The organism is Blautia sp. Marseille-P2398 (assembly GCF_964240315.1).
Lineage (GTDB): Bacteria > Bacillota > Clostridia > Lachnospirales > Lachnospiraceae > Blautia_A > Blautia_A wexlerae.
In genome coordinates, this window is the sequence record NZ_CAXSTD010000006.1 from 1 (window position 1) to 115343 (window position 115343).

The 115343-nt window shown below is 42.3% G+C and carries 96 protein-coding genes, 1 tRNA gene, 1 rRNA gene, 3 pseudogenes and 3 riboswitches (1 of these 104 running past the window's edge); of the genes and pseudogenes, 11 read left to right on the plus strand and 90 right to left on the minus strand.

The features are described 5' to 3' along the window. The 20 genes from ACESZG_RS08300 to ACESZG_RS08395 form a co-directional block, all read right to left on the minus strand. Window positions 1–183, minus strand: a 16S ribosomal RNA gene (locus ACESZG_RS08300); the annotation flags it as partial. A 992-nt stretch (window positions 184–1175) separates the two neighbouring features. Beyond that, window positions 1176–1835: an HAD family hydrolase gene (locus ACESZG_RS08305; RefSeq protein WP_373217964.1), complete on the minus strand. Its 660-nt coding sequence runs from the start codon at window positions 1833–1835 to the stop codon at window positions 1176–1178. A gap of 114 nt (window positions 1836–1949) precedes the next feature. After that, window positions 1950–3326: a DNA repair protein RadA gene (gene radA, locus ACESZG_RS08310; RefSeq protein WP_288674683.1), complete on the minus strand. Its 1377-nt coding sequence runs from the start codon at window positions 3324–3326 to the stop codon at window positions 1950–1952. Continuing rightward, window positions 3320–3733: a hypothetical protein gene (locus tag ACESZG_RS08315; protein WP_008705473.1), complete on the minus strand. Its 414-nt coding sequence runs from the start codon at window positions 3731–3733 to the stop codon at window positions 3320–3322. The genes radA and ACESZG_RS08315 overlap by 7 nt, the downstream gene beginning before the upstream one ends. Before the next feature lie 229 nt (window positions 3734–3962). Then, window positions 3963–6425, minus strand: coding sequence for an ATP-dependent Clp protease ATP-binding subunit (locus ACESZG_RS08320; RefSeq protein WP_173721539.1), 2463 nt, complete (start codon window positions 6423–6425; stop codon window positions 3963–3965). An 8-nt stretch (window positions 6426–6433) separates the two neighbouring features. Further along, the gene (locus tag ACESZG_RS08325; protein WP_020993363.1) at window positions 6434–6811 is read right to left on the minus strand and encodes a GntR family transcriptional regulator; all 378 of its coding nucleotides are present in this window, start codon (window positions 6809–6811) and stop codon (window positions 6434–6436) included. 179 nt (window positions 6812–6990) lie between these two features. Beyond that, entirely contained in the window at window positions 6991–7761 is a 771-nt protein-coding gene (locus ACESZG_RS08330) for an SseB family protein (protein WP_173702414.1), read from the minus strand. A 303-nt stretch (window positions 7762–8064) separates the two neighbouring features. Beyond that, window positions 8065–9339, minus strand: a complete 1275-nt coding sequence (gene purD, locus ACESZG_RS08335) for a phosphoribosylamine--glycine ligase (protein WP_373217968.1) — start codon at window positions 9337–9339, stop codon at window positions 8065–8067. 25 nt (window positions 9340–9364) lie between these two features. Next, window positions 9365–10006 carry a phosphoribosylglycinamide formyltransferase gene (gene purN, locus ACESZG_RS08340; RefSeq protein WP_008705482.1) on the minus strand — a complete coding sequence of 214 codons (642 nt, stop codon included), beginning with the start codon at window positions 10004–10006 and terminating at the stop codon, window positions 9365–9367. Next, window positions 10000–11025 carry a phosphoribosylformylglycinamidine cyclo-ligase gene (gene purM, locus ACESZG_RS08345; RefSeq protein ID WP_008705483.1) on the minus strand — a complete coding sequence of 342 codons (1026 nt, stop codon included), beginning with the start codon at window positions 11023–11025 and terminating at the stop codon, window positions 10000–10002. The genes purN and purM overlap by 7 nt, the downstream gene beginning before the upstream one ends. Window positions 11026–11074: 49 nt before the next feature. After that, window positions 11075–11575 (minus strand): 5-(carboxyamino)imidazole ribonucleotide mutase, encoded by a 501-nt coding sequence (gene purE, locus ACESZG_RS08350; protein ID WP_008705484.1) that lies wholly within the window; start codon window positions 11573–11575, stop codon window positions 11075–11077. A 233-nt stretch (window positions 11576–11808) separates the two neighbouring features. Then, on the minus strand, window positions 11809–13827 hold the full coding sequence (locus tag ACESZG_RS08355) for an aminopeptidase (RefSeq protein ID WP_173704684.1): 2019 nt from the start codon (window positions 13825–13827) through the stop codon (window positions 11809–11811). A 53-nt stretch (window positions 13828–13880) separates the two neighbouring features. After that, window positions 13881–14201, minus strand: a complete 321-nt coding sequence (locus ACESZG_RS08360) for a DUF6142 family protein (protein ID WP_008705486.1) — start codon at window positions 14199–14201, stop codon at window positions 13881–13883. After that, entirely contained in the window at window positions 14185–14658 is a 474-nt protein-coding gene (locus ACESZG_RS08365) for a VanZ family protein (RefSeq protein ID WP_008705487.1), read from the minus strand. The genes ACESZG_RS08360 and ACESZG_RS08365 overlap by 17 nt, the downstream gene beginning before the upstream one ends. Window positions 14659–14683: 25 nt before the next feature. Then, window positions 14684–14836 (minus strand): hypothetical protein, encoded by a 153-nt coding sequence (locus ACESZG_RS08370; RefSeq protein WP_022380872.1) that lies wholly within the window; start codon window positions 14834–14836, stop codon window positions 14684–14686. 78 nt (window positions 14837–14914) lie between these two features. Beyond that, window positions 14915–15595 (minus strand): orotate phosphoribosyltransferase, encoded by a 681-nt coding sequence (gene pyrE, locus ACESZG_RS08375; protein WP_025579488.1) that lies wholly within the window; start codon window positions 15593–15595, stop codon window positions 14915–14917. A gap of 26 nt (window positions 15596–15621) precedes the next feature. Next, window positions 15622–16524, minus strand: coding sequence for a dihydroorotate dehydrogenase (locus ACESZG_RS08380; RefSeq protein ID WP_008705490.1), 903 nt, complete (start codon window positions 16522–16524; stop codon window positions 15622–15624). Further along, window positions 16524–17312 carry a dihydroorotate dehydrogenase electron transfer subunit gene (locus ACESZG_RS08385; protein WP_008705492.1) on the minus strand — a complete coding sequence of 263 codons (789 nt, stop codon included), beginning with the start codon at window positions 17310–17312 and terminating at the stop codon, window positions 16524–16526. Before ACESZG_RS08385 ends, ACESZG_RS08380 begins: the two co-directional genes overlap by 1 nt. A 10-nt stretch (window positions 17313–17322) precedes the next feature. Continuing rightward, complete coding sequence (pyrF, locus tag ACESZG_RS08390; RefSeq protein WP_008705494.1) at window positions 17323–18249, minus strand: orotidine-5'-phosphate decarboxylase; 927 nt, start codon at window positions 18247–18249, stop codon at window positions 17323–17325. 33 nt (window positions 18250–18282) lie between these two features. Beyond that, window positions 18283–19569, minus strand: a complete 1287-nt coding sequence (locus ACESZG_RS08395) for a dihydroorotase (RefSeq protein ID WP_008705497.1) — start codon at window positions 19567–19569, stop codon at window positions 18283–18285. A 274-nt stretch (window positions 19570–19843) separates the two neighbouring features. Here ACESZG_RS08395 and ACESZG_RS08400 point away from each other — a divergent pair, with 274 nt between their 5' ends. Continuing rightward, on the plus strand, window positions 19844–20044 hold the full coding sequence (locus ACESZG_RS08400) for a cold-shock protein (RefSeq protein WP_008705499.1): 201 nt from the start codon (window positions 19844–19846) through the stop codon (window positions 20042–20044). A 132-nt stretch (window positions 20045–20176) separates the two neighbouring features. On the opposite strand, the gene ACESZG_RS08405 is transcribed toward ACESZG_RS08400, so the two are convergent. Together ACESZG_RS08405 and ACESZG_RS08410 are read right to left on the minus strand one after the other, a co-directional pair. Further along, window positions 20177–20650 (minus strand): hypothetical protein, encoded by a 474-nt coding sequence (locus ACESZG_RS08405; RefSeq protein WP_020993366.1) that lies wholly within the window; start codon window positions 20648–20650, stop codon window positions 20177–20179. Window positions 20651–20724: 74 nt separating this feature from the next. Further along, window positions 20725–21564, minus strand: coding sequence for a DegV family protein (locus tag ACESZG_RS08410; protein WP_118633815.1), 840 nt, complete (start codon window positions 21562–21564; stop codon window positions 20725–20727). A 254-nt stretch (window positions 21565–21818) separates the two neighbouring features. On the opposite strand from ACESZG_RS08410, the gene ACESZG_RS08415 reads away from it, so the two are divergent. Then, the gene (locus ACESZG_RS08415) at window positions 21819–22319 is read left to right on the plus strand and encodes a DUF5721 family protein (RefSeq protein ID WP_226852705.1); all 501 of its coding nucleotides are present in this window, start codon (window positions 21819–21821) and stop codon (window positions 22317–22319) included. A gap of 13 nt (window positions 22320–22332) precedes the next feature. Here ACESZG_RS08415 and ACESZG_RS08420 read toward each other — a convergent pair whose 3' ends face one another. From ACESZG_RS08420 to ACESZG_RS08450, 7 genes are all read right to left on the minus strand, one after another. After that, window positions 22333–22662: a sporulation initiation factor Spo0A C-terminal domain-containing protein gene (locus ACESZG_RS08420; protein WP_008705507.1), complete on the minus strand. Its 330-nt coding sequence runs from the start codon at window positions 22660–22662 to the stop codon at window positions 22333–22335. A gap of 353 nt (window positions 22663–23015) precedes the next feature. Beyond that, window positions 23016–25088: a molecular chaperone HtpG gene (htpG, locus tag ACESZG_RS08425; protein ID WP_062807214.1), complete on the minus strand. Its 2073-nt coding sequence runs from the start codon at window positions 25086–25088 to the stop codon at window positions 23016–23018. Between the two features lie 267 nt (window positions 25089–25355). After that, window positions 25356–28064 carry a hypothetical protein gene (locus ACESZG_RS08430; RefSeq protein ID WP_373217973.1) on the minus strand — a complete coding sequence of 903 codons (2709 nt, stop codon included), beginning with the start codon at window positions 28062–28064 and terminating at the stop codon, window positions 25356–25358. A 323-nt stretch (window positions 28065–28387) separates the two neighbouring features. After that, the gene (locus ACESZG_RS08435; RefSeq protein WP_008705512.1) at window positions 28388–28645 is read right to left on the minus strand and encodes a glyoxalase; all 258 of its coding nucleotides are present in this window, start codon (window positions 28643–28645) and stop codon (window positions 28388–28390) included. A gap of 1 nt (window position 28646) precedes the next feature. Beyond that, window positions 28647–29450 (minus strand): HAD family hydrolase, encoded by an 804-nt coding sequence (locus ACESZG_RS08440; protein WP_020993369.1) that lies wholly within the window; start codon window positions 29448–29450, stop codon window positions 28647–28649. Then, complete coding sequence (locus ACESZG_RS08445) at window positions 29443–30108, minus strand: HAD family hydrolase (RefSeq protein ID WP_008705515.1); 666 nt, start codon at window positions 30106–30108, stop codon at window positions 29443–29445. The genes ACESZG_RS08440 and ACESZG_RS08445 overlap by 8 nt, the downstream gene beginning before the upstream one ends. A gap of 6 nt (window positions 30109–30114) precedes the next feature. Then, window positions 30115–30708: a nucleoside triphosphate pyrophosphatase gene (locus ACESZG_RS08450; RefSeq protein WP_008705516.1), complete on the minus strand. Its 594-nt coding sequence runs from the start codon at window positions 30706–30708 to the stop codon at window positions 30115–30117. A 219-nt stretch (window positions 30709–30927) separates the two neighbouring features. Here ACESZG_RS08450 and ACESZG_RS08455 point away from each other — a divergent pair, with 219 nt between their 5' ends. Then, on the plus strand, window positions 30928–31323 hold the full coding sequence (locus tag ACESZG_RS08455; RefSeq protein ID WP_020993370.1) for a hypothetical protein: 396 nt from the start codon (window positions 30928–30930) through the stop codon (window positions 31321–31323). Window positions 31324–31432: 109 nt separating this feature from the next. Here the strand turns inward: ACESZG_RS08455 and ACESZG_RS08460 are convergent, their stop codons facing one another. Then, window positions 31433–33100, minus strand: coding sequence for a glutamine--tRNA ligase/YqeY domain fusion protein (locus ACESZG_RS08460; RefSeq protein WP_373217976.1), 1668 nt, complete (start codon window positions 33098–33100; stop codon window positions 31433–31435). Between the two features lie 402 nt (window positions 33101–33502). Between ACESZG_RS08460 and ACESZG_RS08465 the strand changes: the two genes are divergently transcribed. Further along, window positions 33503–34012, plus strand: a complete 510-nt coding sequence (locus tag ACESZG_RS08465; RefSeq protein ID WP_118330050.1) for a Uma2 family endonuclease — start codon at window positions 33503–33505, stop codon at window positions 34010–34012. 380 nt (window positions 34013–34392) lie between these two features. Here the strand turns inward: ACESZG_RS08465 and ACESZG_RS08470 are convergent. The 21 genes from ACESZG_RS08470 to ACESZG_RS08570 form a co-directional block, all read right to left on the minus strand. Then, window positions 34393–34464 (minus strand) — tRNA-Thr (locus ACESZG_RS08470). 113 nt (window positions 34465–34577) lie between these two features. Beyond that, window positions 34578–35180, minus strand: coding sequence for an RNA polymerase sporulation sigma factor SigH (gene sigH, locus ACESZG_RS08475; protein WP_274605204.1), 603 nt, complete (start codon window positions 35178–35180; stop codon window positions 34578–34580). A gap of 115 nt (window positions 35181–35295) precedes the next feature. Next, a complete protein-coding gene (gene rlmB, locus ACESZG_RS08480; protein WP_008705522.1) occupies window positions 35296–36033 on the minus strand; it encodes a 23S rRNA (guanosine(2251)-2'-O)-methyltransferase RlmB in 738 nt (245 codons plus the stop codon). After that, window positions 36030–36509 carry a Mini-ribonuclease 3 gene (locus ACESZG_RS08485; protein ID WP_025581015.1) on the minus strand — a complete coding sequence of 160 codons (480 nt, stop codon included), beginning with the start codon at window positions 36507–36509 and terminating at the stop codon, window positions 36030–36032. The genes rlmB and ACESZG_RS08485 overlap by 4 nt, the downstream gene beginning before the upstream one ends. Beyond that, window positions 36494–37903, minus strand: coding sequence for a cysteine--tRNA ligase (gene cysS / locus ACESZG_RS08490; RefSeq protein ID WP_062807221.1), 1410 nt, complete (start codon window positions 37901–37903; stop codon window positions 36494–36496). Before cysS ends, ACESZG_RS08485 begins: the two co-directional genes overlap by 16 nt. Before the next feature lie 27 nt (window positions 37904–37930). Then, a complete protein-coding gene (gene ispF / locus ACESZG_RS08495; protein ID WP_025581017.1) occupies window positions 37931–38413 on the minus strand; it encodes a 2-C-methyl-D-erythritol 2,4-cyclodiphosphate synthase in 483 nt (160 codons plus the stop codon). A gap of 2 nt (window positions 38414–38415) precedes the next feature. After that, window positions 38416–39690 carry a sn-glycerol-1-phosphate dehydrogenase gene (locus tag ACESZG_RS08500; protein ID WP_118574927.1) on the minus strand — a complete coding sequence of 425 codons (1275 nt, stop codon included), beginning with the start codon at window positions 39688–39690 and terminating at the stop codon, window positions 38416–38418. A gap of 181 nt (window positions 39691–39871) precedes the next feature. After that, window positions 39872–41365, minus strand: coding sequence for a serine hydrolase (locus ACESZG_RS08505; RefSeq protein ID WP_243097453.1), 1494 nt, complete (start codon window positions 41363–41365; stop codon window positions 39872–39874). Between the two features lie 125 nt (window positions 41366–41490). Next, window positions 41491–43848 carry an ATP-dependent DNA helicase gene (locus ACESZG_RS08510; protein WP_173720685.1) on the minus strand — a complete coding sequence of 786 codons (2358 nt, stop codon included), beginning with the start codon at window positions 43846–43848 and terminating at the stop codon, window positions 41491–41493. A 384-nt stretch (window positions 43849–44232) separates the two neighbouring features. Further along, window positions 44233–45552: an aspartate kinase gene (locus tag ACESZG_RS08515; protein WP_008705535.1), complete on the minus strand. Its 1320-nt coding sequence runs from the start codon at window positions 45550–45552 to the stop codon at window positions 44233–44235. 145 nt (window positions 45553–45697) lie between these two features. Further along, the gene (gene tsaA / locus ACESZG_RS08520; protein WP_368210957.1) at window positions 45698–46408 is read right to left on the minus strand and encodes a tRNA (N6-threonylcarbamoyladenosine(37)-N6)-methyltransferase TrmO; all 711 of its coding nucleotides are present in this window, start codon (window positions 46406–46408) and stop codon (window positions 45698–45700) included. 720 nt (window positions 46409–47128) lie between these two features. After that, window positions 47129–49264: an Ig-like domain-containing protein gene (locus tag ACESZG_RS08525; RefSeq protein ID WP_022380418.1), complete on the minus strand. Its 2136-nt coding sequence runs from the start codon at window positions 49262–49264 to the stop codon at window positions 47129–47131. Next, entirely contained in the window at window positions 49251–50141 is an 891-nt protein-coding gene (locus tag ACESZG_RS08530) for an ECF transporter S component (RefSeq protein ID WP_022380417.1), read from the minus strand. The genes ACESZG_RS08525 and ACESZG_RS08530 overlap by 14 nt, the downstream gene beginning before the upstream one ends. After that, on the minus strand, window positions 50120–51877 hold the full coding sequence (locus ACESZG_RS08535; RefSeq protein WP_055151900.1) for an ABC transporter ATP-binding protein: 1758 nt from the start codon (window positions 51875–51877) through the stop codon (window positions 50120–50122). Before ACESZG_RS08535 ends, ACESZG_RS08530 begins: the two co-directional genes overlap by 22 nt. Next, window positions 51874–52866, minus strand: coding sequence for an energy-coupling factor transporter transmembrane component T (locus ACESZG_RS08540; RefSeq protein WP_025580291.1), 993 nt, complete (start codon window positions 52864–52866; stop codon window positions 51874–51876). Before ACESZG_RS08540 ends, ACESZG_RS08535 begins: the two co-directional genes overlap by 4 nt. Then, window positions 52859–54109 (minus strand): DUF4430 domain-containing protein, encoded by a 1251-nt coding sequence (locus ACESZG_RS08545; RefSeq protein WP_243240850.1) that lies wholly within the window; start codon window positions 54107–54109, stop codon window positions 52859–52861. The genes ACESZG_RS08540 and ACESZG_RS08545 overlap by 8 nt, the downstream gene beginning before the upstream one ends. Next, on the minus strand, window positions 54106–56643 hold the full coding sequence (locus ACESZG_RS08550) for an Ig-like domain-containing protein (RefSeq protein ID WP_173702385.1): 2538 nt from the start codon (window positions 56641–56643) through the stop codon (window positions 54106–54108). Before ACESZG_RS08550 ends, ACESZG_RS08545 begins: the two co-directional genes overlap by 4 nt. A 356-nt stretch (window positions 56644–56999) precedes the next feature. Beyond that, a complete protein-coding gene (locus ACESZG_RS08555) occupies window positions 57000–57470 on the minus strand; it encodes a hypothetical protein (RefSeq protein WP_022381184.1) in 471 nt (156 codons plus the stop codon). 58 nt (window positions 57471–57528) lie between these two features. Then, complete coding sequence (locus ACESZG_RS08560) at window positions 57529–62805, minus strand: hypothetical protein (protein WP_373217982.1); 5277 nt, start codon at window positions 62803–62805, stop codon at window positions 57529–57531. Window positions 62806–62923: 118 nt separating this feature from the next. Beyond that, entirely contained in the window at window positions 62924–63661 is a 738-nt protein-coding gene (locus tag ACESZG_RS08565) for a hypothetical protein (RefSeq protein ID WP_025580300.1), read from the minus strand. Window positions 63662–63809: 148 nt separating this feature from the next. Further along, a riboswitch (cobalamin riboswitch) is annotated at window positions 63810–64020 on the minus strand. A gap of 506 nt (window positions 64021–64526) precedes the next feature. Then, window positions 64527–64673, minus strand: coding sequence for a hypothetical protein (locus tag ACESZG_RS08570; RefSeq protein WP_226852711.1), 147 nt, complete (start codon window positions 64671–64673; stop codon window positions 64527–64529). Window positions 64674–65038: 365 nt separating this feature from the next. Between ACESZG_RS08570 and ACESZG_RS08575 the strand changes: the two genes are divergently transcribed. From ACESZG_RS08575 to ACESZG_RS08585, 3 genes are all read left to right on the plus strand, one after another. Then, on the plus strand, window positions 65039–66247 hold the full coding sequence (locus tag ACESZG_RS08575; RefSeq protein WP_118585735.1) for an IS110 family transposase: 1209 nt from the start codon (window positions 65039–65041) through the stop codon (window positions 66245–66247). Window positions 66248–66579: 332 nt separating this feature from the next. Next, a riboswitch (cobalamin riboswitch) is annotated at window positions 66580–66783 on the plus strand. 202 nt (window positions 66784–66985) lie between these two features. Beyond that, window positions 66986–67804, plus strand: a complete 819-nt coding sequence (locus ACESZG_RS08580) for a leucine-rich repeat domain-containing protein (protein WP_173704674.1) — start codon at window positions 66986–66988, stop codon at window positions 67802–67804. A 44-nt stretch (window positions 67805–67848) separates the two neighbouring features. After that, window positions 67849–68964, plus strand: a complete 1116-nt coding sequence (locus ACESZG_RS08585) for an adenosylcobinamide amidohydrolase (protein ID WP_025580994.1) — start codon at window positions 67849–67851, stop codon at window positions 68962–68964. A gap of 341 nt (window positions 68965–69305) precedes the next feature. Here ACESZG_RS08585 and ACESZG_RS08590 read toward each other — a convergent pair whose 3' ends face one another. Beyond that, window positions 69306–70691: a sodium:alanine symporter family protein gene (locus tag ACESZG_RS08590; protein WP_173699955.1), complete on the minus strand. Its 1386-nt coding sequence runs from the start codon at window positions 70689–70691 to the stop codon at window positions 69306–69308. A gap of 343 nt (window positions 70692–71034) precedes the next feature. Here ACESZG_RS08590 and ACESZG_RS08595 point away from each other — a divergent pair, with 343 nt between their 5' ends. Continuing rightward, window positions 71035–72987: a TIM-barrel domain-containing protein gene (locus ACESZG_RS08595; protein ID WP_347459533.1), complete on the plus strand. Its 1953-nt coding sequence runs from the start codon at window positions 71035–71037 to the stop codon at window positions 72985–72987. A 167-nt stretch (window positions 72988–73154) separates the two neighbouring features. Here the strand turns inward: ACESZG_RS08595 and larC are convergent, their stop codons facing one another. The 12 genes and pseudogenes from larC to ACESZG_RS08655 form a co-directional block, all read right to left on the minus strand. Further along, the gene (larC, locus tag ACESZG_RS08600) at window positions 73155–74507 is read right to left on the minus strand and encodes a nickel pincer cofactor biosynthesis protein LarC (protein WP_373217986.1); all 1353 of its coding nucleotides are present in this window, start codon (window positions 74505–74507) and stop codon (window positions 73155–73157) included. A 2-nt stretch (window positions 74508–74509) separates the two neighbouring features. Beyond that, window positions 74510–75271: a nickel pincer cofactor biosynthesis protein LarB gene (gene larB, locus ACESZG_RS08605; protein ID WP_020993373.1), complete on the minus strand. Its 762-nt coding sequence runs from the start codon at window positions 75269–75271 to the stop codon at window positions 74510–74512. A 12-nt stretch (window positions 75272–75283) separates the two neighbouring features. Continuing rightward, a pseudogene (locus ACESZG_RS08610) lies at window positions 75284–75367 on the minus strand (AzlD domain-containing protein); the annotation flags it as partial. A 12-nt stretch (window positions 75368–75379) separates the two neighbouring features. After that, complete coding sequence (locus ACESZG_RS08615) at window positions 75380–76564, minus strand: ATP-binding protein (RefSeq protein ID WP_118614478.1); 1185 nt, start codon at window positions 76562–76564, stop codon at window positions 75380–75382. Window positions 76565–76739: 175 nt separating this feature from the next. Then, window positions 76740–78140, minus strand: a complete 1401-nt coding sequence (gene rhaB / locus ACESZG_RS08620) for a rhamnulokinase (RefSeq protein ID WP_118566099.1) — start codon at window positions 78138–78140, stop codon at window positions 76740–76742. A 301-nt stretch (window positions 78141–78441) separates the two neighbouring features. Continuing rightward, window positions 78442–79557, minus strand: a complete 1116-nt coding sequence (locus tag ACESZG_RS08625) for a substrate-binding domain-containing protein (protein ID WP_055150866.1) — start codon at window positions 79555–79557, stop codon at window positions 78442–78444. 203 nt (window positions 79558–79760) lie between these two features. Next, window positions 79761–80741, minus strand: a complete 981-nt coding sequence (locus ACESZG_RS08630) for an ABC transporter permease (protein ID WP_008705556.1) — start codon at window positions 80739–80741, stop codon at window positions 79761–79763. An 11-nt stretch (window positions 80742–80752) separates the two neighbouring features. Continuing rightward, complete coding sequence (locus ACESZG_RS08635; RefSeq protein WP_008705558.1) at window positions 80753–82264, minus strand: sugar ABC transporter ATP-binding protein; 1512 nt, start codon at window positions 82262–82264, stop codon at window positions 80753–80755. A gap of 20 nt (window positions 82265–82284) precedes the next feature. Continuing rightward, a complete protein-coding gene (locus ACESZG_RS08640; RefSeq protein WP_008705559.1) occupies window positions 82285–83262 on the minus strand; it encodes an ABC transporter permease in 978 nt (325 codons plus the stop codon). A gap of 184 nt (window positions 83263–83446) precedes the next feature. Continuing rightward, window positions 83447–84424: a substrate-binding domain-containing protein gene (locus tag ACESZG_RS08645; RefSeq protein ID WP_022380185.1), complete on the minus strand. Its 978-nt coding sequence runs from the start codon at window positions 84422–84424 to the stop codon at window positions 83447–83449. Further along, window positions 84411–86216, minus strand: coding sequence for a sensor histidine kinase (locus ACESZG_RS08650; RefSeq protein WP_118614480.1), 1806 nt, complete (start codon window positions 86214–86216; stop codon window positions 84411–84413). Before ACESZG_RS08650 ends, ACESZG_RS08645 begins: the two co-directional genes overlap by 14 nt. Next, on the minus strand, window positions 86213–87832 hold the full coding sequence (locus ACESZG_RS08655) for a response regulator (protein ID WP_373217989.1): 1620 nt from the start codon (window positions 87830–87832) through the stop codon (window positions 86213–86215). The genes ACESZG_RS08650 and ACESZG_RS08655 overlap by 4 nt, the downstream gene beginning before the upstream one ends. 456 nt (window positions 87833–88288) lie before the next feature. Between ACESZG_RS08655 and ACESZG_RS08660 the strand changes: the two genes are divergently transcribed. After that, complete coding sequence (locus ACESZG_RS08660; protein ID WP_008708382.1) at window positions 88289–88732, plus strand: RbsD/FucU family protein; 444 nt, start codon at window positions 88289–88291, stop codon at window positions 88730–88732. A gap of 295 nt (window positions 88733–89027) precedes the next feature. Here ACESZG_RS08660 and ACESZG_RS08665 read toward each other — a convergent pair whose 3' ends face one another. Beyond that, window positions 89028–90824 carry an L-fucose isomerase gene (locus ACESZG_RS08665; RefSeq protein ID WP_022381348.1) on the minus strand — a complete coding sequence of 599 codons (1797 nt, stop codon included), beginning with the start codon at window positions 90822–90824 and terminating at the stop codon, window positions 89028–89030. Between the two features lie 43 nt (window positions 90825–90867). Then, window positions 90868–90972, minus strand: a pseudogene (locus ACESZG_RS08670) (DUF6783 domain-containing protein); the annotation flags it as partial. On the opposite strand from ACESZG_RS08670, the pseudogene ACESZG_RS08675 reads away from it, so the two are divergent. Together ACESZG_RS08675 and ACESZG_RS08680 are read left to right on the plus strand one after the other, a co-directional pair. Continuing rightward, window positions 90931–91083, plus strand: a pseudogene (locus ACESZG_RS08675) (DUF6783 domain-containing protein). The pseudogenes ACESZG_RS08670 and ACESZG_RS08675 overlap by 42 nt on opposite strands. Before the next feature lie 229 nt (window positions 91084–91312). Continuing rightward, a complete protein-coding gene (locus ACESZG_RS08680; protein ID WP_118571278.1) occupies window positions 91313–92161 on the plus strand; it encodes an AraC family transcriptional regulator in 849 nt (282 codons plus the stop codon). Window positions 92162–92280: 119 nt separating this feature from the next. Here ACESZG_RS08680 and ACESZG_RS08685 read toward each other — a convergent pair whose 3' ends face one another. From ACESZG_RS08685 to ACESZG_RS08800, 24 genes are all read right to left on the minus strand, one after another. Then, window positions 92281–93363 (minus strand): cob(I)yrinic acid a,c-diamide adenosyltransferase, encoded by a 1083-nt coding sequence (locus tag ACESZG_RS08685; RefSeq protein WP_195280219.1) that lies wholly within the window; start codon window positions 93361–93363, stop codon window positions 92281–92283. A 68-nt stretch (window positions 93364–93431) separates the two neighbouring features. Further along, complete coding sequence (locus ACESZG_RS08690) at window positions 93432–94583, minus strand: 1-propanol dehydrogenase PduQ (RefSeq protein ID WP_118614486.1); 1152 nt, start codon at window positions 94581–94583, stop codon at window positions 93432–93434. A gap of 24 nt (window positions 94584–94607) precedes the next feature. After that, window positions 94608–95372 carry a DeoR/GlpR family DNA-binding transcription regulator gene (locus ACESZG_RS08695; protein WP_055059883.1) on the minus strand — a complete coding sequence of 255 codons (765 nt, stop codon included), beginning with the start codon at window positions 95370–95372 and terminating at the stop codon, window positions 94608–94610. Window positions 95373–95439: 67 nt separating this feature from the next. After that, window positions 95440–95988, minus strand: coding sequence for a BMC domain-containing protein (locus ACESZG_RS08700; RefSeq protein ID WP_008705571.1), 549 nt, complete (start codon window positions 95986–95988; stop codon window positions 95440–95442). A 16-nt stretch (window positions 95989–96004) separates the two neighbouring features. After that, window positions 96005–97333: a 4Fe-4S dicluster domain-containing protein gene (locus tag ACESZG_RS08705; protein WP_118614488.1), complete on the minus strand. Its 1329-nt coding sequence runs from the start codon at window positions 97331–97333 to the stop codon at window positions 96005–96007. 4 nt (window positions 97334–97337) lie between these two features. Continuing rightward, a complete protein-coding gene (locus ACESZG_RS08710) occupies window positions 97338–97604 on the minus strand; it encodes a EutN/CcmL family microcompartment protein (protein WP_008705576.1) in 267 nt (88 codons plus the stop codon). Between the two features lie 132 nt (window positions 97605–97736). Beyond that, complete coding sequence (gene pduL, locus ACESZG_RS08715; protein WP_370792859.1) at window positions 97737–98348, minus strand: phosphate propanoyltransferase; 612 nt, start codon at window positions 98346–98348, stop codon at window positions 97737–97739. Window positions 98349–98466: 118 nt separating this feature from the next. Continuing rightward, on the minus strand, window positions 98467–98745 hold the full coding sequence (locus ACESZG_RS08720; RefSeq protein ID WP_005427721.1) for a BMC domain-containing protein: 279 nt from the start codon (window positions 98743–98745) through the stop codon (window positions 98467–98469). Window positions 98746–98942: 197 nt separating this feature from the next. Next, complete coding sequence (locus ACESZG_RS08725; protein ID WP_008705580.1) at window positions 98943–99245, minus strand: BMC domain-containing protein; 303 nt, start codon at window positions 99243–99245, stop codon at window positions 98943–98945. 36 nt (window positions 99246–99281) lie between these two features. Further along, on the minus strand, window positions 99282–99557 hold the full coding sequence (locus ACESZG_RS08730; RefSeq protein ID WP_008705581.1) for a BMC domain-containing protein: 276 nt from the start codon (window positions 99555–99557) through the stop codon (window positions 99282–99284). Window positions 99558–99629: 72 nt separating this feature from the next. Continuing rightward, entirely contained in the window at window positions 99630–99944 is a 315-nt protein-coding gene (locus tag ACESZG_RS08735) for a BMC domain-containing protein (protein WP_008705582.1), read from the minus strand. A gap of 95 nt (window positions 99945–100039) precedes the next feature. Continuing rightward, a complete protein-coding gene (locus ACESZG_RS08740) occupies window positions 100040–101263 on the minus strand; it encodes a zinc-binding dehydrogenase (protein ID WP_020993375.1) in 1224 nt (407 codons plus the stop codon). Window positions 101264–101290: 27 nt separating this feature from the next. Continuing rightward, entirely contained in the window at window positions 101291–102679 is a 1389-nt protein-coding gene (locus ACESZG_RS08745) for an aldehyde dehydrogenase family protein (protein ID WP_008705584.1), read from the minus strand. Between the two features lie 29 nt (window positions 102680–102708). After that, window positions 102709–103572, minus strand: a complete 864-nt coding sequence (locus ACESZG_RS08750; RefSeq protein ID WP_008705585.1) for a class II aldolase/adducin family protein — start codon at window positions 103570–103572, stop codon at window positions 102709–102711. Window positions 103573–103761: 189 nt separating this feature from the next. Further along, a complete protein-coding gene (locus ACESZG_RS08755; RefSeq protein ID WP_008705586.1) occupies window positions 103762–104553 on the minus strand; it encodes a glycyl-radical enzyme activating protein in 792 nt (263 codons plus the stop codon). A gap of 73 nt (window positions 104554–104626) precedes the next feature. Beyond that, the gene (locus ACESZG_RS08760; protein ID WP_118614490.1) at window positions 104627–107152 is read right to left on the minus strand and encodes a glycyl radical protein; all 2526 of its coding nucleotides are present in this window, start codon (window positions 107150–107152) and stop codon (window positions 104627–104629) included. 383 nt (window positions 107153–107535) lie between these two features. Further along, window positions 107536–107919, minus strand: a complete 384-nt coding sequence (locus ACESZG_RS08765) for a hypothetical protein (RefSeq protein ID WP_118614492.1) — start codon at window positions 107917–107919, stop codon at window positions 107536–107538. Window positions 107920–108411: 492 nt separating this feature from the next. Further along, window positions 108412–109416: a hypothetical protein gene (locus ACESZG_RS08770; RefSeq protein ID WP_173705217.1), complete on the minus strand. Its 1005-nt coding sequence runs from the start codon at window positions 109414–109416 to the stop codon at window positions 108412–108414. A 19-nt stretch (window positions 109417–109435) separates the two neighbouring features. Beyond that, window positions 109436–111712 (minus strand): C1 family peptidase, encoded by a 2277-nt coding sequence (locus ACESZG_RS08775; protein ID WP_368210688.1) that lies wholly within the window; start codon window positions 111710–111712, stop codon window positions 109436–109438. Between the two features lie 410 nt (window positions 111713–112122). Continuing rightward, a complete protein-coding gene (locus ACESZG_RS08780; protein ID WP_008705592.1) occupies window positions 112123–112419 on the minus strand; it encodes a cysteine-rich small domain-containing protein in 297 nt (98 codons plus the stop codon). Window positions 112420–112825: 406 nt separating this feature from the next. Then, a riboswitch (cobalamin riboswitch) is annotated at window positions 112826–113021 on the minus strand. A gap of 91 nt (window positions 113022–113112) precedes the next feature. Further along, window positions 113113–113661 carry a EutP/PduV family microcompartment system protein gene (locus ACESZG_RS08785; RefSeq protein WP_118409553.1) on the minus strand — a complete coding sequence of 183 codons (549 nt, stop codon included), beginning with the start codon at window positions 113659–113661 and terminating at the stop codon, window positions 113113–113115. A gap of 88 nt (window positions 113662–113749) precedes the next feature. After that, window positions 113750–114178: a BMC domain-containing protein gene (locus tag ACESZG_RS08790; RefSeq protein ID WP_008705594.1), complete on the minus strand. Its 429-nt coding sequence runs from the start codon at window positions 114176–114178 to the stop codon at window positions 113750–113752. An 11-nt stretch (window positions 114179–114189) separates the two neighbouring features. Further along, complete coding sequence (locus tag ACESZG_RS08795) at window positions 114190–114555, minus strand: BMC domain-containing protein (protein WP_008705595.1); 366 nt, start codon at window positions 114553–114555, stop codon at window positions 114190–114192. Between the two features lie 402 nt (window positions 114556–114957). Next, window positions 114958–115343 carry the end of an NlpC/P60 family protein gene (locus ACESZG_RS08800; protein WP_022381074.1) on the minus strand. 1051 nt of this gene lie beyond the right edge of the window, so 386 of the gene's 1437 nt are visible here — the last part of the coding sequence; its start codon lies off the right edge, out of view — the gene reads right to left on this strand; its stop codon occupies window positions 114958–114960.

The window sequence follows — 115343 nt, forward strand, 5'->3', positions numbered from 1 at the left end:
TTAGCAGCCATTTCTGACTGTTATCCCCCTGTATAAGGCAGGTTACCCACGCGTTACTCACCCGTCCGCCACTAGAATTAAATTAAATCGACCGAAGTTTCAATAAAGTAATTCCCGTTCGACTTGCATGTGTTAAGCACGCCGCCAGCGTTCATCCTGAGCCAGGATCAAACTCTCTGATTAAATGTTTGACTCACTCAAGATAACAACTAGCTATCTCTCGTTTTACTGTTTTTGGTTTTTTAAACCGTTCTTAAAAATGTAAAGAATTTTCGAGAATCGTATGTGTTTCACTGTTTAGTTATCAAGGTTGTCTGTCTTGCGACAGCTTGTTTACTTTATCACATCTCTTTTTCTTTGTCAAGAACTTTTTTCAAGTTTTTTCAAAGTTTTTCGAACTCTTCCGGATTTCCGGACTGTTCTTCTGATCTGTGATTGTCGGCTCTGTTCAAGCGACTTGATTACTTTAACATATTCGTTTTAAGTTGTCAAGCACTTTTTTTAATTTCTTTTTTATTTCAGAAATTATCTTAAATTGTCTCTTTCTAAGAAACAATTATTTCCGACAGCTCAACTAATATAACACCGAAAGCAGTCCCTGTCAACAGTTAATTTCATAATTTGACAAACTTTTTATATTTTCACCCTAATCTCCACTAAATTCCCAACAGACATCCAGTCTATCTGACACCGGAATTCCAACCATCCTCCCCATCTATCCTTCCTATATTGCAGCACCCACATACCATATATACACAACACCCCAGCTTTTCCGTCCCATTCATACTATATGTAGGAAACTTTTCTATTCCGCCAAACTAACAAACCACCATCCCGCTTCTCTTTCAGCCATCTCTGTCACAGCCAACAGCCAGCAAGCTCAAATCATTCTCTTCGGCGACATTTGCAGGGCTTTTAGAAAAACTTAGCCCCGGGAAATCTGCGTTATTCGCAGATCACTCACTGTCTGAGCCGCTTTGCGGCGAGTTTGAGTTATCTGTGAATGCTTTTAGCAGATTTTCCGGGGCTTAGCTTTTCTTAAGGCCCGAAACCGAACCGAAGAGAATGATTTGAGCTTGCGTCCCTCTTAGCTGATCTTCCCGGGCTTAGTTTTTCTTAAGGCCCGAAACCGAGCCGAAGAGAATGATTTGAGCTTGCGTCCCTTCACATCCCTTTTACCGAATCTCCAAAAAATCCACCACCTCATAAAGCGACTCAAAAATCTCCTCCGCCAACTCCTTCATCTCCTCCGTCACCTCCATCAGATCCGGCACCATGATCGGATGCATCCCTGCTGCATAAGCCGCCCTGATTCCATTATGAGAATCCTCAATCACATAACAATTCTCCGGTCTGGTCCCCAGTCGTCTGCAAGCCTCCAGAAAAATATCCGGTTCCGGCTTACTCCGTTCCACCATATCTCCCCCGATAATCTGATCAAAATATCCCAGCAGCCCGCCATCTGAAATCTCCGAACGCACCAGTGCCTCCCGAGTAGAACTGGCAAGCCCAATCTTAAATCCCCTCATCTTCAGATATTTCAAAAGCTCCTCAACCCCCGGCTTCTTTGCCAGTTTACCTCCGGAAGCATGACTGAAAAACACCTCTGCCATCTCCGCTTTATATTCCTCATACGGAAAATCTTCACCATAATGCTTCAGAAAAACCCCTTTACTCACAACACTGTTTGTTCCCAGACACTCATGACATGCCGCCTCAACTCCTGCGATTCCATGACGTTCTGCCACTTCTTTCCACGCTTGAAGCACAAGAATCTCCGAATCAAAAATCACTCCATCCATATCAAATATCACTGTATCAATCCCACTCGCCATAACTTTTGATCCTTTCCTCTTTCTCTCTGTCAGCAGACTTTCTCAGGCAAAAATATCTTTGACGACAGTCTGATCGACTTATTCAAACCATATATAAGCCAGTAGTCTGACAATCTATTTTTTCATAATATAACCAATCGCATCACGAATCTGTGACACATAAACCAGGTTGATTCCTTCCACTTTTCCAACAGAAGACCTACACACTTCCGGAAGCACAACTGTTCCAAATCCCAGTTTTTTCGCCTCCTGCACACGCTGGCCCGCCATACTCACTGCTCGGATTTCACCACTCAGGCCAACCTCGCCAAACACCATCATATTATCAGGAATCACAATATCCTTCGCACTGGAAACAATCGCCAGACAGATCCCAAGGTCGATTGCCGGCTCTGTCATCTTCATTCCCCCTGCAATATTGACATAAGCATCCGATGCAGCCAGACGGAGTCCGACTTTCTTCTCAAGCACGGCCATAAGGAGATTCACCCTGTTAAAATCTGTTCCCACTGCTGTCCGCCTTGGAATCCCGAAATTACTCTGGCACACAAGTGCCTGGATTTCAACCAGAATCGGCCGGGTTCCTTCCATAGAACACGCCACAACAGAACCCGACGCATCCTCCGGTCTGCCATTCAGCATATATTCCGACGGATTCTTCACTTCCTCAAGACCTGTATTACACATTTCAAAAACACCAATCTCATTCGTAGATCCAAAACGATTCTTCACCGCACGCAGGATACGATAAGAAGCATGCCGGTCGCCTTCAAAATAAAGCACCGTATCCACCATATGTTCCAGAACCCTCGGGCCTGCCACATTTCCTTCTTTCGTCACATGACCTACAATAAAAATGGACACCCCCATCCCCTTTGCGATCTGCATAAGGATATTGGTAGATTCTCTCACCTGAGAGACACTTCCCGGTGCCGAACTTACATCTTCGTGAAACATAGTCTGAATGGAGTCGATCACAACCACATCCGGTTTCCTGCGCTCGATCACCTCGCGTATCACTTCCAGGTTCGTCTCACATAAAAGCTGCATCTTATCCGTAAACTGCCCGATACGATTAGCTCTCAGCTTAATCTGTCTCAGAGATTCCTCGCCTGAAATATAAAGGACCGAAACCTGCTTCTCTGCCAGATTCCTGCACACCTGTAAAAGCAGCGTTGATTTTCCGATTCCCGGATCTCCTCCCACTAAAACAAGGGAGCCGGGGACGATACCGCCGCCCAGCACCCTGTCAAGTTCACCAATCTGAGTTGTCTGCCGTTCATCTTCTGACAGGCTGATGTCTTTAAGGATCACCGGTTCCTGCCTTTTTTCTGATGATTTCATTGCTCCGGAAGAGGATGGCTTCTTTGTGGAAACTGTCTCTTCCACAAAGGTGTTCCAGGACTTGCATCCCGGGCACTGCCCCATCCATTTTGCGGATTCATATCCGCACTCCTGGCAAAAATATACCGTCTTTTTATTTTTCAGCATTTTACAATCTTTACTTCTACTCTTGCAGCATTGCCAAGTTCCACGCTAAAGGAAAGTTTACCGCCCAGGTTTGTTTTCATCTTACCTGTGCTTGCCTGCTCAATAAATACTTCATATTCTGTATCCGGCTCCATCTCCACTGTGATCTGTGCATCTTCCGGTCCCTCTACATGGAAATCCATCTGAGCTTCACTCTGTGTAAGATTAAATACTGCTGTTCCCGGAACTGATTCGTAAACGAACATTCCGTTTCTCTCGAGCTTGGTAATCTCCTTAAAAGTTTTTACTTTATACATATCGCCCTGATGCTGATAGTCTGATAATTTAGACTTCTGTGCAAGCTCATAGTCACCAAAGCTGATTGCTCCATTCTCTTCTGTACGGATTAATTCTTTTACTACTGCCATTTCCTATGTCCTCCTAAGACTCTTTTGTTTGCCGCTCCACCGGTTCATCTGCCGATGCCGTACAGTTTTTCACTATCTCTGTACTTTTCCGACATTTTATGTGCTTATTATATAATACATTCACTTTTTTGACCAGTATCTCACTGATTTTTTTATACTAATTTCACAATTTCTGTGAATCATGTGAGTCCTCTGCTTTAATTGTAAATATCTGTCTGCTCAGAGATTTCTACTGTTTTTTCACTTCAAATGCAATCTCGTTTTTATGAAGTTTCACCTGTACACTATCTCCACGTTTTACTCTGCCTTCCAGAATCTCGTTTGCAAGCGCATCTTCTATCTTACTCTGAATTGCACGACGCAGCGGTCTGGCACCATATTTATTATCAGAACCTTTTTCTGCAATAAAATCTTTCACAGCATTTGTCACTGTAAGATGAATTTCCATCTGTTCTGCACATCGTTTCTCCAGTGTTTTAAGAAGCAATGTCACAATTTTCCGGATATCTTCTTTATTCAGCACATGGAACACCATGATATCGTCAATTCGGTTCAGGAACTCCGGTTTGAAAATCCGGCGCACTTCTTCCATCACACCGCCTTTCATTCGTTCATAGTCTTTCTTCTCATCATTATCAGACATGAATCCCAGACGTTTCGGTTCCATGATCGCCTGTGCCCCTGCGTTGGAAGTCATAATAATAATCGTCTGTTTGAAGTCGACTTTTCTTCCCTGTGCATCTGTAATATGACCGTCATCCAGCACCTGTAAAAGTATATTAAACACATCCGGATGTGCCTTCTCAATCTCATCAAAAAGCAATACACTGTACGGATTTCTGCGGACCTTCTCACTGAGCTGGCCGCCTTCTTCATATCCTACATATCCCGGAGGAGAACCGATCAGCTTGGAGACACTGTGTTTCTCCATATATTCGGACATATCTACACGAATCATCGCCTGTTCACTTCCAAAGACAGCTTCTGCCAGAGCCTTGGAAAGTTCTGTCTTACCAACACCTGTAGGTCCAAGGAAAAGGAAAGAACCAATGGGACGGTTCGGATCTTTAAGTCCTACTCTTCCCCGTTTCACTGCCTGCGCAACAGCTTTCACTGCCTCATCCTGTCCGATCACACGTTTATGAAGTTCTTTCTCCAGACGAGCAAGACGTTTGGTTTCTCCCTCTGTCAGTTTCTGAAGAGGAATCTTTGTCCAGTCAGAAATCGTCTCTGCAATAGCAGCTTCATCTACAACAAGTTTCTTCCTCTTATTTCTACGTTCAGTCTTAATGCGGATTTTCTCCATTTCGGCTTCCACTTCATTTTGGCGTACCTGTGCTTTTTTTGCGCGTTCAATATCTGCAGTCTTAACTGCCTGTTCTTTCTCCTCACGAAGTTCATTCAGTTCCAGTTCATATTGTTCCATTTCAGGTGCTGACTGATAACCCGCAAGCTGAACCTTTGATGCTGCTTCATCAATAATATCAATTGCCTTATCCGGAAGGAAACGGTCATTGATATATCTTTGTGACATTTTTACTGCTGCCTCAAGTGCCTCATCTTCAATCTTTACCCCATGATGTTTCTCATAATATGGACGCAGACCTTTAAGGATCTCAACAGTCTCCTCTGAAGATGGTTCTTCCACTGTCACAGGCTGGAATCTTCGTTCCAATGCTGCGTCTTTTTCAATATATTTACGGTATTCCTCCAGAGTAGTCGCGCCGATAAGCTGAATCTCACCTCTGGAAAGAGAAGGTTTCAGGATATTAGAAGCATCCAGTGCTCCCTCCGCTCCACCTGCTCCGATGATGGTATGGATTTCATCAATGAACAGCAGAATTCCCTGATGTTCTTTTACTTCCTGGATCACATTCTTAATGCGTTCCTCAAATTCACCTCTGTATTTGCTTCCCGCAACCATGCCGGAAAGATCTAACACAACAAGACGCTTATCCTTCACTGTATCCGGAACCATTCCCATAACGATGCGCTGTGCAAGTCCCTCTACAATGGCAGTCTTACCTACTCCGGGTTCCCCTGTCAGACACGGATTATTCTTCGTACGTCTGCTCAGAATCTGAATCAGTCTGGTAATTTCTTTATCACGCCCTATCACAGGATCCAGTTTTCCCTCTGCTGCAAGCTGTGTCAGGTCACGACTGTACTGATCCAGCGTAGGGGTACTGGTCACTTTTTTGTTTCCCGCATTCCTTGCGTACTGAAATTCCTCTGCAATGGTATCATTGTCAAATCCCATAGCTGTCAGGATAGCCGCAAACAACTTCTGGATATTTACTCCCATTGTAAAAAGCAGTCTGGTTGCTACGCAGTCTGTCTCTTTCAGAAGCGAAAGCAACAGGTGCTCTGTTCCGCAAAGACATTCCATACTCTCAGCATCTTCCTTCGCCTGTTCAATGATCCTTCTTGCTCTCGGGCTGTACTGGGGATCTTTTGTTTCTGCTGCCGCAGTATTGCCCTGAACCGGTGTAACCAGGCTACTGATAAGTTCCCTGAGTTTTTCTTCTTCTACGTTAAATTCCTGCAGCACTTTTCCCGCAGTGCCTTCAGGTTCTTTCAAAAGACCTGCAAGAAGATGTTCTGTTCCGATATATCCATGTCCACAGGTTTTCGCAGTTGTCTTTGCCAATTTGAGGGCATTCTCTGCCTGTCTGGTAAATTGTCTCTCCATGTCCTCTCCTATCTGTTTTCATCATATTCGTCAAAAATCTCATCAATAAGCTGATGTACTTCCTCTCTGCTTACGCTCTTGCAACATCCTTTCGCAAGCGCCACCATGAGATTCTGTTTCAGTTCTTCCAATGCTTTCCGTTTATTTACATCAATAGAAATCACTGCACCACGTCTGCGGTCGATAGTGACAAATCCCTCCTGTCGCAACAGTGAATATGCTTTATTTACTGTATGCATATTTATCCCAACTGTATCTGCAAGCTGTCTCACTGATGGCAGTGTATCTCCCTCCTGCAGTCTTGACGTAGCAATCCCCATGATGATCTGATTGGTCAGCTGGATGTAAATGGCTTCATCACTGCTGAAATCTATTTCTATCATCATACGTTTTCTTCTCCTTTTTGTGTTACACATATCCTAGCACAAACCAACATTTTTTGCAACAGAAAGACGTATTGCTGTATTATTTTTCAAAACAAAAAGGGGTGTACTGCCATGTTCTCACACAGCATGCACACCCTTTATCTTCTTTCGGTCAACTGAATTTCATCTACATGACTTGATTATTTTAAGCCAATGATCTTATTGAGCTGTTCTCTGTTCAGAACAAGGTTAAAGCCTAATGGATTAACTGCATAAGCCATTGCCTTATCGATTAACAGCTCCGGAAGTTTTGCAAACGGTACTTTCGCAATACGCAGCTTCTGACCTTTTGTAAACTTCTCAAGTTCCATAACGTCTGTAAATACAGGCTGGAGAATTTCTTCTTTTTTATTTTTGAGATACGGAATATTGATCTTCTTAGGATCTTCAGGGTCTACATTCATAGCAACCAGATATTCGGATTTCTTCAGGTTTACGATCAGTTCTTCCTCAAGCTCACGAAGATTTCCATGCTGATCCTTCTCTACCGGACGGCGGAGTTCCTGCATAAAGTAAATGCCGGAAAGCTCCAGTGTAGGATTCAGAAGCGGTCTCTTAGCCGGCTCAATCTTGCTCATATCTGCCTGTTTTGCAATATCAGTAAGATCAATCTCAATCTTATCTTCACCATCTACCCATACAACTGTATTTACGCCAATTGCATAGAAAGTTCCATATAATCTGGGATAATCCTTCTTGGTAAATTTCATACCCATAAGAAGAACCTTTTCTTCCAGCATTTTTTTGCCGAATTCTTTGATTCCTTCTTCTGTTGAAAAAATCCATGCCTGATCATTAAATGTCTCTTCATCACATTTCACATACGGAAGCTTTGTAGCCTGTGAATATGCCACAAAAATCTCCTCTCTGGTCTGTAATTCTTTGATTGCTTCTTCTTTGCTGATTCCCATGCTCTTATCCTCTCTGTCTCATTTCTTTTATGATCTTCTGTATTTTCTTATCTACATAATTTCTGTTCATAAATTTTCCCCTGCTGTCCGGAGTTCGATTACGTTTCTGTTTTACAGCACTGTTTTATTTTATAACAGATTGCATGAAAAGTAAAGAAAATAGCCTATATTATTTATGCAAAAACATTTACAAAAAAATCAGAAAACAGTCCGGTCTGGTTTTAAACCTTTCTGTTTTCTGATCTGTTTTACAGTAATCATCCAAAATACATTTTTTCTGAAACTGCAGCACCTCAAAATTATTTATGCTTCATCAATTGCCTTACCAATATCATGGCGAATATATTTATTTGCAAATGTGATCCACTCTGTGGCTTCATAGGCATTTTTTCTTGCTTCCTTCAGGTCTTTTCCTGTAGCTGTGATTCCCAGGACACGACCTCCGTTGGTTACGATCTGACCATCTTTTAATTTGGTTCCTGCATGGAAACAATAATAACCATCCTTACCTTTGAAGTTCTCAAAGCCGTACATTGGGATACCTTTTTCATATTTTACAGGATATCCATCACTTGCAAGTACTACGCACACTGCTGCATTATCCTCGAACTGAAGGTCTACCTGGTCCAGTGTTCCATTTACGCAAGCTTCCATTACTTCAATGATATCATTCTTCATACGTGGCAGGACTACCTGTGCTTCCGGATCTCCGAAGCGTGCATTATATTCCAATACCTTCGGGCCATCTGCGGTAAGCATAAGACCAAAGAAAATGATTCCCTTAAATGGGCGTCCTTCTGCAGCCATTGCGTCCACTGTCGGCTGATATACATATTTCCTGCAGAATTCATCTACCTCTTCTGTGTAGAACGGACTCGGGGAGAAAGTTCCCATTCCGCCCGTATTCAATCCCTGATCACCGTCCTGAGCGCGTTTGTGATCCTGTGCGGATGTCATTGTACGGATAGTTTTTCCATCTACAAATGATAACACAGAGACTTCACGTCCTGTCATAAATTCTTCGATGACCATGGTATTTCCGGCATTTCCGAATTTCTTATCTTCCATGATCTCTTTTACGCCATCTTCTGCCTCTTTCAGATCCTGACAGATCAGTACTCCCTTGCCGAGTGCAAGACCATCAGCCTTCAGGACAATTGGAAATCTGGCTTCTGTGCGGAGATATTCCAGTGCTTTCTCAGGATCATCAAAATTCTCATATGCTGCTGTCGGGATATTATATTTCTTCATTAAATCTTTCGAGAAAGCTTTAGATCCCTCAAGGATCGCAGCGTTCTTTCTTGGTCCGAATACTTTCAGACCGCGGGCCTCAAATACATCTACGACACCACCGACCAGCGGATCATCCATGCCAATGATCGTAAGATCGATTTCTTTTTCCTGTGCAAAATCAGCAAGTTTCTCAAATTCCATTGCACCGATATCTACACATTCTGCAAGCTCTGCGATTCCTGCATTTCCAGGTGCACAATAAATTTTATCTACTTTCGGGCTTTTTGAAACACTCCATGCAATCGCATGTTCTCTGCCACCGCTACCTACAATTAAGACTTTCATTTTATCTTGCCGCTCCTTTTTGTATCTACTCTTCCGTATCGTATTCTTCTATTTCCACTCTTCCATCCACAACCTTCACCTTGCCATTGGCAATGAGATTGATTGCCTTAGGAAGAATTTTCCACTCTGCTTTCTCCATGACACGTCTCTGGAGAACTTCCGGAGTGTCATCAGATTTAATTTTCACTGCTTTCTGAAGAATAATCGGACCGGTATCTGTGCCAGTATCAACGAAATGTACCGTAGCGCCTGTAACACGAACCCCTCTTGCTAACGCTTTCTCATGCACATGAAGTCCGTAATAACCAACTCCGCAGAAAGACGGAATCAGTGACGGATGGATATTAATGATCTTATTTGGATATGCTTCCACGATCATCGGCGGGATTGCTACGAGGAATCCTGCCAGAACGATAAGCTCTACGCCACTCTCTTTCAGCTTTTCCAGAAGTGTTTTGTGAAATTCTTCTCTGCTTTCATACTGTTTCGGAGAAATACATACGGCTTCTATGTTATGGTTCTTCGCTCTCTCCAGCGCATAAGCCTTCGGATTATTGCTGATAACCAGAGAAACTTCTGCATTTGTAATCTTTCCACAGTCAATGGCATCCAGGATAGCCTGCAGATTCGTGCCGCCTCCTGAAACCAGTACACCGACTTTTAACATAAAGTCACTCCCTTTTCACCATCTTCGATACGTCCTACTACATACGGAGTGTCACCTGCTGCTTTGATCGCTTCCATTGTTTTGTCCACATCTGCTGCATCTACAGCAAGGATCATTCCAAGTCCCATGTTATAAGTATTGTACATCATCTGTTCATCAATATTGCCTTTTTCAGCAAGAAGTTTGAAGATTGGAAGTACCGGATAGCTGTTCTTTTCCACAACTGCACGTGTTCCCTCTTTAAGCATTCTCGGAATATTTTCATAAAAACCGCCGCCTGTGATATGACTGCATGCGTGCACACGAACTCCGGCATTTTTAATGCTCTTTAATGCTTTTACATAGATTCTGGTTGGTGCCAGAAGTGCTTCACCAAGTGTTGTTCCAAGTTCTTCATAATAAGTATCAAGAGATTCCTTTGTCATATCAAAAACTTTACGGACAAGAGAAAATCCGTTACTGTGAACACCTGTGGATGCCATACCGATCAAAACATCTCCTGCTTTCAGTTCTTCACCTGTGATCATCTCTTTTTTATCGCAGACACCTACTGCGAAACCAGCCAGGTCATATTCGTCTTCCGGCATCAGTCCCGGATGCTCTGCTGTCTCACCACCGATCAGAGCTGCATCTGACTGCACACAGCCTTCTGCAACGCCGCCTACGATAGCTGCAATCTTTTCCGGATAATTCTTACCACATGCAATATAATCAAGGAAGAATAATGGTTCTCCGCCTGCACATGCAATATCATTGACACACATGGCAACTGCATCAATGCCAATGGTGTCATGCTTGTCCATAACCATAGCAAGTTTTACTTTAGTTCCACATCCATCTGTACCTGATAATAATACCGGTTCTTCCATTTCTTTGATCTTAGCAAGAGAAAAGGCACCGGAAAATCCTCCCAGTCCTCCCAGCACTTCTTCACGCATGGTTCTCTTTACATGCTCTTTCATCAGCTCTACTGATTTATATCCTGCTTCAATATCTACTCCAGCGGTCTTGTAATCCATGATAATCCTCCGTTTTTACCCCTGATCCTGTTTATGGACCTGAGTTATCTTAGTAATTTTTATATCCGACTTCCTGTAATCTTGCGTCTTTTGCTTCCACCTGTTCTTTTAATTCCTGGCTGTAAGCCTTTAATTTTGCAAGAAGTTCCTCATCTGATGTTGCAAGTATCTTAGCTGCCAGAAGTCCTGCGTTTGCGCCTCCGTTGATAGCGACTGTTGCAACCGGGATTCCTGACGGCATCTGTACGATAGAATAAAGGGAATCTCTTCCTCCCAGAGAAGTGGTGTGCATAGGAATTCCGATAACCGGCATCGGGAAGATTGCTGCGCACATTCCCGGCAGATGAGCTGCCATTCCTGCACCTGCAATGATTACTTTAAAGCCTTTTTCCTCTGCTGTTTTTGCATATTCAAAAAAGACATCCGGTTCCCTGTGTGCGGAAATGATCTTTATCTCGTAATCAATTCCCAGTTTCTCCAGAATGTCTGCTGCTTTGCTCATGATCGGCATATCTGAGTCGCTGCCCATCACAATTCCTACTTTTGCCATGATTATTCTCCTTTTCTTCTCAAGTATTCTCAGACAGACCAGATTTTATCTGTCCGGGACTTTGTTTTTATTTTATTGATAAAAAAAGTACGGTCAGAAAAGATTTTATCAAAACCCTCTCTAACCGTAGATTCTACTAAGATTCCCTTTTTCTGTCAATAAAATTAATGCAAAGAAATATTTTAACGAACTAATAAATTTTTTTGTATTCCGAACTTAATAGGAAAATGCCTTTATTCCCCAAACGGCTCGTTCAGAGCTTCCGTACCCGGAAGGACAAATCTTCCATCTTCAATAATAGAGATCATATCCCCCTCATCATCAATCGTACGGATGCTTCCCAGTTCGTCATATGGGATCGTAATATCTGTGTGACATCCATAATAAGCAAGGCTGACGTCTTCTTTTCGCATCTCGGAAATCTCATTGTCTCTTGCGATGATCTCTTTACCATCCGGATTATAGACCGGAGTATCTTCTGACCAACTGTAACAGGTATCACCAACTGCAAAATGCGGTCCCATTTTCTCCGCGATCAGAATCGGAAGTTTGTCTGCGATATTATATTTCTGCGCTGCCACATAAGCTGTTGTATTAGTTCCGATTGCAAATTCTCCCATTGCAAGTTTCGGATGATGGAACAGAATATTATCTTCAATATATTTACGGTTCTCTTCCTCTGTCTCAAAATTAGAACAGCTGTAATCGATCACCTGTCCGCAGTCAAACACAAGCTTCAGGTCACAAAACTGCAGTCCGTTAAGATATACTTTTGAAACATGAAGCATTCCGCCTGTTCCTGCAAGCACCGGTGAAGTAAATACTTCACCCAGAGGAATATTTACATCTGCCACACAGTTCTCAAAATTTGTCTGTGTTTTCGCATCTGTTAATGTATGAAGATGAATGAGCAGATCTGTCTCATTCTCTCCCTTTCCCTTGATTTCCACCCATTCACAGGTATCAAGAGTATCTATGATCGTCTGCTGGATCTTCTGATATTTCTTATAATCCAATGTATTGATCTTTACGATCTCGCGGAAAATTTCCGGAAAATCCTCTCCGATCTCAGGTATCGGATAAGCAATGATCGTAAAACTTCTTTCCTCACCTTTGATATAACGATTTGTGATTTGACCGGATTCATTGTCCAGTTCCAGCTGAAGCTTCTGCTGTGCTTCTGTAAACGCCCAGCTTTCCGGTTTACTTACCGGTGAAAACGGCTTCTCTCCAAATGTCTCGATCACAGCCGGTCCGCCATGTACATCTGCCAGATCTGCATATTCATCATAAGAAGTCTGCATGGCACGAAGTTTACGCTTTACAAAATCCGGATTCAGAAACAGCGCACTGTCCTGTCTGTGGTCATAATCAAACTGCGGATTTGCAATTCCTCCTGTAAATCCATTTCTGAACTGATTCCGTCTGTTCACCGCATGAAGTGCATGGCGGTAAATAACCGTCTGCAGCCCCATCTCCCGGAACTGAAGAACAGCCGCTTTTACCATACGCTCAAAGCCAAGATGATAACGTATATTAACCGTTTTCTTCTTTGTAATATCTTTTCTTCCTGTGATGAATCCCATCCGATAGCCTTCTGTATAAGTACGTGCCATCTCATCAATTTCCCTCTGGGAAAGTGAATTCATAAATTCTGCTGTTTTCAGTTCATTTTCCGATACATATTCGCCGGACTGATACAGATAACTCAGATCGCTCAGATCAGAATCCATGATCATTTCAACCACAAAATTATTCTCAGGATCAATCGCCTCTCTGATCCGATTTTCCACCATATCCTGGCAGTAGTCATTCACATAGGAAACGAGAATTTCTTTCACCTGTTTCTCAGCAGGAATTTCTTCCTGCGTAAATGCAGAATAGATTTCCAGAAACAATTCAAGTACAACCGTAAGATCCCATGCTTTTTTTTCAAACGCATAAGCAATCGTGCCATAAAGTTCTGTATAAAGAAAGGTAAATACTTTTCCGTATTCTCCCAGCATTTTCTGTGCATATGCAGGATTTCCATAAGAATTTTCATAATTTTCGGGCAGAATATCCTGATATAATTCATGATTCTGTTCCTGAAGTTCTTCAAGATTTTTCCCCGCAATTCCATGGTCCATCACATGAATCACCTGCTGTAAAAACATTGCTTCTTTTGTAAAAAAATCGCAGTACGGTTCTTCTGCCATTTTCTCGTCCGGTATCTGAGCGATTCTTTCTTTCGCCAGTTCATACCGTTCCATAACCCATTCGTCCAAACTATATTTCTCCTTTTTCTATCAGACTTCCCTGTTAATCAGCCGGAAATTCCCATCAGAAAGATTCCCAGCCATCCGATCATTATGATTCCGTTTGCAATAGAGCCGATCATACCTGCTTTGTGTGTCCGGTTTTCTTCTGAAAAGCTTTTCAGTCCCATCGCAAATCCATATACAGACAGAAGCATTGCGCAAAGACTGATCCCGCCTACAATATATCCGTATTGTCCCTGCAAAAAAAATGCCAGCAAAACTGCAGTCACAAATAAAACCAGTGAAACAGCCGCCAGCACTGCTGACAGTTTTCCCTGCTGTGCCTCTCTTTTCTTTGCAAACGCATATCTATATCTTTTTGCCATAAATTTTTCTCCTCAGGTGATCGCAGATAAAAAAAAGCAGATATCCCAGAGCCGCCCCTGCTGTATTCAATATCATATCATCTACGTCAAAGCACCCAACCTTTGTAATAAGCTGGATGACCTCTACCGTAACACTAAGCCCAAATCCTGCCAGTACGATCAGCCATCCGCTTCTCATTTTGTCCAGAATAACCGGCAGTATAAATCCAAATGGAAGAAAACCAATTACATTTCCAAAAAGATTTGTAACTACCGCCATAAGTCCAAGCTGTTTCCTGTATACCCAGAAACGCCTTATCTCAACAAACGGTATCAGATTATATCTGTACTGTCTTTCTTCCATTGCTGCTCTTCCGTATTCTTCTGAAAAGAACAGAAAATAAATCAGTGCCAGAACATACAGGATAAACAAAATGGTTCCCAGTGTCCGTATGATATGCTTCGTTTCTTTTTTCAATGTTTTCTCCTGTTTCTGAAGCCTTTTATATCAATATCTCTGATTTCTTTTTCAGCAGTCTTGCACCGTTTACGATCATCATGATCCCTGTTACGATTCCCGTTGCCAGTACAATGATCCCGACTGTCAGACTGCAGGCTCCTGTGGAAGACATGGTTTTATAAATTTTTTCGTTCATAATCGTCCTCATCAGTATCATGATCTGCTTTCGCAGATCATGATATCTTATTTATAAATCGCTGTTACCTGTATTTGCTTATTTTGCACCGTACTGCTCATAATATGCGTCGATTGCGGCTTTCAATGTATCGTCAATGATTACTTTTCCTTTATATTCTTTATTATAAAGATGTTCAATGACCTCTTTCATTGTAACAATCGCATTTGTTTCAAACCCATAAAGGTCATGGACTTCGTCAAGGGCACACTTCACGCCGCCTTTTCCGACTTCCATGCGGTCCAGAGAAACCATAAGACCGACGATTTCCACATCAGCCGCACCTTTTACCTTCGGTACTGTCTCTTCCATGGATTTACCGGATGTTGTTACATCTTCGATCATCACTACACGATCGCCGTCTTTTAATTTACTTCCGAGGAAGCTTCCCTTATCTGCACCATGGTCTTTTTCTTCCTTACGGTCTGAACAGTAGCGGATTTCTTTTCCATATAATTCGCTGAATGCAATTGCAGTTACAACACTTAACGGGATTCCCTTATATGCAGGTCCGAAAAGCACATCGAAATCATCGCCATATTTATCATGAATGGCATGTGCGTAGTACTCACCCAGTTTCTTTAACTGAGAACCTGTCACATATCCGCCTGCATTCATAAAAAACGGGGACTTTCTTCCGCTTTTAAGGGTGAATTCTCCGAATTTCAGAACTTCACTGTCTACCATAAATTCAATAAATTCCTGTTTATACTGTTCCATCTTATGTTATGCCTCCTGTATCTGTTTTATTTTACAATACCAACCATCTCTTTTACGGAATTGAATCCATTCTTCTTCATGTACGCTTCAATTCCATCGATCACTTCCAGTGTCACTGCCGGATTGTGGAAATTTGCCGTACCCACAGATACTGCGCTGGCTCCTGCAAGAATAAACTCAATTGCATCCTCTGCGCAGGAAATTCCGCCCATTCCGATGATCGGGATATTGACTGCCTGTGCAACCTGATAAACCATACGGACAGCAATCGGTTTCACGATCGGTCCGGAAACACCACCGGTTTTATTTGCAAGCGCAAAAGTCTTCCTGTTGATATCAATCTTCATTCCTGTCAGTGTATTGATCAGGGATACCGCATCTGCACCGCCTGCTTCCGCACCTTTTGCAATCTCTGTGATATCTGTGACATTCGGTGTTAACTTCATGATCACAGGCTGTTTTGCAATCTTTTTGATCTGAGCGGTAAGTTCCTCTACATGATGTGCATCCTGACCAAATGCAAGGAATCCTGCGTTTACATTCGGGCAGGAAATATTAATCTCCATCATATCAATTGGCTGATCTGCCAAACGTTCCACCACTGCCAGATATTCTTCCGGCGCATGACCGCATACATTTACAATGATCTTTGTATCATACTGTTTCAAAAAAGGAATATCCCTCTCACAGAAAAGATCGATACCAGGATTCTGCAGACCAATCGCATTCATCATGCCTCCGTAAACTTCAGCCACACGCGGAGTCGGATTTCCGGCCCACGGGACATTGGCTACGCCCTTGGTTGTCACTGCTCCCAGCTTATTAATATCTACATAATCAGCAAATTCTGCTCCTGAACCAAAGGTTCCGGATGCCACTGTTACCGGATTTTTCCACTCTACGCCGGCAATATTTACACTCATATCCATCAGATTTCCACCTCCGTAGAAAGAAATACCGGGCCATCCTTGCAGATTCTCTTATTATTCACATTGCTATGTGCATCTTTTTCTCTGGATTTGCACACACAGGCAAGGCAGGCACCGATTCCGCATGCCATACGTTCCTCCAGGGAAATATAACATTCAATCCCATTTTCTTCGGCATATTTCTTGATTGCACGAAGCATCGGAGTTGGTCCGCAGGCATAGATCACGTCCGCTTCCAGAGCATTCTCTCTGATAGCATCCATAACATTGCCTTTTGTTCCCACACTGCCATCCTCTGTGGCAATATAAAGTGTTCCCGCCGCCTCAAATTCCTCTCTGAGGAACGTATGACAGTCCCTGTATCCTGCAATGATCTGTTTTTTCTCACATTTCATCTGCTTTGCAAGTTCCAGGATCGGAGGAACACCGATTCCACCACCCATAAGGAAAACTTTTTTCCCCTCAGCCTTCTCTACAGGAAAACCATTTCCCAGAGGTCCCAGTACCGGAATGGTATCTCCGGCTTTCATCTGTGAAAATTCATCGGTTCCGGTTCCCTGTCCGGTCACTCTGTAAACCAGATGAAGACGGCCATTTTCTTTGTCAATCTCACAAAGACTGATCGGTCTGGGAAGAATTTTGGATTTATCATTTGTATAAAGAGATACAAACTGTCCTGGTTTCGCATCTGCTGCAATTCTGTCAGTCTGGATCCACATACTGTAAATGCCTGCACCAATGCTCTCCTGACTTACAACAGTGCAGATTTCTCTTGTCTTTTCGCTCATTTCATGCCTCCTAGCGATTGTTTAAAGCAGTACTGATGTCTTCGATCATATCTTTTACCGCCTGGCGGGATGCATCTGCATAATTTAATTCACCAAAGGAAGCATATTTTTCCTGTTTGTAAGCTGCAATGATTCCTCTGGAGGAATTGACGATCGCACCAAGTCCGTCTTCATTAAAGAAATGAACAAGATCGGCACCTTTTCCGCCCTGTGCACCATATCCCGGTACCAGGATGAAGGTTTTCGGCATGATCTTACGGAGAGTTTTTCCCATTTCCGGATAGGTTGCACCTACTACAGCACCTACATAGCTGTATTCATTTCCCATATGTGATTCTCCCCACTGGGCAACCTTCTCTCCAACCCACTCATAAAGCGGACGTCCGTCAATGATTCTGTCCTGAAACTCTCCGCTGGACGGATTGGATGTTTTTACGAGTACAAAAAGCCCTTTGTTCTCTTCTTTACATACATCGATAAACGGGTTGACACTGTCAGATCCCATATATGGATTGATTGTCGCAAAATCTTCGTCAAAACCTGCGATTCTGTTACTTCCCACCTGAACTTTACCCAGATGTCCGACTGCATATGCAGCAGATGTGGAACCAATGTCACCTCGTTTGATATCTCCAATAACTACCAGACCTTTTTCTTTGCAATAATCAATGGTGTTCTTATATGCCATTAAGCCCGGAATACCAAACTGCTCATACATTGCGATCTGTGGTTTCACTGCAGGGATCAGATCGCTGATCGCATCAACGATTCCTTTATTATACTGCCAGATAGCTTCTGCTGCTCCCTCTAATGTTTCCCCCAGTTCAGAAAAAGCTTTCTTCTGAATATGCTGCGGGATATAGTTGAGCATCGGATCCAGTCCTACTACGATAGGAGCGTTTGTTTTTTTAATGTTTTCAATAAGTTTGTTGATCATGAGTCTTTCCTCCTGAATATTGATATGGTATTTTTATGCATTCTGGTATACAACTTTTCCATCACAGATTGTATAGAGAATTTTTCCCTTTACTTTCCATCCGTCAAATGGTGTGTTGCGTCCTTTGGAAGCAAATTCATTTTTATCTATTTTATATTCGTGATCAATGTCTGCAATGACAATGTCTGCCGGATGTCCCTTCTGAAGTGTACCTCTGTCACTTCCCAGAATCTGTGCTGGGTTCCAGCTCATTTTCTCAATAAGCTGTGAGATTGTAAGAATTCCAGTTTCTACAAGTGCAGTATAAGACAATGCAAAGCTTGTCTCAATTCCCACAATGCCAAAAGCCGCATTCCGGATAGAGCCTGTCTTCTCCGGCACTGCATGAGGTGCATGATCTGTACTGATCACTTTAAAGGAACCATCCTTCAGTCCTCGGATCAGTGCATCTACATCTTTCTTCGTACGAAGAGGAGGGTTCATCTTATAGTTTGGATCATCACATTTAATATCATCGGAAGTGAGGATAAAATGATGCGGGCAAACCTCTGCTGTGATATTGTCCAATCCCTCTTCCTTCACAATCTCCATCATCTTCGCAACACCTTCTGTGGAACAATGGCACAGATGCAGTCTTGCCCCTGTCTCTCTGGCAAGAAGAATATCTCTCGCTGCGATCACATCCTCAACTGCATTGCAGATACCTGGCAGACCAAGTCTCCGCGCATTCTCATCCTCATTCATACATCCATCACCGCGCAGATCAATATCCTCACAGTGAGCAAAAATCGGAACATTGAATTTCTCTGCCACTTCCATAGCTTCTTTGCAAAGTCTGGTATTCATAACAGATTTGCCGTCTTCAGATAATGCCGGGATTCCCGCTTTTACCATTCCTTCGATATCAGAAAGTTCCTGTCCCTTCTCCCCCTGCGTAATGGCACCTGCTTGGAGCACATGAATGCCGGCAAGCTGTTTTGCCTTATTATGCACATAATTTACACGATCCGGACTGTCAATTACCGGTGTTGTATTCGGCATTGCAACAACCGTTGTCACACCACCTCTTGCAGCAGCCCGGGAACCTGTCTCTATATCCTCTTTCTGTGTCTGTCCCGGATCTCTGAAATGAACGTGAAGATCGATCAGTCCCGGCATTACCAGACATCCCTTCGCATCTATTACTTTGTCGCTTTTATCTTTTATTTTAAGTTTCTCACCGATCTCGGTGATCACGCCATCTTCCAGATAAATATCGCCTTTTTTATCAGTGTCAGTAGCCGCATCTACGATACGTCCTCCCTGAATCAGAATACCCATGCAATTCTCTCCCTTCGTTGTCGTTTGACAATAACTTTCTGATATACATAATACACGAAACTTCTTCTTTTATAAAGCCTTTTTTTACTGATGTGCAGTCTTTTTTGCTTGACAATTCAAAATGCGGGAGATATAATCAGTTCATATCTGGATTATTTAATGTATAGTCACTGGTTTTTAGAGATTATATAACAGTATATAATCTGTAAAATCTGGTGATTTTTTTATTTGCCAGAAACTATATAATTTTTTTATTTTTTATGGAGGTAACAACATGAACAAGGGAACTGTAAAATGGTTCAACGCAGAAAAAGGTTACGGATTTATCACTGGTGAAGACGGTGCAGACGTATTTGTACATTTCTCCGCTATCAATGGTGAAGGATTCAAATCCCTTGAAGAAGGACAGGCTGTAACATACGACTTAACAGAAGGTGCTCGTGGTATGCAGGCTGCAAACGTTACAAAATTATAATTTATAATTTTTGTTAACGCGAGAGGATTGAATTCCGCACTTTTCTATACGGATTAAACCTCAAAAAAATCCCCGGATTATCCGGGGATTTTTTATTGCTTTTCTTCTGTGAATCCATCAGAGATTCAATTTCTATTTAGCATCTGCGCTGTCTGCATCCGTTGTTGAATCTGCTGTTTCTGCAGCTTTATCGTCTGCTACATTTGTATCATCTGCTTCTTCAGATTTATCTGCGGTTTCCGTTTCAGAATCATCTGCGGTTGTGTCTGCTGCATCAGCATCTTCACTGTCTGTATCAGTGGAAGCTGTTGTATCTTCTTCCTCCGCTGTATCTGCATCAGTGCTGTCTGTACCATCGGATGCATCTGTTGACAGATTCGAAATGTAATTGTCAAGTGCAGTAGTATCCATTACTGTATTCTGAACCACATTCTCTTTGGCTCCTGTCACTTTTACATATGCAGAATAACCAATCCATGCAACAATCACAACACAAATGAATGCCCAGGCAAACATTTCCAGTCCAAAAAGTACTTTTTCTTTTCTGTCTGTTTTGTTATGCAGTCCTTTTCTGGCCTTATAAGCATCGACTTTCTTCTGGCTCATGATAGATCTCCTTTGCATCAATATTTCGTATTTTCTGATTATAGCACACTTTACTGCAAAAGAAAACAATTAGTTTATACTGCAACGATCACTCCGCCGTCATTTGCATACATAGAACTTACACCCGCTGTATCAAGGACTACGATCTTTGCAAGTTTCATTCTCTCTTCAAAAGCCTCTTTGAGCACCTGTGCTCTTGCCGGACAATTGCAGTGACTGATGGCAAGAACCTTCTCTGCACTGTCCGGGGTTTTCTCGATTACCTGCTCTACAAGCTTGATCAGAGCACGATTCATGCCTCTTGCCTGATCCAGCTGGCAGATATTTCCATCATCCGTAGAACCCATGACCGGTTTGATTTTCAATGCACTGGCCACTAACGCTTTCACTTTGCTCAGACGACCGTTCTTTCTCAAAGTATCAAGATTCTCAAGTATAAAAAATGTATGCTGTCCTTCAATATAATGTTCCACAGTTGAAACAACTTCTTCAAAACTCATCCCTGCTTCTTCGCATTCCTGTATCTTCATTCCGATCAGGCTTTCCCCGATGGATGCGGAACGTGAATTAAACACATGTATTTTTTTATCCGGATGGTCTTCCATAATAAGATCTCTGCCAAGCAACGCACTGTTATAGGAACCACTCAGCTCAGAAGACAAAGTCACTGCATAAATATGCTCAGCCTCGCAGTCATATGCTCTCATATATCTCTCAGGTGACGGGCAGGCTGATTTCGGACATTCCGGGCAGGCTGCCACTTTATCAATAAACTCTGCCTGATTAAATGTTTCATCATCTATGATCTGTTCAGCTCCTACCATCAGAGTCAGTGGAATGGATTCAAAACATTCATCTTTCTTCCATTCGTCCAAAAGTTCTCCACAACTATCTATGATAATCTTATATCTCAATTATATCGTCCTCTTTTCCATTATATGTAGTATTCAATACCAGATATATCTTATCACACCGCTTTACGTTTGAAAAGACTTTTTAATAAAAACACTGTTCTTTTTTTCAAAAGTGCTTTATAATAAAAAGACGCTTCCCGCAAAGTGCAGGAAGCGCTGCCTAATCCACAAAATATGTTCAGAAATATGCAGCAATCCAGAAGTATTTTTTTAATTCTGAACAGCTGTAAATCATGTTATCAGAGAGGTGTTGTATGCTTGCTTTAAAAATTACTGATGTAAAAGATTTTATGAATAAACTCCTGATCGGTGAGGTATTTGACCGTTTTTCTCTTGTCGAGGCATCTGTGACAACCTTCAACACTTTTACCATAAACGGAAAACTTCATTACGATTTCTTTGATACTGACACAAAGGCTGCTTTTGAGGAGAATTCCACAGAATATTCCCTCTGGCATGATGTAAAACCTTATTGTTTTTCTATCATACGCGGCAGACGCACACCTTTGAATTTCAGGATTGTATTTGAACTTTCTCATGATCAGACACAGTCGTTGTTAAAAAATGAACGGCATATTGCAGATATTCCTGTGCAAAGCTTTTATCTGAATATCCAGTACAAGAACCAGTCCCTTTTATGTACAACAGGTGTTTCTTATACTTCATTCAGTCCGGATAAACGTCTGGAACATCTCTGGGATGATTCCATGACTGTTTTTCTCTCCAGTCATCACATTCCCTGTGAGAAATTATGAGTAGATTCTGTTATCAGTCTTTATCCGAATAACGCAGATAATAGACCAGAATATCTATAAACTCACTGTTCGTCGGTTTATCTGCCATTGTACATCCTGCCATTTCTTCCAGTGTATCCTTATGATTCATCCAACATAAGTTTACCAGTGTTCTTATGTTGTGTTCTACATTAGACGGCGTTGATTTATATTTTCTTGCAATGACCGGATAAATATCTTTGGTGACTTTTACCGGTCGCTCATAAATTTTCTGTGCCATTTCTACTGCATCCACAACATAATAATATCCTTTATACTTTGATGTTGCACCCAATTTTCTAATAACTCCATAAACTGCACTCATACATCGTTCCTCCTGTAACTTCCATAATCTGTGTTTTTACAGATTTGGATATCTCATTTATTTACACACATTTCTCTATAAGTAAATGAAAGTCACGATATTGGCTGCCCGGAAGCACCATTGCAGTCACTATTCTCTGTAACCCGTTATATTTTATGCGGATTCGGCATATTCATTAAAATATCGGCAACTTAATAATAGGAATTCATAAGACATTTGTCAATACCAATGTAATTGTTTTCCACAAAAATAAGGAGCAAAAGTTATTCTCCGCTCCTTATTTGATATTCTGCTATTCTGACAGGCGTATCTGTCCTCTCATTGATCTGCCGGCAAATTGCCTGCTTTCTATCTTATTTTGCAATCATCAGCAAAATTTCATTGCTTCTCTGAACAAATCTGGTCATTTCGTCCGGTGAAAGCTGTTTATGGCTCATCATCGCAAGGTCATACAACTGTTCACAGATAAGCGGAGCCTTGTCAGATTCCTGATTCTCTGCCAGATATTTAACCAATGGATGATTCGCATTCAGAACCAGTGTTTCCTGTCCGCCAAACATATTCGGATCCATTCCATACATATTATACATCTTCATCATATCCTGCATACGGCGGCTCTCTTCGGAAAGAGTCATCATTGCTGATACATTTTCATTTTTCAGATTCTCAACATGTACTTCCAGTTTATCTTTATTAAGGCTCTTGCGGAAAAGTTCTGTCAGTGCTTTGACAGTTTCTTCATCGGCAGTACCCTCACCCTTCATTTCTTCGGTCAGATCCGCATCAATACGCTTAAACTGTACTTCCTGATGTTTCTGCTCAAGACTGGAAATAAATGCACTGTCAATATTATGTTTCAGGATAACGGCATCTTTTCCTGCTTCCTTAAACATATTGATATACTGACTCTGCTGAACTTCATCAGTTACATAGAAAATTACTGTCTTCTCAGGTTCTTTCGCTTCCGCATTGTCTTTGTTTTCAGACTCTGCTGCATCTTCTTTCTTTTCTTCTGTCTGAGCCTCAGTTTCTTCTGTTTCTTTTTTATTCTCTTCAATGCAGTCCTTTAATGTGAGATATTTGCCATCAAGATTCTTAAAGAGTACATAATCTCCCATTTTCTCTGCAAACTTAGCATCTTTAATACAGCCATATTTAATAAACGGGCTGATATCATCCCAGTATTTCTCATAAGATTCTCTGTCAGTCTTGCACATTCCGGTAAGCTTATCTGCCACTTTTTTGGAAATGTATTCAGAAATCTTCTGTACAAATCCGTCATTCTGCAATGCACTTCGTGACACGTTCAATGGAAGATCCGGACAATCGATCACACCTTTCAGAAGAAGCAGGAATTCAGGAATTACTTCCTTGATATTATCTGCGATAAATACCTGATTGTTATAAAGTTTGATCGTTCCTTCAATGGAATCATACTCTGTATTGATCTTCGGGAAGTACAGGATACCTTTTAAATTAAACGGATAATCCATATTCAGATGTATCCAGAATAACGGTTCCTTATAATCCATAAATACCTTGCGGTAGAATTCCTTGTATTCATCATCTGTACATTCATTCGGATGCTTCATCCAGAGCGGATTAATATCACTGATGGAAACCGGACGTTTATTGATCTTTACTTTATCCTTTGCAGGAGAAATTTCAACAACTTCCTTTTCACCTTTATCATTTTCTTTTTCTTCTGTCTTTGCTTCCTCATGAATATGTTCAACAACTACATCATCGTCTCTTAACTCAGATTCATCAATTGTCTCATATTCCTGAGGTGCATTTGCTTTGGAAAGGTAAATATGAACCGGCATGAAGGAACAGTATTTCTCAAGAATCTCACGCATACGGTACTCGTTTGCAAATTCCAGGCAGTCTTCATTCAGGAACAGGGTGATTTCTGTACCAATCGTATTCTTGTTACCTTCCTGGATATCATATTCTGTTCCACCATCGCAGGACCAGTGTACAGGCTGTGCACCTTCTGTATAGGAAAGTGTATCAATATGCACTTCATCCGCCACCATAAATGCAGAATAAAATCCAAGTCCAAAATGACCGATCATCTGATCATCTGTAGTTTTGTCTTTATATTTCTCAAGAAACTGAGTTGCACCTGAAAAAGCAATCTGGGTAATGTATTTCTCTACTTCATCAGCAGTCATGCCAATACCATTATCGATGAATTTCAGAGTTTTCTCATCGGGATTAACAATTACCTGAATCTCCGGTTTGTATCCTTCCGGAAAAGTATATTCTCCCATTACTTCCAGTTTTTTCAGTTTAGTGATCGCATCACATCCGTTGGAGACCAGCTCTCTTACAAAAATATCATGATCGGAATATAACCATTTCTTGATGATTGGGAAAATATTTTCACTGTTAATTGATAAATTTCCATGTTTTACAGCCATGCTGTCCACACTCCTTTTTGTTTTTAATCATTTGCCGCAACTTTATCTGTCAATATACTGCATTCTTACCTGCTCTGCCTCCTGAGCCAAAACTATCCTCTCCTGTTTATCCTTTGAAATAGCTTTTGACTCCTGTAAGTTGCTTCTCTGAAAGATATAGTAATACCATTTATTCCAAAAGTCAAGAAAAAATTAGCACTCACTAAAAATGAGTGCTAATAATTTTATATTTTACATATTCCCCTGTATTTTTTCTTCAGATAACTCTTATTTCTTTCGTCTTTTGTATACCACAACTCCCACAATACATCCCGCTGCAATCGCCAGAATAATCACAAACGGTGTGATATTAGTCGTATCTCCTGTCTTTACCGCTGTTTTCGCACTTGCTCCATTCGGCTGCGGAGTCGGAGTTGCAGTTACAGTCTGCGCCTGTGTAATACTGAAATTCACCTGTTTAGTATCCTGCTCCCCTGTATTCTTCCATTCACTTCCATTATACTTCTGACGGTCAAATGTAACTGTCAATGTGTAGGTTCCGGCCTTCGTAATTCCAAATGCAGCAGTATAAGGTGCACTGCTCCAGCTATTTGTATTGATCACTTTCCAGTTATACGGTACATAGCGGACATCTCCCTTTCCCGGACTTTCATTGTCCATACCCGCTCCGACTGCTGTAAATGTAATCTTTGACTGTGTTGTGTATCCATCTGAACTGATTCCTGTAATCTTATTATCTGCCGGATCTGCAATTTTCGCCTTGCGGGTAGCTTTAACCGTAAACTGAACTTTCACTTCTGCACTGATCTGCTGTTCATTATCAATCACAACTGACTCTGTATAGGAGCCGGCCTTTAACCCCTCCTTCGGGCGGATTTTAAATGTACAGCTCTCCCCCGGTGCAAGCTCTGTGGCTGAAAGTTTCCCGATTTTAAAGTTTTTACCTGACGGTGCATTTAAAGTTACATTTGTATTCCCCTCATTCGTCACTGTAACTTTCTGCGCTTCCGGTGCCTCACTATATCCTTCTTTTGCTTTTCCAAAATTCAGTTCTTCCGGTGTTACGGATAATTTATAAATCTTTTTCACTTCCGAAACAGTCGCAGAAGCTTTGATCGTTGTTAATACATCTTCCTGTCCTTCCGAACTGGTCTGGGCTATCTGAATACTATCCAGATAATTGCCGACTTTCAGACCGGTCACCGGTACTGCTGTAAATGCAGCAGAATCTCCCGGCTCCAGCACTGATGCCGAAAGTTCCCCAATATCAAAATACTCTGCATATGGCTGCATCAGCGAAACAGTTGTATTTCCTGTATTGGTAAGTGTAATGGTCGTCGCTTCAGGAGTATCATAACCTTCCTTCAGATCATCATAACTGAAAGATTCCGGATCTGCCTGAACTGCTGTGATCTGTTCCTGTTCTGCCTCTTTTACAGATACTTCCGCAGTTACCTGCGCTGCTACTTCCGAATCCTCTTCACTTTCAAATATCAGGGTATCACTGTAATCCCCCTTCGTCAGACCGGTTTTTGGCTGTACCATGAACATAAGAGAATCACCTTTTGCAATCTGTATTCCTGATACAGCTTCACTTCCATCTTCGTTCATCACCTCAAAATAATCTGATTTCGGTATCTTTAAAGTGACAGTTCCATCCCCTGTATTTGTTACGGTTACGGACAGTGTCTCATTGGCCTGTGTATAATTTTCTTCGATATCGCTGAAATTAAGACTTCCTGTATTTACATCAAGAGACTGTGCCTCAAGAGATGCATCTGCATTGTCACCTGCCGATGGAGCCTCGCTGTCATCTGGCGTCTCTGTCGGTTCTGCAGAAGGCTCATCCGAAGGCTTCAGATCTTCGTCATCTGATGAATCATCCTCACCTTCAACTGCAATCTTCGCTTCAAAAGAAACCTCAATACCTTCTTCCGTCCGGTATGTGATCATATCATCATATTCACCCGGTTCCAGCCCTTCCCTCGGCTGTATCCATACGCTTACAGATTCACCTGCACTCAGCGGTTCTATAATATCCTGAGCCATAAAATGTTCCGGACTGATCTCCTGAAAATTCAAGCTCTCATTTCCGGTGTTCGTAATCTGCACATACTGTGCTTCCACATCCTCAAGATCACTCTTTACTGTTCCAAAATCACAGATCTGATCTTCGCTGTCCTCTACAGTGACAGTCGCTTCGTAAGTCTTTTTATCTTTATCATCTTCACCTGCTGCCTGTCCATCTTTCTCTGATCCATCTGTCTGCACATTTCCGTTCTCATCCACCTGCAGCTGATCTTCTGTATAAATTTTCATCTGGGAATCATCAGTACCTTCTGTTGTTTCCTCCGGCTGACCTTTTGTGTTCTGAGATTCATCTTCCTGTTCATTCCCTGCATTCTGCTGTACATCTTCTGTTCTATCTACATCCTGATTTTCAGAATCCTGACTGCCTTCTGCATTATCTGCTGTTTCTTCCAGCTGTGCATCCTCTGTTCCATCTGCCGTTTCTTCCAGCTGTGCATTCTCTGTTCCATCTGCCGTTTCTGTCTGCTGTGCATCCTCTGCTTCCTGTTCCACTGCTTTCGCCTCTTCTTCAGTTGCAGCTACCTCTAACGTCTTTGCAGTAAGAGTACCTGTCAGTCCGCTTCCATCTACAGGGGTCAGATCAAGCACCAGTCTGCATCCCAGATCATCCTGAGTGATCGTATAGGTCTTCTCAGTACCTACCTGTGTTAACTCCTTCTCCCCGGTCTGTCTTGACCAGGAAAAAGTAAAATCTTCATCCGTAACCTCTTCCGGTGTAACCTTTGCATAATCTGCACTCAACACTACGCCTACAGCTGCAAGTCCCTTAATCTTAAGCTTACCGCCCAATTCTCCTGACGGAGCTGCCGCAAAAACCATGGATGGAATCATTGAAATAACCATCATCACAGTCATTACAACTGCAAGAAATCTCTTTCTCTCCATCTGTAGTCCTCCTTTTCATTTATAATAAGATTTGTAATTATTCAGCAGCCACTCTGAAGGTACTGAATAATTACAGTTCTGTGATGCTTCTGTGTCTGTCTGCCCTTTTCATTCCCATCACAGACCACAACATCGTTTTTTCTCTGTATAAAAGCATTATAGCATCACATTTTCCGGAAATGTAATCTGTATTTTCTCCCTTAAAACAACTTCAGCCCCTGAGTATCAGAGTTCAATTTTCTCCAATATTCAGGGACCGAACTGTGTTTTACAGTTATTTCTCCGATATATCACGTGATATCCATAATTTGACCGAACAGTTTTTATCCTTCTACTATCAGATATTTTCCATCCGGCAGAGCAAATACTTCACTTGCATCTTCCAGTTCTTCATCTGACATTCCTTCCACATCAGCGCCTGACTCTTCCAGATATTCTCTCACTTCTTCAATAGAATCCACAACCTGCGCCATGCAATCCTCAAGGAATGCTTCCGCTGCTTCATATGATTCTGCTACCGCCTGTGGAAAAAGCTGCTCCTGATTTTCAAGAAACGTATTAATACATTCTTCTGTAAACAATTTAAATAACCTCCTCAATCTTTCCCTTTGCCCGGATCAGCTTCTCAAGGACCGGTTCAACCTGTTTTGTCATATAGGACGTAGCTGCCCGTACCCCCTCCTTGGAATGCTCCATGGCAAAGCCATATTTTACCGCTTTAAGCATCTCTATATCATTATATTCGTCTCCGAACGCAATACATTCTTCCGGCGAAATATGATATCTTTTCTGATATTCTCTGATTCCTTTTGCCTTGTTTGTTCCAAAAGGAATAAAATCAATCCACTCATTTCCCGAAGTGACAACAACACATTCTTTTCCAAATCTGTCCATCCAGTATTTCACAGATTCTTCTGTAAGGCCGGCCGGTTCAAACACAGCCAGCTTCATAATAGGAGCCGTCATCTCTTCCATGCTGTTTACAAATCTGCATTCATTTTTTACTTCATATAACATATGGTCATGAAATCTCTTTGTCTTCGGCATCAGGTAGTGGTAATCCTTTGCAGAACAGGTAAACTCGGCATCCTTCTTTTCCAGGATTGCAGAAATAATCTCCCCTGCCAGCTTTCTGTCAAAAGAATCCTGATACAGTACCTCTCCATGATCCACTGCCAGCGCACCATTCTCCGAAATATAGGAAATCTCTGAAGCAACAGGTGCAAACAGCTTTGTCATATTCGGATATTGCCTTCCACTGGCTGCTACAAACATAATCCCCAGTTCCTCTAACTGCCTGATCAGCGAAAAAATTTCTTCAGGCAGAGACTGTGCCTTATGTAAAAGTAACGTCCCATCCAGATCACTTGCAACCAACTTAATCATTTCCATGTTCCTCGCAAATTTTTACCAGATCTGTCGGTTTCTCAGCGACAAGATCTGCTCCATTCTCATTCAGTTCTTTTCGGTCACGAAAGCCCCATAGCGCACCTACTGTATACATTCCTGCTGCTTTACCGGTCTTCATATCTGTACTTGTATCTCCCACATACATACATTCTTCCGGTTTTACACCAAATTTTTCCGCAACCATAAGCGGACCATCAGGTGCCGGTTTCCTGCGGATTGCTTCACTCTGACCAACTACCATATCAAATTCCCCATCAAAAAGCTGCGCAATTACTTTCACAGCTGCAGGATGAGGTTTATTTGAACAAACTGCCAGCTTCATTCCATGTTCCTTCAATTTCTTTAAGGTTTCCGGCATTCCCTTATAGGGAACTACTTTATACATCGGATCTGCTTCAAACATTTCCCGGTAAAGCTTCTGTCCCTCATCATAATGCGCAAGTTCCGGATCCCCCGCATCCTTAAGTGCGCGGCGGATCAGCATATTTGCCCCTTCTCCGCTGTAATATCTGAAATTATCCACCGGAAGTGTTTTCAACCCGAATTTTTCCATAATAATATTAGTCACATAAGCCATGGAATCCAGCGTATCAGCCAGTGTTCCATCCAAATCAAATATACATGCTTTAATCATCTTTTGTCATCCTCTTAAGTTAATTCCTGATTTCTTCATTTCATAAAATAATCTGGCAACCGGGAGTCCTACCACATTATTGTAATCTCCGTTGATCCCCTTTACATAAATTCCGAAAAGTCCCTGGATGCCATAGCTTCCAGCCTTATCCATAGGCTCTCCTGTAGCAACATACTCTCTGATCTCCTCATCTGAAACCGGATAAAAAGTCACATCTGTACTTTCATAAAAAGTATGTTCTGTCCAGACTTTTTCTTTCTTTTCCCATACAGAAACGCCGGTATATACCTGATGAGTACTTGCCTGAAGTTTCTTTAATGTATTCACTGCATCCTCTGTATCATGAGGTTTGCCAAGGATCACATTCTCAAACACTACCACTGTGTCAGATCCGATCACAATTGTTCCGTCGGCACTATCTTTCATAGTGCGGATAACAGAAGCTGCTTTATCCGAAGCCAGCTGTTTTACTGCCTCTCCCGGATTGTCTGAGATACGATTCTCATCACCTGATGCAGGCAACACTTCAAAATCTACGCCAGCCCGTTCCAACAGTTCTTTTCGTCTGGGTGAAGCAGATGCCAAAATAATTTTTCTCATAATAACCTCTTCTTTCCTGTCATAGTATACCTTGTATCTTTTTGGTATGCAACTGCTTTCATTAACTCTTTCCATAAAATTTCGCTTTTCTTTTTATCTGAAAAGTATTAAAATAACAATAACCTATAGCTGAATAAAATGGTGTCAGGAGTAAAAGATATTTTTATCCTGACTCGCTGTCAAAAATAGGAAAATATCAGAAAGGAGTTTATGATTATCATGGCTAAAATTAATAAATACTGGGGATATGTTGCAATAGGTGCCCTTACAGCAGCTGCTGCCGGTGCTGTAGCTGCCCTTATTGCCAAAAAAGGATCCTGTAAAGAGGATTTTGATTTTGAAGATGACTTTGATGATTTCGATCTGACTGATGAAAAGGAAACTGCTAAGGAAGATCAGGAACCTGCCGAAGATTTCCAGTCCTGGGAACATACAGGCGAACAGTCTGCAACAGATGACACCGAAAACGAAGAAGCTGCTGATACAGACGATTCTGAGAAGTCTTCCGATAAAGCTGCTGAAGTTGAGATTAAAGATGCAGAAGAGGAAGAAGATGCCGATGAACCCGAGAATTTTGAAGAGACTATGGACGCTGCATCTGAATCTGAAGAATAAACGTTACCGTTCACAGTAACGTAACCAAAAAGGAATGTTACTTCACGATTATACAATCGTAGAAGCAACATTCCCTTTTTATTCTGATTATATTACTATTTCAGTCTCATTATGCTTTCGGAAGTTTAAATGAGCTCTTCAGAGACACGATACGGTTGAATACCGGTGCACCCTCTTTAGAATCATGGATATCTGCACAGAAAAATCCTGTTCTTACGAACTGGAAGCTGTCATAGCCTTTTGCTTCCATAAGTGCTGGTTCTACATATGCAGTAACTTTTGTCAAAGAGTTCGGATTTACATTCAGAGAACCATCTTCTTTGTTGTATACACCCTTCTCCTCGTCTACGATATTCTCATAGAGACGTACTTCTGCTTTTCCTGCCTGACTTGCTTCTACCCAGTGAATGGTTCCTTTTACTTTTCTGCCATCCGGCGCATTGCCACCCTTTGTTGCAGGATCATAAGTACAGTGTACAACACGTACAGTTCCATCTTCATCAGCTTCATATCCTGTACAGGTTACAAAATATGCGTTCATAAGACGAACCTCTGTGCCCGGGAACATTCTCTTATATTTCTTAGGCGGATCTACCATGAAGTCTTCTCTCTCAATATAGAGTTCTCTGCCAAACGGTATTTTACGGGTTCCCAGTTTTTCATTCTCCATATTGTTCGGAGCTTCCAGATATTCTACTTCGCCTTCCGGATAATTATCGATCACAAGCTTGATCGGATCAAGAACAGCCATCAGACGTGGACGTTTCAGTTTCAGATCCTCACGGATGCAGTATTCAAGCATTGCATAGTCAACAGAGCTGTTTGCTTTGGATACACCGCAGAGTTCTACAAACATTTTGATGGATTCCGGTGTAAATCCACGGCGGCGCAGTGCTGCGATGGAAACCAGACGCGGATCATCCCATCCGTCTACGATGCCTTCCTCTACCAATTTCTTGATATAACGTTTACCTGTAACTACATTTGTCAGATACAGTTTTGCAAACTCAATCTGCTTCGGCGGCTGTGGGTATTCCAATTCTTTTACAACCCAGTCATACAGTGGTCTGTGATCCTCAAACTCCAGAGTACAGATGGAATGTGTGATTCCCTCAATCGCATCCTCGATGGGATGGGCGAAATCATACATTGGATAGATGCACCATGTATCACCTGTTCTGTGGTGAGTCATATGAGCAACACGATAGATAACCGGGTCGCGCATATTCATGTTCGGAGATGCCATATCGATCTTGGCACGAAGCACTTTCTCTCCGTCTGCATATTTGCCTTCTTTCATCTCTTCAAAAAGCTGCAGGTTCTCTTCTACGCTTCTGTTTCTGTATGGACTTTCTTTACCCGGCTCTGTAAGAGTTCCACGATATTCACGGATCTGATCTGCTGTCAGGTCACATACATAGGCTTTGCCTTTCTGAATCAGCTTTACAGCAGATTCATACATCTGTCCGAAATAGTCAGATGCAAAAAACAGTCTGTCTTCCCAGTCTGCACCAAGCCATTTGATATCTGCCTTGATGGATTCTACAAACTCACTCTTTTCTTTGGTCGGGTTTGTATCATCAAAACGCATGTTGAACTTGCCGTTATATTCCTGTGCAAGACCATAGTTTAAAAGAATAGATTTCGCATGACCGATATGAAGATATCCATTCGGTTCCGGCGGGAAACGCGTATGCACGGTGTCATAAACACCCTCTGCTAAATCTTTATCAATGATATTCTCAATAAAATTTTTGGAAACTGTTTCGTTCTCCATCTTTTTCCCTCCTGTTGTCGTATTTTATACTGTTTTATCACACATCTATATATAAAAAATACAACTGAATATTTTTTATGTCGAATGAATTTATATTATCATTGGAAATTCCATCTGTCAACCGTTTACACAACAGTGACAGGCCTTATATTTCTCAGACGTTACTGTTCACTCCGTTCACAGTAACGTAGCCAAAATTCATTCCAGATTGCCTGCGGCAATGGAATTTTGGCTTGTATGTCTCGGGATTTTGGCATATTCATGCCAAAACACCTTGCGGGACAGTGGTGTGTGAACAGTAACTCTCAGACTCATCTGCACTCTCTTTCAGCAGCTCATATCCTTGACTAACATCTTGCAAAATATTATAATTATATCAACATATCAAGGAGGTGCGGCAATATGAGTAATGCACTACCAATTGAAGATTTAAGTAAAACTTACCTGGAACATTCTATGGTTATCAATAACTTTGTTATCAAGATCGGCAGCCAAATCAAAGACAGCTTATGTCGTGTCTTTGGTGATGGTGTTCAGTATGAATGGCGTGAAAATGATGATAAAGTAATCATTCCTGACGTATCAATCATCTGTAACCTGAGAGACCGTAAGAACATTTCTTTCACTGGCATTCCCCGCTTTGTGATGGAAGTTTTGTCCAATGCCACAGAAGAATATGATCGACATGAAAAGATGGATATTTATTGCAAGGTCGGTGTCTCTGAGTATTGGATCGTTGACTGGAGAAAAAAATCTGTAGAGATTTATCTCTTCGATTTCAAAGAAGATGGCACTGGTTATCCGTATCTTTATAAGACTGTCACAGCCCAGAATAAAGAAGATTTACATCTGGTTATGTTTCCGAATCTGAAGATAACCTTTGACGAGCTGTTCGACATTGGTGAATATTAACGAAAAATAAGGCATAAACCAAGGAGATAGTTTACTCTTTTTTATTTGTTTCAGAATGTTTCAGAATCACTTGCATATTAATTTCCTGATCTGCATATGCTATAATGCCAGTAGGCGAAAAGAAATAGCAAGTCCATGTAGACAAAAAGAATGAAGCCCTCAGTAGTGCGAATACTGGGGGCTTCTTCTTATTTTTTATGGCAGACAAGAAACTCACCTCCTCCCGTTGCCGGGTATCGGTTGGACAACACTGTAAGTATAACATATCTCTTGTCATTCTTGAAGTACAAACAGTTCTTAGAAGTATATCAAAACTTCTGTTCTGATTACTTTTGAGTTACTGAAGTTCAAGAAATCCTTTATTTTTAAGCAATAAAAAAAGCTGATGACGGGAATTGAACCCGTGACCCCTTCCTTACCAAGGAAGTGCTCTACCTCTGAGCCACATCAGCATTGTGTCGGATTTACCGCTCACATTTAAATATATTATCAGAACTTGTTTGTATTGTCAATCCCTATTTTTAACTTTTTGATTTTTATTTTTGGGTTTTATACAGATATCTTTCTATTTTTGATATTGCTCCAACTGCTCTCTGATCTTGATTCGGATACGCTGTAATGCATTATCTATGGATTTGGGTGTTTTTCCCATAATCCGGGCAATCTCTCCGTATCCGTTTCCTGCCAGATAATATTCAAGAACCTGGTTCTCCATTGGACTTAACGTTGCTGTTATCTCCTGCTCCAGATTCTGGACATTCTCCTGGTCAATAATGATAGACTCCGGGTTCTCTCCCCAGTTATCTCCAAGATGTTCTTCATTTTCCCCATCCTGTTCGCTGAGGGAAATATAGGAATTCAGTGGCTGGTGCTTCTGCCTGTTGGAACTCTGGATGGCGTTGTAGATCTGTCTGTCCACACATATACTGGCAAAGGTCTGGAATGCAGCATCCCTGTCCGGCTGGTAATCGCGGACTGCCTTAAACAGTCCGATCATGCCTTCCTGTATCAGGTCATCGTTCTCCCCGCCTATCAGGAACATGGTCCTTGCTTTCTTGCGGACCATGTTCTTGTATTTTTCCATCAGATAGTCGAGGATTTCTGATTCCCCGTTTTTGAAACGGGAAATTAATTCTTCATCTTTAATTCCGTCATACTGTTTCATCAATTTAACCCTTCCGTTTTTCTGAAAATCTCTATCATTCGCCCAGAGGGCTTCTTATAGCATAACAATATTGTGGAATAATTTTCTGCTGCAAAAATTCAAGCAGTCTGAGATAAACTTACTTCTTCTGCAGTCTCTGACGTACAATCTCATATCCAAGTACTCCGGCTGCCACAGATGCATTGAGGGAATCAATGTCACCCTTCATAGGAATAGATGCCACGAAATCACACTTCTCACGGATCAGTCTGCTTACACCTTCACCTTCATTGCCGATCACTACGCCGATCGGACCTGTCAGGTTAAGATTGTACATGGTTTCACCGCCCATATCCGCACATACAAACCACATGCCCTGTTCTTTCAGTTCATCGATGGTATGTCCCAGATTGGTAACTTTTGCAACAGGTGTATAGTTTAATGCACCTGCTGAAGTCTTGGCAACTGTGGAAGTCAGGCCAACTGCTCTTCTCTTGGGAATAATCACCCCATGTGCACCTGCAAGGTTTGCTGTACGGATGATCGCACCAAGATTATGAGGATCCTCAATATTATCCAGGATAAAGATAAAGGGATCTTCTCCTTTTTCCCTTGCCTTCGCAAGAATATCTTCTACACTTGCATATTCATAGGCTGCCACCTGAGCGATTACGCCCTGATGTGCGCCTGTCTCGCTTAACTGATCCAGACGTTCTTTTGCCACATAGTTAATAATCGTATCTTTTTTTCTTGCCTCTCTGGCAATAGTGCGGACCGGTCCGTCCTGGCATCCGTCCAGGATAAAAAGCTTATCTACACATTTGCCGGAACGAAAGGCTTCCAGAACCGCATTGCGTCCTTCTATCTGTTCACTCATATCTTATCCTCTCCGATCCCTGCACGGACCAGTTCTATGATCCTGCTGAAATCATCTTTTAAATATAAATAGCCCATCAGAGCTTCAAACCCTGTTGCCCTGCGGTAGTCTGCCATGGTTGCATGTTTAGCCATTGTAGGAGAATGAGCATTCCTTCCTCTTCTGTAAACGCTGTGTTCCTCCTCTGTAAGCATGGGCTCGATTACTTCCATCATGGAAGACTGAGTTCCTGCCTTAACCAGACTGCTGGCTTTTCTGTGAAGCTGGTTTACCGGACAGTTGCCTTTTTTTACAAGGATCGTGCGGATCACCAGTTCATAGACGCCATCTCCGATATACGCCAATGTCAGCGGAGAATAGGTGCGTAAGTCTTTATCCTCCAAATGAAATACCTGATTAAGCAAACCTTTCAAACTACTTAAACTCTCTTCATTAAGCCCGTTTGTCTCACTCATATTATTCAAGCTCGCTTCCATTTTACTCCCTCGCGGGTATCCTTAAGGATGATTCCCTTAGCCAGAAGCTCATCTCTGATCTCATCTGCTCTTGCGAAATTCTTTGCTTTTCTTGCTTCCTGACGCTCTGCGATCAGGTCTTCGATTTCTTTATCAAGGATTTCTTCTGTTTTCACAGCCTTCAGACCAAGTACATCGCATAATTTCACCATTGTGTCAAGAAGTGCTCCTGCAAATTCTGCGGAACTTGCCTCTGATACATTTGTATTTGCAAATTTAACCAGTTCAAAGATTGCTGCCAGTGCATCTGCTGTGTTGAAATCATCATCCATAGCTTCTTCAAATTTCTTTACGAATTCCTGTGCCTGTGCAAGCAGTTCTTTCTCTGCATCTGTTGCAGTTTCTGTCTGTGCTGCTGCTTTTCTGTCCTTTAAGTTTGCTGCTGCATCTGTGATACGCTCTAATGCATTCTTTGCAGCTTCCATCAGATCTGCGCTGAAATTCAGCGGACTTCTGTAATGTGCGTTCAGCATGAAGAAACGAAGCACCTGCAGGTCATACTGTTCACTGATTTCACGAACAGTACGGAAGTTTCCAAGAGACTTGGACATTTTTCTATTATCAATATTTAAGAATGCATTGTGCATCCAGTATTTTGCAAAGATTTTGTCGTTGCAGCATTCACTCTGTGCAATCTCGTTCTCATGGTGAGGAAAGATCAGGTCTTCTCCGCCTGCATGGATATCAATCTCATCACCAAGATATTTTTTCGCCATAACAGAACACTCAATATGCCATCCCGGACGTCCGTCACACCATGGTGAAGGCCAGGATGGTTCTCCCTCTTTCTTCGGTTTCCAGAGAACAAAATCCAGTGGATCTTCTTTCTGGTCTTCACCGGATACCTGCAGAGAACGGAAGCCGGACTGCAGATCATCCAGGTTCTTGTGCGAAAGTTTGCCATATTCTTTGAACTTCTTAACTCTGAAATAAACAGTACCGTCTGCTGCCGGATAAGCATATCCCTTATCAACCAGAGTCTGGATCATACTGATCATTCCGTCGATTTCCTGTGTTGCCTGTGGATTGGTTGTGGCAGGTTTTACATTCATGCCATCCATATCTTTCTTACACTCTGCAATATAACGCTCGGAAATTTCCTGTGCGCTTACGCCCTCTTCGATTGCTTTCTTGATGATCTTGTCATCTACGTCTGTAAAATTGGAAACATAGTTTACTTCATATCCTTTGTATTCCATATATCGGCGTACGGTATCGAAGATGATCATCGGACGTGCATTTCCGATATGGATCAGGTTGTATACAGTCGGACCGCAGACATACATACGAACTTTTCCCTCTTCAAGAGGTACGAATTCTTCTTTTCTACGTGTCAGTGTGTTAAAAAGTTTCATGTTTTATTCCTCCAGTTTTCTCTATCATTAACTCTCTTTTCTTTCATTAAGAAGACAGATCGCCTGAGATGCAATTCCTTCTTCTCTTCCCGTAAATCCCAGTTTTTCCTCTGTAGTGGCCTTAATGTTCAGCTGAGACTCATTGATTCCCATTGCTTTCGCCATATTGGCTCTCATCTGTGGAATATGAGGTGCCATCTTTGGTTTCTGTGCAATGATCGTTGCATCTATATTTCCGATCTCATAATGGTGCTCTCTCAAAAGCTTCGTCACATGTTCCAGCAGCAGAATACTGGAAATTCCTTTATATACAGGGTCTGTATCCGGAAAATGTTTTCCGATATCGCCCAGTGCAGCAGCTCCCAGAAGTGCATCCATAACTGCATGGATCAGTACATCTGCATCTGAATGTCCCAGGAGACCTTTTTCCCAGTCTATCTTCACACCACCCAGGATCAGATCTCTGTCTTCGGTCAGTCTGTGTACATCATATCCCATTCCAACACGCATAATCATTCTCCTCTTATATCCAGCATCTTGCTGATTCTCAATAAGCTTAACCGTCTCCTTGTATAAGGAGCAAGTCTGAGGCTTGGCAAAACAGCCGATTCATCGAGTCCGATATCATAAACGGTTTTCGCGCATCCGGCTTTCTCCAGCAAACGGAACATAGTCTGTTCACTGGGAAGCTCATCAATAATCTCCTCTATCCCGTTCAGGCATTTTTCCAGATGCTGGGGTGAAATAGTTTCTAACAATTCCGGCTCGTTTTCTTTTCTTATTTCTTCCAGAAGTCCTTTTTTTCCAAAAGTTTCTTTCAGAAGCTCCTCGTCCTCATTCTCATAGGGTTTTGCGTGACATCTTCCCTGTGTGATGGCTGCAGCGATACGCTTGTATTCTTCCAGTACAAGAAGTGCTGCTACAGAAACCTTCTCTCCGTGGAGTGCATCCAGCGGACCATTGATCACTTCCATATCCCACAGATGTGTGACCTGGTGCTCTGCACAGGACGCAGGCCTTGAATTACCGATCATCTGCATTGCAAGTCCGGAAAGAATCAATGCATACATAAGCTGTTCGCATTCATCTTCCTCTCCCTCTGTAATATCCTGAATCGAAGATTTCACAGTTTTTAATGCTTTCTCTTCCAGCTTTACAGTTTCGCGGCAAAAATACTCTCCGGTGACCAGGTTCGCGATCTTCCAGTCTGCAAGACAGATGTATTTCGCCATCAAGTCTGAAATCCCGGCTGCAGTCAGGCGCTGTGGTGCTTTTGAAAAAATATCTGTATCTGCATATACACAGATCGGAGCTACTGAAGGCACAGTCTTCTTTACTCCATCCAGGGTCATTGCTGCTACTGTTGTTACAAATCCATCTCCACTTGCTGCGGTAGGCACTGAAATGAAAGGTACTTTGTAATTATGTGCAATATAACGGCTGATATCATGGATCGTGCCTGCTCCTACTGCAAGGATCAGGTCAATGTCCTCTTCCATGTTGTTCTCCACAATTTTTATTGCATGCCGGTCTGCCTGAAGTCCCTCTGCATCCAGAACAAGTACCTGGCACCTGTCATAGATATCCTCCATAAGTTCCTCTGTTGCCGCATAGATATTGGTATCGCAGATGACCAGCGGGGATATGTACTCTCTGAGCATTCCCTCTGACATCTCTTCTTCAAGCTTCTCTACAGCTCCGGCTTCTATCAAAATCTCTTTCACTGCAATCTGGTGTTCCCTGCCGCAGCTGCAAGGTCGGGCAAAATCGTCCGCATCAACTCGCATTTAAATTCTTCCTCCTGACTTTCCTGAATCAAGCGGATAAAATCATCCGTTTGACTATCTGCTCATAATTGAATAGTTGTTTCACAGCCTGATTCGGTTAAACTTTTTTCTATAGGCATAGTTCATTGGTATTATACATGATTTTCCTGTAAAAATCAATCATTCCGCGCAGGTCTGGCGGCTACAGGTTCAAATAATTATATACAATCTTTGAAATATTCTGTATGTTCGTCACCGCCGTACTCTCCGGGCAGTTTTCAGACATCACACATAGGATATAAGTTGTCTTTTCGCCATAGACAATTGCGATATCGTGCTGATCCTGGTCTGTCTCGCCGGTCTTGTTGGCAGATTTTATTCCATCCGGAAGTCCCTGGGGGATTTTCCAGGTGTTTTCCTGATTTGACAGAAGATTTAACATTTCTTCTGACGCCTCTTTGCTGACACATTCCCTCTTGTAGATTTTTTCAAGCAGAGTGCCGCAATCTTTTACAGAAGTCATGTTTCTGCCACCCAGACTCTCCTGTGCGGATGCTGCAGGATGGAGGGTGTGCTGCACACTTGTCTCTGTATAGCCCTCTTTTTCCAGATATTTGTTAATATCCTCCGCACCTTTTTTGAAATCAAGGGAATCTGTCTGAAGCTTCACCAGTTCATTGCAGGATTCATTGTCACTGACTGTGATCATATTCCACAGCAGGTCATTTAATTTTACATCTACAGTTTTTGTATCTGCAGTATTTAATTTCTTTGCCTCATCTGCCTTTACCTGCTCCATGTCCTCATAGGTCTTTGCCATTACAAAGGCTTTGATTAGACTTGCAGAATAAAGGGAAGTATCATTGATCAGGATTTCCTTTTCTTCATTAAGGTCTTTCACATAAACACTCCAGGTTCCCTGATATCCGGACAGCATCTTCTCAAGCTGAGGCTTCAGATTATCCATCCCAAGATCATCCATATTCACGATCTTTCCCGTATCATCCACAATAAAACCATCATCCGTCACTGTGCTTTCCTGAAGCAGGGCACCATTTGTACCGCCAAAATAATAGCTTCCGTCAAAATTCATTTCATAACAGTCCATCTCAAGTGAATAGATACCTGGCTCGGTTACCAGTCTGCCATTTTCATCAAAATAATAATATCCATTCAGAGTAATCCCGTCTATTGCCAGATTGTCAATATACCTTACCTGCGGTGCTGCTGACAGACGCCCCAGATTGTTCACAAAGTAATATCCGTCAAATTTCTCTGCCTCCTGGGTATTCTGTGTATCAGCTTCCTCATCTGTCTTATCCCCAAACACTGCAACACCTTTCAGATGCTCCATATGAGGACTGCAGGCTTTGAATTTCCCATCTGCATCATGGTAATAATATCCGTCAAATACAGTTCCGTCTATCTCATAATCCTGAAAATAATGGATCTCCGCCTGGGTACTTCCGGCGCCATTCACATCCAGACAGTAAAATCCGTCACTCTTCATCATATATTTCCCGCTTCCATCTCCCATTGGCTGAATCTGTGCCTGCCCGGTGACAGATGCAAGGCTCTGCTGTGCAGCCATAACAGGAACCGCCAAAGCCAGTGCCATGGAAATGGCTCCGGCCAGACTTCCGGCTATGATATAACTTTTAATATAATATTTCGCTGTTTGTCTATTTTTTCTCATGCAAAACTCCTTTTACGGTTTCTTTTCACATCCCATTCACAGTAAGCAAAGTATATATTGTTTTATTCAGGATAGCAAGATTTTTATCTTTTTTCCAGCAAAGACCAGAATCTCAGTATCAGTGTTCAGTTCTTTTCTCTGATCCTGTTCCAGAAGCTTCCCAGCTGTTCTTCCACAGTATTTAAAGTACAGTTTCCCCTGTCAGACCATTCAGCAGGAAACAGATTCCTGTAATCTTTTCCTGTAAATCTCTCGTCCAGCAGAAGTATGATCCCTGTGTCCTCCTGGGTTCTGATTACACGACCGGCTGACTGCAGCACCTTATTCATTCCCGGATATCTGTATGCATAATCAAATCCATTCACACCCTTTTTATCATAATATTGCCTGAGGATCTCCCTTTCTGTTCCGATCTGAGGAAGACCAGTTCCTATGATGATCGCTCCGATCAGCTTCTCTCCCATCAAGTCAATCCCCTCTGAAAAAATCCCGCCCATTACGCAAAATCCCACCAGTGTTCCCTCTGATGCAGAAAATTCCTCCAGAAATTCCTCTTTCTCCCTTTCATTCATTCCCGATGTCTGCGAAATACAGCGAACCCATTCCGCTGAAAACTCATTCTCATACACCTCCAGAACATCCTCCATAAATTTATAAGAAGGAAAGAATACCATATAATTTCCTTTTCTTGTCCATACAGTTCTGGCAATGTAAGATGCAATCCTGTGATATTCCTCATATCCTCTTCTGGTATACCTACTGCTCACATCCCGTCCTGTGAGAATGCACCTGTTCTCCTGCCTGAAAGGAGAAGTCACATAAATCCCATAGTCATCCTTTCTGGTGCTTAAAAGTGTACGGTAATAATCCATGGGAAGCAGGGTCGCAGAAAAGAAAACCGCACTTTTTCCCTTTTCCAGACATCTATGAATATTTGCTGCAGGATTTACACAGAAAAGCCGCAGAATCACCTTTCCCCCTTCTCCCATTTCTGTATAAACCACATAATTTTCATCCAGAAGTTCATCAATATTCAGGAAATCTCTCACACAGAAGTAAAATTCCAGCAGCTGCTCCGGAAGTTCCTTTCCATGAAGTTCCTCCAGGAGCTTATCCATCTCCCCCATCACCTGAAGCATTCCCAGAGAAACTGCTCCGGGATTTGGCAGGATTTCGTACTCTGTACACTCCTTTTCCAGAGTTCGAAGCTGTCTGTTCACTTTTTCCAGTGCTCGCACCAGACCTTTGCTGTAATCCCCGGCCAGTCTCTTCGCCTCCAGTACATCCGCTCTATCCACATGAGCACTGTACATTTCCCTTCCCCTGTCCACCAGATTGTGAGCTTCATCGATCAGAAAAATGTATTCTCCGGAAGTACCCTCCCCGAAAAATCTTTTCAGATAAACATTGGGATCAAATACATAATTATAATCACAGATCACAGCGTCCACCCAGACTGCCAGATCCAGGCACATTTCAAAGGGACACACCTGCCATTTCTTCGCATGTTCCAGCAGAGTATCCCTGTCATAGCTGTCCTGCGTAGTCCACAGTTCAAAAACAGCATCATTCACTCTGTCCAGATGTCCTCTCGCCCACAGACAGTTCTCAGGATTGCATTCTGTTTTATCGCAGAAGCACAGCTTTTCCTTCGCGGTAATGGTTATCACTTTAAATTTCAGTCCATGCTCCTTTAATATAGAGAAAGCTTCTTCAGCCACAGTCCTGGTAATGGTCTTTGCTGTAAGATAGAAAATATTTTCCCCCAGTCCTGCACCAACTGCTCTCACTGCCGGAAAGATCGTGGACATGGTCTTTCCTACTCCTGTAGGTGCCTGGACAAAAATCTGTCTTTCTGTGGATATAGTGTGATATACACCGGATACGATTTTTCGCTGTCCCTCACGATATTCAAAAGGGAACTCCAGATCACTCATGGACGCATTCCGTTCTTTTTTCCATGCAAGCTGGTATGCGATCCATTTATGATACCTGTCCAAAAGATTCTGGTACCACAGTCTGAGTTCTTCCAGCGTATATTCTTCTCTGAAAAACTTAAGCTCCTCTGTGTCCAGATTCCCATATGTCATCTGCACTCCGATCTTCTCCGTTTTTTGCTCCTGTGCGTAGATCCAGGCATAACACATTGCCTGTGCACGGTGAACCTCCACAGGCTTTTCCAACTGACTGACATCTGCATAAACACCCTTAATTTCATCGATCCAGCACTGTCCATCCTCTGTGAAGATTCCGTCAGCTCTGCCCTCTACCTGGATACTTACATCTTCATATTCTGTTTTATATTTAAGAGAGACCTCCGCTCTGTAATGGCTTCCCATCCTGCCCTGTATTTTTCTGTGCAGTCTGCTGCCCTTCTGCATTGCTTCTCTGTCAGAAGATCCTCCCCGGTTGTCAAGATCCCCGCTTCTTAATATAAACTCCACCAGATTTCTGACGGAAATACGAACCACCGGCTTATCCATATCAAAACACCTCACGCAACAATAGCTACCAAATAGTTACCCAACATCGTCCGTTCATTATAACACAGAATTCATCATCATGTAAAAACTCCTGAATTGTCAAGCGGATATTCGCAATCCGCTTCGCTACTTGCTCATAACCGAATAACTGCTCCGCAGTTTATCAGAAGGAGCTTGCACTCCTCCTGATACAAGCAAGTCCCCACCCACTGCTTATTGCTTTTCGCAATTGAAGCAGTGGGTGGAGACTTATTTGATTCGGTTAAAAAGCCGCCAGAAATCTCTATGCTGATTTCTGACGGTCCATTATTTTATTTATCCTATGATTGGTAAACATCATATCCACAAATTACTCCGCTGTGAAGGAGCTCCTGCAATTCTCAATTAGATCTGGGTAATTACAAAGATATCATAAATTGCCTTTACCGCAGTCTCAAAATCTCTGTTCTCCACACCGATAATGATATTCAGCTCACTGGAGCCCTGATCGATCATCTTCACATTTACATTTGCATGAGCAAGTGCTGAGAAGATTCTTCCTGCTGTACCTCTGGTGGATTTCATACCACGTCCTACAACAGCGATCAGCGCAAGATCAGATTCCATTTCTACGAAATCCGGCTGTACTGCGCGATGGATTCCTGCGATTACCTGCTGCTCTTTCTCTTCGAATTCATCCTGATGTACATATACAGTCATTGTATCGATTCCTGATGGAACATGCTCAAAGCTGATTCCCTGATCTTCGAATACCTGAAGTACCTTACGTCCGAAACCAACCTCACTGTTCATCATGGATTTCTCAATATTGATAGAACAGAATCCCTTCTTACCTGCAATACCTGTGATTGTAAATTTCGGTTTCTTGCATGTGCTCTCAACAATAAAAGTACCCTTGTCTTCCGGTCTGTTTGTGTTTTTGATATTGATCGGAATTCCCTCTTTACGAACCGGGAAGATCGCATCTTCATGAAGAACAGTTGCACCCATATAAGAAAGCTCTCTGAGTTCTCTGTAGGTAATGCTCTCGATCACTTCCGGATTTTTAACAATACGTGGGTCTGTTACCAGGAAACCGGAAACATCTGTCCAGTTTTCATAGAGGTCTGCCTTAATAGCCTTTGCCACAAGAGAACCGGTTACATCAGAACCTCCTCTGGAGAAAGTTTTAACTTTTCCATCTTCACCAGCGCCATAAAATCCAGGGATAACGGCATGTTCACATTTTGCCAGCTTTTTGGACAGAAGTCTGTCTGTCTTCTCGGCATCCAGATTTCCGTTCTTATCAAAACGGATCACATCTGCTGCATCAACAAATTCATAACCCAGATATGCTGCCATCACCTTACCATTGAGAAATTCTCCTCTGGATGCTGCATAGTCTGTGCCTGCCTGTGCCTTGAAATCAGCTTCGATCTGAGCAAATTCATCTTCCAGAGAAAGATCAAGGTTCAGTCCGCGGATGATCTCATAATATCTTCCCTTGATCTCCTGCAGAATCGGGATGAAATCTTCCCCTTCAACTGCAGTATTATAACATTTATAAAGTAAATCTGTAACCTTTGTATCTCCGTCAAATCTCTTTCCGGGAGCGGACGGAACCACATAACGTCTACTCTCATCACTTCTGATGATCTCCCCTACTTTCTGAAACTGTTCTGCATTTGCCAGAGAACTTCCTCCGAATTTAACAATTTTCTTCATTTTTCCTGCTCCTCATATGTCACTAAATATTTTCAGACCGATCTCCCATCAGTCTTTGTCACTCTACCAACATAAAGTCTGTTTAATATTGTATTGAATAAACGCCAATTTTGCAAGCCTTTCTTACAGAAATATCCGAAAATGGTTATTTTCCACAATCTGCCGAAGATTCCTGCTGTTTTTTTACAAATTCTGTCACATTATAAACACGAAGGATATCTCCATCCACCCGAAAATGAATATCCTTCTCTCCAAAAGGCATTCCGTAAGACCGTTCCGGATCATTCTGATAAGCAGGACGGGGATCATCTGCAAGCACTGCGATCAGAGCCTCTCTGCTTTCCTCGGGTATTCTTTCCAGAAGCTCCTGGGGAAATTCTACATTCATATGATGATCTTTGGAATATTCGGTAAAACTTCCTGTTGCTTCCGGATGGCAATCCGCATAAGGAATATATGGTTTAATATCGAAAATCGGTGTTCCATTCATCAGATCTGCACCTTCTACATAAAGTACAGGGCTGTCCGGCTCATCCAGAGCTACTTTCTCAAGCTTCACACAGGATAATCCTATGGAATTGGGACGGAAGGGAGATCTTGTGGCAAAAACTCCTTTTCTCACATTTCCCCCAAGTCTGGGCGGGCGGACAGTCGGTGACCACTTTGTCCTCTTTGCCTCCGAAAACTCCCAGATCAGCCAGATATCACTAAACTCCTCCAGACCACGGCAGGCATCCACATTGCGATATTCCGGTTCGAATACGATTCTCGCTTTAAGCGCCCCTACACGGCCACTCTGCCTGGGAATACCGAATTTGGTTGGAAAATTATTTTCTATATGTGCGATTGGAACCATTGTATTATTCTCCTTTTGTAACTGTTCAGTACCTTCACAGTTACGAGTCAAAATCCACAAGAAAGAATCCTGCTTGCGGGATTTTGGCATGTTCATGCCAAAACACCTCGCGAGATAGTAGACTGCTGAATAGTTACGAAATATCTTTTATAATAGCAATTTTAGTATAATCAAGTCCTATCTATGTTTTTGCGAACGAGACGATTTGCGAAAGTGATATGCATATTTATGGGAAATCTCTGTTCTATATGGAATGCATATAAAATATCCATAATGACTTTGAATAAGTAAACAAGCATATCTTCTTTCCTTTTTCTTTAAAAGTTCTTTATATGGCGGATTCGGATATTTCTCGTAAAATTCATCTGAAAGGCTATAAACAGCATAGTCAATTTCCAATTTTCTTCTCCTTATATACATATAAACGAGAGGGAAAATGAACTCCCTCTCGTTATACTCTTCGCTCGGTCATATTTTATTTTACCGATGAGTCAGAACCGTCACTCATCTCATCTCTCGGTTATATTTATTTTACCGATGAGTCAGAACCGTCACTCATCTCATCATGCGAATAGAGAATTAACTCTCTATATATTGTATTATATAACATATTTTCTTAAATAGCACAATCCTATATTTTTAATTTTTCAAACACGCTCTAACATCGTTTCTGTTCACAGCAATATGCTTTCTAACACACTGGACTTGTGTGAATTTATATTATTTGATCTTAGCGCTCTTTGCTTTAGAATAGCTGCTGTATATTCTTTTACCGTTTTCGGTACGATATGCCCGCACCTTGTAATAGTATGTTTTCTTAGACGTAAGCTTCTTATTTATATAAGAAACAGTGCTTCCCTTTTTAATCGTTGATACTGCCTTATATTTACCGGATTTGGATGTGGCACGGTATACTACATACCCTTTGGCACCGCTTACCTTTTTCCATTTCAGTGTAGCCTGTTTCTTACCGGCAGTTACTGTGACAGCCGGGGTTTTCGGTTTTACTGTCTGTGCCGGAGTTGGTGTCGGTGCAATTCCATTGGTTGTTACAGAGAAGTTTTTGTCATAACTGCTTTTAATAGCACCGCCCCATTTGGTGGAAACAGCCTGTACACTGTAATAATAAGGAGTTGACGGAGAAAACGCTGTATCTGTATAGGAGAGGTCTTTGACCGTAGCAATCTTTGCGAATTTGCTTTCACCCATCTTACGTCTTAAAATAATATAAGAATCTGCATTTTCATATTTATTCCAAGTAAGAAGAACTGTATTTCCTGCCGCCTTGCAGGTTGTGATCTCTGGCATTCCTGCTGCAAAGAGGTCTTTCGCAGTACCCTTTACAACTACATGGCACACTGCGGTTACATTCTGATCTGTTTTTACACGGATATCGGTTTCTCCTACAGAAACAGGTGTGATAACACCCTTCTGGTCTACTTTGGCAACGCCTGCATTATCAGAGGTCCATACCAGTTCCCCGCCGCTTCCCTTCGGACTGAATGTCCAGGTCAGGGTATAGGTTCCCTGATCAATTGCCAGAGTCAGCGTTTTGTCACTCAAAGCAATGCTCTGTGCCGGTGCTGTAACAGTCACGTGGCAGGTGCCTTTCGTTCCATTGTCCGTAGTCAGTGTAATATCTGCAGAACCGGCACCCACAGGAGTTACCTTGCCGGAGCCATCTACGGTTACTACAGAAGAGTTGGAAGATTCCCAGTACAAAGAGGACGGTTTTGCGCCGTTTGGCGTGATCGTGTAATCCAGTGTCCTGGAACCGCTTTTCGTTGAGAGATTCAGGCTGGACGGAGAAATACTCACCCCTGTCACACTGACCGGTCTGGAAGAAACGGAAATATTGCAGGTCGCATAGACACTTCCGGAAACTCTCGCAGTAATCACCGCAGAACCTTCTCCCACTGCTGTTACCACACCACCGTTTACACTTGCAACAGAATTGTTGGAAGAAGTCCAGCTTACAGTTCCCACCGCATCAGACGGAACAATCGTATAAGTCAGTGTATAGCTGTCTCCCTTTGTAAGAGTCAGATCAGAAGCATTTAAGCTGATCAGCTTCGGTGCTACCGGAAGCTTTGACTCAATACTTTTAAGCAGCTGAACCGCTTCATAAACTCTGTTTGCAGACGCATCCAGCGTAGTCAGCGCACTGTCCGCTTCGGCATATGCACCGGAGAATCCGCTGACCTGGGACCATCTGGAACGCTCTGCATTTGCCTTTCCCATCATGCGGATAAGCTCGCTCTTATCTGCCGCCTCAAAAATCTGCCTGTTATTATTATACGGGTCACATCCTGTAATGTCCGTACCACCGCAAAGGGCAAACATAACACGCAGGACACTTCCGTCTGACGGATGACTCGCACCCATTCCGACACCCATAAATACATTATCCAGAGTATACGTCCATCCGGATGCGGAGCAGTAGGAAAATTCTGTCAGATCCGGTGCATATTTGTTATCAGTAAGCTTATAGGCATCACCGGTCCAGGTGGAAGTCTCGGAGAGAACCTTCTGGATACATGCCGGTGGATTCAGGCTTCCACTGTCACAGTTGGCAATTCCCCTTAAGTAGAAACCATAACTTGTATTTGTGTCATAAAGCGGCGTAATCCCGTTCTCACTTAACCCGCGGAGCAGAACATCTGCACAGGTTTCTCCTTTCGCAAATTCCACCTGTACAGGATCCAGGATCATACCCTGGCCGATCGTGTTCTTCTCCACAGTCAGCGTCAGGGTATCTGCCAGAACATCGGTCTGTCCCAGCGCAAAAATCCCCACTGCCATTCCGGCTGCAAGAGTCAGCCCCTTAATGGCCTGCCATAGCTTATTCTTTGTCATATTCATTTTCCTCCTTATTTTCGGGCCGCTGCAGCAGCCCGTATTTTCTTTTTACTCTCTCCAGTTTCTCCAGCAGAGGCCTGCTTAGGATCCACAGGAAGATTACCGTAGAAGTTGCCTGCACCAGATCTACCGGTGCACCTGAGATATAAAACGCGATCAGGCTCTTCTTTGTGATGTATCCGTATGCCATCAGAATAGATGCCGGATTCATGATCCCGCCGAAGATCAGAAACACACTTAAGAATCCGTAAATACACAGATCCACCTTCCTGGCTTTGAGAATCCCTTTCTGAAAAAGGATTCCTGCCAGATATCCGATCATTCCATAGGAAAACATCTGCCAGGGTGTCCACGGTCCCTGCCCGAAAAACATATTTGAGATCATCATGATCAGACAGGCACACAGAAACCCCGCCTCACCACCTAAGGAAACCCCGGTAATGATCACGATGGCCGCAATCGGCTTAAAGCTTCCGATCATAAAGAAAGCACTCCTGCCTGCGACCCCAAGAGCCGCCATTACGGCAATGACCATAATCTCTCTTGCCTGTGGATGCCGGCCCTCAAATACCATAAAGAACGGGATCGTGGCATAGGCAAGTATTAAAAGACTGATCACTACATCATGCTTACCATGAAACTTATGAACCAGGATAAAAAGCACCAGCGGAACAAAAGCCAGAAACATAATCAGACCAATCCAGGTACGCTTCTCAATCTTTCCTTTATGGATCGGCTGGATAATGATTCCATCCTCTTTCAGTTCATATTCCTCTAATTCCTGTCCGGATTCCTCTTCCCCGGGCAGGCTCTGTGCACAGGAATCCCCGAAGAAACGGTCCATAAACTGGTCTAAAGCCTTGCCTTCAAGCACGCAGCCACCTCCTTTCCGGTAACAGCATCAGGAAAATAATGCCTTGCCATGCGATTGGCAGCAGTCGTATAAAAGCTGTTTCCCGCAAAGAAATCCCTTGCACTCTTACACGTCACCACATTTCCCTGAAAGAACAGGCCGACCCTGTCTGCATATTCTGCGACAAACTCCACATCATGCGAGATCATAAAGATAGTGATCCCGTGAGCTTTGAGCTTCTTTAAAATGTCTCCCAGTTCCTGTTTATATTCTGCATCCAGCCCCTTCGTTGGTTCATCCATCAGAAGAAGCCTCGGCTGCAACAGCAGAACCTTAGCCAGTGCAAGACGCTGCTGTTCTCCACCGCTTAAATCATACGGATGACGGTCAAGCAGTCCTTCCAGTCTGGTCAGACTTACGATTCCCTCGATTGCCTCTGCCTTCCTCATATTGGCAGTGTATTCGGAAGATTTCTTCTCCTTTGCCCCACCGATGATAGAATACAGATCCTCCCGGACTGTCTTCTTGATAAACATGCTCTGGGGATTCTGTGGCAGCACACCCAGATACCCTCTGTAAAGCTGGGTATCCGTATACCTGCGGATATCAATCCCATTCAGGAGAATCTTGCCTCTGTAGGGAGCACGGACACGACTGATCAGCGATAAAGTCGTACTTTTCCCCGTTCCGTTTCCACCGACAAGCGCATAAAATTCTCCCTGCTTTACTTCCAGGTTCAGATCCTGCACAACATCCTTTCCGTCTTTTTCATAACGAAACCACACATCCTTTACCTCAATAGCCGGTGGCATAGAGCTTTTGGAACCAGGCAGCAGTTTATCTCTGACTGTATTCAGCTTTTTTTGCAGTTTTTGTTTATTTTTACAAAAATAACTTTCTTCACAAACAGAAACTGTATCAGAAGCTGCTGCCATCACCTGTGTGATCCAGTTCCTTCCCTCTCTTACAGTCAGCGGACATGGCAGATTATTTTCTACCTCTGCATAGACCTGCATGGGAACCGGCATGGACAGAAACATTCCATGATGTTCCCTCTTCAGAAACTCACCGATTTCCCGTGGTGCCCCCTGCGTGAGCAGACTGCCCTTATCCATCACATATACCCTGTCCGCCCATGGGATGACATCTTGCAGCCGGTGCTCCGTCAGAATTATGGTAGTGCCGATATCCCGGTTAATCTTTCTCACCGTTTCCAGAAAATCAGAAGCCGCGATCGGATCAAGCTGAGAAGTCGGTTCATCCAGAATCAGAAGTTTCGGGTGCATAGCCATGATCGCCGCCAGGTTTAAAAGCTGCTTCTGCCCTCCGGACAGCTCCGAGACATTCTTATAAAACCACTGATGAATCCCGAAATAGCTCGCCATCTCTGCCACTCTCAGACGAATCGTAGGCGTATCATATCCCAGACTTTCCAGACCAAATGCAAGCTCATGCCACACCTTATCTGTCACGATCTGATTTTCAGGATTTTGCAGTACATAGCCGATTTCCTGGCTCTGCTGCCGGTGGCCGACTTCCTTTAAATCCCGCCCATAATAACAGATTTTCCCGGAACTGCTGCCAAAAGGAGCCAGATCCGACTTCAGCTGGCGAAGCAGCGTACTCTTGCCACAGCCACTCTTACCGCACAGCACATTAAAGGTACCCTCCTCCACATCCAGTGACACATGAGACAGTGACTCCCTGCTGCCATTCGCATAACGGAAGGAAAAATCTCTCACTTCTATTATCTTCATCTCGCTTCTCCTTCCATATCTTCATAAATCTTTCTGTAGGTCACTGCCATCTCTCCCTGTACGTGGCTTCTGCTTTTCTTCATGGCAGATTCCTCACACAGATCCAGAATCAGCGGCAGAAAACAGAACACACCAAAGCTGACAAATGTGACAGCAGCCAGCAGCGGACTGCACGACTGCTTCGGAACCCTTCCGAAAACAGTAAAACCGGCAAGCAGGATTCTGGGATTGTACTGTGCAAAAGCAGCTCCCCGGTAACATCCATATCCGAAAATCACACAAAGCCCGACAAGCATAGTTCCCAGTAGTTTATCCCTTCTGTTAAAACGGTAAATAGAAAAAGCCGTACGTCCTCTTAACCCATAGCCACGGCTTTTCATGGAATCAGCCGTCTCAATCGCATTTTCCAGTGCCCATGTGACAAGAATGGACACCATATTTAACGCATAACGGATCTTCTTAAACCATTTGCCATTGCTCACATCCATCCCCACGCATTTCTGTCCATTGCGAATCACCTTCAGCTGGGCCATAAAGTGAGGCACAAACCGAAGCGCCATAGACAGCATCAGAGACATCGCAGGGATAATCCTGCCAAAAAGATAGATAAATTTATCACTTGTCATGATCTGGTTATAGCAGGAGAACCACAAAATCATAATAAAAAGTACACATCCCAGAACGATTCCATATACCATTGCCTCCAGCGTAACCCAGTTTCCGCTGCTTTCTATATAAAGAAGCGGTGTGACTCCGTAATGGTTAAACATCGGGTTTAAGAGTGCCACGATAAGGAGACTCGGTAGCGTCAGAAGAAAATTGATTTTCAGAACCTTCTTTACTCCGTTAAGCCACATGGAGTAAGCTGTGGCAGCCACAAAAGAGACTGCCAGGTAAACCGGGTGCTGGATAAACATGGTAAACCCCAGCACCACGGCAAAATAAAAGAAATTTAAAACAGGATGGCACCTGGAAAAAGCATCAGTCATAATACTGATCCCCCACATCCCTGCCAAGATTGCAGGTATAACGCCATTCTACCGTATCGCCGTCCTCCAGCGTATATTTCGAGCAGCCATAATTCGGATACCAGCCGTTGACACAGTACATCCATCCGGAATCCTTGCCACAGTCAAACTCATACAGGTTATTGATACCGGATACATAATAACTGTTATACATAGGTGTCCACTCCGACTCCATCTGAATACCGGCCTGATTACATACACGCTTCAGCACATCAAATACCGTCTCCCCCTCATAGAACTCCACCTCCGAAGGATACAGGATCCAGCCGTCCGCAGGCACAAATTCTGCCTTGGACTCTTTCAGATCATCCCAGTTATTCAGGATCGTAGAACACTCGATAGAGAAAGTACAGGTCATGGCTGTATCTGAGCTGTCATCGCCACCGGAAGTGTCTGTATTGCCTGTTCCATCGCCGGAAGAGTCTGTCTGTCCGGAACTGGTATTTCCATCTGTGCTGGACTGACCGCCAGAACTTCCAGTGGAATTTTCACCGTTTTGTGTATCCTTATTATCAGCAGTGCCCTTGGATTTGTCGTCGGATTCATCCGTAGATTCACCTGTGGTAGAACCGCCGATCAGATAGAAATCTCCTCCTGTCTTAGTCACGTTAAAGGTAAGTGTTGTGCGCTCTGTTTTTTTCTTTCCGGTTTCTCTGGTAGTAATCTTTGCAGTATCAAGCTGATAAAGCTTTCCCTCTTCTTCCAGACAGTAAAGAACCTTATCCGCGTCCCATTTTTCTTTCAGATTCAGGGTCAGCTTCGCAGGCGCTGCCAGATTCATCTTCTCCAGTGTGACTTTCAACGCATAAGGCGCATCATTGGCAAGCTTCTTTACCTCTTCTGTTCCATCTTCACTGCACTGTACCAGAAGTTTTTGCTCCACCGGATTCTGAATCTGGCTTCCATTGTAAGTCCATTTATAACTGATCCCGCTGTCCGTTTTTCCGGTAAAATAATACTTTTCGTCCTTTCCGGCGATCGTTTCCATCTGTGCCTGGGTGATGATTCCGTCCTCAGGAAGCTTTGTTTTCTGCTTCAAAGGTTCCACATCTGTATCAGAATCTTCCTCCGTGCTGTTTAAGATCTCAGCTCCTTTTTCGGAAAGCTGTGTCATGCCGTCATCCCCGCCGCCACAACCTGAGAGCGAACTTACCCCCAGAAACAGGGCAAGCCACAGGGCAAGTCCCTTTTTCTTTATCCTCATTTCTTCTTCCTCCGCTTCTTAATAAGAGCCCTCACTCCGGCCTTAATGCCGCTGCCTGCCAGTCCTCCCGCCAGAGCACCGCCTGCCGCAAAACCAAAGATCATACCATATTCTTTCTTCTTTGAGGTCAGACTTCCGGTTCCACTCTCCCCGGCAGTTTCCTGATATCCATCCTCACCGGTATCCATCTGTGAAGTCTCTTCCGACTCTGTATAAGGCTCTGCTTCGAAATCCCAGCCGCCGGAATTCTTATCCTTTGATGACTTACTGTTCTTTGATTTACTGTTTTTAGAATCCTTTGAACCGGAGCCACTATCCTTTCCTGAGCTTTCGGAACCCGTGGAGCTTTTGCTGCCGGAAGACTTACCACCCAGAGATTTCCCGGATCCACCCGGCGTTTTCGTATTGCCGCCTGACGGTGTTGTGGCAGGAACCGGCGTCGGGGTAGGAATCGGCGTGGGTTCTTTCAGACCGGTACCGGAACCATCTCCCTTGCCACCTTTTTTGATACTCACATCTGACATATCATAAAGGCTCGTCTTGCCATCCTTCAGGCGCTGGTAGGCAACCAGTGCGTAATATCCCTGCTCCGTAGCCATCCCGTCCAGAGTGCCTGCTGCCGCCCCGCCGTTATTTCCGGCACCCGCCTTTACATGCATAAATCCACTTCCATCGATATGATAGGAAAGAAGATTCTCTATTGTCCAGTGGCCGCCCTTGATGAAACGCGAATCCGTCTCCGGGTCAATCCCAAGGCTGCATAAAGCCGTGATGATCTGTGCACAGGACTCCTCTGTCTCCACACCCATCGTGGAATATCCACCGCTGTCATTCTGCATTTCCGACAATTTATTCAGCCCTCTGTCAATGGCAGCAGTCACATTCTCATAACCTGATTTATGATAATACGGTGCCAGCGCCTGCAGTGTCATGCCGGTAATATCAGAATCCGCATTACTTCCCATCAGCGTCCATCCGCCACCCGGGAGTTCACTCTGCAGCAGGAAATTCACCAGCGCAGATTCCGAATTCTGCTCCTTCGCAGACGGGTTCTCCGGGAAAGAATATTCCGGGTGGCAGTTAAGGGCAAGGAGTGCCCAGATCGGACCGTTTAATCCCTGTTCCTTCACAAGGCTGAAATCAGAGATATATTGAAATAGATTGTAACCACCCACATTGCGGGCATCCTTCCCCTCTGAGGTCAGGACCAGGATTCTCTTGGAATACTCTGTATATTTGGAAGTATTGGTAAGGATTCCCTTCTTTTCCTCGATATAATTTGCCGTGTGATTATAATAGGTAGAGAAATATTTCTCCTTCAGGCTTAAACCGCCTCTCGCCAGTCCAAGCACATACCATTCGCTGCCAACAGAAGGATTGGTATCTGTTGCACGCATATAGGCGCTGGTCTCTGCCATAACCTGACTGACCGATTTCTTCAGGGCATTTGCTCCCTGCATGACCGTTACCTTACAGGAGGCCGTCATTTCCGGGTGTTGTGTTACAGAAGCGGTAATCGTAGCTTTGCCATTCTTTACTGCTGTGACAACTCCCTTTTTGCTTACTTTCGCAACAGAAGTGTCACTGCTTTTCCATGTCACTGTATACTCTTCCGTAACCGATTCCGGTATCGGAACCACCTTCAGGGTGTATTTCTGCCCCCGGTTGATCTTAACGGATTTACTGTTAAGAGAGATTCCCTGAAGTCCTGCGGGAAAGTCAGCAATGATCAGATGGTTTAAAGTTCTGGCACTATCCAGATAGAAACAGTTATCTTCTGTCGTCTGAGGAGTCAGTTCCATAAACGAATCCCCGGTACTTCTAAGGATCCTCGGCTTCGTCAGACTCTCATAGCCATCCGGAACAGGAAAGGTCAGAGAGATCATCGTCATTGGCTGATAGCTTTCTCCTGTACGGATATCCGTATAGGAAATATTTATATCATAAAGAAGCTGTGGAAGAGTCCCCGGATATGCTTCGGAGAGCTCCTGTATAGTCTGTTCCTGATCCGGGTTCTCCTGCACATGGGTCTGCACATACCAGGGATTTCCCGTGGCGGTCACTCCACTGTCAGAAGAAATCAGTGCCGCAATACGGTTTCGGACAGTTTCAAGAGCCTCTTTGACTCCGGCATCAATTTCTGCCTGCTCCTCTTCTGTCAGACTGTCATAGGTGTCACTGGCAAGAAAGAACTTCGAGACCGTTTCTGAGGACAGATCAATTTCTTCGAGCGCCGCTGCTTCCTGAATACAGGAAATCATGGCTGGTATATCCAGCTTTTCTTCACCGGCTTCATTATTTTCTTCTTCATTTCCGGCCGCGCCATCGTCTGTCTCTGACTGAGATGGTTCGGTGTCAGACTGGAATTCATTCGCAGTTTCTCTGTCGTCAGAATCATCATGCTGTACAGGGACAGAAGTTTCTTCTGCCTCCCCGTGTATCTGCTCAGCCGGTGGCATCTGGGCTGCGGGTACAGGACATGCGGTCACAGCAATTCCTGTACTGAGAAGCAGTGCCATCCATTGTTTATTCATTTGTTTCCTCCGCGTTTTTAATCTAAAAAATTACATCCGGGTAAAATAGCACCCGCAATTCCTGAAATTACAAAATGACAGATGACTCTCCCCCTGTCATATAGCAGGTAGAAAGGACATCTGCCTTATTTTTTTGTATCATTCTTTCCAAATTTTGCAGCAATTATCAGAGCGATTATTACATTTATCAGAAAATTCCATCCATAAGTATCTTTCCATATGTTTAACAGGCAGCTCAAATCTGAAATTTTATTGTGGAATATAAATTCTCTTGATATAAATATAGCTGCCAGGCTCGCCAAAAACATTAATGAAATAGTCAGCAAAAATATTTTTATTTTATTCATATATATAAATTATACAGGATAGGAATCTGTAGACATTTTATATTCAGAAACTAATTTTGTTCTTGCTGAATCTGAATATATCGATATAATCACGCGCAATTTTGAACCATACATAGCTGTAATTGAAGTACCATATCCCTTTTTTTTGAATTTACTGTAATGTTCCTCTATACAATCACTCGCATAAGAAGAAATTCCCGCTCCAATTGCACTTCCTGCTATAGCTGCTCCTTCACCTCCGCAAGATCCAATTGCTGTTCCAGTTGCAGTTAACACAGCACTACATAATGCCTTTATAGTTTTCTTTTCGGTAGATACATTAAATGAAAAATTATACTTAGCGCGCTTCCATTGATTAAATTCCCGTGATTCATAATTATCAGCGCTTACAATATTTACATTGCTATCATTTGCATATACAGTAACTGTAAAAATTTGCAAAATCATACATAAAATTATAATTATAAATGCTTTTTTCATTCTCTTATCTTCTTTTGGGGTATGCAGTGTGTTGATAACACACTGCATACTGATTTTATTATTTAACAGTTACTTTTTTAATCTTTGAGAAAGAGCCATAAACTGCTTTTCCGTTTACTTTTCTGTAAGCACGTACTTTATAGTAACGGGTCTTTCCGGTGAGGAGGCTCTCGTCTGTCGCACCTGTACCTTTGGTGATCTTTATGCGGGTATAGGTACCATTTTGGGAATCGCTGGCATATACCTGATAGCCATCGGCACCCTTTACCTTACTCCATTCAAGCACTGCTGTCTTTGAAGTTGAGCCTGCGGACAGGGTCGGAGCAGAAAGTACTGCCTTTGCTTTCTCTGTTGCTGAATAGCTTCCGTATACTTTCTTTCCGCTTACATTGCGGTAAGCACGTACTTTGTAATAATAAGTCTTACCGGTAACTGCTTTCTTATCTAGGAATGTAACTGCGCTGTTCTTTGCAGTGGAACCAATCGCTGTATACTTGCCATCCTTTGAAGTGGAACGGTATACTCTGTATCCATTTGCACCGGAAACCTTATTCCATGTTACGCGGATCGTACTGTAGCTTTCAGAATTTGCCGTAGCAATCTTTACTTTGCCAAGTCTGGCTTTTCCTGCAACACCATCTTTGTCATAGCTGCTTACAGTCATCTCGCCCCATGCGTAAGAGTACGCCTTAACAGTATAATAATAGGTTGTTCCTGTAACTGCTTTCTGATCCTTATAGGAAATATCTGTTACCCGGGATGCGATCTTCTTCCATCCGCTGTCTGCTGTTCTGCGGTATACCATGTATCCGTCTGCGTTATCCACGCTGCTCCAGCTGATCTGGACAGTCTTATAGTTGATTGCCTTTGTCTGAAGATCTGCAGGCATATCTGCCTTAAATGCACCCTGTTTGCCCGCAAGTTCAATGTGGTAATCTGCCACGATCGTCTTGATCAGCCCTAACTGCTTCGCATTCCACATATAGGACTTGCCTTCCACACTCATGCCGTCGATCAGCTTCTGAAGTGCTGCAAGCTCTGCTTCTACATTTGCAATGTTCTCTTTGGTAACAGCAGTCGGAAGATTGCTGATCCACTCATCTGCCTGCTGTGCATCTGAAATGTCCTTACCTGCCTTGTCAGCCTGTGCCGTCAGTGCTGCGATAACCTCTGCAAAAGTCATCTCCTGACTGCCGACTTTGACTTTCAGGCCTGCCATGGCATCTTCCTGTCCCTGATAATCCTTAGCATAACGGTCAAGGAAAGCCTTAACATCTGCGTAGGAATCTCTGTCTACCGGGTGATCTTTTACTGTTGCATAAATCTGTGCTGCTTCATCTGCGAAGAACTGCTGATATGCACTCTGGCCTTTCTCATAAGTCAGTGCCATGGCAAGAAGCTTCTCCATATTCTCAACCAGTGCGGTGTTCTCGCTTCTGAATTTCTTCTCTTCTGTTTCTGTTAATCTGTCATAAGCATTCTTGGCTTCTGCAATCTGTTTCAGCTCTGCTTCTGTAAGTTCACGCTTAGAGGTATCACCTGCTGCCGGAACTTCTTCATCAGAGGAGAAATCAACATCTGTCTGGACATCTTCAGTATCTTCAGCTGATTCTGCCTGAGGGATATCCACTGTCTCAGCTGCCTGCTCATCAACTTCATCACTGCTGAATGCGTCCGCACTTCCATCTGAGAAATCAGATCCCTCAGACTGTGCCGGTACCGCCTGTTCCTCTTCAACAGAAGCTGCCTCCTGTGCTGATGGAACTGTAGTCGGCTGAGGTGCCTCATATCCTCGTACTGTCTGCGCATCCGGGAGTGCTTTAAGCATTGCCTTGAGCGCATCGGCTTTCAGCTGGTAAATATAACCTTCTGCTTTCTCCAGAGAAGCTGTATTTGTAACCTGGGCTTTCTGCTGGTCATCAAGCGTATCATACAATGCTCTTGCATTTACCACATAAGCCTTCCAGTCATTCCAGATTTTCTCTGTCGGAACATTGTTATTCTTCTCTGTCAGTCTCAGAGGTCCGTCAGAAAGAGCACCTGAAGATGAAGTAGTGATATTCAGTTCATCGATAAAGGAGATCACATAAGCAACCTTCTCATCCGTACTCTGTCTGCTGATAAACAACTCCGCTTTTTCAAGCTCTGCATAGTTTGTCACACGCTTCTTCTGATCTGCTGTCAGGGCATCATAAGCCGTTCTGGCTTCCACTACAAGAGCCTGTTTCTTCAGATAATTATCGGAAGTAACCTCGCCGATTGCCCTGATCTTATCAACAACTGCAGCCGCAGCCTTCAGATCAGGAATCAGATTTCTCAGATACTGTAACGTACTGTAATTCGTAACCAGAGCTTTCTGCGCATCTGTAAGAGCATTGTACTCTGCCTGTACGCGGTCAAGAAGCTGCAGAACATACGGATCAAGAGTCAGTTCAGAAGAAGAAGGAAGCGCATCAATATCAGCGATAACCTTCTCTACTGCTTTCTTATCCTTATCTTTCTGCTCCTGCTGTTTCTCAAGTTCTCTGATCTTAGCCTCTGCTTCAGTCAGCTTAGAGTAATTTGTAATTACAGATTTCTCTTCATCATTCAGTGAATCATAAAGAGTTCTTGCCTTCTCTACAGCCGCCTTGTCATCCAGTGTCAGCTTATCCGCTGCCGGAATCGCATTAATGGCTGCCATAGCTTTTTCAATAGAATTACCTGAACCAGTCTCTGCTGCAAGAAGCTTTCTAAGTGTATCCTTGTTAAAGATTGCCTTGTGAGTTTCGTCTAATGCTTCGTAAGCGTCTCTCGCTTCTTTGATCTGCTTTTTCGTACTGTCATCGTTAAGGGCAAGGATCATGTTGTTAACTTTTTTTGTTGGAACAGTTACGTCTGTAAATTCCCAGAAGCTGGATGTTTTTTCATATTGTCTGATAAATGCATCCAGACCACGTGCAATCTGCGGAACATCATAATTTGTGAATCCATGAATACTTCCGTCAAAAACACCATCTACATCTACCAGATCAAAGAATGCATCAAGAATATTGTTTCCATTCTTAGTATATCCACTGGAAGAATCTAAAACATTTACACCAAACGTTCCTGCAAAAAGCATTGCCTGTGCATCATTCCATGCGTTGTTTCCATAAGACATACATCCTGTTTCAAATCCTGGTGTACAGAATGAACCTGTTGAACGTTGTGCAATTGCTGGAAGCTTATGTAATGCCTTGTCTACAGCTTCTGTTACATCATCGTAACCAGGCTTTTTGTACCAGAAAATAAGTGGCTGCCATCCCATGGTATTGTCGGCATTTGCAAAAATTTTGTCTTCGGCATTTGACAAAGCTTTTGCTGTATCATGTGCCCATTGGTTAAGTTCTGTATCTTTAAAAGTGTCAGCGGTATACCCACCTGCTTTTATTGCATTAATAGCATATACAGTTGTATAAGTAAGTTCTGTGCTTTTTCTTGATCCAACTGCCGAAAGAAGGTCTACAGACGAAATGTCCCTTGGATCATATCCAATAGCTTCAATAGCTAAAATTAATTTTGAAAGTTCTGTTGTCTTCCATTGAGAAACATCAGTTCCCTGATTTTTAAGTAACTGCAAATACTCTTTGGTATTTGCAAACCATTTGTCAAAATAATTTGTATCTCCATATGGAATATAGCCGCATCTAGCTGCTGTAAAAATGGCCCAAATATCTGTATTTTCATAGGATGGGGATTCTTTAGATCCAAAGGCATTTTTATTTTGGCAATAGTTCATAATAATGTTACAAGCCTTTTTAGCTTTTTCATAGTAAGATGGCCAATTACTTGGATTACTTGAGTTTCCCTTAGCTCCATTGTCTACAACTTCACCAGTACCGTCAACTACTTCAACTTTGAAACTATACCCATCTTCTTCTGCTTGTGCTTCTTTTCCATCTTTAAATTTCAAAATAGGCATATTAATCCATTCTACGCTTAATGGACGTTCGCCTAAAAAACTCGTATCAATTGTAGCAGATTTTATATCTTTCTTTACATCATCAGATGGCAAAACTACTTCTATACCATATTTTTCAATAATAGATTGTTGTTCATCAGTTAAATCTGTAAATTTTACACCTATCACATTTACAACATTATTATTACCGTCATCGTAAATATTCTTTTTTTCACCATTTATAATATCTACTTGATATGGGAAATGATAATTTTTAGCATAATCAACAAAACGATTATAATCTCTGGGTACGCTTGTACTCCATACTTTAGGTTCAGTGGAAGCCTGAACTTTAAGAGTTATTTCTTCGGTTTGTGGATTATAATATGGATAGCCATTATTATCTTCTGGGGAAATAGTCCATTTTTTATTAAAGTCAAACCCTTCATAAGTTCCCTGGTTTTTCATTTCAGACGTAGTTTTGCCAAAATCAGCATAATTAGGAAACTCTTTATTATTATCTCTATTTGTAATATATTCAGACATGATTTTAATGTCTGGCATATTTTCTTTATCATAATAACAATTGGTTGCACTTGCTGACGTACTAAAAAAACTTTTTCGTGTAAATGAAACACATAGATATCCCCATGTATTATCTTTTATTTTGGGTTCCAGTTCATCTGCTAATGACTTTATTGCTTCCGAATACTGTCCATATCCTATACAATTTTGGTAAGTTATTCCAGTATTAATTGTTCCTAATTGACAAAATTCAAATGATAAATCATTATCAACAATATCGTCAGCTATTTCTTCGATTGTTTTTTCACTCTGCAAATCGTAAGTTATTGCTATGGAAGAATCCATTAAAGTTCCGTTTCCCTCGATTGCACCTATATAAACATCTGTATCTTCATCGTCATAAATACAAGTTACGTTTCCTTTAATTGTTATTCCTTTTGCAATTCCATCACATCGCGAAAAGACAGTTTGAAATTCATCTGTTTCGCTATTATATGCATATGATTCATCAATTTGTACATTTATATTTTCTACAATTCCATTGTCATTTATACGAAAAGGAAATACAGCAATGTTTTCTTTTGCTTCTTTTGAAGCATATGTAATGGTGTGTCCTTTTCCGTTCAATATGCCGCCAAAACTAGATGTTGCTTCTGGAACATCTGAAATGTCAATGTCATTACATAGTATAACCGTTTTATTATTATAATTTTGTATATTTTCGATAAAATTATAATAATCTTGTTCTGTATTAATACAGTATTTCCCTGTTGAATCTTGTGATAATATATCTGAATTAGCTTTTACAAGATAGGCATTACTAAATAATAGAAAAGCTGAGAATATTAACTGATATAAGATTTTTTTTTCTTTTTTCTTTTTCTTCATATCTATTTACACCCTAAAATTAAAATAATATGAAAAAGACGAAGAACTAATGCTTTATAAAGTGAAACTTTATAAAGCATTAGTATCTTCATCTTTTTATTTGCTATTAAAATTTACTTTATTTCCAACCCGGAACCTGAATCCACTGATCTCCCTGCTGAACATAACTGGAAAATCCAAGATCTAATCCCATCATCATAGAAAAATCTAAGCATACAGTGTGTTCTTTAGTGTCGGAAAGTACAGTATCAACACCTAAGTTATCTGTATTACCATCAATAATAGTCATCCAACCTGAATAATTATTATAGTCTTTCTCAGAAAGCCAATCTGTTTTATGTACTATATTGTTCCAGGTTGAATTTTTTGTAACCTTCATGCTTTCTGTTTCTGTTGTATTAAGATTTGATAATTTGAAATATTTTCCTCTTCCGTTAGCAAGAGAGTTTGCTGTTTTATTTGCTGTACCATCATCTGCAAATACTTTCCCTAAATCGCTATTAGCATGATTTTCCATTTTAACAGCTGGAATATAATTTCCATACTGACTATCATACCAACTTAAAACTCCTTGATAATGATAAGTTTTACCATTTAAAGTCTCTTTTGTTTCAGTATCAGATCCCGAAACTGCTTTCAGAACATCTAGTGCAGTAACAGAACCGTTGGAATTTGTTACTGTAACAACTTTTTCTGGCACAATGTCTGGTGACGCACTATTTTTTCCTGTTAAACCAGTTGTCTTTATAGACACTTTTGCAGTTACTGTATCTGCCATAGCCGGTACTGCTGTGCTTCCTACCATTGTTGTTGCCATTAAGAATGCAATCACGCTTTTTCTTACTTTCATGTTCATTTTGTTTCCTCCTTAATTAAATGTATTATTTTTTTGCAGGTTATCCTGCAAAATATATCATTTCGCAGCCTTTTCAGACCACGTTTGATACCTGTTTTCCATAAGAAAGGGTATAAAAAATAAACCTCCGTTATGCCTACAGATATTTGTTTTTTATTTTTACTAAAGTCCGTCTCCTGACTTAAAGTTCCAGAGTATTTTTCAGACATACTCTAACCTACTTACTGCCCTTCTCAGAAATAATTTCCAATGGCTTCGCAGTGTTCGTCCTTATTACAGTGGGGATGAGACCGTACCGGTATCTCACCGGATTTCCAAAAGCTAAAGATAAAGAGATAACGTTACTTCCGATATTCTGTTATCAAAGTGCAAAAAAAATCCCTGCCGGATTCGGCAGGGAATATCAATGTACAAACCAAGAATCCACTCCTATCCTTTATATTAAAGTATCCCTTATGAATACTTCTACAAGAATACAGTGAATTGCAGACTGAATATACTACAAGGGACGAAAGCCCTGTTTGGGATTCTCACCCAACGATTCTTCAATCATTACCGTAGTAATGAGCTGTACATGTGCGCTAAACGCTATTCGTTTTTTACGAAACCATCTTAACATTTTGTCCATAATTTGTCAATATCCCGATTACAAATAATTACTTCCCTTATTATCCCCGGAATACGTCTGAGAAAACACTCTTTTACAGAATCTCCACAATGCGGAATATACAAATCAAAGGAATGATCTTCCACACCTCTGTTGTGAATTACTCGGCAACTGAGTTACCAGAGCATCTGAATTAAGGCGGGATACCGCCTTTTTTCAGGGTGCATCCATGGCACCACTACTGTTTGCTCTTTAGAGCTATACAGCTACTTTTATTATTTCCGGTGTTTTCAGTCCGGTTACGGACAGTTCTTTTTTTACTCCGGATACGGAGTGATATTTTCTCAGGATATTATATGCGCCTACGGCATCTGCGTTATAGGTTCTGTTTCCCTCTCTGTACAACCCTCTCTCTTTCCGTTTGGACGGCTCTGCATATCTTTTCCCTACTTCCGGTGACAGCGGACTGCACTGGCTGGTATAACTTTCTTCCTATTACAATATATTTATGGTTAATATCCCTTACATCCAGTAAGGAATTATCCATCTTGTTGCTTAAGCTGTTAGAATGTAGGTAGCAATTGGATATCTTTTTCTTCCTTGGACTTCGCGTCCGTAAAACAGACTGATAACCAGTTCCTCATTCGCAGCGTTCGTTTTATGCAGGTTGAATCACCTTAGGTGCATTCGTGTCACACCACAGTAGATTGAATAGGCAATGAGTAAAACTGGTACTTATCCATTGCAATAATCTTAAGGAGTGACAATTTATGAACGCAGTAGGTATCGATGTTTCTAAAAGTAAAAGTGTGGTTGCTATTATGCGGCCTTTCGGTGAAATTGTTTCCACACCTTTCGAAATCAAACACACAGCCAGCGATATCCATTCACTTATAGAACTCATCAACTCTGTTGAAGGTGAGTCTCGAATCGTAATGGAGCACACAGGACGTTATTATGAAGTCCTCGCTCATCAGCTTTTGGAGGCAAATCTTTTCGTCAGTGCCATTAACCCAAAACTTATCAAAGACTTTGATAATGATTCTCTTCGTAAAGTGAAATCTGACAAAGCGGATGCTGTTAAGATTGCCCGATATGCTCTTGACAAATGGCAAAACCTTAAACAGTATAATGTTATGGATGAATTACGCAATCAGCTCAAAACCATGAATCGCCAGTTCGGCTTTTACATGAAGCATAAGACAGCTATGAAAAATAATCTTATCGGCATCCTTGACCAAACCTATCCTGGTGTTAATACTTACTTTGACAGTCCTGCACGCAGTGACGGCAGCCAGAAATGGGTTGATTTTGCATCTACATACTGGCATGTGGACTGTGTCCGTAAAATGTCCCTGAATGCCTTTATCGACCATTATCAAAACTGGTGCAAACGCAAGAAGTACAACTTCAGTCAGTCAAAAGCTGAAGAAATCTATGGAAAAGCAAAGGAACTTGTTCCTGTACTTCCAAAGGATGCCATTACAAAGCTTATTATCAAGCAGGCTGTAGACCAGCTTAATAGTGCCTCTACAACTGTTGAGTCACTACGCACTCTCATGAATGAAACTGCATCCAAACTCCCGGAGTATCCTGTCGTTATGGCTATGAAAGGTGTTGGAACTTCACTTGGTCCTCAGTTGATGGCTGAGATTGGAAATGTTTCCCGTTTCACTCACAAAAGTGCTATTACTGCATTTGCCGGTGTAGATCCCGGTGTTAATGAATCCGGAACCTATGAACAAAAAAGTGTTCCTACCTCAAAACGAGGTTCCGCTGATCTAAGAAAGACTTTATTTCAGGTAATGGATGTCCTAATTAAAACGCATCCTCAAGATGATCCTGTTTATCAGTTCTTAGATAAGAAACGTGCTCAAGGCAAGCCTTACTATGTCTATATGACTGCAGGTGCCAACAAGTTTCTAAGAATCTACTACGGACGAGTGAAAGAATATCTCGCATCTCTTCCAGAGTCTTAATTATCCACCAAAATTTTCAGACCAGCACTGGCGTGGTGGTCTAATTTTGATACCCAATTTTCAACCTGTATAAATTTTTCAATATTCTTTCAATTTAGCCTTGACTTTTTATTTGCAGGCTAAAGTAACGAGAATGCGACGCGCAATTATTCAAAACCAAAAACATTACCTGCAAATCATACAAATCCCCACACATCCAATAACCAGCGCACAGAAAAGAAACGCTTTCCCTGCGCGTCCCCTCCCTGATTTTGTCTCCCCCTCAAAAAATTTGTTGTCTTTTCTCCAAAAAAGTGTATAATACGTATAATACAATTTAATCGAACATTCATTGACAATTACCGGTTTTTAGTTCTGTCAGTCACGGTATAGAAATGTCGGACTTTCAGCTAAGAGGGAATCAGGTCAGAATCCTGAACAGTCGTGCTGCTGTATACGTGCAGCCATATCTCATATCCATTGCATCGTTATGCGAGAAGGAGAGACATGGCGTTACTGCGTGAGTCAGAATACCTGCTATAAACTGCCGCCATTAACTACACGCAATAGGAAATGGAAGGGTGATCTTCTTTAGTGTTCTCTTTTTTACAGAAGTATCATCCTTACATATGTTTTCTCTGTTCCTTTTAAGGAATATAGAACACCGGCAGTTATTGGTACCTTGTTATTTTTATCATAGTCCATACTACTCCCATGCAGAGAAAACAACATTGTCTATCAGCAAAGGAGTATTTTTTTATGTCAAATTCTCTGACACTTACGCGTCGTAACTGCGGACAGTATATTGAGAAGAATATGGAACTTCCACAAAACTGCCGCTCTATCTCAGCAGAAACCTTTTTTAACAGACCTGATATTCGTTCTGTGGTATTTCCCTATGAAATGGAACAGATTGGAAACAAAGCCTTTCAGGGATGTTCCCGGTTAAACAGAATAGAGCTTCCTGAACATCTGCAAAAACTTGGCATAGGGGTATTTTCAGACTGCATTTCTCTGAAAAAAGTCAAAATTCCCGCCAGCCTTACCAGTATTCCAAAAAACGCATTTAACAATGGCCGGAAACTGAACAGTCTGGAGTTCGCCCCGAACAGCAAACTGACATTTATCGGTCCGAATGCCTTTTCAGAATGCGCTACTCTTACGGAAGTTGTTTTCCCTGCCTCTCTGGAAGAAATCGATGACAGGGCTTTTTATAAATGTAAGAAACTGAGTTGTATTTCTTTTCCGGGGGGGGATTTAAGGGTTATCGGAAAGCAGGCTTTCTATTTCTGCGGAATGGATTCGCTGCAGCTGCCTGATTCGCTGGAAGTTCTTGATGAGAGTGCTTTTTTTAAGTGCTGTAATCTGACCTCTGTGGTGATTCCGCCCAATGTCAGATACCTTGGAAAATGGATCTTTCATGGATGTAACCGCCTGCAGTATCTGGAGATTCGCCATGATCCTGAATTTATCGGGGAATGGATCATCAACAAAGCGGCTACGATCCGCTGTTATAAAGGTTCTAAAGTAGACAGATACTGCCAGCAGTCAGGATTCAAAGTAGAATACTTTTCCTAATAACAACAAAATCTGTATTGAACAGACAAAAAAGAGGAATGTTTATGAATGATACTTTTACTTATTTTCAAAAGAAGGGATGTACTGTTTTTTCTTTTCCGGGAAAAACAAGGGTTCTTAGCACCAGTCCTCTTAATGGCGGGATCACTGCTCATCTCACGCATGCTTTAAATATCAACTGCATGAATGGTGCCTATGAATGTGAAATGCTTGGAAACACCTATGAGGAAGACCTGAACATTCATACAAAAGAGCTGGGAATTGATCCGCAGACAGCAACCGCACTCAGCACAGCGGCATGGACTGAACTGTGTGCTGTTGAGAAAATCTGTTATCAGGAGTTATCCGTGACTGCTGCTGTTACAGGGGGAATTGATTCAAACGGAATGTGTCCGGGAGATCCTTCTTCTTACTATGAAAGAAACGGTGCTTACGAGATGCTGCCACCCGGTACGATCAATGTTTTTATCTATATCAATCAGAATGTTACAGAGGCAGCCATGGTCCGCTCAATGATGATTGCTTCGGAGGCAAAAGCAGCGGCCGTTTCACATCTCTTACTTGGAAGCTGTTATTCAGAAGAAATCGCGACAGGTTCTGGTACTGACGGAATGGTGATTGCCTCGGCTATGGAGGGAGAGCTGACACTTACCGATGCCTCCGGACATTCCAAGCTTGGAGAGCTGATTGGCAGGGCAGTCCGTATGGCAGTAAAACATGCCCTGATGAAACAGACAGCTGCCTGTGGTCCGAGACAGTTTCAGGTTCTTGTTCGTACTGGCAGATATGGAATCACCCCGGGAACTCTGTGGGATTTTTATACAGAGCACGAGATTCTTTTTCATGCATACAATATTAGTTTTAAGAAAGCTTCTGAGCTGGAAGGAATACTTCTATCGCGAAACAGAAACAGCAATCTGGTTTTATGTGTGTCTCTTTATCTTCATCTGATGGATCAGCTTCGCTGGGGACTAATCATGGAACCGGAGGCTGTCCGAGAGGGAAAAAGGCTGCTTCTTTATGGACTGTACTGTGGACGGGATACTTATCTGGGCGATGTTTATCCTGAAGATGTATGGAAGAACGAAGTACTGAAAACATTTTCACTTAAAGAACAGCTGATTTATATTTTAATCTGTTATTTTTCTGTCAGATCATAGTTGGATCATCACATTTTTATGGTAAAAATATTCTATGCCTGCTTTCTCCTGATGAAATACAAAAGGGAAGTGAATAGAATAAGTTCAATGTCCACTCACTTCCCTCCTGAAATCGTTGAAATCTATATACACATTATAAGGGAAAAGCCGCAAAAAAGCGAATCCGGGTGGTTGTGGATAAAGTAAAAATGACGGATAAAAAACAGTACATAACATCAATAAAAAAATTTAAAATTCGTCATTTTTACTAATGCCCTATGCAAGGGTCTGAACAATAACCTAACATCAAGCATCAGGTAAACTAATAAACAGCCTGAAGAAAACTCTCCAGACTGTTTTTATCATTTCTGTGCGAAATACTCTTTTGTAAGTGTAATGGCGGTTCCTGAAAGCAGGAATACACCAATTAAGTTGGGGATTGCCATGAGACCGTTGAATGTCTCAGCAATACTCCAGAGAAGTCCCAGATCTACAGTTGCACCAATGATTGCCACTAATGAATAGGCGATCATAAATGGGCGGATAACTTTTGCAGAGAATAAGAATTCAATGCAGCGAGCTCCGTAAAGTCCCCATCCGATAATCGTTGAAAATGCAAAGCAGCACATGGCAACTGCCGTAAAGATGGAAACCCAGCCTCCATATGTAGCAGTAAATCCGGAAATTGTAAGTTCTGCACCTGCCGCTGCACCGTAATTTACCGGCACGCCGCTTACAAGGATTACAAGTGCTGTCAGAGTACAGATCACGATCGTATCTGCAAATACCTCAAAGATACCAAACATACCCTGTTTTACAGGTTTGCTTGTATCCGCACAGGCATGAGCGATAGACCCTGTACCAAGTCCGGCTTCATTGGAGAAAATACCTCTGGAAACACCCTTTTTCATACTGAGGAAAAAGCTTCCGATCACACCACCTGTCACTGCTGACGGATTAAAGGCTCCATAAACAATATCATGGAAAACTGCCGGAACTCTTCCGATATTTAAGATCACAACGCCCAATGCAAGTGCAATATAAAACAATGCCATAAACGGCACCAGCTTCTCGGAAACACTTCCGATTCGCTTGATACCACCCAGCAGTACCATACCAACCAGCAGCGTGATCACAATTCCAAGGATCAGATTCAGTCTGCCTGTGGAAGACTCTGAGATCACATTAAAGTTAATAAGAGCTGTATCAATTGCTGTTGTAATGGTATTTACCTGCGTGGCATTACCTGTTCCAAATACAGTCAATACACCGAATGCAGAATAAAGAACTGCAAGAAATTTCCAGTTCTTTCCCAGACCATTCTTAATATAATACATAGGTCCGCCTACATAATCTCCATGTCTGTTTCTCTCACGGAAATGTACTGCCAGGGTAACCTCTGTAAATTTCGTGCACATTCCAAGGAGCGCGGAAACCCACATCCAGAATACAGCTCCCGGTCCGCCGATGGCGATAGCTCCGGCAACACCGGCGATATTTCCCGTACCTACTGTACCTGCCAGTGCAGTACAGACTGCCTGGAAAGGTGTCATGGAACCGTCAGAGGCTTCTTTTTTCTTAAAAATTCTTCCCAGTGTGGTTTTAAGCGCATACGGGAATTTGCGGATCTGGACAAAACCAGTCCGCAGGCTCAGGTAAAGCCCTACGCCGATAATACAGATCATAGCCGGGACACCCCAGATAAAATTATTTACGACGTTATTGATGGATTCAATTGTCTGAAGCATGTTAAATAAACCTTTCTTTCGTGTAATAATAACAGTTTAGCACTTTTTTCACCGTATGTACAGAAAAATTCTATTAAGATAAAGCATTAAAGCACAATAAGTTAACAGCGCAAACAGATACGATCAGCCGCTCCACTGCTTGCCATACCCATATCACTGCTTCACAGTTTGAGCAAAAGTCAAAATAACGTATAAATTTGTCATAATTTCAGTAGCATTTCCTCACCCAAACCTCTATTATTGTAAATATGAAATCAAGGAAAACACCTATGTATTTTCTAACAGTACTTAAGCGTTTCAGTCATTAATTTAACACTTTTCAACCTAAGGAGGACATGACAAAATGATTCAGAAATATACTTACGGAACCCCATTTGAAACCGATGCCATCGTAACTTCTATCCCGGCTTCTGAGGGAACTCCTGCATACGGAACTATCTCCACAGAGAACGGCTTCTCTTTTACTTATGACATGGATGACAACGATGTTGTCTATGGTCTGGGCGAATCAAACCGCGGAATCAACAAACGTGGATACGTTTATGAAAGCAACTGTTCCGACCAGCCAAACCATACAGAAGATAAAATCTCCCTCTACGGAGCACATAACTTCATCGTAATCTCCGGAAAACAGACTTTCGGTCTCTTCGTTGATTATCCCGGAAAACTGAAGTTTGATATTGGTTACACACTCTCTTCCCAGTTAAAGATCACCTGTGAGGATGCAGATCTTTATCTGTATGTGATCGAGGGTGAAACCCCTTACGATATCGTAAAACAGTTCCGCAAAATCATCGGAAGAAGCTATATCCCGCCTAAATTCGCATTTGGTTTCGGTCAGAGCCGCTGGGGATATACAACTGCTGACGACTTCAGAAAAGCTGCTGACGGATATCGTGAAAACAATATTCCGATCGATATGGTATACATGGATATCGATTACATGGAAGACTACAAAGATTTCACAGTCAATCAGGAAAACTTTCCTGACTTTGAGGCCTATGTCAATGAAATGAAAGAAAAAGGCATCCACCTTGTCCCGATCATCGATGCAGGTGTCAAGGTAGAAGCTGGCTATGATGTTTATGAAGAAGGCGTTGAGAAGAACTACTTCTGCAAACGTGAAGACGGCAGTGATTTCGTTTCCGCTGTATGGCCGGGCTGGACTCATTTCCCGGATGTCCTGAACGCAGATGCCAGAGCATGGTTCGGACAGAAATACGAACGTCTCATTTCCAAAGGAATCGACGGTTTCTGGAATGACATGAACGAACCTGCAATGTTCTGTACACCGGAAGGCGTTGCTGAATTAAAAGAATACATCAAAGACAACTTCATGGACAAGGAAGAAACATCTGGATTCGTTCTCGGCGCAAAGGTAAAAGGACTTGCAAATAATCCGGAAGATTACAAACGCTTCTATCACAATGTAAACGGTCAGAAGATCCGCCACGACAAGGTACATAACCTGTTTGGCTATAACATGACCCGTGCAGCAGGTGAAGCATTTGAAAAAATCGCACCTGGCAAACGTTTCCTGATGTTCTCCCGTTCCTCCTATGTGGGAATGCACAGATACGGCGGAATCTGGATGGGAGACAACAAATCCTGGTGGTCACACATCCTTCTGAACTTAAAGATGCTTCCATCCCTGAATATGTGCGGTTTCCTTTACACAGGTGCAGATCTGGGCGGTTTCGGTGCAGATACCACACGTGACCTGGTACTGCGCTGGCTGGCACTTGGTGTATTCACACCTCTTATGAGAAACCACTCCGCTCTGGGAACCAGAGAACAGGAAGCTTACCAGTTTGAAAATATCGAAGACTTCCGCCATGTGATCGGTGTCAGATATCGCCTTGTTCCATATCTGTACAGTGAATACATGAAGGCAGCATTAAACGATGATATGATGTTCCGTCCGCTGGCATTTGACTACACAGACGATGCATTCGCAACTCAGGTAGAGGACCAGCTTCTCCTTGGAAACGAAATCATGATCGCACCAGTTTACACACAGAATGCAAAAGGCCGCTATGTATATCTGCCGGAAGAAATGATGTTCGTAAAATTCCTGCCTGACGGAACAATTTCTCAGGAGATTCTTGAAAAAGGACATCACTATGTAGAAGTTGCCCTGAATGAAGTTCCACTGTTTATTCGCAAAGGAAAAGCAATCCCGGTTGCTGATGTTGCGCAGACAGTAAAGGATATCGATCCGGCTACGATCCGCATGATCGGATATGAGGGAGCTGAATATGACCGTTATGATGATGACGGTGTAAGTACTCTGTAATTTAACCGAATCAGACAACTTTCCCTGCCTGAATTGCAAAAAGTACCAGGTAGCAGATAGAACTGAACCAGAAGTCACCTCATAAAAATAATAAAAAGAAACAGTCACATACATCTGATGAATGTTGAGATATTCACTCAAGTATGTGACTGTTTTCTTTTACGTTGTTATTCTTTATCTTTATTTGCCAAAACAATATAACGGTAAATTTCTGTAAACGGGATCTCTTTTTCTCTGCTCAACTGTGCAACGCTCTCATATTCCGGATAAAGCTGCTCTTTTCCATTCAAAGTGCATACCTTTACCTGAACTTCTCCCCATGGAGTCGGAAGGGTTCTCGTTTCTCTGGGAAGAATCGTACGTTCCATTCTGCTATAACGAATTCCAATCGTAGTAGTTTCTTCAAAAATAATATTCTGAAGCGTTTCCATATCTTCTTCCTTACAGATCACATTCAGAACCCATGCAGGTCTGTTCTTTTTCATAAAAACAGGCACATAATGCACATCTCTGGCACCGGCTTTCATTAGACGCTCCATGACAAATCCCAGAACTTCTCCACTGCAGTCATCAATGTTTGTCTCCATCTTGATAATCGTATCTTTGGTTTCCTGATTTTCAGCTTTCGGATTATTTCTGATTTCCGGGTTTTTGAATTCTTCTGTCTGAGCCTTTTCTTCATCTATTTCTGCGCTCTGTGAGATAATCATTGCCCTTAGGATTCCCGGACACTCATACTGGCGTTTACCTGCACCGATTCCAATCTTCTGGATTTCAAATGTTTCCGGAAGTTTATCTTTTGTTTTCACTGCTGCCACTATCGCCGCACCTGTAGGCGTTACAAGTTCACCTTCTACCTCTGTCATTTTCAGATATAAATGATTGGCACTTACTATATTTGCAACTGCCGGAACCGGGATTGGCAGGATGCCATGCTGACAACGGACAGTTCCCCGTCCCTCACAGAGAACAGGAACGATTACCTCTGTAACATCCAGATTATCCAAGCAGACTGCCACAGACACAATATCCACAATAGAGTCCACTGCTCCCACCTCATGAAAATGCACCTGATCCACAGGCACATTGTGTGCTTTACTCTCTGCCTCTGCAAGAATTTCAAATATACGCAATGCGATCTTCTTTGCATTCTCAGTCATTGCGCTATGCTCTATAATATAGGTAATTTCTTTTATTCCACGGTGTTCGTGATGGTGATGGTCTTGCGCTGTTCCTGTGCCATGGGCGTGATTGCTCTCATGGCCTTCATGATGATGTCCATGCAGATATTCCATATCATGGTCATGATTTTCATGCTCTTTATCCAGCACAACATCAAAATCACATGCATCTATTCCGGACTTCACAACTCTGCTGATCTTTGTCTCAAATCCTGATACCTTAAGACTCTTCAGCACCCTGTCCAGCACTAAACGGTCAGCCCCCAGATCAAGAAGCGCCGCAACCGTCATATCACCACTTATCCCTGAATAACATTCCAGATATAATGTTTTTCCCATAATCAATTTCCTTTCTCATCTGTACCTGCTGCCAGACGGTTGATCTGCGTTGCCAGATAGCCGGCACCGTAGCCGTTATCAATATTCACCACAGCAATCCCATTCGCACAGGAATTGATCATAGTAAGAAGTGCCGAAAGACCATGCATACTTGCACCATAACCCACAGATGTCGGTACTGCGATCACCGGTCTGCTCACCAGACCGCCCATCACACTGGCAAGAGCTCCCTCCATTCCCGCAACTGCAATTACACAGTTCGCACTCTGGATCGTCTCCAGTCTGGAGAATAAACGATGCATTCCGCTGACTCCCACATCATAAATCCGTTCAACATTTGTGCCAAAATATTCCGCTGTCTGTGCAGCTTCCTCAGCAACCGGAATATCTGCAGTTCCTGCTGAACACACCGCAATCTTACCAATACGCTTCTTATCTTTCTTTTCAACCTTTAAGATACGCGAGATCGGATCATATTCTGTCTCCGGAAACTTCTCCTTCACCAGTTCATACTGATGTTGGGAAGCTCTGGTTCCGAATACCTCACCGTCTTCTCTGTATAATCTTTCAAAAATATTCAGAAGATGTTCATCTGCCTTATTACTGCAGTAGATTACTTCTGCGAAACCGGTTCTTGCCTTGCGGCTTGTATCCAGCTTCGCATATCCCATTTCTTCATAACTTTCTTTCTTAAGGATTCGCTCTGCCTCCTCCACAGATACAGAACCACTTTTTACACTTTCAAGAATCTCCTGTAAGGTCATGGATTCCTCCTTTTAGAACACCACCTGCACCAGAAACATATAGACAACCGTTCCCACTATAATACTGAGCAGTGTATTTCTCTTCCACAAATGAAGATTTTGCTGTTATCATTCTTTTTCCTTATCAGCGCCCTTATTTCCACGCTGATCGTAGTCATCCAGGAAATTGTAGTATTCTCCATCTTTATGATATCCCATAACAGTACGAAGATTAATATCCCGCACACTGTTAAAGATATTCGTCTCGATCACACTGCTTGTATTTCTAAACTGTGCAACCAACTCTTTCATCTCATCACGCTTGGAACCACGTCCGCCCCCACAGCTTACACAGTTCTCAGTAAAACGGCATGCACACTGAATGAAGTGCAGCCCATTAGTATCTCTCCATGCCTTGATCGCAGATTCCTTGATCAGATACATAGGACGGATCAGTTCCATTCCCTCAAAATTCTGACTGTGCAGCTTCGGCATCATAGTCTCCACCTTACCACTGTACAGCATACCCATGAGGATTGTCTCGATCACATCATCAAAATGATGTCCCAGCGCAATCTTATTACATCCCAGCTCCTTGGCATGAGAATACAGATAACCACGTCTCATTCTCGCACACAGGTAACAGGGATTATTCTCAATTTCTGCCACTGTATCAAAAATATCACTTTCAAAAACCGTAAGAGGAATTCCCAGAAGCTCTGCATTATCCTGAATAATCTTCCAGTTATCCGCATTATAGCCCGGATTCATTACCAGAAACACCAGTTCAAAATGAATCTTCCCATGACGCTTCAGCTCCTGAAGCAGCTTCGCCATCAGCATAGAGTCCTTACCACCTGAAATACAGACAGCAATCTTATCTCCCTCCTGAATCAGCTGATACTGATTCAAAGCCTTGGTAAACGGTCTCCAGACTGTCTTTCTGAACGTCTTGATAATACTGTGCTCAATCTCTTTCGTCTTCAGTTCCTTCTGCTCCTTAGCATCATTCTCCATAAAACGGCTCAGAGAAAGTCTCAGATAGGCACGATATCCACCTTCAATATTCACAGCCTCATACCCTGCATCACTCAGCTTCTCCACACAGTCCCGGCTTCTGTCCCCCGTATGACAGAGAACATACACCATCTTCTCCCTGTCCACAGACTCCATTCTTTCCTCAAACTCATCCAGCGGAATATTCACTGCCCCCGGAAAAGATCCCCTGCTGTACTGATCCGCCGGCCGCACATCCACGATCGTAATCTTAGAAGAATCAATCTTCTCCAGCTCTTCCACACTAATTGTATTCATATATAACCTGCCTTTATCTATTAAAATCAATCACTTACCTCTGATGAATCACCCTGTATTTCCGCCCAATTCACCAGCCATCATTATACTTTGAAACCCCATGATAGTCAACATATTCCCTTTCCGTTGACTCGTAACACAAAAGGAACAGAGCCAATGCCCTGTTCCCCTTTTATTATTTATAAACTTTTACACCAAAGGATTCATGAATGATAGTACGAGCCTCTTCAATGGTTTTAAACTCTTCTGCTTTCAGCATCTGTGCTGTGATATTTCCGATTGCAGTTGCCTCTCCTGGACCTGCATGGATTTCTTTCTTTGTTGCCTTTGCAGTCAGCTCATTGAGATATCCTGCGTTGGAACCGCCGCCCACGATATGAATACGGCTGTAAGTCCTGCCTGTCATCTCTTCCAGCTCTTTTGCTGTCTTTGCATAGCATTCCGCAAGACTTGTGTAGATAACTGTTGCAATCTCTCCCAGAGTTTCCGGAACCTTCTGTCCTGTTCTGCGGCAGTAATCCTTAACTTCCTCTGTCATATTGTCAGGAGAAAGGAAACACTCATCATTTGCGTCTACTCTTGACGGGAAATCCTTTGCTTCCTCTGCCATTGCGCAGATTTCTGCAAAGCTGTATGCATCATTTACTTCATGACGCACAGACTGGATCATCCAGAGTCCCATGATATTCTTCAGGTAACGGAAACGGCCTGCATAACCGCCTTCATTTGTGAAGTTCATCTCACAGCTCTTCTCAGAGCAGTCAGCTTCTTTTCTCTCAATTCCCATCAGTGACCATGTTCCTGAACTAATGTAAATAAAGTCATCATCATTTGCAGGAACTGCCAGTACAGCGGATCCTGTATCATGTGTTGCAGGTGCAACTACTTCCAGATCAAAGCCCACTTCTTCCCTGATCTTATCTGACAGATGTCCGATGCCTGTTCCGGGCATAATCAGCTTCTGGAACATTTTTCTCGGATAACCGAGCATATCGATCAGTTCATAATCCCAGTCCTTAGTGATCGGGCTTACAAGCTGTCCTGTCGTAGCTTCTGTGTACTCACAGGTTTTCTGTCCTGTAAGAAGGAAATGGAAATAATCCGGCACATGAAGAAGTGTCTCCGCCTGTTCCAGATATTCCGGATGTTTCTTTTTCACTGCCATCAGCTGATAGATCGTATTATAATCAGCTTTCTGGATACCTGTTCTTGCATAGAGATCTTTCAGGGAAATTGCCTTATAAACTTCTTTATCCATTCCCTCTGTACGGTGGTCACGATATCCTACTGTATTTCCAAGAACATTGTCATTTTTGTCCAGAAGTACGAAGTCAACGCCCCATGTGTCCACGCCCATACTTACCGGAATCTTGCCAATTTCTTTACATTTCTTCAGACCATTTACTACCTCTTTGAAAAGACGGTCAAATTCCCAGCAGAGTTCTCCGTCTTTCTTTACCATTCCATTCTCAAAACGATAAATTTCTTCCAGAACCATTTTTCCGTTTTCCATATGTCCAATGATGTGACGTCCGCTGGATGCTCCGATATCTACTGCTAAATAATATGCTGCCATTGCAAAACCTCCTCAATATATGAATTTATACGCTTTTCATATCTGATGATTTCATTTTATCTCAACTTACTCCCCAAAATAAGAACCTTGTTTGTCTGAAAAAATGTCCTTATTTGCTCTTTTGAAATCTATCGTCGAAATAAGTATCTTTACAACTTAATAAAATCATCATTTCCAATCATTGTTTTATTGTTTGAACAACAACGCCGCACTTGCCATACGGCAGTGCGGCGTCTGTATTTGTATTAATAATTAATACTTAATTCTAAGGATTCATTTCCTCTCGATATTTACTTATCGATTAGTCATAAAGGTTAGGAGCGATTTCTTCGCTGTCCATGTTTGTGGAATCATACCAGTATCCATCTGTAGGAACATCTTCAAGTTCCTGTCCGTTAGCTGCTGCTGTCAGAGCGTAGATTGCATAGTAACCCATCATCAGAGGAGACTGTGTAACAGCACCGATGAATGTTCCATCCTGTACAGCGGCTTTAATGATAGAACCAGCATCGAAACCAACACCGATAACATCGCCTGCTCCTGCGTCAGAACCAAGAACGTTCAGGTTAGCATTAGCTGCAAGAACACCTTCTGCTGCTGTCTGGTTGGAACCGAAGATAGCGATGCAGTTTTCCTGAGAAAGGATTGCCTGAGCCTCTGTTGAGCAAAGCTCTACAGTTGTCTGTGCAGGAACAGCGACCTGGATAACAACGTCTGCGTCTGCTTCTTTTGCATCTGCACCTTTAGCTGCGTTTACATAGAACTCGTTACCTTTAACTGCAACTGTTTTTCCGTCAGCCTGAATAAGTTCGATCATTTTGTCAATGAATCCGCCACCACGCTGCTGGATGTTCTGACCTGTGGCATCCTGGTTAACTTCACCGATGATAACCTGTCCATCTGCATTAGCTATAACATCTTTGATTGAATTATACATGTTTTCAGCTGCAACAGAACCAGCCTGTGTGTTATCTGTACAAACTTCACATACTACAGATCCTTCCGGAGCATCAGCGATACCTGTATCAAATGTTACTACCGGGATTCCTTTGTCAGCACATTCCTGAAGTGCATCAAGAACAGAAGATGTATCACATGCAGCAAGACCTAATCCGGCCGGCTTTGCAGCGATTGCTGTGTTGATCATGTTAACCTGGTCAGCGATATCAGATTCACTGTTTGGTCCCTGTGCTTTGTATGTAACACCAAGTTCATCAGCAGCTTTCTTCATACCTTCCTGAGCTGCATCCCAGTATGTAGACTGGAAAGATTTAACCATCATCGGGAAATCATAAGCTTCATTAGCTTTCAGATCTTTGAACTGTTCCGGCATATCGGCTGCCATAACGCTTGATGCGGACATTCCTGCTACCATTGCTGCACACATAACTAATGCGATCACTTTTTTTGCTTTCATTTAAAATTTCCTCCTTTTAAATATACATTTAATATAGTTTTTTATAAATGATACCCCGGAGGCTTCCTCTCTCGTTCCGCCTTCCCCAAAATACACATATGACAATACTGTCGCCGAACATCCCCTGGAAGCCCTCCGTTGTTTCATATCCTGCTGTTTTGCATCTGTCGTAAGATGCATTTTTCTTTATTCAGTTTTGAAAATTATTTTGCTGCTGCTTTCTTTTCTTTCATGATATCGATCAGTACTGCAATGATAAGAACTGCACCTGTAATGATCTGCTGCCAGTTTGCCTGAAGTCCGATATATGGAAGACCGGTTTTCAGAAGCATGATAACGAAGATACCGGCTAAAGTACCGATTACTGATCCATAACCACCTGTTGCTGCAACACCACCTACGAATACTCCACCGATGGCATCCATTTCAAGTCCTGCACCGGTACCAGGCTGTACAGTTGGTGTAACTGCCGCATATGCGATAGCTGCAAGACCTGTGAAGAGTCCGCATACTACATATACCATAACATGATAGAATTTAACGTTGATTCCCGAAAGAGCTGCTGCTTCTTTATTGGAACCGATCGCGATCGTATAACGACCGAATTTTGTATGATTCAGAACATATTCCATTACAAGGACCAGAATGATCATCCATAAGAAACCGATAGGATAACGGGAAGCACTTCTTCCTGTTCCAACTGTAATCTTAAAGATTGAATGGAACCATCCGCCCTCCTGTGTAAGTCCCGGCCAGGGAGTGGCACTGCACAGGGATCCTGCACCTCGGGTAATCATACATGTACAAAGTGTTGCAAGGAATGGCGGCAGGTTCATAATACCGATCAGCACACCATTTGCTGCTCCTACAATAATTCCAAGTACAATGCAAAGTAACATTGCAAGTACAACCGGAAGATTATTATTTCTTACCAGAGATCCTGCGATCAATGCGTAACATACCATACCTGTTCCGATTGACAGGTCTACACCTCCTGTAATAAGAGGGAATGTAACACCGATTGCCATCAGAAGATCATAATATGAGAAATCCAGCATACTCAGGATTGTGGTATACTGTCTGAACTCCCTGCTCTTAAAGGAGAAAATTGCAAACAGTACAATAATAACCAGTAATACAATAAATCTCTGATCACTTAAAATACTTTTTTTCTTCTTAGTCATGACTTTCCTCCTTAATTGATGTTCCGTGTTGCATGATTCATAATGTGTTCCTGTGTAGCTTCGGAAATATCAATATTTCCTGTAATCTTACCTTCACACATAACGATAATACGGTCACTCATACGGAGAACTTCTGTCATTTCAGAAGAAATCATGATAATAGATTTACCTTCTGCAGCCAGTCTGTTCATTAACTTGTAAATTTCATTCTTGGCACCAACATCAATACCTCTGGTCGGCTCATCAAAAATAAGAATCTCACTGTCTCGTGTCAGCCATTTTGCGATAACGACCTTCTGCTGGTTACCACCGGAAAGATTGACTACCAGCTGCTCGCAGTTTGGAGTTTTGGTTGCCAGCTCTTTAACGTATTTCTCTGAAACTTCTTTTTCTTTTGATTTATTAATGAAGATACCACTGGTAAATTCTTCCATGGTTGCCAGCGTAGTATTCTCTGTTACAGATTTCTGTACGACACAACCATATCTTCTTCTGTCCTCTGACAGATAACCAATACCATATTTAACTGCATCCTGAGGACTGTTGATAGTTACCTCGCGAAGCTGTCCGTCTTTTCCCCTTATAGAGATCTTTCCACTCTGTTTCGGGTCAGCACCAAACAGTGCTCTTGCTGTCTCAGTACGTCCGGCTCCCATCAGTCCTGAGAAACCAAGAATCTCACCTTTGCGAAGTTCAAAGCTTACATTCTGAACCATCTTACCTGCATTCAGGTTCTCTACCTTAAGAACAACAGGTGCATCCGGTGCAACCATGCTGTGTTCCTTAGGATCTTCATAAATGACACGTCCAACCATCATGTTGATGATGTCTTCTTTTGTACTGTCTGCTGTGATCAGCGTTCCTACATAACCACCATCTCGCATGACTGTTACTCTGTCAGTGATCGTTTTGATCTCATCCATACGGTGGGAAATATAAACGATTCCAAGACCTTTCTTACGAAGATCACGGATAATCTCGAATAAGTCTGCAATCTCTTTCTCTGTCAGTGCTGCTGACGGCTCATCAAAGATAATAACCTCTGCTTTGTGGGAAATAGCCTTTGCGATCTCACACATCTGCTGTTTTCCGACGGTAAGATTGTTCATCTTTTCTTTTGGATTGATTTCAATGTTCAGTTCCTGAAAGAGTTTTTTGGAATCTTCGATCATTTTCTTATCATCAATGCTGAACCCTTTCTTTGGTTCACGTCCGATAAAAATATTCTGAGCTACGGTAAGATCACCTACCATGTTCAACTCCTGATGCACGATTACAACACCTGCATCCTGCGCTTCTCTTGTGTTATGGAATTCAGTTTCCTTTCCTTTATAGGTAATGGATCCTGAATCTTTCTGATAAATACCGGTAAGAACTTTCATCAATGTAGACTTTCCGGCACCGTTTTCTCCCATAAGAGCATGTACTTCGCCGCGTTTCACTTCAAAATTAACGTGATCCAGAGCATGAACTCCAGGAAAGGACTTATCAATGTCCTTCATAGTCAAAATAACTTCACCCATTGTTACATCCTCCCTTCCGATCAGTTCTTTCTGCGTCTTGCAGAAACGTCGACATAAACTGCTACAATTACGATAAGTCCTGTGATGATCATCTGCTGACCTTTACCAAGACCAAATGCCATGATACCCTGCTGAAGAAGAGAAATGATAAATACACCGATGACTGTACCGCCGATAGAAGCAAGTCCGCCAACCATGGATGTACCACCCATTACACAGCCTGCAATCGCTTCATTGTTGTACTGATCGCCGTATCCAGGCTGAACAGTTGTATAAGCACCAACAAAGAAAATTGCTCCGATTCCTACAAGAACACCGCAGATCACATAAGCAAGCATTCTCCATTTTTTTGTATTAACACCGCTGAGTCTTACTGCTTCGCTGTTAGAACCAAGACAAAGGATATAACGTCCCGGTTTTGTGTTATAAAGAATAATTCCACAGATCACTGCTGCTGCCAGGAAAATCACAAGTCCTACAGGGAATCCCTTATAGGAGATAAGATTTCTGAACCATCCGTTTACAGGATCACTTCCCAGTGGCCAGCTGACGGACTGTGTCTTTGTAAATACAGATGCAATACCTTTTGCAATGTTCATAGATGCCATGGAAATGATAAATGGCGGAACTGACATATAAGATACCATCCAGCCATTAAACACGCCAAATGCAAATCCGATCAGAATGCAGATCACCATTGCTGCTGCACAAGGTACATGATAAGATGTCATGCAGTAACCTGAGATCAGGGCACAGCAGAACATTACAGGTCCAATGGAGAAATCGATTCCTCCAGTGGCAATTACAAATGTTACTCCAAGTGACAGAAAGCCCAGGAAGTATACATAGTTCAAAGTAGATTTGATACTGTCACCTACAGGGAACTTACTTCCCAGAACTACTTTGAAGACTACGAACATAAGAACCAGAATACATGCTAACAGGATTCTGTTCAGACCGAGTTTCTTCACAATTGGATTTTGTTTCAACTTTTCCAAGTTTTTCACCCTCCTTACGTTATTTCGTATCTCTCTTTGTTGTCTATATCTTACCTTACCTGTCGGATAATTGTAATGAAATATCTTCCAAAAAAAGGTTAAATATTTCCTTTTTTTCATCCGGAAATATTTAACCTTTTTGCTTCTTTTATCCTTATATTACGCAGTCGTTTCAACGCGTCAGTCAGCTAAACGGGAAGATCAGCCGTTCAATATCACTGTTATACATATTCTCCGGCGTAACCAGCTCGCATCCTGAATCAATATTCTTCTCTACTGCATCCCCGTTAAGCATATGAATGGTTTCTTCCACTCCGATATACCCCATCCGGAATGCTTTCTGCACAATAATTCCCTTATAAACGCCCATTTCCATAAGATTGATGGCCTCCTGAGAACAGTCCACACCAACTACTGCGATCTTATCTTTCGCTCCTGCATCACTGACTGCTCTTCCCACACCAACTGCAGAATATTCGTTCATTCCTGCAATCAGTTCCAGATCCGGATATTTCCTCATCAGTTCCTGCGCCAGTTCATAGGATTTCTCATAGAGTGAGTTACAGTAGACAATATCTACTATGTTATCAGCATAGTCACCAAGACCTTCCCTGAATCCCTGTTCTCTCTCCACAGCTGTAGAAACACCTTTTACATGGCTGACAATGGCTATCTTTGAATCTTTATCGATTAATTTTCTGGCATACTCTCCTAACATCCTGCCTGCATTCACATTATCTGTGGCAACTGTAAGATCCTGCAATTCTTCTTTTGTATAGGAATCAATATAGGTAATACGGATTCCTTTTTCTTTTGCTTCCTTCAGAAGTTCGTCTGATGCATCCATGCTGGAAGGGGAAAACAGAATCGCATCCGGTTTCTGCTCAATGGCTTTTTTCAGAAGTTTATTCTGTTCTTCTATATTCTCTTCTTTATCCGGAGCCAGGATTTCAAGGTCAGATTCATATTCCTCTGCCGCCATCTTACAGCCGGATATTACCGAAGTCCAGAAATCATTGGTATTATCCCTGATCTTTGGAATATAAATGAGGGAGCATTTTTTCGTCTGTGTTGCCTCCGGTTTCAGGATTCCGGCAAAAATCACCACTGCTGCCGCCATAAGGATTGCAACTGTTATAATCTCTTTTTTATGACTTTTCATGGGATTCCTCCTGTATTCCGGGAATTACAACAGATGCTGTGGTTCCCTTTCCTTTTTCACTGTGATAGATAATGCCATAATCTTTTCCATAATATAAAACCAGACGCTGCTGCACATTGTACACCCCAACTCCATTGGAACGGTAATTCACCTTATGCTTATCATAAATATGTTTCAGGGTTTCCTCATCCATTCCCACACCATCGTCCGTAATATCGATTACTGCATTCTCACCTTTCATATATCCATGTACTGTCAACAGTCCTTTACTGTCTTTATATTTTAAGCCATGATAAATTGCATTCTCCACGAGCGGCTGCAATACCAGACGAATGATAGGTACCTGTGTAATGGATGGATCTGCCTTTATCTCAAATTCCAGCTTATCCTTGTAGCGCATCTTCTGGATCGTGAGGTAACTTCTGACATATTCAATCTCCTGTCCGACTGTTACAAGCTCATCCTCATTGCTGATACTCTGTCTGAGCAGTCGCGCCAGAGAAGCCGTCATTATCACCACTTCCTCATTCTTCTTTCCTTCAGCCATCCAGATAATAGAATCCAGCGTATTATACAGAAAATGTGGATTGATCTGCGACTGCAGGGCTTTCAGTTCTATTTTTCTCTTCTGCTCCTGCTCCTTTACATTCTGCTCCATTAATTCCCGTATCCTGTGCGTCATCACATTAAAAGATCTGGTAAGACTTCCTATTTCATTGTCGGAAATCACCTCTATATCTTCAATATCAAAATTTCCTTTCTGCACACTTTTCATGGAATCACGAAGCTTCTGGATCGGCAGCGTAATATTCCTGGCAATCAGGCTGGAAATCAGAAGAGCAACTATGATCAACCCCACTGCTACCAGCACATAAATACTTCTTGTCTGTCTGCTGTTTCGTAAAAGTTCAGACATATTCATGCATCCCACAATAGTCCATCCCGTGATATCAGAATGGGACAGTGCATAAATTTTCTCGTCATCTCCCTTTCCGACAGTAACAATATCTGATTTTGCATTCATAACAAGTGAAATGTTCTCTGTCTGCAGTTCATTATATAACTGCTGCTGTTGTGGATGATAAACGATATTTCCATTCTGATCAAGAATAAAAACATATCCTTTATCTCCCATGCTGCTCTGTGCACAGAGTTCACTGATCGCACTGTAATTCAGATCCAGAAAAACTACTCCATCCTCTGCTTCTGTTCCTATATAATTGCGGATTCCTCTGCTGAGTGTGATGACCCATGGTCTTTCTCCCTTTATCACATTCTGCACATGAGAAGATGTCAGATTATACCGGTCATATTTTCCGACTGCATCTGCATACCATGGCTGTGTATTAAGATCTACATATGTATTTCTCACAGATAATCCATTGTCAAACAGAGATGGAGAGTTCTTATCCTCTCTGACAATCCCGATATTTCTAATATCCGCCCTGCCCTTCAGGATCGTTTTAAACTGTTCCACAAGGCGCTGTCTGTATTCACTGTAATTTTCATCCTTTGTGGCTCCATATCCTTTTTCACTGTACAGATATTTATAAGCATCACCGCTTTGCGCGATCACTGACGCAATATTATCCATATAACTGATATACGAATCTATATTCTGATTCAGCTGTTTGATGATCGTCTGTGTATACATGACAGAATTTTCATAAATAGATGAATTCGTATATCTCAGAGATACCACTGTCACAACCAGCACAGCACTTAATACCAGGATCGACACCGCACAGAAAATAGAACTCTGAATACTCTTAAATTTTGAAGAAATCTTCATCGGCGTTTCTCCCTTGCATATTCGGTAGGTGTTTTTCCTGTCATCTTCTTAAATGAAATTCCGAAATAGTGTGGATCTGAAAATCCTACTTTTTCCGCAATCTCATAATTCTTCAGCGTTGTATTCTCCAGAAGTTCCCTGGCCTTCTCCATTCTTATCCTGGTAAGTGATTCGATAAACGTTTCCCCTGTCATCTCCTTAAAAATAGTGCTGAAATAGCTGGTACTGATATTCAGATAAGAACAGATACTGTTCAGACTCAGATCCGGATCCATATAATTTTTCCGGATATAATCCATAGCCATCATTCCCTGCCTCTGGCCGCTGGAACTATTCAGATCCTGAAGTGATTCAAAAACTCCTTCAGCATACTCCTTCACCAATGTCACTGCTTTATCAAAGGTTTTTGCCTGAGAAACTTCTTTCAGAAGCTTCTCTCTCTGAGCAATGATCTTTTCCGGATCATCACTCAGGGACTGGCAGGTATTTCCGATGGCACGTATCACCTGCTGAAGATAAATGCAGGCATAGCTTTTCTCCACCAGTGCCCCTTTGATCTCATGCTCGATCTGCTCCAGGATTTCTGTCACTTTCTGCCTGTTTCCGACCTTTATCTCTTCTGTCAGTGTTTCCAGAGATTTTATAAGATTAATACTGTTGTCCGTTTTCTTTTCTTCCATATCCAAAAGGAGGCTGCCTCCCAGCAGATACCGATAGCCAATGGCTTTCTCAGCAAGCTTATAGGAATAGACCAGTTCCTGAGGTGATCTCACCCAGCTTCCGATTCCTATAGAAGTTTCAATCCCAATCACTTCTTTTACTTTCTGCTGGATTTCCTGACAGATACTATGTATTTTGTCTCCGAATTCTCTGGATCTGCATCCTGTAAATATAATGCATACCCGGTTACTGCCTTCCTGATAAGCAACACCTGCGTTCTCTCTGGTCACAATTTCATTGCTTATATTAAAAAGTACAAAGGACATCAATGCGCTTTCCTGCTGTTTATGCATATCTACCTGATACATTTCTGAGTAAGTGTCCATATCAAAAACAGCTACTCTGTAGCTCGAACAGTCAAAGCTGATCCCCAGCTTTTTCAGTTCCAGAAGACTTACCTGTACATCTCTGGTACAATTTACAAGAGTCTCCAGTGCTTTCGACCGGATGATATCCACATTCTTGTGATAATCCTTTGAAGTCTGCGACAGGGATTCCATTTTTTTCTGTTCTTTTTTTCTGGAATCCAGCTTTTCTTTCATATTCCGGAGCACTTTTGTCAGTTCCATTGCTGTGACAGGTTTGAGCATATATTCACTTACATTATAACGGATTGCTTTCTTCGCATATTCAAATTCCCCAAAACCGCTGAATATAACAATAAGAATATCCGGATAATTATCATGAAGAAACTCGCTCAGTTCCATACCATCCATATAAGGCATACAGATATCTGTCAATACAACATCCACCTTGTGGCTCTGCACAAATTCCACTGCCTGTCTGCCATTCTCACAATCCCCCACAAGCTCACAGTCCAGGCTTTTCCAGTCAATGTTCTCCCTGATTGCATCCCTGACCAGGATTTCGTCGTCTACCAATAATATTTTGTACATATTAAATTTTATCCCCCATAAGATCAGGCATCATCCCTCTGCCTGATAACCCAAATAAAAATGTTACTGTTCACTCCGTTCACACTAACTTAGCCAAAATTCATTCCAGATTGCCTGCGGCAATGGAATTCTGGCTTAAAACTACTACATCCTTTTACTTATTTTACCGAATCAGGTAAGTCCTCTGCCAGGCAGCTATTCGGTTATGAGCAAACAGCAAAGTAAATTTCAAATATCCGCTTGATTCGCTATAATGATAATAGCATATTTATACTATTTTTTCAATTTTTTCAATATATTTTTGTGCATTTCATACAGCTCTGTGTATTACTGTTTCCTCCGCTGTAAACTATAAAAATTTACTCTTTTTGCGTAAAATATTGCCTTGAATAATCTGATTTTTTTCATTAAACTGTTTACAATGATTTTCAGAATTTTGAAAGGAGAATACAAATTATGTTAAAGGGAATTCCTGAAATTTTATCACCGGAATTATTAAAAGTTTTATGTGAAATGGGACACAGCGATCGTCTTGTTATCGCAGACGGTAACTTCCCTGTTGAATCTATGGGAAAGAATGCCATCACTATCCGCTGTGACGGACATGGTGTACCGGAAATCCTGGATGCGATCCTCAAACTGTTTCCACTGGATACTTATGTAGAGCATCCTGTAAATCTCATGGAAGTTATGCCTGGCGATAATGTAGAAACACCAATCTGGGATACATATAAAGAAATCGTTGCCAAATATGACGAGCGTGGCGATAAAGCGGTTGGAAATATTGAACGTTTCGCTTTCTATGAAGAAGCCAAAACTGCATATTGCATTATTTCCACAAGTGAAAAAGCTCTGTATGCAAATATAATGCTTCAGAAAGGTGTTGTAATCAACAACTGATTTTGCTTTATCTTTTCGTTACTGTTCACAGTAACGTAGCCAAAATTCATTCCAGATTGCCTGCGGCAATGGAATTTTGACTTGTATGTCTCGGGATTTTGGCATATTCATGCCAAATATCATTTTTACACATTATACACACATCACACATACATATATATACAACAGGCTGGTATCTGTACACACAGATATCAGTTTGTTTTTTTGATTCCCCCTGATACAAACAGCCGCCCAAAGTCAGATCATCTCCAACTCCGGGCGGCCGATATACATTCTTACATATCGGTTTTATTTATTATTTGTAAAGAGGTCCATAATTCTTGCATGCTCTGAAATCTGCACCTTCTTTATCCATTCCAAATGCATTCCATGCTGCCGGACGATAGATATCTTTCTCAGGAACATTGTGCATGGATACAGGAATTCTCAGCATAGAGCACATTGTGATAAGATCTGCACCAATGTGTCCGTAGGAGATTGCTCCATGGTTTGCACCCCAGTTGTTCATTACATCATAAGCTGTCTTGAACGGTCCTTCTTTGCCATCGCATCTTGGAGCAAACCATGTACATGGCCATGTATAGTCTGTACGTTTCCACAGCTTGTCAGATACTTCTTCAGGAAGAGCTACTGTCCATCCTTCAGCGATCTGCAGAACCGGTCCAAGTCCTTTTACAAGGTTCAGGCGGATCATTGTTGCAGGCATCTGGGCACGTGTTTCATAACGGCTGGAGTATCCGCCTCCACGGAAATATCCGTTGTCAGCCATACACCATTCTGTGTTTTCCATGATTGCTTTCTGGTCTTCTTCTGTGATATCCCACCACTGTTTCATAACAGCTGTTCCATCAGCTTCTTTTGCTTCTCCGTTAGCATCAAGGCAGGCAGCACCGGAGTTGATCAGGTGAAGGAAACCGCCGGCTTCTTTTGCTACGCCCTCAAGGTCATATCCTGTAGCTTTCTTAACAGCCTCCGGGCTCCAGTATGTACGAACGTCAGCGAAAATCTGTGCTCTGTTTGTAAGAAGTTTCATGAACAGCATTCCAAGTCCGTTAAGAACATCGTTCTCTGTAGCCAGGATGTATGGTTCACGTGCTCCGTTCCAGTCAAAGGAGGTGTTCAGCATAGCTTCTGCAAAGTCACCGTTCGGATAGAAATCTGTCCACTGTCTCTGTCCCTGGAAACCGGCTGCCAGAGCATTGTGTCCGATTGCTTCTTCAGAGAATTTAGGATCAAGGTTGTCACAGCCGTTCATCAGTTCTTTGATGATAACTGCCATCTTAACAACAAACTCGAACTGCTCTTCTTTCTTTTCAGCTGAGAACTGAAGTTCTTCAGGGTTCTTGTCCCAGCCGATCTTACAGGTTTCTTTTGCCCATTTCAGAGCTTTCTCAAATTCTGCGTGATCATAGATACCTTCTGTCATACGACGGATGATCTCTACCTCATCAACAGACTCAACTCTCATTCCAAGATAAGATTCGATGAAATCGGAATCAATGATAGATCCGCCGATACCCATTGTTACAGAACCGATCTGCAGATAGGATTTTCCTCTCATGGATGCTGCTGCAACTGCTGCGCGGCCGAATCTTAACAGTTTTTCTTTAACATCTTCCGGAATAGATGTGTCATCAGCTTCCTGAACATCATGTCCATAGATACCGAATGCCGGAAGTCCTTTCTGTGCATGTGTTGCAAGTACAGATGCAAGGTATACAGCACCAGGTCTTTCTGTTCCGTTGAATCCCCATACAGCTTTGATCGTCTGTGGATCCATATCCATTGTCTCAGCGCCGTAGCACCAGCATGGTGTAACTGTAAGAGTGATATCTACGCCTTCTTTACGGAATTTATCTGCACATGCAGCGCTCTCTCCAACACGTCCGATGGTTGTATCAGCGATTACAACTTTAACCGGTTCACCGTTGGAATATCTTAAATTCTCTTCAAATAATTTAGCAGCTGATTTCGCCATATTCATTGTCTGATCTTCCAGAGATCCACGAACATCCAGTGCTCCTCTACGACCATCGATAGTAGGTCTGATACCAATTACCGGATAGCTGCCAATTAATCTGCTCTTTGCCATAATAAAATACCTCCTGATAAATTATTGTAATATTCCCGCAGGATCATTTCCTGCTAGAGCGTGTCTGAAAAAGGCTTTCTGCAAGATGTGCGTCACAATTTGTGGGATATTTTACCCGGATGAGGGCGCCGTAGCGGGCTACGGCAACTGAATTCGGGTGAAATATCCCGCAAAGTGGGGCGTGCAGATTGCGGGAATGATTTTTCAGACACGCTCTAACCCCCAAGATTACATTTTCACTTTTCGCAGCATCTTCTGACTGCAAATATAACAAAAATAATAACCTCTACACCTGTTGTGCCAAGTAGCCCGATAACCACTGTTCACTCCGTTCACAGCAGCCTGACCACTCAACTTTGTTACTGATATCTATTATATAATTGCATTTAGAAAATTACTTGTGTTATAATAGCAAAAAACAGTACAATATTCACTTTTTCTGTTTTAATCATAAAATTTCTGTAAATTTTGTAAGGAGGAAAGTTCTTTTGCATGATTTAAACCATAATGAAGACCGTCCAAGAGGCACTTATGAGTTTCCATTTGAGTTTCATCACATCGATCATACACATCCCAGATATGTCATGTCTTATCACTGGCATGTGGAATATGAAATAATTCGTATTCTGGAAGGTTCTCTTACCGTCACTTTAGACGAAAAAAGTTTTACAGCAGTTAAGAATGATGTCATTTTTGTACACAGTGGAATCCTTCATTCAGGAATTCCCCATGATTGTGTATATCAGTGCATTGTTTTTGATATGAACACTTTTTTGAAAAACAATCCTGTATGCGGAGAATATATCCAGAAAATCCTGCATCAGGAAACAATGCTTTTTCCACATTTTTCAGATGAGCATCCACAGATTCTGAACTGTATTTCTGTTCTGTTTGATGCCATGTATGAAAAAGATACCGGATATGAGCTGACTGTATTTGGACAATTTTACCACTTTTTTGGTTTGGTTTTCAGTAATCATTACTTTATCGAAAATCCTACCCGAACGCGCAGAGACTATAAACGTATTTTACAGTTGAAGCAGGTTCTGGAATTTATCGAAAAAAATTATGCCAATCCTATCACACTTCAGGAACTGTCTGCTTCTGTCTCTATGTCACCGAAATATTTCTGCAGGTTCTTTTCGGAAATGACCCATCAGACTCCTGTGGATTATCTGAACAGACAGAGAATTGAAGAAGCCTGTTTACAACTGGCGGCTACTGATGATTCAATCACAGAAATTGCTTACAGGAACGGATTTAATGATCTGAGTTATTTTATACGTACTTTTAAGAAATACAAAGGCATGACTCCCGGGAAATATAAGCGAAGATAAATCAGTATATCGCAAAAAGACCAGAACAGCTCTCTTCAAAACTGTTCTGATCTTTTTAATACTCCTTCGCAACTGTCTGGTGCCTTCAACAGCGGACTGCCAAATAGTTGTCATCCATCTTACAATATTTCATTTAACACAGACTGACCATACTCTGCCAGACTATGGTCTTCTTCTCCTGTACCGCCGCTGATTCCAAGTCCACCGATAATTGTATTTCCGGACTTCAGCGGAATACCGCCGCCGAAAATAACGATTTTTCCACCATCCAGCTTGTCAACGCCATAAAAGGTTCCTCCGGGCTGTGCGATCTTCGAAAGTTCCATTGTAGACATCTTCACTGCCACTGCAGTATAGGCTTTCTTCATTGCCACATCGAAGCTTACAAGGAATGCCCCATCCATCACATGGACCGCAACCGGATTTCCTTCCGGATTGCAGACCGCAATTACCGCACGCTGCCCTCTGCGCACAGCTTCCTGCTCCAGTCTCTCGATCAGTTTCTTCGCTGTATCCAATGTTATCCTGCTCTGAATTCCCATTCGTTTAAGAACCTCCTGGATGACGGCTTCATTGATATCTGCCGTCTTTTTTAATACATCTGTATTACTGTCGGACGGTTCCGGCAATGCATCTGTATTATTATCAGACGTTTTAGCCAATGCACCCGCATGATCATCAGACAGTTCCACTGAAAGATCAGAGTAATACTCTATATATCTCGCCAAAATATACAGATAATCCGAAAGGCGGTTAAGAAATCTCTTACTCTCTTTATCTGCGCCAAACTTCACGCTGACCTGTGCAAGGCAGCGCTCTGTTCTTCTGGCAACAGTACGTGCAATATCTATCTCTGCAGCCAGTCGGCTCTTTCCTGTAAGCTTCTCCGGAACAGGCTTTTCGCACAGTGCTTCCAGTTTATCTGTTTCCGCCTCCAATACTGCTGTTTCCTTTTCACTGACTTTACAGTCACGATCATATGGGTTACTGACTCCCGCTGCGATCAGATCAAGATTCTTTTGAATACGTTCAAGAAGCTGAAGTATTTCTGACTGACGGAGCATACTTTTTACAAGTTCAATATGACTATTCAGTTCATCAGCCTCACCCATAAGGCGGATACGGTCATCAGACTTGGAAATATTACCGGCATGAGCCATATCTGTAATTCCTCTGTCTCCTCTTTTTGTATAAATACTCATCTCTTCTCCATCTCCTGTATCTGATTTCAGCGGCAGTCAGCATCTGCCGGAAATTATTGTCTTCATTTTCAGAATGACCATAATTTCGTATAAATCTTTATAATATCTTCTTTAGTCGGAACTCTCGGATTATTCACTGTGCAGGCATCTGCAAGTGCTGCGTCTGCCATCTTGTCAATTGCTGCAAAATATTCTTCCGGTGCAATTGTTCCCAGTTCCTGAATCGTCAGCGGAATATTCATCTCTTTCTGCATAAACTGAATCCAGTTTACCAGAGAACGGACCGTCATTACTTTATTATAATTGCTCAGTCCGAGAATGTGCGCAACATTGGCGTATCTCTTTACAGCCGGAAGATACTCTTTCTGGCTCTTACTGTGCTTATTGATATCAGAATTAAATTCTACGATATGCGGAAGCAGCATAGCATTTGCCCTTCCATGCGGAATATGGAACATTGCTCCCAGCTGATGAGCCATGCTGTGAGTGATTCCAAGACCTGCTGTATTAAAGGATAAACCAGCCAGACAGGAAGCTACATGCATTTTTTTACGCGCATGCATATCACTGCCGTCCAGATATGCTCTCAGCAGAAATACCCCGCAAATTTCAATGGCTTTCTCCGCAAGTGCAGAAGAGAATTCATTATGCGCAGTGCTTACGTATGATTCCAGCGCATGTGTAAACACGTCCATACCAGTATCCGCTGTGATGGCCGGCGGAACACTCTTTACAAGCTCTGCATCCAGAATTGCTTCATCTGCTGTAAGGCTCTCTGAGATCAGCGGATATTTTACATGTGCTGCAGTATCGTTTACTACTGCAAAAGAAGTAACTTCTGATCCGGTACCACTTGTCGTCGGAATTGCGATCAGACCTACTTTTCCGTAATTGTTGATCTTCAGTGCAAATTCTCTGATTGCCTTGGAAGAATCAATCGCAGAACCACCACCGACTGCAACAACTGCTTCCGGCTGATATTCCAGGAACTTCTTTACCCCTTCTGCAATCTTGTCCACAGGTGCATCCGGCACAACGTCATGGAAAATATCGTATTCAATATCTGCACTGTTTAAAGGAGCAGTGATCAGATCGATCATTTTACTTTGTACCACAAATGGATCTGTTATAATGAGAACCCTTTTATACGGAATCTCTTTTAATCTGTCTAATGCGTTATCCCCAAAATGGATCGCGGTTTTCATCTCAAAAGTATTCATTGTATCATACTCCTATTTTCTTTGTCAGACAGGATATAGGCATTTTACATTAAATTTCTCAAAGTGCTTCTTCCAGCGTTCTGTCGGTTCTTTGTCCGTCACTATAATATCTACTTCTTTCATGCTTCCAGCTACGGAAAACGCTGTCTGATCAAATTTAGAACTGTCAACAACCAGAATTTTCTTTCGTCCGGAACCGATCATCGCTCTCTTGGTAGAGCCAAAAGCTTCCTGAGATTCCATAATCCCCCATTCCAGATCCAGTGCCTTACACGAAAAGATAACCTTATCTACATAATAAGAACGTATGGATTCGTCTGTCTTTGATCCAAGAAAAGCCAGATATCCTTCTTTCATTACGCCTCCGGTGGAGATAATGTTCCACCCGGATACATCAGCTAACTCCAGAAGTATTTCCATGGAATTGGTAATTACGGTAAGACGTTCTTTTTCCTTTAATGCTTTCGCCACAAAAACTGCCGTAGTACTCGCATCCAGGAAAATATGATCTCCGTCTTTCACAAGGGAAGCTGCAAGTTCAGCCATTTTCTGCTTTCCTGTAACATTCTGGTTCTTACGTACATTGAAAGGCAAATCAATGCTTACATCCTCATTGATCACAGCACCGCCATAACTTTTTATCGCAAGTCCTTCCTTTTCAAGTTTATCCAGATCACGGCGTATGGTCTCTTCAGAGACGTCATAAAGCTGGCTCAGCTCGCTGACCACCACTCGCTTTTCTGCCTGTAATTTTTCGAGAATCAGATTTCTTCTCTCCAGTGCAAGCATATCTTTGCCCCCTTTTTTTGAGAAATTTTTTATGAGTGTCAGGGTCAGAAACTTCTTACCCCGGATATTATAAAATACTGTCGATCATTCTTCTGTCAGGATGTGCGATAACGGAAGAATCCAGGTACATACCCTTGGCAGCTACAAGTTCTTTTGCCCTGTCAATGGAAGCCTCTACCGCAGAAACTTCACCGGTGATCATCATATATGATTTTCCGCACATACCTTTGGCAATACGAAGTTCTATCAGATCTACGATCGCAGTCTTAGCTGCCTGGTCTGCTGCTTCGATAATGGAAGCTGCATCATAAGTTTCAAGAATTCCCAGCGCACTGATATCTTCTACCTGAGTAGTTCCGTAAATTGCCGGGAAAATGGATTCATGCGGATTGCCCAGCACAAAGCTGTCAATGCATTTATCCTCATATGTAGTTACTGCCGTATCAACGGCGGCCTTTACCGCACTTAAGTCACCGGTAATAATTGCAATATATTTACCAGGACATACGGTCTGTGCCTCGACGATCTCTACCTCAGATGTTTTTACCATAGCATCTGCTGCAGTAACGCCTGTAGATGTGGTTTTAAATTCAATCATTCCGATTGCTTTACTCATTTTGTGCACGTCCTTTCTACTTTACTGCAATAATAATGTAACGGTCTGTTACTTCTGTTACTTTACCGCTGACAGAAGCATGAATACCAACGCTTAAGCCCTGTGCCGGCTGTGCGATCATCTGCCCTCTTGTTACCTCATCACCGGCTTTGACCACTGCCTGTGCAGGTGCTCCGATGTGCTGGCTCAATAATATCCTTACTTTCTTAACCTGTACAAGTTCTTCTTTCAGAGGAGCATCCTTGTCATATCTCGTAAGACCAAGTCGCGCCATCAGACGTTCTTCCGGAACCTTACGGTATTCTCTGGATTCCTGTACCGGTTTCGGCTGTACACCCTGCGGAGGACGGATACCTGCTTTTCTCAGACCGCCCTTCATATCTGCGAGAAGACTTCTCGGTGCAAGACTCTGCGGACATGAGTACATCTCACATACACCGCAGGAACTGCAGAAGGAAGCATCTATATATGGATTCAGGTCTCTGAAATCATTATTTGATGCAGCCCTCATAAATTTCGCCGGATCGATCGGATGTCCCAGATTATGTCTCGGACATAAATCTGTACAGGTATTGCACTGGCAGCAGATAGATGCTGCACGTTTTAAATCTATGGAAGAAGTCCGCTGTTTCTTCGCTACAATAAGATGGTCTTTTGGAAGGACCAAAATCGCATTTGTTGTCTTTGTCACCGGATCTGAACCATTTCCGATACGCCCCATCATCGGGCCGCCTACGAAATAGACAGGATTCTTCACTGTTGTGCTGCCTGCCTGTGCTACCACTTCCTCCAGAGTACATCCCAGGGGAACTCTCACTGTAACAGGATCACTTACTTCTGCAACAACAGATACATATTTGTCTGTAACCGGCTGCTTCTCTTCCACAGCACGATATACATTGTATACAGTTTCAACGTTAAATACGGCTACTCCCTGCTCGATCGGCAGTCCTCCCGGCCGTACTACTCTTCCGGTTGCCTCATAAATAAGTACAACCTCATCTCCCATCGGATAAACTTCGTCCAGAAGATGCAGCCTCATGCCAGGAAATTCTTCAATATGCTGATTTAATGCATGAATTGTCTGTACATAAGACTTCTTAATTCCAATAATTGCTTCAGAAGCACCAACCGTCTCCTGGATCATATGGAATGTTTTCATAATTTCATATGCGTGTTTTTCCAATAACTGTCTGTGTAATTTCAGTAATGGTTCACACTCTGCACAGTTCATAAGAATGGTATTGGCCTTGTCTGTAAGCTTCATATAAGTAGGGAATCCGGCTCCGCCGGCACCTACCACACCATTCTGCTGTATAATATCCTGTAATTCTTTGATTTCCATGGCGTTACTCCAATCCTGCACCGTCATCAATAATACCGACAATTGCGGCATCTACCGGTGCTGTTTCTACGCCGCAGCCTATTCTTGCTGCGCTTCCCTGTGCCACCAATACATATTCACCAACTCCGGCTCCGATCATATCGATTGCAACCAGCTGGCTCAGGTCGCCTTTCATATGATGCACAGGCTCGATAATCATAAATTTACTTCCAATCAGCTTCTCACTCTTTCGTGTGGATACCACACTTCCTACAACTTTGCCTACGATCATATGAGCCTCCAAATTGTTTCTGATAATAATATTGGGGGCAAATACTTCTGCCCCCAATTAACGCTTAAGGGTTTCTGTTCAAAAACCTTATCGTGCAGGCACGAACGGCTTTTTGACCTTTGGCCCCCGATATTATTTAATTATTGTTACGGTAGTGCCTGTAGCAATCTTTGCTGCATTTGCTTCATCTGTATCAATATGCATTTCCAGTGTAAAGCTGTCGTCTACACGGATCTTGACCTGATTGAAGATGGTTCCTCTCTCATTATCTGCCTTTACTGATACGATATCGCCGTCCTTCACACCTGCAGCCTGTGCATCTTTCGGAGACATATGTATATGGCGCATTGCCACGATACATCCCTCTTTCAGATAAACGGCTCCTTTTGGACCTACGATTGCGATTGGTGCACTTCCTGCAACGTCTCCGGATTCACGAACCGGAACATTCATTCCAAGCTTAATGGCATCTGTCGCAGATACCTCAACCTGTGAAGCTTTACGCACCGGTCCAAGGATTCTTACATTCTCAATGGCACGAAGTTTCAGTCCCACAATGGTAACTGTTTCATTAGAAGCAAACTGACCTCCCATCAGCTCTTTCTTCTTCGTAAGCTGATATCCGGGTCCGAACAATGCTTCTACATGTTCCTGTGTCAGGTGAATGTGTCTTGCGGAAACCCCGATGGGAACCATGAATCCATCGCCTTTTTTTTCATTCTGATTGATTGCCTGAATGACCATTCTGGTAATCAGTTCAATATTATTAGATTCCAAGAATACACCTGCTTTCTGTCAAATATGACGGATTATAACCATCCGGCAGTCTGCTGTGCAGATACCGGACAGTTACGATGGATTACTATTTTAATACAGGCAGGATTTTCTCTACATCTGTATGTGGTCTTGGGATTACGTGTGTAGCAACTAATTCACCAAGTCTGGATGCTGCTGCGCTTCCGCTTTCTACTGCTGATTTAACAGCTCCTACATCTCCACGTACCATAACTGTTACAAGTCCGGATCCGATCTTCTCTGTTCCTACTAATGCTACGTTAGCAGCCTTGCACATCTGGTCTGCTGCTTCGATTGCTGCTGTAAGTCCTCTGGTTTCTACCATTCCTAATGCTTCCTGTGTCATAACTTTCTCCTCCTTATGAGATACTGTTTCCTTTATCTGTTCTTTCTGGGATTCTGTTTTATTTGCTGTTTCTGCCGCCGTATCTGCCGTCTGAGCTTTTACTTCCGGTTTTGAAGAAGTTTTTGCTTTCGTTCTTCTTGGAGCGGCTGCCTTTTTAGGGGCATTTTTATCTGCTTCCGGTTTCTTCTCTTCAGCCATTATTCATCCCCCTGATTGTTCTTCCAGCGACTTGCACTTAATTCCACCATTCTGACGATTTCTTCATGGGGACGTGCAATTACTGCATAACTTACCGGTTTCTTGATCGCACCTGTCGCTGCTGCATTTACTGCTTCTGTAACGGCAGATACATCGCCTTCAACTATAATAGTAACCAGTCGTCCGCCCAGCTTACGTTCCCATGACGCCAGCTCAACGTCTGCAGTTTTGCACATGATGTCCAGTGCATCGATTGCTGCAACGACACCAGTGATTTCTATAAATCCATATGATTTACTCATGAGCGAACTCCTTTTTTACACTTCTCAATCTGCTGGTCAGATGCTTGGAAGGATTTTCTCTACGTCTGTATGAGGTCTCGGAATTACATGAGTAGCAACTAATTCGCCAAGTCTGGATGCTGCTGCGCTTCCGCTTTCTACTGCTGCCTTAACAGCTCCTACGTCTCCGCGTACCATAACTGTTACAAGTCCGGATCCGATCTTCTCTGTTCCTACTAATGCTACTTCAGCTGCTTTTGTCATTGCATCAGCTGCTTCAATTGCTGCTGTAAGTCCTCTGGTTTCTACCATTCCTAATGCTTCCTGTGCCATTTCTGCTTCCTCCTGAATCTACAAATAAATATCTGATTATATTTTAACTGATGCCCAACGGATATGCAACTGCTAATCCTTATCCAGGGCGCTGATCTTCAGCATTTTTTCCGTTCCCTCTTCCGGGTTCGGGATCACATAATGCTGTACCACACCAGTCATTCTGTTTGCAACTTCCATGCCTGCTTCCACAGCCGCTGTAACATCAGTTACACTTCCTCTGAATTTAATGCAGACAAGGAGCGGTACCGGCAGGCTGTCAGCATTGGCTGGTTTGTTTTTATCAAAAACCTCCAGGCGGACATTTGCTGCCTTACATCCGGCATCGCCTGCTACAAAGGCTGTCGCCAGCCCGAACACCTCTAAAATTCCTACAGCTTCTGCCATTTCTTTTCTCCTCTATTGCCAGGCTTATTATTTGTTGCTACTGTTCACTCCGTTCACAGCAATACTCTTTGCGGAATATTACCGGTGAACAGTAACTATTTGTTTACAACTGCGATCTTAAGTCCTGTCATTGCCAGGTTTGTCTGAAGAGCTTCATTGATCTGCTCTAACGGGAATTTGTCTGTAATTAACTCAGACATTGGAAGACCGATTGCATTTGCTCTCTTAAGGAAATCAAATGTTGTAACATAATCTCTGAGAGTGTAAACCCAGGAACCAACCAGATTGATTTCTTTGGAGCAAAGATCAAAGTGCGGGTTAATTGTAGCATCTCCACCATTGATGAAGAAACCAAGTTCGCAAAGGCCGCCGCCGTTACGGATAAATTTATAAATATTTGCATGAGCTTTTGGATTTCCTGTACACTGGAATGCAAAATCTGCAAGGTGTCCACCCTGTGCTTCTTTTACAGCCTCTGTCAGTGCTTCGATTCCTTTGAAGTTCATGAAGTTAACGCTTGTATCTGCTCCCATTCTCTTCGCAAATTCAAGACGTTTCTCATTTCCGTCTACTGCGCAGATATGTTCTACGCCCATAGTACGAAGTACTGCAATGCAGATCAGACCGATTGGTCCGCAGCCCTGAACTACAACTCTGCTGTTGAAACGAAGGATTCCGGTTGTTTTTGCTCTCTCAACTGCATGTACAAGTACTGCACATGGCTCGATGAGGATTCGGGAATCTAGATCCAGATCACTTACATTAAAGAATGTAGTTCCGAAATTTCCACCTCTTAAGAAGATGTAATCGGAGAACCATCCGTTAAGATGTACATCATCATCCGGAAGAAGTCCATATACGTCAGCTCCACCTACGTTCTTCTTGTTCAGGTCGAACATTGTGATTTCCGGATCATCTTTAAAGATCATACAGGTAACGACTTTATCGCCAACCTTTACAGGTTTTCCTGCAGTATCTACTTTAACATTCTTACCCATAGCCACGATTTCACCTGTACCTTCATGTCCAAGTGCTACCGGGATCAGGCCAAATGGATCTCTTTTAAATTCATGTGCATCTGTACCACACACACCGCATCCTTCAACTTTAACCAGGATATCGTCATCTCCAATCGGAGGAATCGGATATTCTTTCAGTTCGAAATGTTCCTTTTCAGTTAATACAGCTACTCTGGCTGTCTTCGGGATTCCAGTTGTTGCTGCCGGTGCAGAAACTGTTGCTGCTGCCGGTGCATTTCCTGTCATGCCGGAGAGAACCTGTTTCACGATTTCTTCTATATTTACATTATTCATGTCCATGTTCTTTCTCTCCTTAACTCATCATCTTTAACGAATGCAAAGGCTGTCTGCCATTACGCAGCGTCTTCTCTTGGTAAATGTACTTGCGCAGGTAAGACCTTCACCTGTACGGCTTGCGATTGTAAATGTACAATAGCCTTCACCGCCAAATCCTAATGCAGCATAGGATGGTGCATTCTTTACAAGGATTGCTGTATCAATTGCTTTCGCATATTTTGTAATATTATCAATATTCTTTGAATGGATATGTGCAGAATGGCGATTTCCGTGTTCTAACCATACTGCCTGTTCCACTGCATCATCAAAATCTCTTGCTCTTACTACACCAAGGATCGGCATCATAAGCTCTGTTGTGATCAGCGGATGTTCCTTCGGTCCTTCAAATACGATACAGCGGATATTTGCCGGTGCATTGACACCGATCATGGAAAGAAGTGTTCTTGCGTCACGTCCGACACATTTACGGTTCAGTTTTCCGCCTGCCAGAACTACTTCTGTAAGTTTATCCTGTTCTTCTTTAGATGCAAGATAACAATCATTCTCAGTTACAAGATAATGCATCAACTCATCTACGATAGAAGAAACTGCTACGATCTCTTTCTCTGCGATACATGGAAGATTGTTATCAAATGTACATCCGTTTACAATGTCTGTTGCCGCTTTACGGATGTCAGCTGTTTCATCAACAAGTGCCGGAGGGTTTCCTGCACCTGCACCAATGCCACGTTTGCCGGAAGAAAGAACTGCAGTTACAACTCCAGGTCCCCCGGTTGCTGCAATAAGCGGGATGTCTTTATGTTTCATCATTACATTGCTAGTTTCAAGAGTAGGTTTCTCTACAGTAACCGCAATATTATCCGGTCCGCCGGACTCTAATGATGCTTCATTCAGAAGATTGATCGCATAAATGGAAGTCTTGATTGCTGCCGGATGAGGATTAAATACAACTGTATTTCCTCCTGCAAGCATTCCCATTGTATTACATAAAATTGTTTCACTTGGATTGGTACATGGAGTAATCGCACCGATCACACCGAAAGGTCCCATTTCAATAAGAGTTAATCCTCTGTCTCCTGACCATGCAGTTGTTGTAATAACTTCTGTTCCCGGTGTCTTATCAGCTACGAGATGATGTTTGAGAATCTTATCTCCTACATTTCCCATACCGGTCTCTTCCACACCCATGCGTGCCATTACTTCTGCATTTTCTTTTATTTTCTTACGAATGCAGGTAATAATTTTTTCTCTCTGATCCATGGACATTTTCTTTACAATAAGCTGTGATTTCTTGGCAGCTTCAATTGCATCATTCATTTCTTTAAAAATGCCATGTTTGCCAGTCGGAGCGTCTGCTATCTGCATTTTTGCCATAACTTCCTGTACAATTTCCTGTACCATATTCTCATTAATTGGCATGAGACTGTCCTCCTTGATTATCTATGCTCTTATTTCATTCCTAACTGAGCCATTACTTGTTTTGTAATCTCAGCAACTAACTGTGCATCAGATGCAGCATTATTCTCTGCCGGTTTTGAATCTCCACCTACAAAATCATACTGATATCCAGGGAATTTCTTGAATTCTCCGTCCTGACATGCTCCACCGCAGTTATGACAGTTCTTGCCGTCTTTGTTCAGGCAGAGGTTTGCCGGATGTTTACCAGCCATACCGAATTTACGACGAATTTCATAAAGTTTCTCAATGTTCTTCTCATCAAATTCCTTAGGTCCGCCAAGAACTTTTGACTGATACAGAAGCTGTGCGTAGAACTCAACAGATTCCATCTTCATGTAAGCTGCGTTTAAGTCTGTGCTCCATGTCAATGCTCCATGGTTCTCAAGAAGAACTGCATCGAAATATGGAAGGTATTTCTCAAGATTATCCGGAATCTCCATTGTAGATGGTGTACCGTATTCAGCGATCGGAACGCATCCAAGTGAGATAACTGCTTCAGGCATGATCGGCTGTGTCAGCGGAATACCTGCAATTGCAAAAGATGTTGCATAAATCGGATGAGCATGCACAACAGAACCTACGTCCGGTCTCTTCTCATAAACTCTCATATGCATTTTGATTTCAGAGGATGGTTTGAATCCCGGGTTAGCCTGGATCACATTTCCCTCTCTGTCTACTTTACAGATATACTCCGGTGTCATAAAACCTTTGGATACACCTGTAGGTGTGCAAAGAAATTCGTTGTCGTTCAGTTTTACAGAGATGTTACCATCGTTTGCAGCTACCATGTTGCGGCTGTAGATTCTTCTTCCGATGTCGCAGATCTGTTTTTTGATTTCATATTCGTTTACCATGCTCATTTTCCTCCTTAAGGCATTGATATAGTTTTTGACGTTTCTACCTGTGATTTTACACTATCGGTCATAAAAAGTCAATACATTTCCGTTGTTTTATGTTGTTTTTACGGGTTTTATTGTGTTGTTTTTGTTTGTTTGTTTTTTTCTTTTTTTATTCCAATAATCGTATCAGATGCAAAAAATACCTCATCCACCGATCTGACAGTCCAGACCGCAGACCGCATGTACTGCCTTTTTTAATGTTTCCATATGTTCTTTGGACGGTGGTTCCACATTTCCCATCAGATATGGTCTGCCAAGTCCCTCATATTTATCCTGTCCAAGTCTGTGATACGGAAGAAGATGAATCTTGTCCACTCCGGGAAGTGTGTCTGCAAACCTTGCAATCCCCTGGATTTCCTCCACTGTATCATTAAATGTGGGTATCACCGGTACACGGATTACCAGCCTGGTTTTACCGGAAAGCGCCACTTTTCTGGCATTTTCCATCATCAGTTCATTGGAACGTCCTGTAAATTCTTTATGTTTCGCAGGATTTGTATGTTTAATATCCATTAAATAAGTATCCAGATACGGTAAGATTGTCTCAATCGTCTCCCATTTTGCACATGCCATACTCTCGATCGCAGTAGAAATCCCTCTCTCTTTGGCAGCTCTCAGAAGTGCTCCTGCAAATTCCGGCTGACAGAGACATTCTCCGCCGGAAAGAGTCATACCTCCGCCCGAGCGGTAATAGTATACCCTGTCTTTCTCAACTTCTTCAATCATCTCCCTGACTGTCACATCACGTCCGATGACCTTGTCTTCTCCCTGCACTTTCATTGTCTGGATCTTATATTCCTGAGATTCCGGATTGCAGCACCATTTGCACCGCAGGACACAACCTTTCAGAAATACGATCGTCCTTATACCCGGTCCATCATGAATAGAATATTTCTGGACATCAAACACTCTGCCCTTTGTATCCAAATAGTCCATGCTTTTCCTTTCTTATTCTGTTATCCATACATCCTCTGCCTGTCACTTTTACTTCCTTCAAAAAACATCTGAATCAGAAGCCCTGTTCTGTACGACGGATGATATCATCCTGAAGGGAACGGGAAAGTGTCGTAAACAGTGCACTGTAGCCTGCCACGCGTACTACCAGATGTTTATATTTCTCAGGATGTTCCTGTGCATCCAGCAGTGTCTGCCTGTCAACTACATTAAACTGCATGTGCATTCCCTTCTGGTCAAAGTATCCGCGGATCAGTGCAACGAATTTCTCCAGTCCCTCTCTTCCTGAAAGTGCGGATGGGTGAAATTTCTGATTAAAGAGTGTTCCGTTGGATACAATAAAATGATCCAGTCTGGATACGGAAGTTGCCGCTGCCGTAGGTCCCTTTACATCCTTGCCCGCAGATGGCGAAACGCCGTCTGCAACAGGTGTGTGTGCATATCTTCCATCCGGCGTCGCTCCTGTCTGTCCGCCCAGCGGTACATTTGCAGATACAGGATACAGACCTGCCTGGAACTTTCCGCCTCTTGGATTGTTATACTTCTGAAGCGGTTTGGAATATGTATAGGCAACTTCTCTTGCAAAATAATCAACTTCCGGAATATCATTTCCAAATTTCGGAACTTCATCGATCATATCGTGGATTTCTTTGAATCTCTGTGTCTTCTGTTCACCCGGTTTCATCCCCATGAAAGTTTTCAGAAGTCCTTCTGCAGTGGAAGCATCCACATTTCTGCCTGCTTTCTGCATTGCCTTCATGATCATCTCTGTCATATCACCGGCGGACTGCGCATCCAGTCCTTTATCATAGTTCCATGCAAGAGCTTCCTTAAGTTCTTTCATAGATACTTTCTTATCCTCATAGACCAGTTTGCGGATTGCAAAAAGTCCATCTGCCATATTGGCGATTCCAAATCCCTGAGGACCTGTAAAGTTGTAAACAGCTCCACCTTCCTGGACAGACTTGCCTTCTTTCAGACAGTCATCTATCATACAGGAAAGGAATGGTAACGGACAGCGTTCCGCATGAGCTACATCAATAGCATTATCTGCATTCACCAGCAGGGAAATGCAGTATTCCATCTGTTTCTTATATGCGTCAAAGAATTCATCAAAGGTCTTCATCTGAGTGACATCGCCGGTAGGGATTCCCACCATCTCACCTTTATCCATACCATTCGAAAAAACAAGTTCCAGAGGTCTGCACATATTAAAGAATGCGGCATCATGCCACCCTTCTGTCTTACCGGCTTTCTGCGGTTCCACACATCCGATGATATTGTACTCTCTGGCATCCTCCAGGGATAAGCCTCTGTTCTGCAGTGCCGGAATAATCACCTCATCATTGTAATATGCAGGAAGTCCGATTCCTGTTCTCGTAAGCTCGGCTGCCTTTATCAGGAATTCATGCGGAGAACCATTCCACACTCTCACAGAAAGTGATGGAGCCGGAAGATGCACATGCATGGATGCCTGAATACACATAACAGAAAGATCGTTAGTTACATCCTCTCCCTCTTTATTCTGACCACCTGCGATCAGATTCTGGAAAAGGCTATATCCTGCAAATCCTTCCGCTGAAGCCGCATCACGACATTTATTCAGGTCATTTAATTTAACCCAGATGCAATCCATCAATTCCTGTGCGAACTCTCGGGTAATAGTTCCTGCTTCCATATCCTTCTTATAATATGGATACATATACTGATCAAAGCGACCCGGTGAAATAGAATGTCCACTGGATTCCATCTGAAGAAGCTGCTGTACAAACCAGAATGACTGACATGCCTCATAGAAATTCTGTGCACCCTTTGCCGGTACCCTGCTGCAGTTCTCTGCGATAACGAGAAGTTCCTGTTTTCTTACCGGATCACTCGTCTGTGCCGCTATTTCCTGCGCAAGTTTTGCATATCTGCCTGCATAATCGATCACCGCCTTACAGCTTAAAATCACTGCCTCAAGGAAGTGAGACTTTCTTGCATAATTACCGTCACCGACACTGCATCCATCCAGCTCTTTCTGAGCCTTCTCCATGATTCCCTCAAAACCGGTTTCCAGTACTTCCCAGTATTTAACTGTTACATGTCCTACACCATTGTAAAAATAATTTCCAGGTGTAAAAATATTGTGTTCAATTGCCTTGATTGCTTCCGGTGCCATATAGGAAGTTGCAAGTTCACTGGTTGTTTTCCCTTTCCAGTACTTATCTGCCTCCTTAAGTTCGGCTTTGGTCTCCTCAGCAATCTCAAAAGGATCCGCAGTTCTGGTCGCAACTGTATCCAGTTCAGCTTCCAGCCACTCATAAGAGAACTCCGGAAATGTCTGACATCCCCTCGGCGCAATCGTACTGCTTCCGACAATCAGTTCATTGTCACGGATAATGATCGGAATGTTATGAAGAATATGCGCAAAAGCCTTTGCTCTGCGTGTGATGATCGGTTCTCCTTCTGTTTCCTTATAAGATTCTGTGATCAGCTTTGCTCTGGCTGATTCGATCACCGGCATATGTTCATACAATGCATCTACCAGTTTCTGAATTCTGGGAGACTTGGGAATATCTGATGTTTGAAATTTTTCCATGTTACTCCTTTCTCATGAATAAAAGCTGCACCCATACCAGACCCCAATACATTCCGGTATCATTCTGACAGCAATATCCTCCATGTTTTCATATAGATTCATTATACCTTATGGCTATCGCGAAGTCAACATGAATCAACATGTACATTCTGAACTTTTATGTTGTTTTTTATTTGTTTTTTCTTCTGTTCTGGTTGTTTTTATTTTGTTTTTATGATTGACATTTCATTTTTCTTCAGACACGTTAAAAGCAGCATATCAGGTTATGATCCATAACTCTGATATGCTGCTTTTTAATATCGTATATTGTTTTTTCTGCATCGGATGCCTTTAATGAGCATGCTTTTCCATCGCTGCACTCCCATATATTCATATACACTTAACTATTGTTTCCTGTTCTCTTTTTGTTCTCTGGCTTCTCTTACTTTCTCCCTCTGTTTCGTCAGATCGTAATAATCATCTGTAAGAACCCCATGTTTTCGCATCATATCAAACACAGTCTGCTGAGCAGGTGTCATCTTCATGCCAATAGAATTATTATAATCCGTAAGAACGCATCCTGTTTTCTCAATCAGCCAGAACAGCGGAGAATCATCATCCGGGATCATTTTCCAGATTTCGTTCTCTGTCCATGGAAGCAATTCCATCATTCCATGAAGATGTCCTCTGAGTATTCTTACGTAATCGCCGTCCGGCTTGATCAGACCGTCAGAAAAGTTCTCATCCTTAATTTTCATCTCATTTAACAGTTCTTCTGTTATCTTCATCCTCTTTTCCTCACCCTCGAGTATTGCTTTTTCCTATTATACGTTTCCCGCCAGAGTTACGCAAGTAAAAAGTCTGAATAGCCTCTTTCCTCAAAAATATATGTTACTGTTCACTCCGTTCTCAGTAACATAGCCAAAATTCATTCCAGATTGCCTGCGGCAATGGAATTTTGGCTTGTATGTCTCGGGATTTTGGCATATTCATGCCAAAACACCTCGCGGGATAGTGGTGTATGAACAGTAACAAATATATCACGTTCTATAAAATTCCATCTTGATTAAATTGCAAAAAAATTGTAGACTATATATGCACACACATTATTAGTTTTTGTTAATTAAGACTGATTTGAGGTTTCCTCATAACGTCTCAATTATACACACACATTTTCTAAAAAGAGCAGCTGCATCATCCGATGCGCTGCTCTTTTAGTTCCACTGTTTATTTTGTAACTGTTCTCTGCCGTCGACGGCATTCTTTAATGATTTTAACTCTTACTTTTTCTTCTTCAGGAAATAAATAAGTAAAATTATGATAACAATAATCCCGATACCACTAATCCAGATTACAGGATTCTTCATTCCTGAATCTGCTTTTACATTCTTTCCTGATGTTTTCTGACTCTGCTTATCATCGGATTCCTTGTCTTCTGTCGAAGCAGGCGTCTCTGTTTCTTCCGGTGTTGGCGTTGCTTCTTCTGTAGGTGTTGCCTCCGGTGTCGGTGTTGCTTCTTCTGTAGGTGTTGCCTCCGGTGTCGGTGTCGCTTTTTCTGTAGGTGTTACCTCTGGTGTTGGTGTGGCTTTCGGAGTTGGAGTTGCTTCCGGTGTTGGTGTAACAGCAGCCACCGGAACATTTCCTGATGTGCCTGTAGCCTCCGGTGCATCTGCGGATACATTTTCATTTACGTAATCTGTATCACGATCAAGATTCAGCCATCCCTGTGTCACACCATCTGTGTCTGTTTTCCCCCAGTTTGTTCCGTCTTCTCCCTGAACATACTGAAAAATATGTACAGTTGTCCCATCTGCGATTCCCTCTGTTCCTGAAACCTGATCAAATTTCTCTCCAGGTCCGTTATAAACCGATACGTTTCCATCGTTTCCATGAACCTTTACTTCGAAATCCACATCTTTGCCTCCGAAAGTACGATATTCCTCATTGGCAGCTTCTTCTCTGGAAGCCGGATCCAGATCATCCATAGGAACATATCCGTTCATTCCATGGTACTGTGTATATGCCCATTTTTTATTGTCTGCTCCATTCTTCTCACCCAGAACGTGAATGGCAGTTCCATTTGGAATCTTGCTGTCATTCAGTTTAACACTCTGAGTGTCTGCTTCATCATAAATATCTACCCCGCCCTGTGTACTCTGTACGATCATATAATAATCTGTTACATAATCCGGATTCTGACCCTTTCCATCATCCGCATAAACAGAAACCACTGTCAGAATAAAGCACAGTACCATTGCTATTACTGTTCCAAACCTTCTCTTCATAATCTCTTTCCTTCATTTCCTATTTTCTTTTTACAGCAGATGAACTTTTATATTTGCTGTATGTATTTCCATATGGCTCTTTAACATATGCTTTTACCGCATAATAGTATGATACACCTTTTTGTGCTTTTTTGTCCAGATAAGAAGAACTATTTCCATTGGAAATTTTCTTTATCAATTGATAGGAACCACCTTTTTTCTTTCTGTAAATATAATAGCCGTCACATTTTTTCTGAGGCTTCCACCGGATACGGATTCCATTTTTCTCAGATTTCACAGAAGTAATCTTCTGCACTGCAGGTGCTGCTTTAATCACATCGCCGGTTTTATATTTACCTGAATATCTTTTTCCGGATGCTTCATAATATGCTTTTACTGTATAACGGTATGATGCATTAGCCGTAACCTTACTATCTTTATATTTTAATTCCGATGTCCCGACATCTGCAATTTTGGACCACTTCCCACCTGCTGCAGGTTTTCTGTACACATAATATCCTGTAGCTCCGGAAACTTTTTCCCATGAAATAAGGTTATATCCGGAATTATATGCCTTCACCTGAAATACCGGTGTATCCGGCACCCATGACTGATTCAGGGTCCTTGTATGTGCCTTGATCCTTGCCGTCCAGTTTTTCGTCTTTCCATCTGTCCACCTGGCCGTTTCCGATGCACCCTTATAGAATGTCTGCCCTGTTTCTATCCCCGCCGTACAGGTAAACCAGTTCCCATAACTGGACTTTGCTTCCACTCCAAAGCTGATTTTTTCAATCCCACTGTTTGTGATCACAACAGAATATCTGCTTCCCTGTTTCAAAACCACCTCTGGTACACTGATAGTCTGTACACCTGCGATTGGCTGTTCAAACTCATATGGAGCAGCATATGCAGCGGTCCCGCTTTCCGGGTCATATGGATCTGTCAGATCGGTGTATATCTGAATTTTGTAACAGGCATTGTCACTGTTTGTAACAAGATTAACCTCCCCCAGGACTTCTGCTTTTCCCTTTCCTGCAGTTGTCTCATAAACTGCTGCTACTGACTGTCCCGCCTGTATCGGAATCACTGAAAGTGCTGAAGAACCATCATAAAAATAATTATTCCTGTACTTTTGATCCGAAGCAGCCACTGCCTCTGCACTTACAAGTTTACTGATATTGGGATCCTGATAAGAAAGATAGTAATATCCTCCGTCTCCTTTCTTCTCCCCCCAACTGTTTTTGATGATCCACGCACCATCAGATGTTACATTGGAAACAGGAAGAAAATTATCCTTTGAATACGTATCATCCCATCCGACCACTGTCACAATATGATTAATTACAGTCGAATTTGATTTTCCAACAGGATAACAATATGCAGCTGTGTCCGGATTTACATAACTTTCCTTCATATAAAGCATAATGGATACTGCATGGTCATTCAGCAGCATTTCTTTCATACGTTCCTCACTGTATTGGGAAACAGATGCATTTTTCAGATATGCTGCAGAATTATAAGCCTTACTTTCCGGAATCTGTACAGTCAGATCATTCTGATGCGAAGAATCCGTAGGAAATGGTACATCGGCCTCTGTGGTCATTCCCGACCATGTACTGAGATAAATCGCCGCCAGGTGATCATTACCTCCTATCACGTGATAATTTCCCAGTACATAATTCTTATCATCAGGGGTATTTCCAAGAGGATCATTCTGTCTGTTGGAGAAAAAATATGATAAATGTTCTTCTGACAGATCGTAGGTTCCTTTGTTCTGTGCCAAAAGCGAAACCTCCATGATTGCTGCCATACCAAAAGCCCAGCAGGTTCCAAATGGATTCTGATTCTTTACGGGCGTAACTAATCCTTCCTTTCTGGCATCATAGGAAGATGGAAATGCAGCCTCCCTGTTTCCATATGCAGCATAAACTGATGTCAGATCACTCTCCACTTCAATTCCCGGATCCAAAGGTTTTAAATTTTTAAAGGGTTCCAGTTCTTCCTTTCTTTCCTCTTCTGTCAACGGACGGCCCTTAATATACCTGATTCCGTCTGTACCCTCTTCTGAGTTTTCTCCATCCTGAAACTCCTGTTTTGCATCATCGCTTCCGAACAATTCTGCATCCGATCCCGTATCTGTTCCAAATTCATCTGCCTGTGAACTTTGAAATTCTTTCAGATCTGATGTATTTTCTTCTGTCTCTCTGTTGACTCCGGATCCAAACATTTCCTGACCCGCAGCGGGTACCGATGTACAAACCATTGCATAAGCCAGAAAAACTGACAATGCGCGTATCGCTGTATTTCTTTTTTTCATGTAGTAGTTAACTCCTTTACATAAATATAATATCATTATATCAGTATCTTTTTTGTTTTTCAACCATGATCAATGACAAAAACCGTCGGAAAACAGTGAATTTTCCCTGTTTTCCGACGGCTCTATGTAGAAATGCAGAGCTCTGCCGACAAGAAAATGTCGCCAGGAAAAGACGTCAAATGCCTGTGATGCATTTTCTTCTGTGCATGTGAAAAGTGTGGAAAATGTGTGTGAAATGCTTTATATACTAACTCAGAACAGACTTGAAAATCTTACAGACTCTTCTCTTTTGCTATCCTTATTCTAGCAGAACAAGCATTGTATTACAATGAAAATCGTTCTTTCTTATTTGTGCTAATCTGACACATTGTTACTGTTCACTCCGTTCTAAGCAGCGACACATTCTCCTCTTATTTGCTGATACTTTCCTTTGCTCTTTTCATCATATCAGCCAGTTCCTGGTATTTTCCTGTGACATATCCATAGTTTTTTCGCTTATGCGGAAGCATACAGTTTGTGCAGTCTTTAATTCCCTTTTCCGTATACCGGAAATTCCCACCGCATTTCTCACCCAGGGCATATAGCGGGCAATAACAGAACAGACAGTTAAAATCATCCGGATCTGCATTCTTATGACACGGAAAAAATTCACATTTCTTATGGCTGAAATAAGAATATTCTTTCCCTTCCCAATAAGGTTTCTCCATTGCTACCTCTCCTCTCCTGTTGCAAGTTTTTATCTTTCCAGAATAATTCCGTTTTCTCAGTCTCCATCAATCCCACCCATCAGAGGACAAAATAAAAAAAATACTCTAATAAATTATCAATTTCTCTTCACATAACAAAGCATTGAAAATTCATTACAGTATTTTTCACAGATCATACATTTAAAATTAATAAGAGGGAGCGATGCTACCCCGGGGTAGAAAAAAATCCGTTCATGAGTGCGCGGAGGGAACGAATAAATCCGAAGTAGTATCGCCTGCCATTTAATCATGTATAATTCATAAAGAACAGGCGCATTCCATAAAAAATGTCTGCCTTCAGATAAAAGCAGACAACACTCCGAAGCTGCGGATTCAACGGAGTTGGTTGTTACACTTTACACGGAAGTTTAACCTCGCCATACCAAGCAGGTTTCCTGGCTCCAGGCTCATCGCTCCTCTCTCCTTCTCATGCTATGGCACAATGGACATTCTGAGATTTGCTCCTCTGTTACAGTGACCGGATCGCTCAGGTTTCTCACCTGATTCCCTCTTTCTGTACTGCTCTTTCTCACAGTATCAGCACTTAATATGTTCTGTATGGAATTATACTGTCATTATAATAACACCCTGCAACAAGCTTGTCAACTATTTATCAATATATTTTCCAAATTATTATTGTTCATTCGTTACTGTTCACACACCACTATTCCGCGAGGTGTTTTGGCATGAATATTCCACACCTTCCGGCAGCGGATCCCATTCATTCAGACCAAGACTCTGTCTGAATTTTGCTTCTTCCAGACTCAGCTTTGGAACATCCTCATTCAAAAACGCTCTCAGCTCATCAATCCCCTCTCCGGTCACATTGTTTACCAGAAAAATTCTTTCACATCCTGCATTCAGCATCCACTGACGCACCATTGGAACATTCGCATAAGGAGAATCTATTTTCGTAATGATTCCTATCAGTGGTCTCAGAATAAATGCATTACTGCCATAGCCAAACAAACTGAAAGGTTCATCTGCTGACTGTACCATTGCCACCACATCTGCTTCAAAAGAAAAACAGGCCAGCCCTACGCTGAAATGCTTGGACTCTGCATACTCTCCCGGAGAATCAATGGTATCATCATCCGTATTCGTATACTGCGTTTTTACATAATGAAGTTTTTCGCCTTTTAATGCCTGCGTTAATGAAGTCTTACCTGCTTCACTTCTGCCCATCAGAAATATTTTCTTCATATTTAATGTCTGTCCCTTTCACTTCTCTCAGCTATTCCGGCAGTTACATAAGCACCATCGATACAGAATAACTGACTTTTCGTATGTTTTAACTTTTGTGAACTGCACAAGTCTTAAAGCCAAGCACCTCTCTAAAAAATTTCACCACTTCTTCCACTGCAGTCTGAACTTCCGTCAGACCTCCCGTAAGGATCAATGATCCGCTGAAGCGATCCATGAAACCAATCTCCACATTTGCACTTTTCACTGCAATATCAGCAGCTACAACCACTGCTTCCCATGGGGTAAAACGAATCATTCCAATTGCTTCTCCTGTGTGGTCTTCTCCCTCATGGACTCCAATATGCAGACCAAGATTCTGATAAATACAGCTCTGTGAAGGATTGATCACATGCGCCAGGCACACTTCCTTTCCCGGAACCCTTACCCTGGTCATACGCAGCTTTTTTCCCTTTAATTTCTCATAATCCTGGTTATAAAGCTTTTCCAGTAATTCTCTAGTTGTCATCCCTGCCATCCCAACACTTCCTATCTTTTGGTAATCTTGCAGACTACATAACCCAAAGTGTCTCTGAAATAATCCACAACCTCAGTCATCGCTGACATTACATCGGAAATCTCTCCCGTAATGATCAGTGTGCCTGTAAATCGATCTGCAAATCCCAGATAAACATTTCCGCTTTTTACCGCAATATCAGATGCGATTACTGCAGATTCAGGCGGTGTCATATTCATAATTCCGATTGCAGATGAACGGTAATCCACCTGCGGATTCAGTCCAAGCTTCTGGTATATGACCGGAGCCGGCCCTCCCATTACATGTGCAAAAGTAATCTCCTTGCCAGCAACCGTTTCCTGTACAATTCTTATGTGTTCTACATGGTCATTTGCCATTTATCATTCCTCGCTTTCACTATTCAACTATAATCCGGATAATTCATGAGAATATTCTTTCCCGCTGATGTCTCCAAAAACAGATTTAAAATTTTATATGTATCTCTTCAGTTACATAAACTGTACTATCCATCCAATTTTATGTCAAGGTAAAATCCACCTGAAAATCGGTAAAATATTATACATGGTTACGGTTCACTCCGTTCAAAGCAACACGCTTCGCGATGCACAGAATTTATGCTAATCGCATAAATTCGCGCGGTATGTCTCGGAATTTTGGCATATTCATGCCAAAACACCTCGCGGAATAATGGTAACTTATACATAAAGAAAAGGAGCATCAGCCCCCTTAGCGATACTCCTTTTCAACCCCTATAAATTTAATTATTTATACTTATTTAATTATACCAGTCTTCTTACAGAAACAATCGTTCTGTACGCTGCGTTATCACTGATCTTAATTCCATCTACAGAGTTCGATGCATGAACGATACGTCCATTCCCCATATAGATTGCAACGTGTCCACCGTAGCAGATCAAATCACCCGGCTGTGCATCAGCATAAGATACTTCTGTACCGGCATTCTGCTGTTCATAAGAAGTTCTCGGAAGACTTACTCCGAAGTTTGCATATACACTCTGTGTAAATCCTGAACAGTCAGCTCCACCTGTAAGGCTTGTACCGCCCCATACATATGGATTGCCAACAAACTGTGTTGCAAAGTCTACTACAGAAGATCCTGATCCTGAACCTGAAGATGAAGAACTATCTGAATCAGATGACTGTT

Coding starts and splice junctions, on each gene's coding strand:
- ACESZG_RS08330 (WP_173702414.1), bottom strand. CDS start 7,761: ATGGGAATCAGCAAAGAAGAAGCAATCAAAGAATTACAGACCAGAGAG.
- ACESZG_RS08745 (WP_008705584.1), bottom strand. CDS start 102,679: ATGCCAATTAATGAGAATATGGTACAGGAAATTGTACAGGAAGTTATG.
- ACESZG_RS08400 (WP_008705499.1), top strand. CDS start 19,844: ATGAACAAGGGAACTGTAAAATGGTTCAACGCAGAAAAAGGTTACGGA.
- ACESZG_RS08405 (WP_020993366.1), bottom strand. CDS start 20,650: ATGAGCCAGAAGAAAGTCGATGCTTATAAGGCCAGAAAAGGACTGCAT.
- ACESZG_RS08705 (WP_118614488.1), bottom strand. CDS start 97,333: ATGGAAATCAAAGAATTACAGGATATTATACAGCAGAATGGTGTGGTA.
- ACESZG_RS08370 (WP_022380872.1), bottom strand. CDS start 14,836: ATGAACGAAAAAATTTATAAAACCATGTCTTCCACAGGAGCCTGCAGT.
- ACESZG_RS08385 (WP_008705492.1), bottom strand. CDS start 17,312: ATGAGCGAAAAGACAAGAGAAATCTGCACTGTTGTAAGTCAGGAGAGC.
- ACESZG_RS08430 (WP_373217973.1), bottom strand. CDS start 28,064: ATGGAGAGAAAGAGATTTCTTGCAGTTGTAATGACTGTGATGATGGTT.
- ACESZG_RS08315 (WP_008705473.1), bottom strand. CDS start 3,733: ATGGCAGTAGTAAAAGAATTAATCCGTACAGAAGAGAATGGAGCAATC.
- ACESZG_RS08710 (WP_008705576.1), bottom strand. CDS start 97,604: ATGATCGTAGGCAAAGTTGTAGGAAGTGTGGTATCCACACGAAAGAGT.
- ACESZG_RS08780 (WP_008705592.1), bottom strand. CDS start 112,419: ATGGAGAAACCTTATTGGGAAGGGAAAGAATATTCTTATTTCAGCCAT.
- pyrF (WP_008705494.1), bottom strand. CDS start 18,249: ATGATCAACAAACTTATTGAAAACATTAAAAAAACAAACGCTCCTATC.
- ACESZG_RS08575 (WP_118585735.1), top strand. CDS start 65,039: ATGAACGCAGTAGGTATCGATGTTTCTAAAAGTAAAAGTGTGGTTGCT.
- ACESZG_RS08790 (WP_008705594.1), bottom strand. CDS start 114,178: ATGGCAGGGATGACAACTAGAGAATTACTGGAAAAGCTTTATAACCAG.
- rlmB (WP_008705522.1), bottom strand. CDS start 36,033: ATGAGTGAACAGATAGAAGGACGCAATGCGGTTCTGGAAGCCTTTCGT.
- ACESZG_RS08770 (WP_173705217.1), bottom strand. CDS start 109,416: ATGAAGAGAAGGTTTGGAACAGTAATAGCAATGGTACTGTGCTTTATT.
- ACESZG_RS08775 (WP_368210688.1), bottom strand. CDS start 111,712: ATGAAAAAAAGAAATACAGCGATACGCGCATTGTCAGTTTTTCTGGCT.
- ACESZG_RS08655 (WP_373217989.1), bottom strand. CDS start 87,832: ATGTACAAAATATTATTGGTAGACGACGAAATCCTGGTCAGGGATGCA.
- ACESZG_RS08560 (WP_373217982.1), bottom strand. CDS start 62,805: ATGAAGAAAAAGAAAAAAGAAAAAAAAATCTTATATCAGTTAATATTC.
- rhaB (WP_118566099.1), bottom strand. CDS start 78,140: ATGGCAGCATATTATTTAGCAGTAGATATCGGAGCATCCAGCGGACGT.
- ACESZG_RS08320 (WP_173721539.1), bottom strand. CDS start 6,425: ATGGAGAGACAATTTACCAGACAGGCAGAGAATGCCCTCAAATTGGCA.
- ACESZG_RS08720 (WP_005427721.1), bottom strand. CDS start 98,745: ATGACACAGGAAGCATTAGGAATGGTAGAAACCAGAGGACTTACAGCA.
- ACESZG_RS08550 (WP_173702385.1), bottom strand. CDS start 56,643: ATGAATAAACAATGGATGGCACTGCTTCTCAGTACAGGAATTGCTGTG.
- ACESZG_RS08695 (WP_055059883.1), bottom strand. CDS start 95,372: ATGCTTGCACTGGAGAGAAGAAATCTGATTCTCGAAAAATTACAGGCA.
- ACESZG_RS08635 (WP_008705558.1), bottom strand. CDS start 82,264: ATGGGTGAAGTTATTTTGACTATGAAGGACATTGATAAGTCCTTTCCT.
- ACESZG_RS08630 (WP_008705556.1), bottom strand. CDS start 80,741: ATGACTAAGAAGAAAAAAAGTATTTTAAGTGATCAGAGATTTATTGTA.
- ACESZG_RS08395 (WP_008705497.1), bottom strand. CDS start 19,569: ATGGGTATTCTGATTCAGGGAGGACGTATCGTAGATGCGGCTACTGAC.
- larC (WP_373217986.1), bottom strand. CDS start 74,507: ATGGGAAAAACATTATATCTGGAATGTTATTCAGGGATAAGTGGTGAT.
- ACESZG_RS08510 (WP_173720685.1), bottom strand. CDS start 43,848: ATGGATAAGCCGGTGGTTCGTATTTCCGTCAGAAATCTGGTGGAGTTT.
- ACESZG_RS08555 (WP_022381184.1), bottom strand. CDS start 57,470: ATGAAAAAAGCATTTATAATTATAATTTTATGTATGATTTTGCAAATT.
- ACESZG_RS08580 (WP_173704674.1), top strand. CDS start 66,986: ATGTCAAATTCTCTGACACTTACGCGTCGTAACTGCGGACAGTATATT.
- ACESZG_RS08355 (WP_173704684.1), bottom strand. CDS start 13,827: ATGGAACGGTATGAACTGGCGAAAGAAAGAATCGCTCAGATACCGGAC.
- ACESZG_RS08415 (WP_226852705.1), top strand. CDS start 21,819: ATGCTTGCTTTAAAAATTACTGATGTAAAAGATTTTATGAATAAACTC.
- ACESZG_RS08700 (WP_008705571.1), bottom strand. CDS start 95,988: ATGAGTAAAGCAATCGGAATGATTGAATTTAAAACCACATCTACAGGC.
- ACESZG_RS08540 (WP_025580291.1), bottom strand. CDS start 52,866: ATGACTGATGCTTTTTCCAGGTGCCATCCTGTTTTAAATTTCTTTTAT.
- purN (WP_008705482.1), bottom strand. CDS start 10,006: ATGTTAAAAGTCGGTGTACTGGTTTCAGGAGGCGGCACGAATCTGCAG.
- ACESZG_RS08690 (WP_118614486.1), bottom strand. CDS start 94,583: ATGAATACTTTTGAGATGAAAACCGCGATCCATTTTGGGGATAACGCA.
- tsaA (WP_368210957.1), bottom strand. CDS start 46,408: ATGGTTCCAATCGCACATATAGAAAATAATTTTCCAACCAAATTCGGT.
- ACESZG_RS08485 (WP_025581015.1), bottom strand. CDS start 36,509: ATGGAAGCGAGCTTGAATAATATGAGTGAGACAAACGGGCTTAATGAA.
- ACESZG_RS08645 (WP_022380185.1), bottom strand. CDS start 84,424: ATGAAAAGTCATAAAAAAGAGATTATAACAGTTGCAATCCTTATGGCG.
- ACESZG_RS08305 (WP_373217964.1), bottom strand. CDS start 1,835: ATGGCGAGTGGGATTGATACAGTGATATTTGATATGGATGGAGTGATT.
- pyrE (WP_025579488.1), bottom strand. CDS start 15,595: ATGGAACAGTATAAACAGGAATTTATTGAATTTATGGTAGACAGTGAA.
- ACESZG_RS08725 (WP_008705580.1), bottom strand. CDS start 99,245: ATGAGTAAATCATATGGATTTATAGAAATCACTGGTGTCGTTGCAGCA.
- ACESZG_RS08325 (WP_020993363.1), bottom strand. CDS start 6,811: ATGATGATAGAAATAGATTTCAGCAGTGATGAAGCCATTTACATCCAG.
- ACESZG_RS08450 (WP_008705516.1), bottom strand. CDS start 30,708: ATGAGAAAAATTATTTTGGCATCTGCTTCACCCAGACGAAAAGAACTG.
- ACESZG_RS08460 (WP_373217976.1), bottom strand. CDS start 33,100: ATGGAGAACGAAACAGTTTCCAAAAATTTTATTGAGAATATCATTGAT.
- ACESZG_RS08420 (WP_008705507.1), bottom strand. CDS start 22,662: ATGAGTGCAGTTTATGGAGTTATTAGAAAATTGGGTGCAACATCAAAG.
- ACESZG_RS08360 (WP_008705486.1), bottom strand. CDS start 14,201: ATGGCAAAAAGATATAGATATGCGTTTGCAAAGAAAAGAGAGGCACAG.
- ACESZG_RS08535 (WP_055151900.1), bottom strand. CDS start 51,877: ATGAAGATAATAGAAGTGAGAGATTTTTCCTTCCGTTATGCGAATGGC.
- ACESZG_RS08750 (WP_008705585.1), bottom strand. CDS start 103,572: ATGGTAAACGAATATGAAATCAAAAAACAGATCTGCGACATCGGAAGA.
- ACESZG_RS08440 (WP_020993369.1), bottom strand. CDS start 29,450: ATGATTAAGTTGGTTGCAAGTGATCTGGATGGGACGTTACTTTTACAT.
- ACESZG_RS08795 (WP_008705595.1), bottom strand. CDS start 114,555: ATGGCAAATGACCATGTAGAACACATAAGAATTGTACAGGAAACGGTT.
- ACESZG_RS08545 (WP_243240850.1), bottom strand. CDS start 54,109: ATGAGGATAAAGAAAAAGGGACTTGCCCTGTGGCTTGCCCTGTTTCTG.
- ACESZG_RS08665 (WP_022381348.1), bottom strand. CDS start 90,824: ATGGCAAAGAGCAGATTAATTGGCAGCTATCCGGTAATTGGTATCAGA.
- ACESZG_RS08505 (WP_243097453.1), bottom strand. CDS start 41,365: ATGAGAAAAAATAGACAAACAGCGAAATATTATATTAAAAGTTATATC.
- radA (WP_288674683.1), bottom strand. CDS start 3,326: ATGCTGAAAAATAAAAAGACGGTATATTTTTGCCAGGAGTGCGGATAT.
- cysS (WP_062807221.1), bottom strand. CDS start 37,903: ATGAAACTTTTTAACACACTGACACGTAGAAAAGAAGAATTCGTACCT.
- ACESZG_RS08615 (WP_118614478.1), bottom strand. CDS start 76,564: ATGAATACAATTAGTGTGGAAGAGCTGGAGAAGATTGATTCTTCTAAG.
- ACESZG_RS08565 (WP_025580300.1), bottom strand. CDS start 63,661: ATGAACATGAAAGTAAGAAAAAGCGTGATTGCATTCTTAATGGCAACA.
- larB (WP_020993373.1), bottom strand. CDS start 75,271: ATGACCTTACAGGAGATTCTTGAAAGTGTAAAAAGTGGTTCTGTATCT.
- ACESZG_RS08380 (WP_008705490.1), bottom strand. CDS start 16,524: ATGGATATGAGTGTAAATATTGCCGGCGTAGAGTGGAAAAATCCGGTA.
- ACESZG_RS08455 (WP_020993370.1), top strand. CDS start 30,928: ATGGCTAAAATTAATAAATACTGGGGATATGTTGCAATAGGTGCCCTT.
- ACESZG_RS08740 (WP_020993375.1), bottom strand. CDS start 101,263: ATGGACATGAATAATGTAAATATAGAAGAAATCGTGAAACAGGTTCTC.
- ACESZG_RS08515 (WP_008705535.1), bottom strand. CDS start 45,552: ATGAAGAAAATTGTTAAATTCGGAGGAAGTTCTCTGGCAAATGCAGAA.
- ACESZG_RS08735 (WP_008705582.1), bottom strand. CDS start 99,944: ATGGCAGAAGCTGTAGGAATTTTAGAGGTGTTCGGGCTGGCGACAGCC.
- ACESZG_RS08525 (WP_022380418.1), bottom strand. CDS start 49,264: ATGACAAAGAATAAGCTATGGCAGGCCATTAAGGGGCTGACTCTTGCA.
- ACESZG_RS08760 (WP_118614490.1), bottom strand. CDS start 107,152: ATGGAAAAATTTCAAACATCAGATATTCCCAAGTCTCCCAGAATTCAG.
- ACESZG_RS08595 (WP_347459533.1), top strand. CDS start 71,035: ATGATTCAGAAATATACTTACGGAACCCCATTTGAAACCGATGCCATC.
- htpG (WP_062807214.1), bottom strand. CDS start 25,088: ATGGCTGTAAAACATGGAAATTTATCAATTAACAGTGAAAATATTTTC.
- pduL (WP_370792859.1), bottom strand. CDS start 98,348: ATGGTCATTCAGGCAATCAATCAGAATGAAAAAAAAGGCGATGGATTC.
- ACESZG_RS08590 (WP_173699955.1), bottom strand. CDS start 70,691: ATGCTTCAGACAATTGAATCCATCAATAACGTCGTAAATAATTTTATC.
- ACESZG_RS08685 (WP_195280219.1), bottom strand. CDS start 93,363: ATGAGTATTTATACAAAAAGAGGAGACAGAGGAATTACAGATATGGCT.
- ACESZG_RS08585 (WP_025580994.1), top strand. CDS start 67,849: ATGAATGATACTTTTACTTATTTTCAAAAGAAGGGATGTACTGTTTTT.
- ACESZG_RS08785 (WP_118409553.1), bottom strand. CDS start 113,661: ATGAAGAAAATATTTCTGATGGGCAGAAGTGAAGCAGGTAAGACTTCA.
- ACESZG_RS08650 (WP_118614480.1), bottom strand. CDS start 86,216: ATGAAGATTTCTTCAAAATTTAAGAGTATTCAGAGTTCTATTTTCTGT.
- ACESZG_RS08445 (WP_008705515.1), bottom strand. CDS start 30,108: ATGATTAAAGCATGTATATTTGATTTGGATGGAACACTGGCTGATACG.
- ACESZG_RS08755 (WP_008705586.1), bottom strand. CDS start 104,553: ATGGACTATTTGGATACAAAGGGCAGAGTGTTTGATGTCCAGAAATAT.
- ACESZG_RS08765 (WP_118614492.1), bottom strand. CDS start 107,919: ATGAAGATAACAGAAGAACTGTTAAATGAGATGAAAATTAAGGATGAG.
- ACESZG_RS08465 (WP_118330050.1), top strand. CDS start 33,503: ATGAGTAATGCACTACCAATTGAAGATTTAAGTAAAACTTACCTGGAA.
- ACESZG_RS08500 (WP_118574927.1), bottom strand. CDS start 39,690: ATGCGAGTTGATGCGGACGATTTTGCCCGACCTTGCAGCTGCGGCAGG.
- ACESZG_RS08660 (WP_008708382.1), top strand. CDS start 88,289: ATGTTAAAGGGAATTCCTGAAATTTTATCACCGGAATTATTAAAAGTT.
- purD (WP_373217968.1), bottom strand. CDS start 9,339: ATGAAAGTCTTAATTGTAGGTAGCGGTGGCAGAGAACATGCGATTGCA.
- purE (WP_008705484.1), bottom strand. CDS start 11,575: ATGGCAAAAGTAGGAATTGTGATGGGCAGCGACTCAGATATGCCGATC.
- ispF (WP_025581017.1), bottom strand. CDS start 38,413: ATGCGTGTTGGAATGGGATATGATGTACACAGACTGACCGAAGACAGA.
- ACESZG_RS08625 (WP_055150866.1), bottom strand. CDS start 79,557: ATGAAAGCAAAAAAAGTGATCGCATTAGTTATGTGTGCAGCAATGGTA.
- purM (WP_008705483.1), bottom strand. CDS start 11,025: ATGGATTACAAGACCGCTGGAGTAGATATTGAAGCAGGATATAAATCA.
- ACESZG_RS08730 (WP_008705581.1), bottom strand. CDS start 99,557: ATGGCACAGGAAGCATTAGGAATGGTAGAAACCAGAGGACTTACAGCA.